The sequence below is a fragment of the Acidobacteriota bacterium genome (genome assembly GCA_026707545.1).
GTDB lineage: Bacteria > Acidobacteriota > Thermoanaerobaculia > Multivoradales > Multivoraceae > Multivorans.
Map to the genome: position 1 here is coordinate 1671377 of JAPOWR010000001.1, position 115343 is coordinate 1786719.

Here is a 115343-nt window from a genome sequence, read left to right on the forward strand (position 1 = left end):
ACAAGTACGAGCCCGGGGCGACGGCGAGGATCGACGCGGAGACCGCTGAGTTGACGACGTTCATCTCGCGTTACTACGTCAACAGCCTGGCGGTACTGCCGGCCAACTCGGGCTCCAAGCAAATGGATGTGCTCAACAGCTTCATGGGCGGCCCTCGAGACGGAGGCACGGTGAACATCGACGGCGTCGATGTCAGCCAGGTCACGAGCAACTACGGGGTGTTCAAGTTCAGGATGGCAACCACGCAGGTTGCCGCGACGGAGGTCCACACCCAGGGGCGCGGCGCCGAGTACGGGCGCACCCAAACGTCAACGATCAACACGGTCGTCAAGTCCGGCACGAATGTGCTCCATGGCGACATCTACTACGTCGCCCAGAACCAGGCCTGGGTCGGCGAATTCCGCGACTACCCCGATCTTGAGGGCCCCGACAAGCTCATCAACAACTACGAGATGTCTCTGGGCGGCCCGATCTACCGCGATCGTGCCTGGTTCTTCGCGGCCCACGCAGAGCTGTACGACAACAGGATCCGGGGCGCCAGTGCGAACTCGAACCCGGACGTCATCGCCGATCCTGTCTTCGACTGGAGTTTCAAGGGAGAGTCGACGGTCGCCAAGATCAACTTCCAACCCGGTGACGACCATCAGCTCGCCGCGACCTATGTGCGCACGCCGGGCTACCGCGAGGGCGGGGGCAACCGAACAGGCGACCTGTTCAACCTCTTCGGCCGGGGGGAGACCGCCGAGTTGAACACGGCGTCGTGGAACTGGGGCGCCACTCCGAAGGTCTTCACGGAGTTCAAGATTGCCGACAGTGAGGACATCCGCACCGACAACTGCCTCCACAAGAAGACGGATCTCGGCGGCGGACACCAGGATACGCCGGACAACAACAACTTCCGCTACTACGACCTCAGCACCCGGCTCTTCTTCAATGGCTGCCTCGTCGGCGGTACCTCCGGCCGCTACACGAACGGCCCCCGCCAGCAGATCAACGCCTACGCGACGATCTTCGCGGGTGACAACCACGAGCTCAGAATCGGCGCCGAGCGCCACGTCATGGGCCTCGACACCCGGAACTGGCCTGAGAAGGAGTACAGCGGCCGCGGCTTCGGCTACAGCCTGCCCGGCGGCTTCGCGACTCCGGAGTTCGTCACGGTCTACGCGCCACCGGACGGAGGCATATTCGAGCGCGAGAGCGAGCTGAACACCCTCTTCGTCCAGGACCGCATCGACATCGGCGACAAGTGGGTCGTCACCGCGGGACTGCGGCTCGAGGGTCAGTCGATGGACAACAACATCGGGCAACAGGTCAACGACTACGACGAACTGGCGCCCAGGTTGAGCGTGGTCTACGACGTGAACGCCGACGGCAGGCTCCTGATCCGCGGTACCGCCGGGCGCTACCTCAATCTCTTCAACATGTCACTGACCCAGAACTTCGACCAGGGCTCCAACGGCACGAACACCCGTCAGGTCTTCAACTGGAATCCCGTGACCCAGGCCTACGACATCCTGAACAGCAGCATCGTGGCCAGCGCCGGGAGGGAGGCAACGAGGAACCTGGAGCCCGAGTACTCCGACGCCTACACCCTCGGCGTTGACTGGCAGTTCCACCGCAACTGGGTCGCAAAGGCCAGCTACAACGTGAGCGAGAACGACAACATCTGGGCCACGACCATCCAGTTCGACGAGAACGGAAGGCGGGTCTTCGCATTGGCAAACTGGACCCAGGCCGAGGTCAACCGGCTGTCCTCCCTGCACGGAGTGCCGTCGCGCCTGCCCCTGACGCGCGAGCACGACGGGTTCATTCTCGAACTCAACCGCAACTTCCGGAACAACTGGACCCTGCGCGCCAACTTCTACGCAGGTGATGCGAAGGGAACCGAGGCTGCCGGAAACTACATTCAGGCCATCGGCGGCCTTGGGGCCGACGGCAGCAGCGATGTGAACACCCGCAACAAGGGGAACCTCCCGATCGCCAACAACTCGGAGTTTCCGGAGATCTTCAACGTCCTCGCTGCCAAGCGCTGGCCGATCGGCAAGCACACGCTGACCACGGGCGCCCACTACCGCTTCCGAACCGGCCGGCTCTGGGAGTCTCAGCGGTACGTCTTCGTTTCCCACCCGGTGTCCGGCCAAAGGGAACGAGTGATCGAGTTCCTCGATCCCCAGGGTTCCAAGCAGCTTGACACCGCTACGGAGCTGAACCTCAATGCCAGTTGGATCTTCCCGCCGATCGCCGGCAAGTACGAGATCAAGGTCGGCGCGGAACTCGCCAACGCGCTCAACGGGGACGCCCAGTTGTTCGTGAATCCGGTGTCGGGCCTGCCCACCGGCAGGGGCGGCGGCGACATTGCCTACCAGAGGCCGTCCGAGTACCGCTTCAACGTCGCCTTCAGCTTCTAGAAGCAGCCGAGTCTACGGTCTAGTCGCAGCACAACCGACACCCGCCAGGGTGTCGAACATCGACGGCATCGACGCTCCCGGCGGATGCTCGAAGTACGTCACGTACAGGTGCCGGTTGCAGTGCCAGAGCATCGCCGAGATCGTCTCGCCTCGGGTCAGGTAGCGGGTCTGCCCCTCGACTTCGATCGTGCCGAGAACAGCCGATCCCAGGGAACTCGCGATCGCCGCGAACTCCTCGACCGGTGGCTCCGCTTCTCGCGGGTGTCCGCGGACAACTAGGAGCCGCTCTCCGTCGCCGAAGACGACGTGCTTCGTCAGTTCGAGCGCCAGACGAAGGCTCGCGGAATCCTCACCGCGAGTCGTGTACGCGTAGGCGTACTCGACCTCCGCAAGGGGCATGTCGATGGTCGCGTTGAGACCCAGAAAGGACAGTGCGTCGCCCGAAACGGGAGCGGTCACAGGGGGTGACACCGTCGTCGTCGCGTCGCCGCCGCTCGTGTGCGCGAGAATGGCACCCAGACTGCTCGTCGTCCGCCCCACCCTGTTCCTTGCCGTCCTGAACTCGATGATCGGACGGTTGTCCGTGTTGACCGGCGCGCCCGCGGCGTATGAGTCGAGAGTCTCATCGTCCGCCACGAAGAACGAGAAGAAGACGTCCGGGCCCTCGAACGGCGCCCGGTTCGACAGGGCGGAGATCGCCTCGAAGTCGGAACGGATGATCGGTTCCCGCATCGCGGCAGCAATCCCCTCGTAGTCCCTGGCGATGGGCTCCTTCGAGGCCAGCAGGAAGAAATCGACGCCTCGCGCATCGGCCCATGCCTGGACATGGGGGAAGGCGGTCTCCAGAGTCCGGAGAGAGACCTTCAGATCCTCCGGATTGAAGTCGTAGGCGCCGATCCACTGCAGGAACAGTCCTCCCTCGTTGAGTCGCTCGGCCACGACCGAGTAGAACTCCCGGGTGAAGAGGAAGACCTCGCCATCGATCCACGGGTTGGAAGGCTCGGAAACGATGACATCGTAGGTCCGATCGGTTGTGGAGAGAACGTCCCTCGCGTCGCCCACGGTGAGTTCGACTCGCTCATCGGCGAGAGCGTTCCGGTTCTCGACCTCGAAGAACCCGGCCGCCTCGACGACCGTCGGGTTCAGCTCGAGCACGTCGATCCTCTCCACCGACGGGAAGCTCTCGACCGCGGCCAGGGTGATCCCACTGCCGAGACCGATGATCGCCACGTCCTTCGGATCCGGGTGCATGAGGCTGGGGATGTACCCCAGGAGGAGCTGGGTTGGAACGTCCAGACCCGTTCCGGCATCGACTTTCCCGTCGATCATCAGCACCTTCACCGGGCCCTCTTCCTTCACCACCACCGAGCCGTAAAGGCCGAAATCGGAGAACGAGATGCCGGCGGCTCTCCGCTCACGCGCGAGAGCCTGCCGGTACTCGCTCGCGGTCTCGAACCTGCCATGCTGGTGGTAGACGCCAAAGCGGTAGGGATCCACCTTCGCGTCGAACAGAGACGCCGCAAGAAGAGCCACGACGGCGAAGGCGCCTCCGTAGGCGATCCTGCCGCCCTTGCCGGCGGCAAGAAAGACCACCGCCGAGATGAGGAGGTTCAGAGCGACGGCCACGAGGATCGCTCGTTCCAGGCCGACCACCGGCAGCAGAACAAAACCTCCCACGAACGCGCCGGCCACCCCACCCAGAGTGTTGATGCAGAACAGCTTCCCGACATCCGTGCCGATGTTCCCGGCACGCGTGATCAACCGGCTCACGACCGGAAAGGTCATCCCCATGAGCAGGGTCGGCACCAGGAGCACGAGGTACGCGAGGAGGAGCAGGAGCGAGTGGAAGACACCGAAGCTGCCGCCCGAAACGTTGTAGATCGCGAGGTACGCGACATCCAGGTTGTTCACGATCGGGACGAAGAGCAGCCCGTAGGCGCCGATCCCGAGCTGAACGTACGCGAACAGCGTGGCGAGATCCGTCTTCTGGAAGCGCTTCGCCAACAGGCTGCCGAAGCCCATTCCCGTGAGGAAGGCGGTCAGGATCAGGCTGTAGGCGTAGACGGTCCCGCCGACGAAAAGAATCAACCCCTTCGTGAACATGACCTCGTACACGAGTGCCGCGAAGCCCGAGAAGAAGAAGGCACTCAGGAGCAGGGCCCTCAGCTTCATCGTTCCCTCCCGCGGTAAAGCACGAAGCCGGCCATCAGGTTGAGCGCGGCGGCCAGCACGATCGTCTGGGAGAGGCCCAGGTACGGCAGGAAGAGGAAGCCTCCCACCATGGCGCCGGCGCCAGCGCAAATCGTGTCCACCGCGTACACGTCCGAGATGTCGCGGTCGAAGTTCCTGGAGTAGATCTTCGTCATCAGCGGGAAGGTGGCACCCATGATTCCCGTCGGCACGATGAGAAGAAGGAAGACGATGCCGAACATGACGAACAACATCGCGGAAGAGCCCTGGAGCTGGCTGAACAGGGCCAACCGGACTCCGTAGGTGAGCTCGAAGAGGGGTATGAGAAGAACACCGCAGGCGCCAAGGGCGAACTCGAGCTTCGCGAAGAGCAGAACGGGTCTCCTCGTCTGATCGGCGATCCTTCCGAAGCCGTACGCTCCGAAGGCCAGACCCGCCATGAACGCCGTGAGGACCGCGGTGAAGGCGTAAATCGTCGTCCCGAAAACCAGCGACAGCGAGCGCGACCAGGCCACCTCGTAGACGAGGGAGGAGAACATGGAGAGGCCGAACACCAGAAGGAGAAGGCGTCTCCCTGGGCGGAGGCGGAGGGCAGTGGTTCTCAGGGCTGTACGATAGCTGCCGCGCTGTGAGCCGGTCCAGGACCGGTGCGGCCAGGAAGGTCTGACAAGACGTGTCGATCCTTGAAGATCCGGAGGAGATGCGCCGGTCCGGCTACCGGGTGGTTGACGCCATCGTCGAGCGCCTGAGCGAACTCGGCGACGACAAGGCGTTCCAGACAGCGACCCGGGATGTGACCGAGGCGTTGCTCGATGGACCTCCTCCCGAGGAGGGGCAGGATCTCGACCCGCTGCTCGAGACCGTGGTTCGCGATGTGATGCCGCTCGCGGCGCGGATCGACCACCCGCGCTTTCTCGCCTTCGTACCCGCCAGCCCCTCCTGGGCCTCCGTGCTGGCCAGCTTCCTGATCAGCGGGTACAACGTCTTCCAGGGGACCTGGCTGGCGTCCGCGGGACCTTCCCAGATCGAGCTCACGGTCACCGACTGGTTCCGCGACTGGCTGGGCTACCCGGAAGGCGCGGGCGGCCTGTTCACGAGTGGCGGATCGGCCGCCAATCTGCTGGCCGTCGTCGCGGCGCGCGAGGCAGCCGGCAACCCGCGGCGCGGCGTGGTCTACATCTCCGACCAGGCACACGGCTCGGTGGGACGCGCCGCGCGAATTGCCGGCGTCGACCCGGCGCGGATACGGGTCCTGGCCACGGACGGTGAGTTCCGGATCGTTCCGGCGACCCTCCTGGAAGCAGTACATCGAGACCGCGAGGCGGGTCTGGAACCGTTCTGCCTCGTCGCGAATGCCGGCACGACGAACACCGGCGCGATCGATCCCCTGGTGGAGCTGGCGAAGATCGCTCGGGCGGAGGGGCTCTGGAACCACATCGACGGCGCGTACGGCGGCTTCGCCGTCCTCGATCCGGAAGCCCGACCTCTGCTCCAGGGCCTCGAACTGGCCGATAGCGTGACGCTCGACCCGCACAAGTGGCTCATGCAGCCCTACGAGACGGGCTGCCTCATGGCCCGCGACGTCACCAAGCTGGAGGCCGCCTTTCGCATCCTGCCCGACTACATGCAGGACACCGATCTCGGCAGCCAGCAGGTGAACTTCTGCAACCGCGGGCTCCAACTCACCCGCGCCTTTCGCGCCCTGCGCGTCTGGCTGTCGGTCCAGCGCTACGGCCTGGCCGCGCACCGGCAAGCCATCGCCCAGGCCATCGGCATCGCCGCAGAGGCGGCAGATCGAGTCGCAAGCGAGGACGAACTGGAACTTCTCGCGCCGCCGAGTCTGGGCGTGGTCTGCTTTCGTTACCGGGGCGCTACTACGGAGCCGCTCGCTTCCGATGAACGCCTCGACGAACTCAACAGCCAGATCCAGGACCGCATCGTCCAGTCGGGCTTCGCGATGATCGCCTCCACACGGCTCGGCGACCGGTTCTCACTGCGGTTCTGCGTGCTGAACACCCGCACCACCGAGGACGACGTCATGCAGATCCTCGACCGCGTCCTGGAGATCGGCAGGGAACTGCAGGGCTGACTGATGATTCAGGGCATCCTGTTCGACGCCGGCGACACGCTGGTCAGACCCAAGGCTGGGGAGTGGTTCCCTAGACAGCACTTTGTCGACGCATTCCGCGTTCAGGGGATCACCCACGCGAACATGGACCGGTTCAGGGAGGCGTTGGACGTCGGACTCAGCTATCTCAACAAGCACCACGCCCTGGCCGTCACCGAGGACATCGAACGCGACCAGTTTCACACGGCCTACGAGCTGATCCTCCGGGCACTCGGGATCTCAAACCCGACTGAGGACCTCATCGCCGAAATCCTCCGGCCCTTCGAGGAAGACGTGGGCATGGAGCCGTTTCCAGACACGGTGCGCGTACTGCGACGGTTCAAGAGCGCCGGCTTCCGCATGGGAGTCGTCTCCGACAACTGGCCCTCCCTGGACCGGAGGTTCCGCACGATGGGCCTCCGAGGCTACTTCGACGCCTTCGTCATCTCGGCCCTGGTCGGAAGCAGCAAACCCTGCGAGCGCATCTACTGGGTAGCCGTGGAAGAGATCGGCATTCCGCATGAGCACCTGGCGTTCGTCGACGATCGACCCGTGAACGTGGAGGCCGCCGAGAAGATCGGCATGAAAGGGATCGTCATCTCCCGATACGGCGAGGTGCCGGACACCGATCTGCCTGTGATCACGGACCTCGACGGTTTGATCGCGATCGTGATCCCGGAGACCACGACGCAGAAGGCGACGGACCCCTGATCCACCACGGCTGACCGCCCCGGTCCCCGCGATCGCCCTCGCTGTCTGGCATGATCGTGGGGCAAAGTGGTGGAGACACAAGAACAGTCCGGCGACCTGCTCCAGGCACTCTGCCTTGAGTGCGGCGAGCCTCTCGCCGGGAAGTTCTGCTCGCGGTGCGGCGCGAAGAACCGCCCGCCGCTCCGGCCCCTCCACCACTGGCTGACCGACCTCGGCCGTCAGATGGCCGTCCTCGACCTCCGGGTGCTGCGGACGCTGCCGCGGCTGTTCTCCTCGCCGGGACGCCTGACCGCCGAGTACGTGGCCGGGCGCCGGCTGGCGTACACCTCGCCGATCCGGCTCTACGTCGCAGCGAGTGCCGTGGTCCTCGCTGCGATGAACCTGTTCGGCATCTCGGATATCGAGACGATGCTGGCTGGCGCGGCCGAAGGGAACGTCGCGGCGCTGGAAGAGGCCCTGGAGGGAGTAGCCGATCTACACGACCCGCTCTTCCAGGCGCGCTTAAATCGAAGCCTGGACACGACCTTCCCGATCCTGAACCTGCTCAGCCCACTTGCGATCATGGTGCTGCTCAAGCTTCTCTACTGGAGGCGATACGTGCAGGAGCATCTCGCCTTCGGCTGCCACTATGGGACCTTCCTCGTCGTGGTCACGCTCCTGCCACTGCTGATGACGGGGATTGCGCGTTCGATCGCGATGGCCGTGGTGGCGATCGCCTCGCTCATCTATCTCGTGGTGGCGATGCGCCGCGTGTACGGCGGAGGTTGGGTGGGGCTGATCGCGCGCTTCGTCGCTCTTGTCCTCGGTCTGCTGGCCTTCATCCTGGTCGAGGGAATGCTGGCCCTTACCATCGCTCTGGTCGCTGCCGTGCCCTAAGGCCGGCAGCCAGAGGCGCTGCCTCTACTGCGACGCAGCCTGGTACAGCTCGATCTCGTAGCCGTCCGGATCGCGGAAGAACACGATCGTCGGCGGGTTGTCGCCGGGAATGGTGACCCACCGGAGCGTGGAACCAGCCGCCTCGGCCTTCTTCGCCAGAGCCTTCGCGTTCGCCGTGTTGACGATGATCCGGCCGTAGCTGCCCTTGCCCTCAGGGAGCGGATCGTCGTTGAAGTGCGCCAGAACGAGGGTCGCGCCACCGCCGGGCGGTGCCAGACCGATCTCGATCACGTCGTTCCCGTCGGACGGATACGTCCACACGCGCTTGAAGCCCAGCACTTCGCCGTAGTACTTCTCGGACCGCTCGAGGTCCGCCACGTTGATGGCCACCAGCGCCAACTCGGCGTCCGCCTTGTCGCCTCCCGCCATCACCGGGACACTCACGCACAACAGAACCGCAAACACCAAGACCCGAACGGTCCACTTCGACATCCCAAGCTCCTTCCGAGCATCAGACTCACTGTCAACAGAGGCCGGCGAGCATACCCCGCTCGATCTGCGTACCGTCACACTCCCCGTTAGCCTCCGGGTATGCGGCGTCAATACCACTTCATGCCCGACGAGAACGGCCAGAAGGCCTGGGACGTCCAGCGCCTCATCGAACTGAGCGCCGACTTACCCGTCGAAGAGGTGCCCCTGGCCGACATCGCCGAAATCGACCAGGTCTACTGGTTCGATCGCGACCACTTCCGACCGACGGTCCGGTCCGTAGTCGAGCACATGGCGCTGATCGAGGCGACGGACCTCGCGCACCCGATCATCCTGGGTATGGACGGCCGGGTGATGGACGGAATGCACCGCATAGCCAAGGCGCTCGTCCAGGGCCGCACGACGATCGCCGCGAAGCGCTTCGCGGTCGATCCGGAGCCCGACCACCGGAACTGCCACCCGGCCGATCTCGACTACTCAACCTAGATAACCCGCACCCGACCAAGACCGGAACGCTGGTGGCGGGGACCGTGCCGCCCGGGACTACGCTCCAGACGTGCTTCTAGCCAGGCAAGCCGTTAAGCCATCGTTCGGTATCGGCCGGACGCCTCATTCGGATCACTGCGAGGTGGGCCTGCTCCGGTTCCTCGAATAGCCGGCGTAGCGAGCGCCGGCGCCGCCAGTGGGACTTGAACGCCCAGAGAAGAATCGAGTCGTGGCTGAATGCGCGCCACACGGTTTCCCGGTTGCCCGCCCAGAGCGTCTTACCGCCCAACGTCCTTTGAAGCGTCCGACGGAACAGCCGCCAGAGGATCAAGCTGAAGGAGTAGTCCAGCCACACGATGGCGGTTGCCCTCGGCCAGATCAGATCCCGGGCGGCGCTGTAGTTGCCGTCGACAACCCAGATGCCGCCCTCAACTGCTCCCGCCACTCGGGACCGGAACAGGGAAACATCCGTGTCCATCAGACCTACCCAGTTGGGCTGCCAGTTGATGGCGTCCAACTCCACACACGGCGCTCCGAGAGCGCTTGCGAGCCGCACCGCCACGGTGCTCTTGCCTGAGCCGGTCGTACCCACGACAACCGTGCGCTTCAGGTTGGACCGGTCGACGCGAGGGGACTCGCGACGGGATCCCTGAGTCACCTGCCGCCGCCAAGGCCGGCGGTCATCTCACGGAGCCTCAACACGGTTCTCCAGTTCCGCACGGTCATGATCGTCGAGAGCCGCGACTCGAAGTACTGCGTGGTGAGTCGCGTGCGCGCAAGACCTTGAGGGCAGTACACGTACACCTCTCGGCCAATCACCGCGTACTCGTCGGGAGGCGAGCGCTGAGGATCGAGCGCGTCGGCGGCCGCAGCTTCCGGCTGCTCCCCCAAGAACCCGACGTGCAGCTTCTCGGTGTCGGCTCCGTCCCGCACGAACGGGTTCTCCCGCACGATCGCGGCAAGCTCTCCACTCGTTCGGGTCAGCACTGGCACCCGGTACCCGAAGCGCTTCGCGATCGCCGCACCGATGATGTCGGGCACGAGGTGGGCCAACTCCGGACCTGCCCTGAAAACGACGTTGCCGCTCTGGATGTAGGTTCGGACATCGTCGCAGCCCGACTCCACGAACATCGCGGCCAAATCGCCCATGAGCAGCTTGTTCTTGCCGCCGACGTTGATGCCTCGCAGCAGGGCAACGTGAGTGTTCTCCGTCATCCCTTCGCCGGGCGGCCGACCTGGGCCGTCGCTACTCCAGCGGATTCGCGGCGATGAACTCGTTGATGATTCCCGCCAGCTCCTCGCCGTGCGTCTCCTGGATGAAGTGGCCCGCGCCTTCGACCTTGACATGCGGCTGGCCCTGGGCGCCGGGCACCCGCCTCTGGAAGGGAACCTCGCCGCCGCGCGTGATCGGGTCGCTGTCGCCGTAGGCCGTCAGGAAGGGCTTCTCCCAGCTCTCGAACACCTCCCAGGCCTTGCGGTTGGCCTCGTTGGCCGGATCGTCGGCAAAGACCGGCACCCGCTGCGGCATGATCAGCGCCCCGGCCTTGTAGGCAGGCTCGGGGAACGGCGCGTCGTAGGCGGCCGCGATCGACGGGTCGCCCGTGTTGGTCGCGAGCAAGCGGCCCGTCGGAATGTCGCCAGCGTCGATCATCGCCTGGTTCCGGCGCTTCCAGCGAATGAAGGCGCTGTTCTCCGGGAAGTCCTCCGGGCCGGCCGCCCTGCCGACCGGCAGACCGGCGTTTGAGAGGACGACCCGCGCGAAGCGCTCCTCGTTCTCGGCCACGACCCGAAGGCCGATCAGGCTTCCCCAGTCCTGGCCGAAGAAGGTCGCCTGCTGCAGATCGAGCGCCTCGACCAGCTTGGTCATCGCGTCGACGTGGAACTTGTACGTGTGGGTGTCCATGCTCGCCGGCTTGTCCGAGCGCCCGAAGCCGATCAGGTCGGGCACGATGCAGCGATGGCCCGCTTCGACGAGGACGGGGATCATCTTCCGGAACAGGTACGCCCAAGTCGGCTCGCCGTGGATCAGAAGAATCACTTCGCCGTCGGCCGGCCCCTCGTCCAGGTAGTGGACGCGGTAACCATCGATCTCCAGGTAGTGCGGCTCGAAGTCGAACCCAGGCAGGTTCTCGAAGCGATCGTCCGGAGTTCGGTACACGCCCGGCCGAATCTCCTCGGCAGGGGCTGGCGCCGCCATCGTCGCGAGGGCCAGGGCGATGGCGCCGAGGCTCGCCGTCGTCACCAGTTTCCGCCGTGATCTGTTCATCGGGTCCTCCGTTCTGTCATGCGCAGGCTGTGGGGAAGGCGCCCGACTCTATCGGGCAGGCGCGATGCACTATCCTCTCTCCGCCCCCACGAACGGAGTAGGCCCAGATGACTCAGAACGGAACCGTTGTACGCCTCTCCGGCGTCCGCAAGACGTTCGGCACCCACACGGCGGTCGATGACTTCGACCTTGCGATCGAGCCCGGCACCATCTACGGCCTGCTCGGGCCCAACGGCTCGGGCAAGACGACCACCATCCGCATGATGATGGGCATCCTCCTCCCCGACAGCGGTGCCGTGGAGCTCTTCGGCGGCGCCCCCGACTTCACCCGGCGCAGCCGCGTCGGCTACCTGCCCGAGGAGCGCGGCGTCTACGAGAAGATGAAGGTCCTCGACCAGCTCGTCTTCTTCGGCGAGATCCGCGGGGTCGCGCGGTCCCTCGCCCGCACCCGCGCCGAGGAATGGCTCGAGCGTCTGGGGCTCAGCGAATGGGCGTCCAAGAAGGTCCAGGCTCTGTCGAAGGGGATGCAACAGAAGGTGCAGTTCATCTCCACCGTGCTCCACGATCCGGAGCTGCTGATCTTGGACGAGCCCTTCAGCGGCCTCGATCCGATCAACCAGGACGTGCTGGAGGAGATCGTCCTCGAGGAGAAGGAGCGCGGCAAGACGATCCTCTTCTCGACCCACCTCATGGAGCAGGCGGAGCGGCTCTGCGAGCGGGTCTGCCTCATCTCGCGGGCCCGCAAGGTGCTCGACGACGACCTGAAGGAGCTGAAGCGGCGCGAGCGCTCGGGCGTCGTGGCAGTGGAGTTCGAAGGCGAAGCTCCCCCGGTCGCCACCTGGCCCGGCGTCTCGGACGTCGAAGAGGCCGGCGACGCGCTCCACCTGACGCCGCAAGACGGTGTGCTCCCAGACGAGATTCTGGCCCAGGTCGTGGCGGAAGGAGTCAGCCTGCGCAGGTTCGAGTTACTCGAACCGCGGCTGCACGAGATCTTCGTCCGACACGCCGGTGAACCAGCCGAAGACGATGCCCCTTCACAGACGGGAGGTGCGTCATGAAGCAGGTCTGGTCGGTGATCCGCCGCGAGTACGTGGAACGCGTCAAGACGAGGGCGTTCATCCTCTCGACCCTGGGCATGCCGCTGCTCATCATCGGCATCATGGCGGTGGTCGGTTTCGTGGCGGTCCTCTCAGAGCAGTCGGAGCGGCAGATCGCCCTGATCGACTTGAATGGACAACTCGGCGAACGCGTCCAGCAAGCCCTGGATCGGGCGGGCTACGACGTGGAACTCGCGGCGCTCGGGACCGGCACCGAAGAGCTCGACCAGCAGGTGCTGGACGAGGAACTCGAGGCATACATCGTTCTCGACGACACGACGGCCAGCGAAGCCGTCTTCGCCTACCGGTCGAAGGAACCGCCGGGCGGAGTGCGCAGCCAGTTGATGCGCGCGGCCATCGTCGAGGAGATCGTCGACCTGCGTCTCGGTCAGCTCGAGGACGGCGAATCGGTGCGGCGGCTCTTCGAGGGCGGCTCGCTGGAGTACGAACCGGTGGGCCTCGACGAGGAGGAAGCGGAGGAAGCCGAGGCCGAACGGATCACCGGGATGATCACCGGCATCGCGGGCGGCATCATCCTCTACATCATGATGCTCGCCTACGGCGCCCAGACGCTGCAGTCGGTCCTCGAAGAGAAGCAGAGCCGGGTCGTCGAACTGGTGATCTCGTCGCTGCGACCCTGGCAGCTCATGCTGGGCAAGATCGTGGGGGTCGGAGCCGTCGGGCTCACCCAGGTGGCGATCTGGATCGGCTGCGTGGCTCTGTTGGCCAGCCTTGCCTTGCCGACCTTGATCGCTGCCGCCTCGGATTTTGAAGAGCTGGCTCAGTTCCGGCAGTACCTGCCGGGCCCCGGCGCCGTCCTGCTGCTTGTCGTCTTCTTCCTGCTCGGCTACTTCCTCTACTCGAGCCTGTTCGCCGCGGTCGGCGCCATGTGCAGGAACCTGCAGGAAGCGGGACAAACCCAGGCGCCCCTCATCTTCCTGATCATCATTCCGTTCATGCTTCAGATGATGACGTTCCAGGGAAACAGCATGCAGTGGATGAACTGGGTGGCCCTGTTCCCCTTCTTCAGCCCGATCATGATGTACCCCCGAGCCGTCATGGGGGACGTACCCGCCTGGATGGTCGCCGTGTCGATCGTGCTGATGGCGCTGACCGTCTGGGGCTCCGCCTGGGTAGCGGGCAGGATCTACAAGGTCGGCATCCTCAGTCAGGGCAGCCGGCCCAGCCCGCGGGAGCTGATCAGGTGGATCCGGGAGGCCTAGCAGCCGCTACACGCCGTCATCACCCATCAGAATCGGCGGCATCGGGCAACTGATCGACGCCGACACGGCGCGCAGCAACTCCGCTTCCTCGACGGTGACCTGCCGATCGGCGGTGATGCAGGCGACCGCCGCTTCGAGCACGCTTTTCTTCACCATGGGCGCGGCGCGGTCTAGTTCCGCCAGGGCCGCATCGAGTTCGGCGAAACCGCACTCCTCGTGCCCGCGAAGACGCGTCTCCGGAAGGGTGAGCACCTGCCATGCCCGTCCGAATGCGTGCGCGGCCGCGTGAGGGTCGCGGTTCCCCACGTAGGCCAGCACTGACAACAGCACCGCCAATGGGGACTGCACCGCCCTCAGGGAACGGTGCCGCACCCGCTCCGGACCCGACCTGCCGAAGCGACCCTGCATGTCCCGGAGCAGGATCCGCTGGAGCGACCACTCGAAGAGGTCCAGGGTCTCGTCCGCTTCGACCAGTTCGACCAGGTTCTTGCGGAACAGCTCGTACTGCCACGGGGTCAGGGCGCAGAGCGCCGGGAGAGCAATTTCGAGCAGAGGCAGGCGCATGGTCGGGTCGAGCTGCTCAACCAGTCGGGCGAGCTTGACCGTCTCCTCGTAGACACCGTCATCGGCCGCTGCTTCGAGGTGGGCAAGCTGCAACCGCCTCGGCCCTTCGTCGCGGTCGAGGAGGAGCGCGTAGACCAGCGCGCGGGCGCCGTAGGGCTCGTGCGCGGCGGCGACCAGACCGTCGGGCAGCCGGTCGACCAACGCTCCCGCGAACGCGATGTGCGCGGAGGTCGGCTGGCCGACGTGGTCAACAGCCCCCGCAATGTCCGAACCAGTCGACCCCTCGGCCTCCGCCTCCACAAACCCCGCAATCGCCGGCGCCGTGGCCGCCTCCAAAGCGTCAACGACCTGCGGCGCCAACTTCGGAAACCCGCCGTCCCAGGACGGGTCGATGCGCTTGATGCGCTCCCTCAGCGGCGGATGGGTCGAGAACATCGCGCTGAACCCAGAGGTCGCGCGACCGAAGAACATGTGACTGGCCTGGGGCGCGTTCGGGTTTTCCACCTGCGAACCGGTCACGAAGCCGCCGATCTTCTTGAGCGCCCCGGCGATGCCCTCCGGCTGGCGCGTGAACTGCACGGCCGAGGACTCCGCCAGGAACTCCCTCTGCCGGCTCACCGCCGCCTTGATCAGGTTGCCGAAGAACGTGCCGGCGAAGCCGACGAACGCGAGGCCCGCGCCGAGCGCGAGGATCGGCAGCGCACCCTTGCTGTCTCTCGATCGCCCACCGCCCGTGTAGAAGGACATTCTCAGAATGAAGTAGCCGATCATCCCGATTACGAAGATGCCGTGCAGCAGCCCCATCAGGCGAATGTTGAGGCGCATGTCCCCATTGAGGATGTGGCTGAACTCATGCGCGATCACGCCCTGGAGTTCGTCGCGGTCGAGCGTGGTGGCGGCTCCGCGGGTGACGCCGATGACGGCGTCCTGCGGCACGAAGCCGGCCGCGAACGCGTTGATGCCCGTCTCTGCGTCCATCATGTAGACCGGCGGCGTCGACGTGCCCGAAGCGATCGCCATCTCCTCGACGACGTTGAGCAGCCTGCGCTCCACCGGGTCCGACGTATCGCCGTTCACGAGCCGACCGCCTAGTTGTTCGGCGACCACGCGGCCGCCGCCGCGCAACTGCGCGATCTTGTACAGGCTTCCGCCGCCGATGACCGCCAGAGCACCGACGAAGGCCACGATCAGCAGGCTGGGATCGTCGCCCAGCGCGGTCCAATCGATCGCGTTGGTTTCGGGATCCCGACCGAGATAGCCCATGACCGCGGCGAGCAGCACCCAGATCGACGCCACAATTGCCAGGACCGCCAGCCCGAAGAGCACCACCAGACGCCCGGTGCTCCGCCGGGCCGCGTCCTGCTGCTGAAAGAAGTCCGTGGCCATCGCGCAGTCGCCCGGCGAACCGAACTACTACTCGAACGAGATGCTCGGCGCTTCGGCGATCGCCTCGCTGTCGAACTCGAGCAGCGTCGCGTCCTGGCCGTGGCCGAACATCCCGGCGACCATCACGGCCGGGAACCTCTGCTTGAACGTGTTGTACGTGGTCACCGCGTCGTTGAACGCCTGGCGCGCGAAGGCGACCTTGTTCTCGGTCGAGCGCAGTTCCTCGCTGACCTGCATCATGTTCTGGTTCGCCTTCAGATCCGGGTAGGCCTCAGCCAGCGCGAACAGGCGGCCGAGCGTGCCGGTGAGAACGCCCTCTGCCGAAGCCAGGCCCTGGATCGCCGCGGCGTCGCCTGGGTTCGCGGCCGCCTGCTCCAGGCCTCCGGCCGCCATGTTCCTGGCCTGGATCACCGCCTCGAGTGTCTCCCGCTCGTGGCTCATGTAGCCCTTCGCCACCTCGACCATGTTCGGGATCAGGTCGTAGCGCCGCTTGAGCTGGACCTCGATCTGCGCGAAGGCGTTCTGGTAGCGATTCTTCAGCGTGACGAGCTTGTTGAAGGTCCCGATCAGCGACGCGCCGAAGATGACGGCGAGGAGAGCCAGACCGGCCAGAGTGACGATCGTCAGAATGCTCATGTCGGCATGCTGTCACAGGCGGAAGGTGTACTGCGCCTTCACCGCCAGCCTCGAGTCCTGCTGGCGGAAGTCAGAGCCGCGCTCGCCCACCTCCTGCACCCAGCCCTGACCGAAGATGAAGAACAGGTCGTTGCCCGGCTCGAGGGTCCAGCGCACCCGGCCCTGGAAGCCGAGGTTGCCCGAACGGTTGTCGAACTGCAGCACGTTCGCGAAGGACAGCCTGGGCGAGACGGCGTAGTTGAACTCCGCCCGGTGGATCCTGGCGACGAAGTCGCCCTGCGGCAGCCGCGCGAAGGTCTGCCTCGCCTCGACGCGGATCGTCAGCCGTGGCGGCGCGGAGTACCGGAGGCTCGCGCTGTAGGTCTCCGCGTCTCCCGACCAGAAGCTGCCGAAGGTGACCCCGAAGCTCCCCTGGAGCCTGCGCTTCTGCGCCGAGGTGAAGAAGATCCGGAGCGGGGTGAAGTCGTACTCTCCCGGCGGCAGAACCACGCCGGGGGAGATCTCGAAGGGCTCGAACAGCCGTTCGTAGGTCGGGTTCACGTCGAACAGGCTGTGCAGCGAGTCGCCCGACTGGAAGTGCCAGTCGACGATCGTGAAGTAGAAGTCCCGGCTCTCGACCAGGCCGTTGTCGAGCCGGGTGAACTCCGTGTAGAAGATGTCGTGGTACATCTGCTGGATGCCCAGCCACTGGTTCTTCGGCCGCGGGTTGAAGCTGGCGCCGAGCCGCAGCATCCGCACGTTGCGGCGTTGAACGAATCCGAGCGCGGGATCGAAGTTCTCCTGGATCTCGCGCCACTGCACCTGGGCGTCGTACCGGTCGTTCGGGAACGCGGCCGCGAAGCCGAATGACGCATCGTTCTCCGACACTCCCTCGTTGTCGCTCTCGAGTCCCCAGGCGTTGAAGACGAAGTTCCGGCCGCTGCCCAGGATGTCGGAGGTGGCCAGGCGAAGATCGACACCCATCGTGGTGGCGTCCGTCGCGACGGCCTGGTTGCCGCTCGTAACGAGCGCGCCGACGTACGACTGCTGCCAGAAGTTCTGCCGAACCCGTCCGACGAACAGGCTCTGGTCATCTACGAAGGAGGTGTCGCGGGTGCCGACGTTGAGCACGCCGACTTCGGTCCGGCCCACCCTGCCGGTCAGCTTCAGACCGTAGTCGAGCGGCACCTCCCGGCCTCTCAGCAGTCCGATGCGGCGGCTGAAGAAGGGGAAGATTTCCGCTCCCGTGCTGGGAATGCCTCCCGGCTGGCTGACGCCGGTGGTCGCGAAGTTGAAGACGCCGGCATCCTGCAGGAAGAAGGACCGCTTCTCGGGAAAGAAGATCGAGAAACGGGTCAGGTTGATCTGGCGCGCGTCGACTTCGGTCTCGCCGAAGTCGGTGTTGAAGGTGGCCGTCAACTTCAGGTTGGGCGTCACGTTGTAGAAGAGGTCGAGGCCGGGCTTGCCGCGCAGGCTGTCTTCGCCGCTGCCGGCGCTGTAGTCCCAGCGCCCCGCGACGAACGGCCGGATGTCCAGGCTGAGGCCCTGCTCCAGGCCCCCGAGGCCGGAGATCTCGCCCGCCTCCGAGACCTGGAAGAACTGCGCGTCGAAACGGGCGCCCGCCCAGCGCGCCTCCTCGAACTTCCGCTGGATGTTCCGGCTGAAGTTGAACCCCCAGACCGTGCCGTCCGGCGGGAAGTTCAGGCTCTTGAAGGGGATGGCGAACTCCGCGCTCCAGCCCTGATCCGAGCGCTGCGTCGCGACGTTCCAGATGGCGTCCCAGTCCTCGTTCGTCTCGCCGTTCGCGAACACGAGGCCGTCGACCAGGGCGCCGTTCGGGTTCGTCGAGAAGTAGTAGGCGTTGCTCTGATCGCGGAACGTGTCGAGCAACAGCTCGACGTAGTCGTCGGGCCTGAGGGATGCGTCGCGGGCCATCTGCGACGCGAGGATTCGGCCCGGCTCGGAGTCGTGGCACATCACGCCGATGTAGAGGTGATCGGCGTCGCGCAGCAGGGTGACCTCCGTACGCTCGCTAGGCACGGCGCCCTCCGTCGGAATGCGTTGCACCAGGTTGCCGATCCGGGCCGACGACTGCCACGCCGGTTCGTCCAGGACGCCGTCGAGGAGGATCGGCTCCGACACCGCCGTGACGACCGCCGTCCGGGTCGGCCTGCTCGGCTCCTCCTGGGCTACGGCGACGCCGGACGAGAACCGGTAGAGGAGCGCCAGCGAGCAGCAGACCAGCGCTGCCGGCACCGGAAGCGCGGCGGGTCTACTCATGGTGCGGGCAGGCTACCAGCCTGCCCGCGCCTACCCCGGCTCTCCCGGAGCGCGCTCCCGAACCACCAGCATCTCGACCGTCCGTTTCTCCTCAACCACCGTCAGCCCCAATGTGTCCTCGATCGCCCTGAAGATGGCCTCCGGTTCAGGCGCATCGAACTTCACCAAGATCTGGTAGCGACCCGCGATGCCCGTCTCATTTACGGTTGGGCGCTCCAACAGACGGGCGACCTGGTCCACGAGACCATCCAGGTCTGTGGCCCCAAGCGAGTCCGAGGACACCGAATAGCCGTACCGTGCGGAATCGGGAAGGGGCTTGAGCTTTGGCTCACCCTTCTGGCCGACTACGTACGCATCCACTACTCGCTCTTCCCAAACGGCGTCGATTCCCAGACCCGCCGAGACAATCTGGCGAAACATCGGTTCTACGAGCTCGGGTCTTCCGCCGGTCATCACCGCGACGTCGTACTTCTGTTCAGGCAGCTCTGCTTCCATCACGAACCGGCCCGGTCGAACACCGTAGGCAGCGCGGAGGATCAGGGCCGGATCGGCCGCGACCATCCGGACCTCATCCGGACTTCGACTCATTGCGTACTCCGCCGTCTCCGTCGGTGCGAAGAGCATGCGAAGCTCGCCTCTCGAGCCCCTCACGACAACATGGTCGCTGTCGGCGCGAGCGGTCAGCTCATCGAGCGCCCTTAGCTCGAGCATCGCGTCGAGGTCCTCCAACTCAGGAACATCAGGGCGACGGCCCGCGATCAGGTCGAGCAGATCCTCCCTGGTCAGGTCATGCGCCCGGGTGACTGCCTGAACCATCCCTTCGTTGTCCACGAGAAACGTCGTCGGTATCGACAGAACTCCATAGTCCTGGAAGACGGATCTGTCGAGATCAAGGCCGACCACGCCGGAGATTGGGATCGACTCTAGGAACGGCCTGACAGTCCCTGCTTCCTCGTCCGTTATGGAAACGAAGCGAATGTCCTCCGCAGGCAGTTCTTCGGCCAGCTCATTCAGGCGCGGGATCACGTCGACACAGGGCGCGCACCAGGTGGCCCAGAACTCCAGAACGGTCGCCTTACCCTTCAGTGCCACCCACTCAGCATCTCCCTCGGCGGGACCATTCAGCGTCTCTTCGATGGCAAGGGCGGGGGCAAGGTCTCCCGGGCCGGGCGCGTCGGGGTTCGGGGCCGCCCAGCTCAGATCCTCGCTGGAAGCAGCGGACACTGGCTCGCCGCCCTCCTGCTCGCTACCTGCTCCACACGCGAGCATCAACGCCATCACCGGACTGACAAGGACTCCGATCATTGGCCTCGGCATCGTCGTACCTCGCTTGGTCTCAATCCTTCTGGGCGAGGGCCCTTGTGCAGGACTACGGTACTGAACGTCGCGCGGTTTCGCGGTACACCCACTCGCCGCGCAGCATCACGCTGTCGATCTGCAGCGTGTTGCGGATGTCGACTAGCGGATCGGCGTTCAGCACGATCAGGTCCGCGCTCATGCCGACCGTGAGCGTCCCGAAGTCCGCCTCGCCCACCGGGGGCATCCGGCCGGCGCCGGTCGCCGTGGCGGCGACGAGGGTCTCCATCGGCGTGAGACCCGCCTCCACGTACAGCTCGAGTTCGTGGTGTGTGCCCCACCCCATCGGCACGTTGGGCGTGCCGCTGTCGGTACCGAGCGCCACCTGGATGCCGTGGTCGTGGAGCGTCTTGACGAAGTCCTGCATGTGCCGGAAGGAGGTCTTGCGCCCCTCGAAGCCATCCGCCGCGAGAACGGCCTCGCGGGTTTCCGCGTCGCTCCACCGCTCAAGTACACGCGGGTTCATCACCGCGCGCAGTTCCGGATCATCCAGCAACTCCGGATGCTCGGCGAAGTGCCAGGCGTTCTGGACGATCGACAGGGTGGGCGCGAAGCCGCAGTCCTTCTCCAGGCACAGGTCGAGGAACGCCTGACTGGGCACCGGATCCTCCATCGGCACACCGCCGCCCGGCCCGAACGTCCGCACCGTGGTGTGCATGAACTCGTTCAGGCCGACCTCGAGGAGTTGGACCCCGTCCGCCTCCTCGTTGATGTGGGCAACCGGGATGAGCCCGTTCCGGTAGGACTCGTCGACGATCGCGGCCCGGATCTCCGGCGGGACCTTCAGGCCGGGTTCCGCGACCTCGTTGATCCACATCTTCGTGAAGTGAACACCGAGCGCCGCCTGCTCGCGAACCATCGCGCGCGCCTCTTCCTCCGTCGTCGGCGTGTTCGTGAAGCCCGAGTTGAAGCCGCCCGGGTAGGAGAAGCCCAGGCCGGCAGTGAACGCCCGCGGCAGGTCCGGCCGTCCGGCGTTCGCCTCCAGCATCAGGGCCACCTTCTCCGGGCTGTCCGAGCCGATACTGCGGGTGGTGGTGACGCCGTAGTAAAGCTGCGACCGGAGCGCCTGCTCCGTGGCCTCCACAGGACCGCCGTAGTGTGCGTGCAGGTCGACGAAGCCGGGGATCACCGTCTTGCCGGCTGCATCGACGACTTCCGTGCCGCCCGGCACCTCGACGGCGTCGCTCGGACCGGCCGCCCGCACGCGTCCGTCGTCGATCAGGATGACCGCGTCGACGACGGCGTCGCCACCCGTGCCGTCGATGAGCTGGGCGCCGACGATCGCCAAGTCGGCGGGCTCTACCAACTCCGTCTCAGAACCACAAGCCCCGAGAAGGGCGATCGCCGGCAGTGCGAGAACCGGAACAACGACGTTCCCCGTCATGGTGAGGGCAGGCTACCAGCCGGACTCGCTCGCGGTCCCCCTCCCCGCACCTCCTCCTGAAGGCTGCCAAGCCACCGACGTCACCGGTCGGTACTTCTCAGTGATCCCTCGACCGCCGTCCTCCGCTCTCATACGTCCTCACTTCGAGCCGCGCCATCAAGCCTCGTCGCCAAGCCGGCAATCTCGTCCCTCGGGCCCCGGTCCGGCACCCTGGTCTACTGGTTCAGGCACCAGTCCCCGCGTGGATGGACCTTCAGGGCAATCTTCGTGACTACCACAATTCCTCTCCCTCTCATCGCCGACGCAAATGGAACCGTCGTCCACAACGACACTAAGCTCGAATCCTATCTTCTCGTTCTCAACTTCGAACACGCTTCCCTCGTCCGTACCATAACCATTGAAATGGAAGCCGGCGTGCGTATGCTCCAGCAACGCATCGTCCCTGTTGGCTTCCAGAATCAACGACAAGAGGTTTGTAGCTTGCGTAACTACGCCAAACGCCTCCTTCCCCGTGGCAACGGTGGATGCGAGATCCCCCTCCAACACCTTGCCCGATATCTCCTGCATTACGTTCCCAATACTCCTCGCGCCGTCGTCGCTCTCGATCACGAAGACATGAACCATCAAGTAGCCGTTCGGATTCAGGTTTGGATAAAGAACTAGTCCGCTGCCACTCAGAGACACGGGATTGTCCACCGTTATGTTACGGTAAATGGGAGACGCCGCGAGTGAGAACGAGCCAAGGTCCTGTACTGGACCCAGTGATGGTCGGTAGCCAGTCCTAGCGCCTGCGGCTTCGCTTCCGTCCGTATAGAGCGCGAGAACGTAGACTTCCTTGGTGTTCTCGCCCTTGTTGCTCGTAAGGCCCAAGGAGGTAATCGAAACCGCAACTGTTTTTACGTCTCTTGATTCCTCGGCCATAGCCGCGGCGAGCTCTTCGATCTGTTCCGGCTGTTGCAGATCACCACCAGCACATCCGAGAGCCAGGAGTAGACCGGCACTAGCCGTCATCAACGCGAACTTCCTCATCTTCTTCCCCTTGTTGAGAAGGGCCCAGCCCGGGTGTGTCCCCCGAGGACTAGGCCGTAGTGGCAAGCAACGTAGTCACTCCCGCAGCAACGCTGTCTGGCCATTGCGTATCGGAGAATGAAAGCCAGTGTTGCGCCCCGAGCAGGGAGGCGCAACAAGCAAATGACCCCCTGTAAATGAAGGTTGGCGGTTCGCCAGGGGCGCAAGTAACTTCCAAGCTGCATGCGGTCAGCACACCGCGGTTGGGGTAATCCAAGCAACAGGGAGGATTCTGGATGACGAAGGCCGGATGGGTTCGTGGCGCGCTTGGCGCGTATCTCGTTTCAAGCATTCTCGCGGTGACACCCGCCGCCGGAGATCCGATTGACGATTGCTTCGACTACGCGAACTCCAGTTGGTCGGACGACTACCTGACCTGCGCCGGGACGGGTGACGGCTGCTCGATCTGCGTCGGCTCGATCGTGGTGTACAAGCTCGAGGACGTCGGTGGTGCAGCGTCCCCGCTTGGAACTGAGCTCGCTGCGCTCTCGCCAGAGTCGTACGATGCGGATGGTTGGCTGGATCGCGGCGAGGCGTCCCCGACCGGGAACTCGATTGTGGAGTTCCTGCGAATGGAGCGCGGCTGTTCGGAAGATCCAGGTTTGTCTGATGCCCTCGATCCGAGGCAGCGTCCGCCGGTTCTTCCTGCGCGGCGCTCTGCCACAGCCCCGGTCCTGCAACCAGCTCCCGCTCCGTGACATTGCGCCACGGCAAGGTGTGCCGTCTCCACCGGAGTCGGCCGCTGAAGACGGTTGCTTTGTCGGGTGCCTGGGCGTTCATTGTGTGCTTCCCGGCAGTGGCGGGAGGTCAGGGCCCAATGTTTGAGCGCCTGAGGCCGATCGTTCTACCCGAGGCTCTGGCGCTTACGGCGGACCTTCGTTGGCTGGACGAAGGTCGGTTGCTGCTCGGCGTCGAGGGGGGCGGCGTCTACCTATGGCGCATCGGGGACCAGGCAGGCGTACTCGAAGCCTCCCTGACGGGTGCCGGCGGCTATCACCGCGGCTTTGAGAGCTATAGCCGCGTCGGCGGTAGCAGTTCAGGAAGCGTGGCGTTTGCCGGCGGCGTCTTCGGCGTCTATCTGAAGGGGGAAGGCGACCTCGACACTCTGAAAGCCATCGAGATCGTCGGCGATGTGGACCGACGTGGTGATCGGACAGCCGTGGTTGGCCTCAGCCGCGACGAAAACGGCGGTTGGGAGGATCACACCGCTTGGCTGTTCAAGGATGGGGATTCCGAGCCGCAGAGGCTCCTGCCCACCCGGGACGACGGAGAAGCCATGGGGCGATGCTGGCATGTTGGCGTGTCCGTGATTCGCCTCATCTCCGATGAGCGGGTCCTTGTGGTGCCCGGACTCGAACCAGGCGTGTTCGTCTACGACCGGTCGGGCCAACTCCTGGAGAGCCTGGGCGCGGACACCTTCGGTGCCGACGCGGGCTGCGGGTTGGAAGAGGGAAAGCGGTCCATGCTCGGGAAGGCTGCATTCAGAATAGGGTGGTTGGCGCGCCGCCGAGTGATCGACGAACTCCTGGCGGACGGGTCGGGCAACATCTACTTCTTCGTTCGCCACGTGCCCGGCGGGCCGGGAAGCATCGTTCTGGAATCCCCGGAGTCCGGCCCCGACTCGCAACCGGTCGCAACCTATAGCGCCACGAATCCTCCACTCGGCAGGGTGTGCTGGGATCTCGTCCAGGCGCGTGCCGACGAGTTGACCGCCGTGACCACGCTTCCCTGTGCCGTCGAATCGAGGTTCGCCGATACGCGGCTACGGGCCGATCTACGCGGAGATAGGGCCATCGTCCTCCTGACGGGGTTCGCGGGCGCGCTGGCGCGGCCGGCAGACGTGTTCGAAGCTCTAATCGGACCTCCTGAAAGCTGAGTTGGTACCTGTACGCACAGCGGCCGTGATCCTGGCGGTCGGTGCAAGCCTGGGACCGATACACGCTGAGGACGGGTCGGCAATCGGCGATGGCCGGATGCAGATTCTCTGCATCGACGGGGATCGGCGCGCGTATCCCCTGGAACCGATCCCGGGCAGCCGATCGACCCAGATCTGGAGCAACCCGAACCTGCTTGCCGGAGAACGGAGCCCCACGCATTGCTGGGCGTGGAACGAGGCCTGCCCTCCGCACCGCGTCGCTCCCGGTGAGGATGCCGCCGGCGCTTGCAAGACCAACCCCTCCGGAAGCGCCCGGCTGTCGATTCGGGTGACGTCCCCCGGAACGGACAACGATCCGCCAGACGGCGGCACCGGTCTGCCTGACGGAGTCGAGATCATCGGGGCGCCGGCCGAGATGTGGCGCGAAACGCCGATCAGCCTGTTGCCGACCTGGGCAACCGACTCCGGTCTGCTAAGCCTGCCCCGCGGCGCCGAGCAGTGGAGGTTGCAGGCTCGCGCCGAAGGACGACTTTCCCGCCCGCGAGACGTATCCCTGGAGGAGGACACGGTTGAACTGGTGTTGCTGCCCGCAGCCGGTGTCTCCGTACAGGTGACTGCTGACCGAGCGCCGCTTGCCGGTGCGCGTCTCTCTCTGGTGCAGCCTGGCCGATTCGCCGACAGGCGCGCGCCCGAGCTCCTCGCCTTCGAATTCACGGACGACGCTGGCGAAGGCAACCTGGCGATAGCGGAATCCGAACGCTCGCTAGTGGTCGTCGGCAGCCCCGCACGCACCGCGGCGGCCTTCCAGAGACTCGAGGACGTGCCGGCCGTCGTCGAACTAGGCCCGGGCTACGCAGTGACCGGTGTGGCTGTCAACGTCGCAGGCGACCCGGTAGCGGAAGCACGGTTGCTCGGCCTCTCCTGGATTCCGAACGGCGGCGGCCTGATGCAGCGCCATACGGGAAAGACGGGAGCCGACGGCCGCTTCCGCCTTACAGGGTTCTCGCCGGGGACCGCACTCCTGCGCACCGATGGCGGAAACCTCGCCTACTCCAGGCAGTTGGATCTCGACCACTCGGTCGACCTTGGCTCGATTGTGCTTGCTTCGCCCGAGCATGTGTGGCTGGAGATCGTCAACCGGGACAGCCGGTTGCCCGTCCACAATGCCTCCGTCCAGCCGGCAGGAGGCGAGTGGGCGGCCGCCGGCGAAGATGGCGCGGTTCTAGTGAGCCTAGTCCTCGGGCGGAGCCTGCTGGTCAAGGCCAAGGGTTACATTTCGGCCAGCGTGGAGTTGCCCGACGGTGCGGGGCAAACGGGCGAGGAGCCCTTCGTCGTTGAACTCGAACCGGCGTTCACCGTCGAGGGCACCTACGTGGCCGCCGACGGGCTCACGCCCGCGGCCGGTGGCCGGTTCGTGGCTCGGCGCGAAACCGACAACATGAGCAGCCATCGACCGCTGGCGCCGGATGGCTCATTCTCCATCGATCTGCCCGCCGGCGCGTACTCGTTGGAGTTGTCCGCCGGTAACGCCGGATCGAGGCGCCTCAGCGTCAACGGGTCATCCGGAGAGGTTCGGGATCTGGGAGTCGTTGCTGCCTCGGCCTCGGCCTGGGTTTCGGGCTACGTCCTCAGCCCGGACTTCGTACCTGTGGCAGGGGCATCGATCTCCCGCGTGCGCTCGTCCGAGATGGGACCGCTGATGGCGTGGGCGCTTGGCAACGTCGACCGCGTGACCACGAACGCTGAGGGCTACTTCGAACTGTTCGGTCTCGACGGCGGCGTCTCCACGCTCCGGGTGGAGGCAGAGGGGTTCGCGCCCATGGAGTTCGAAGTAGAGGCGCAAGCGGTTGAATGGGTCGACGCGGGAACTGTGGAACTCTCACGGGGACGCCGCGTCCGCGTTCGAACCGACGTAGACCGGGGTGAGGTCGTCGTCGACACGGGGCTCGTGGGGAATCCGAGGCAGTTCATTCGAGTCGCTCTCGTCGACGGCGAGGCCTTGGTCGAGAGGGTGCCGAACGGTGCCTTTGCGCTTCAGGTCCTTGAGGACGGCGTGCCTGTGTGCGAATGGGACGAGCAGGACGAAACCGGCGGTGTTTCGATTCGTTGCGACCGGAGCACGGTCACCGTTACAGGCCGAGTGACGCTCGGCGACCAGGCGGGAGACGGCATGTTGCTCTGGCAGCAGAAGGGGCGGGCAGCTCTGCCTGAAGGCGGCCTCATCACTCGCGGAGGCCCCTTGCCGAGGACGCAGGTCGTATCGAACCGGCCGCAGGAAAGGCAGGCCATGCTGAACGGCGAGGGCCGCTACCGGATCGAGGCGGTGCTTCCCGGCAACTGGGAAGTGATCTGGATGCCTCTATCGGGCGGACAACAGGATGTCAGGGAAGTTGAAGTCCCGGATGGCGCGGGGGGCGACGTGGTGCTGGATCTCGACTACGGCGGCGTCTCCCTGGTCGGGATCGTAACTGAAGCGGGTGGAGCGCCGGCTACGCACGCGACCGTGGACGTCTTTCCCAGCCGGCGAGCCGTGGTCGCCGACGAAGTCGGGCGCTTCCAGATCACGGGTCTGGTTCCGGGCACGTACCAGTTGCGCGCCCGGCTGCGTGATCTGCGCTCCCACCTCGTTGACGTCGAGTTGCGGACTGGCCGCAGGGAGGCGGTGGACCTGGTCCTTGTCAACGATCCGCCGAACGACGAAGTCGCCATCTACATTGAAGGAGGCGGCAGCGGCCTTTGTTTCGTCAAGGCCGATACGGGCGTGTCTCACGTTCTGCAGATCACTGGCGGCATGGCAAGACAGAAGCTCTCGCCGCCGCTCTCGCGCCGACTACAGGTCGCCTGCCGTGCCAGCGGGCATTGGGTCTTGAGCGATTGGCGGGATCTACGTCAGGCTCTTGACGAAGGAGTAGTGCTGGATCCCTTCGAGTCAACGGCGACGCTTGTCCTCACGGGCGTCGCGCCAGGCGCACCGATCGAGATCACCGGTCCCGGCGATTGGAACCTCGGCTCTCTCCGTCTCTGGTTCGGCGGAGCGCGGACCTTCCAGGTCGGCGAGACCATCTCGAACCTCCCAAGCGGGAGCTACACACTGCACTGGGGTAGTGGCTCGCGTATCGTACGGGTCGAACGCGGGCGTGCCACAGAAGTGGAGATCAACGCCTGACGTCGTCCGACTGCGCAATCGGCAAGTGGGAACTGGACAACACCAGTCTGACCAGGTCCGCCTGCCTTGAAGTCCAGGTCCGCGAGAGAGCCTGCTGAACGAGCGAACGGACGGAGACCACGCGCCGGTTCGTGCTGTCCGCGATCTCACGTATCGTCAGTCCCTCCGCAAGGGACACCGCGACGCGACTCTCGGCGGGCGTCAACCCGAGTGACTTCGCGACTTGCTCCGGTCTTGGCCGAATCCGGCGCCAGGGGTCCAGCATCACGACAATGGCAGCGACGCCCGTGTCACTGGCGTTGGCTTGATTGACGTAGACGGTCAACGGACGCCTGTTCGGCCAGGCGCGGACCGTCGCAAACCCACCGGCCCCGGACTCCATCTCGCCGCCGACCGCCGGTACCACAAGGCGCTCCAGAGCTTCGGAATCCGCCGGTCGCTGAGCTCGCAGCTTCCCGTCGCGCTCAAAGAGGTCCCCCTCCTGCTCGCGAAGGATCTCGCGCCCGCGGGCATTCGACGCGACGATCGCGCCGCTACCGTCGAGGCTGACAAGGCCCACTTGTCGCTGGTCTACAAGAGCCTCTGCGAGAGTTGGCGGCGGGGCAGACACAAATCTACCGGCTCGAAGTCCCAAGCCCTGCCTTCACGGCCTTCAGTTCTGCGATCTGCCGGTCGATGTCGCTGTCGAACACGGGCGCGACGAAGAGCCGACCACAAGGTCGGTCCGCATCCGAAGCGGACGAACAGTCTTCCTGGTCGTCTCCGACCTTTCGGTCCTCTGGATCTGATGCGTCGGCGACCATCGACCCTGTGTACGGCGCGATCTCGTGGCGGATCGGGTCGACGACCGAAGCGAAGACTCCGGTAGTGACGCCGGCGGCCAAGGCGGTAACCGCAGTAGCCAGCGCGGCGCCGGAGCCCGCTCGACGGGGATTGAGAACGACCCTGATTCTCCTCTCCAGCCGCGACTGCTGTGCCATCGGCAGTGACAGGACCGCCCGAACTGGAGCCCTGCCCTCAGCGAGCGAGAGAAGGTGCCCTGCATACTCCGACGGCCGCACCCCGAACGACAGGACTTTCTCGTCGCAGGCTTCCTCGCGTCTCGCAGCAGCCAGACCCGACGCCACCCAACTCAAGGGGTGGAACCAGTAGAAGGCCAGGACAGCACGGCCCGCGAGCTGCCGGAGAGCGTCACGCCTGCGAACGTGGACCAGCTCGTGAGCAAGGACGATGCGGCACCGCTCTTCAGACCAGCTCGCAGCCGAAACCGGGAGCAGGATGACCGGCTTCCATACACCTCCCGTCATCGGAGTCACGACTTCCTTGCCTTGAACGAGCCTCACTTCCGCGCGGATGGCCAGTTGCTTCCGTAGCGCCTCCAACTGCCGGAGCCAGGCTTCATTCTCTACGGGCAGCGCGACACGAGCCAGCCTGTGGAACCGCAGGGCTGCCACACCAACGGAGACGAGTGCCACTCCACAGCCGGTCACCCAGACTAGGAAGGCCAACCGGGTCAAGTTCCCGGAAGAGCGGGGTTCCGCCGTCCCCCTGGCCGCGGGAGCTACACGGACCGGGGGCACAAGCTCTGTGACAGCCGCGGCCGCGTCGGCCGGTCCGCCAGCCTGGGGAAGGACGGCCACATCCCAGGAAGGGCCGAACAGTCTAAGGGCGGGCAGTATCAGCAGGAGCGCGAATGTGAGCGTCCACAAGTTATGGCGCGTCAGTGCCGGTCCCTTGTGAGTCAGCCACTGAAGAGCCAGAGCCACAAGCAGCAAGACCGTAGCCCGGACGACGAGATCCGCCAGACCCGAAAACTCCGCCGTCATGAAGAAATCGCTCACCGGCCCTCTCTCGACGCCCAGTCGATGAGCAACTCGATGCGCGCTCGCTCTTCCGGGCTGAGCTTTGCGTCCTCAAGCTCCAGGAGCGTAGCGACCGCACCCTCCACCGAGCCACCGAAGAACGTCCTCAAGACGTGCCGCATCGCCGACCGTCGCGCGCGAGCAGCCGGGACCGTGGGCGAGTACAGGTAGCGGGCGCCGTCCTGCTCACTCACCAGGTGCCCCTTGTTGACGAGGATACGCAGCACCGAACGCACAGCCGAGTAGGTGGGCGGTTCGGCCATGCGTTCGCGGATCTGCACCGCGGTGGCGGCTCCGGACTCATGGACGATGTCCATCACCTCACGCTCTCGTCTGCTGAGTTGGGGCAGCTCGTTCACCATCGCGTCGCCCATCCGAGGCACTGTCTTGAAGACTCCATTTCGACGTCCTGAAGACACCATAGTCGACGGGTGCTGAAAAATCAACACTCACGTTAGACGTACCGACAGACACCACAGAATGAGAGAATCCCGCCCATCCGTACCGGAGCAACCGATGACCTGGAACGACGACGTCAAGGAGATCGAACGGCAGCGCCGCATGGCCGAGCAGATGGGCGGCGCCGACAGCGTGGCCTTCCAGCACGGGCGCGGCAAGCTGACGGTGCGGGAGCGCGTTGACCTGCTCGCGGATCCGGGGACCTTCCACGAGATCGGCGCGCTGGCCGGTACGGCGACCTGGGAAGAGGGTACGGTGGCCGCGCTCAAGCCCTCCAACATGGTCGTCGGCACGGTGCACGTTGACGGCCGCAAGGTCGCCTTCTCGGGCGGCGACTTCACGATCCGCGGCGGCGCCTCGGACGCGAACATCGGCAACAAGAGCCGCTTCGCCGAGCAGTTCGCGCTGCGCAGTCGGCTCCCGTTCGTCCGCCTTCTGGACGCGACCGGCGGCAGCGTCAAGACCTTCGAACAGATCGGCAGGACCTACCTGCCCGGCGGCGCCGGAACCGACGTGTCGACCCATCTCCTGCAGGCCGTTCCGGTGGTGTCGGCCGTCCTGGGCTCGGTCGCCGGTCTGCCTGCCGTGCAGGCGTGCCTCTGCCACTTCAGCGTCATGGTCAAGGGCACGAGCCAGGTGTTCGTCGGCGGGCCGAAGGTGGTCGAGCAGGCGACCGGCCAACGCATCACGAAGGAAGAACTGGGCGACGAGCGCACCCAGATCAGGAACGGCGTCGTCATGAACCTCGCCGAGGACGAGGCCGGCGCGCTCGCCCAGGTGCGCCGGTTCCTCTCGTACCTGCCCTCAAGCGTCTGGGAGGCGCCCCCGGAACGGACGCCGGACGACGATCCGGACCGGCGCGCCGAGTCGCTGCTGTCCGTCGTGCCGCAGGACCGGCGCCGGACATACGATCCGCACGCGATCATCGAGGCCGTCGTCGACGAGGGCAGTTTCTTCGAGATCGGGCCGCTGTACGGCCAGGCTCGCATCACCGGCCTGGCCCGCGTCGACGGCATCCCCTGCGGGGTCATGAGCAACGATCCGCGCTTCAACGGCGGTTCGATGGACATCGCGGCCGGCGAGAAGATGCTCCGGCTGCTGGAACTCTGCGAGACCTTCCACCTGCCGCTCGTCTACTTCGCCGACGAGCCCGGGTTCTCGGTCGGACCCGCGCAGGAACGTCTCGGCATCGTTAGGGCCGGCGCCCGCGTCGTGACGGCACTCAACTCCAGCCGGACGCCGTACATCTGCTTCGTCGTTCGCCAGCTCTACGGGGTCGCCGGCGGCCTGCACTGGCGCGGCCAGGGCTTCTACCGCCGCTACGCCTGGCCCTCGGCGCATGGTGGCTCGATGCACATCCAGGGCGGCACCGCGATCGCCTACAAGCGCGAGATCGAGGCAGCCGAGGACCCGGAGGCGAAGCGGGCCGAGATCGAAGCGCGGCTGTTTGCCATCTCGTCCCCCTTCCGCAACGCCCACGCCTTCGGCGTCGAGGAGATCATCGACCCACGCGACACGCGGCCGCTGCTAGTGGACTTCATCCGCGAGGCGCGGCGCGTGGTGGCGGCGGAGTTGCTCGGGCCGGCGACGGGTCCCAGCTACCGGCCGTAGCTAGCTGATCTCACGGGCGTCACACCTTCAGTGGCCTTCGCCGCCGTCGCACGGCCTTGAGAAGGCGTCAGTGTCAATGATCGCCGGCGCCGGCCGGCCCGGCTCGTTCTCGTACGACCGCGACTCGCCGGTGACCGTGTCGGTGACAACGATCCCGTACCCCAGATCGGTCGTTGCAGCGCCCAGTACCCACATGCGCCTGTTGATGCCGCAGCCGTCCAGTACCTTGATCAGGATCTCCCAGTTCAGGGGATCGAAGAAACGGAACAGGCCCGAGTCGTTGGTGCCCGCGTAGACCACCCGCCCGGGTCCGGACTCGCCGTCCCCGCTCCACCAGTTCGCCCTCACCTCGAAGCGCGAGTCCTGAAGGCAGAGCGTTTCCGAATCGAAGCGGCAGGAACCGGCAGGCACCACCGCCTCGACCAGCACTGTCCGCGTCGCCGAGTCCGAAGCCGAACCGTCGCCGACCGTTAGCGTCACGTCGTAGAACCCCGGTGTAGACCACGCGTGCGTAGGCGATCGCAGATTCGACGTGGCGCCGTCGCCGAAGCTCCAGCGCCACTCCGTCACATTGCCGCCGCTCGTATCCACGAACGACACCGGCGCGTCCGTGAATGTCCGGCAGAGGTCTTCCTCGCACGGAATGTCGAGCCGGAAGGAAGCCTTGAGGGGCACGCGTGGCGGTGTCTCCACTAGAAACGCCCGAGTCGCCGAGTCCGAGGTCGAACCGTCGCTGACGGTCAACGTGACGTCGTAGAGCCCCGGCGAGGACCACGCGTGCGTCGGCGACTTCAGATCCGACGTGGGGCCGTCACCGAAACTCCAGTGCCACTCCTTCACGTCGCCAGTGCTGGTATCCGTGAACCTGATCTCCTCTCCGGTTCGTACACGGCAGGGATCATCGACGCACTCGACGTTGACGACAAAGGACGCCCTGGGGGGCACGTAGCGCGGCGTTGCCGTCACGATGGCGTCCGGGCCAGCGCCGAACGCCGTCAGGGCGCGCACGGCGAACATGTACTCCGTATCGTTCCTGAGACCCCTCACCGTGTACTCCCGAGCCGCGGCCGGCAGTTCCGTCCAGGCGTCAACCGCGTCGTCGAACGGCAGATCGGCTGAGGCCTTCCAGCGCGCCTGCATCCCGGTCACCGTTTCAACGTAGGGGGCAAGCCAGGTCAAACTGACTTCCGCATCGCCGGCGGTGGCGGTCAAGTTCTCAACACGCGGCGAACTGCCAGCAGCGCAGGGCCCGGGAAAGGCCTCCGTGTCCACGATCGGCCGGCTCCGCGCCGCGTAGCCCTTGACCCCGACCAGCCCTCCCACCCTGTTCACCACGGCCAGGGAAAGCCACTGATCGCTTGCCGCGGCAGCGAGGACCCAGTAGTGCCCGTTGATCGCACAGCCGTCCAGCACCTTGACGAGCACCTCCCAGTTCTCGGGGTCGGACAGGTAGAAGATCCCGAACTCGTCCGTTCCCGCCCGGGCGACCCTGCCCTCCTTGTACTCTCCGTCCACGATCAGGCCGGCTTGTACTTCAAAACGACGGTTGTGCAGACACAACCTGATCGGGTCAGCTTCGCACCAGCCCGTTACCTGCTCCGAAGCAACGACCGCGGGCATGGAGGCTTCCGGCTCCTGCGCGGACGGGCCGGACGTTCCTTCGCGCACGAGATTCCCGACGGACGGCGCACCGGCCGCCGTGACGGCGCCGCAGCCCCCGGAGAACGCCTCCCGATCCACGATCACCGGCGCCAGGCCGCCGGGCTCGCGTGCGTACGACCGCGACTCGCCGGTTACCGTGTCGGTGAACCGTACGCGGTACCCCAGGCCGGTCGTCGAAGCCCCCATCACCCATATCCGCTCGTTAATCGCACAGCCGTCCAGCACCTTGATCAGCACCTCCCAGTCCTCGGAGTCGGAGAACCGGAACAGCCCCGCTACGTTGGTGCCCGCCTGAACGACGCGGCCGGCACCCGGCTGGCCGGCCGCGCTCCACCAGTCCAGCTTCACCTCGAAGCGCGAGTCCTGCAGGCACAGCGTCTCCGGATCGGCCTGGCAGGAGCCGGCGCGTACCGCCGCCTCCACCAGCACCGTGCGCGTCACCGAGCCCGAACTCGATCCGTCGCTGACCGTCAGCGTCACGTCGTAGTAACCGGGCGAAGACCAGGCGTGCGTCGGAGATCGCTGGTCAGACCCGGCGCCGTCGCCAAAACTCCAGCGCCTCTCCGTCACGGTGCCGCCGCTCGTGTCCACGAACGACACGGGCGCGCCGGTAACCGTCCGGCACAACTCCTCGCCGCAGGGGATGTCGAGCCGGAAGGAGGCCTTTCGTAGGGCAAGCGGAGTCGCCGTCAGGGTCTTCGCCGGACCCGCGCCCAACGCCGTCGCGGCGCGCACCGCGAACGTGTACTCCGTGCCGTTCTCAAGGCCCGGCACGATGTACTCCATGCCGTGCTTATGGCCCAGGGCCGGAAGATCCGTCCAGGTGTCGACAGTGTCATCGAACGGAAGCGCGGCCGTGGGCTTCCAGCGCACCTGCATCCTGGTCGCCCACTCCTCGGGACTCACCGTCCAGAACAAACAGACCTCCCCGTCGCCGGCGGTGGCCGTCATCCACACTACGTTCGGCACTCCGGGCACCTGGGGAGCACTTGCCGAAAACCCACGCTCGTTGTAGGCGAAGACTCGGAGGTTGCGCACCAGCAACGAGTGGGAGACGACGACCGATTCGGTGTCCGGAGGGACGGTGCTCAACCTCTTCCAGGAGTCGCTACCCGCTGTGGAGGACTGGACTTCGAAGCCCAGTTCGTCGCTCGAGTTGTCCTTCCAGCTCACACGGACCCGCCCGTCGTCAGTCATCGCCCAGGACAATTCCGAGGGTGCCCGCGGGCCCGTGCCGCGCTGGCCCAGCGTCAAAGGGAAACGGGACGCCAGAGCACCAGCGGAACTGAAGCCGGAAGGATGCACTTCGAAGGTGTAGCGGCCGCCGCGGGCAAGGCTCTCCAGGTCGGCCCGCCCGACACCGTCCCTGACATAGAAGCCATCGTGCCAGCCTGGGAGCCTCGCAGCGACGAAGTAGAAGTCACTCTCCGAGTTGTCCACCCAGGTCACGCGTGCCGTCGTCGGTCCGGTGGCGGACACGACCAGGTCGGTGACTGGTTGGGGCGCGTCCGGGATCGTCCAGCGGAAAGTCGCCGTCTCGCTGCTCTCGGAGTAGCCCGACGAGTTGTAGGCGAACACACGCGCTTCGTACTCGGCGCCACCTTGAAGCGCCCCGCGGCGACTGTGAAACTCGGAACGCGCGCTGTCCGCCGCCGCCTGGTTCCGATCGACCACCTCGCCGTCCCGCAGCAGCTGCACGTCGAACCCCGCTTCGCTGTCCGAGTTGTCGGTCCAGTGGACCTCGACCCATCCCAGCTCGGGGGGCGCGACCGTCACGAAAACGTCCGATGGCGCTTCGATCGGCTCGGCGGGGACGGCCAGCGTCGCGATGCCGCTGCGTAGAGACCGCCTTTCGCCCTTCGCCGCCCTGACCCAGAACTCGTAGAGCCCTCCCGGTTCAGTCCACTCCATCGGCAGAGTCGCCTCAGTGCGGTCTTCGAGCGTCACGAGCGACTCGGCGCTCCACTGGTCGTCCCTCAGTACCCTGTACCCCAACTCGTAGCCGTCCGCGTCCGGCGCGTTGTCGCGCCAGGCGAGGCGGACGGACGCACCGTCGAACCAGGCTCTCAAACGGCTCGGCGCCGCTGGAAGGCCCTCTAGCGACATCAGGTAGTCGCTGTAGCGCACGCCGATGTGGAGGGTCTCCTGCAGCAACCGCTCCTGGTCCTGCTCGCCGGCGATCCCGACCACAGCGCCGTATGGCCGGATCCGCGCCGTGGAGAAGAACGGCTCGACCTGGCCCCGGTAGCTCATCGCCGTGCCCACGCTCGGCATCACGTCAAAGTTGGCGTAACCGAGGGCGTAAGGTCTGAACCGCGTAGGTGGTGACCCGGCGTTGGGCGGATCATGATGAGCGCCCAGCCCGTGGCCGATCTCGTGCGCGAACACGACGGCGTAGTCCCCGCAGAGCGAGTGGTTCGTGGTCCAGCCGTAGGCCTTGTGCGAGAAACCCTGTGCGTCTTCGCCCTTCCGAAGCAGTCTGGCCGAGCCGCAGGCGGGCCAGAGCAGAAGCGGGCTCTCGCCCGTGAAGAGATGCACCAGGTCGGCCCGGTGCTCGTGGCGCAGGCGCAGTAGTTCCCCGTCGCGGTCAATCCGTACCCACAGGGGATGGTCGCGCGTCTGGCGCTCGTGCCAGCCCAGGTCTCTGCCCGCCCGGTCCAGAGCGGTCGACGCCTGCGCGATGTGCACGATGTGCGGCTCGACCGGCAGATCGTTGTTCCGAAACACCATCTTCAGGTAGTCGCCGGCGTGGCGAATCGCTGCCTGCGCCCCGCCGCGGCCCGTCCAGTTCGCGGCCGCCGTGGCCGTGTACGCCACCAGAATGTCCAGCCTGTCGTGGCTCTGCGGATTGCTCACGCGCTGGTGTAGATCCGCCGCATAGGCTCCTGTCAGGCCCTGGGCATGAATGCCCTGGCTGTCCTCCGCACCCGCCTCGACCGCGCACCACGGCTCGGGCGCGTCCAGGCCCGGCCCGACGATCGGCGCCATGCCGCCCCGGCCGTCCCGCTCCGCGTGGATCTGGTACACGCCGCCGCCCGCCGCCCCGAATCGGCCCACGAGACGGCCGCCCTCAACCGTCAGCACAACCGTGTCGTAACCCGCCTCAGGCTGACCGCCGGACCACATCAGGTCACCGCCACCACGGTCCTCGAACACGCTTTGTTCCGCCGACAGGACGCTGCCGTCGGGCGTCGGCACTTCCAGCCGCACCGGCGCGGCGCGCAGTAACTCCAGGTCCACCTGCACGGCTGTCGGAACCGGCCCGATCGAAGGACCCGGGCCGCCCACCGATGCCGCTTCTCCGACGCCCGAAAGCAGCGTCAGAAGCCGTTGGGCCTGCGCCGTTGGAGCTGACGCCAACGACGCGACCGCCGCCAAGGCGAACGGCAGAGCCGCGCGTCGACACCCTGCGAGCCGCGTAGATGTTACGGCGTTCAAACCAGCAAGTTAACGGGTGTGTATGACGGTTGTGTGACCTCTTCGAGATCTTCGCGCGATCTCCTCGTGGCGACTCAGCATGGGCTGCTAGCTCAGTACGGCTCCGGTGACGCCGCGGTCGAAGAGATCGTCGATTTCAGCATCGGAGAGACCGAGGCGCTCCCGCAGCAGCTCGCGACTGTGCTCGCCGAGCCGCGGCGAAGGCAGGTCGGAGCGTTCCGGCAGGCCGTCCATCCGCCAGGGATGGCCGGCATAGCGGTGACTGCCCACGTCCGCGTGCTCGATCCTGCGGAACCAGCGCCGCTGTTCCAGATGAGGACACGCCATGAGTTCGGAGGTCGTGCGCACGACGGCGGCGGCGATGCCGGCGGCCTGCAAGCGGGCCATCAGGTGCTCGGCTGTCTGGGAGCGCGTCCACGCGGCCAACGCCTCGTCGAGCTTCTCCGCGTTGGCGATCCGGTCGCGCTGGAGGCAAAGGACCGAATCCGCAAGGCTCTCGGAACCTGAGACGGCTACGAGCCGTTCCCACATCTCGTCCGAGTCGACCGCCAGCGCGATCCAGCGATCCTCTCCCGCGCATGGATAGACGCCGTGCGGAGCGAAATCGAAGTCGCCATTGCCCGTCGCGGTCCGCTCGCCGCCGAACGCAGCGTCGAGAAGCACCTCGCCCAGGTAGCCGGCAGCCGCCTCCATCATGCTGCCGTCGATCGCCTGTCCTTGACCGGTGCGCCGGCTGTGGAAGAGAGCGACGAGCGTGGTCGCGGCCATCTGCAGTCCCGTGATCGCGTCGGCCTGGTAGAAGCCCATGACCATCGGCTCCCCGCCAGGATACCGGTGCAGCCAGTCCCAGCCGGCAAGCGCCTCGATCGAGGTCCCGTTCGCCTTGTAGTCGCTCAGCGGCCCGGTCTTGCCGAAGCCTGACCAGGAGGTCATCACCAGGCTGGGATTCAGCTTCTCCACGGCCGGCCAGTCGAAGCCGAACCGTTCCATGACCCGGGGCGTGAAGTTCTCCATCAGGACATCCGCATCGGCAATCAGACGCCCGAGCAGGTCCCGGCCCTCCCCGGTCTTGAGATCCAGGCAAAGGGACCGCCGGTTGCGATTGACGCTGTTGTAGTAGGGGCTCGTGTTGATGTGGCCGCCGAGCACGTTCCCCGCCGGCTTCGGATTCGCGAGCCACCGCCGCCAGACGTCGGGGCGCTGGTGCGATTCGACCTTGATCACGTCGGCGCCGAGATCGGCCAGCAGCATGGCGGCGTAGGGACCGATCCACGCCTGGGTCATGTCGACGATCTCCACGCCCTCGAGCGGCAGGGATTCGACCTTCCCGGAGTCCGCGATGGTCCTCCCGGCCGGGCTCCAATCGAGCCGCGACGGATCGATCTGCTCCTCGGCGCCGGGGGCTGGGGCCGGCGGAGCGGGGCCTGTGCGCCCGTGCGTCGCCGCGGGACCCGCAAACGGCAGCTCGCCGAGCCGCGGATGGCGGAGCGTGCGGAAGAAGCCGCGAGCGGCCAGATGCTCGTCGTCCAGCAGGTCGGCCGGCGACAGCACCTTGCCGCAGACGACGCGCCGCCTCAGCAGGCCGTGGAACACCTCGTCCGCCGACTTGTCCCGCACCTTGTCGGCCAGCAACGGGATCAGCCTGCGCCGCCACGCGGGCGGTTCCTCACCGTCCTCGATCGGAGGCCACTCCCCGTCCTCGACGCCGAGTACCGCGCCGTAGTCGGCGACCTGTTCCTCCAGCGGGGGCATGAAGGTCACCCAGCCGTCACGGCAGCAATGGACCCGCACACCGGTCGTCGAGCCGCCCTCCCGTTGGGGAGGCGCGCCGCCGTACTCGATCGGCAGCAGCGGCAGGATGCCCGCGATCACGTCGAAGGCCGAAACCTCGATGAACCGGCCTCGTCCGCTCTCGAGTCGCGAGACGAGCACGGCAAGCGCGGCAACGAAGGCGCTGACGCCACAGGCGTAGCCCAGGATGTGCCCAGGCGCCTTGAGCGGGGCGCGCCCCCTGTCGCCGTTGAGGAAGGCGTAGCCCGACAGCGCCTGAACCACCAGCTCCGAGCCGACGAGGCCGGCGTAGGGACCGTCCAGGCCGAACGGCGAAACGGACACGAGAACCAGTCCCGGCAGGCGCTTCCGCAGACCGTCCAGCGTAAGGCCCCAGCGTTCCAGGTCGGCGTCGGCCCAGTCGGTTACGAGGACATCGGCGAGCCGCAGCAGATCGAGCAGCGCGTCCGTATCGGGACACGCGGAGGACAGCGACATCGCCCGCTTGTTCGCGGCGACGAACTGCCAGAGAAGCGACTCCCTGGCGGCCCCTTCCCCGCCATGCGGCCCCATCCGTCGCAACCGCGAGCCGCCTTCGCGCTCCAGCACGACGACATCGGCGCCCCAGAGCGCGAACTGCCGCGCACAGTAGGCCGCGGCGACGCCGTCGGCCAGTTCAAGAACGCGGACGCCACGAAGCGCCTGCTGCTCCTCCAATCGATCCGCCCGGCAGAATCCGCCTGTCCTACGACCAGGTCAACGAGCCGGTGCTCTGGCCGAACCGGTCCGTCTCCACGCCCATCGCCTGGAGCAGGGTCACGAACAGATTGCTGAGCGGCGCGTCGTGCTCGCCCTCGTGCCGGTGGTGCTTGCCGTGACTGAGGCCGCCGCCGGCGACCAGGATCGGCAGGTGCTTCGGCTCGTGCGAGTTCGCGTTGCCGAGATTGGAGCCGAACAGGACGGTGGTCGAATCGAGCAGTGGGCCGTGGCTGTCGCCGCGTTCCCGGAGCTCCGTCAGCAGACCGTCCAACTGACCGATGATCTGGGCCTCGATCTTCTTGAGCTGGTCGATCTTCGCTTCGTCCTGACCGTGGTGAGACAGGTTGTGATGGGAACCGGAAACACCCTGGACCTGAGGCGCGACGCCGTGATCCTGGATCATGATGCTGATCACGCGAGACGAGTCCGTCTCCAGGATCAGGGGAACCATGTTGAAGAGCAGCCGGATGCGGCCGATCAGGTCCGCCTTGTCCGGGATGTCCGTGGGCTGGTCAAGGGCGACCACCGGCTTCGGCCGCTTGAGCCAGGCGCCGGCCTCGTTCAGTTCCTGCTCCGCCGTGCGCACCGCGGCGTAGTAGGCGTCGAGCCGCACCTGGTCGGCTGAACTGACGCGCCGGCGGAGCGCCGAGGCCTCGGCCTTGACGCGATCGAGAATGCTGCCGCCGCTCGCCAGATTGCGCGACTCGCGCTCGACCTCCTCCGGCTCGCCGGCGAGGAACATCTTCTTGAACAGCCTGGCCGGGCTGATCTCCGCCGGAATCATCACGCCGTTCGCCGTGTAGGACTGGCTCTGCCCGCTCGCGGTCCCCAGGGTGACGGACGGGAAACGCGTCACGTAGCCGAGGTGGTTGGCCGCCGCCTGGTCGATCGAGATCGTGTTCTTGAAGCCGTCCCGCCCGGGGCCGCGGGCCGCCGTGAGGAATGTGACCTCGGAGTTGTGGGGCTGGCGGCCGGTCTGATCCTCGTGAGAGTAGTTCGAGAAGAGCGAGTAGTGCTCACGGTGCCTGTCGATGATCCGCAGGTACTCGGTCGTCTCGTAAGCGGCACCCGTTTGCTTCGGCAGCCACGCTTCCGGGTAGATCCCCAGCGTGTTGCAGATGTTGACCATCCGCCTCGGCGCCTCGCCGGTCGCGGCCCGAAGCAGCGACGGCTGCATCGTCTCGAGCAGCGGCAGGGCCAGCGCCACGCCCGAAGCGCGAAGGAAGGTGCGTCTGTCGATGGATCTGACCATGTCGGGTACCTACAGGTTGGCGAAGAGATCGCTCTTCACGACCTCCCGGATCATGCTGCGCAGGGGATAACCGTCATCGGCGAGCTCGCTGAGGATGTCCTCCACCGCTTCCCGGTCCGCGAACTCGACCGGGGCGCCCGTGGCGAAGGCGATCAACTGGGAGGCGATGTGGCGCGCCACCTGGTCGAGCTCGTTGCCGTAGAGCAGCTTCTTGTACTCCTCGATACCGACGAAGACCTGCCCCTGCGGGGTGACGCCGGTGACGTCCACCGGAAGCCCCTTGCGATAGCCGCCGGCGCCCTCCTCGCCCGGAATGCGGTACGCCTCGCGGAAGCCGCCGATCGGGTCGAAGGACTCGAGCGCGAAGCCCGGCGGGTCGATGTTGCGATGGCAACTGTTGCAGACCGTGTCCGTGCGGTGCCTGTCGAGTTGCTCGCGGATCGTCGTCGCGCCACGCGTGTCCGGCTCCAGGCCCTCGATACCCGCGGGAGGCGGCGGCGCCGGCTGACCGAGCAGATTCGCGAGCACGAAGTTGCCGCGCGGCACCGGCGAGGTCGTCGTGCCGTTGGCGGTGATCTTGTGAATGCTCGCCTGGGTCAGCAAGCCGCCACGGGGACTGTCGTCGGGGATGGCCACCTTGCGCATCTGCTGGCCGGTGACGCCTTCGAAACCGTAATGCTCGGCGAGGCGGCGGTTGAGGAAGGTGAAGTCGGAGTCGATCAGGTTGCCGACGCTCAGGTCTTCCGCGAGGAGTTCGGCCAGGAAGAGCTGCGTCTCGCGGGTCATCGCCTGTCCCAGCCGGCTGTCGTACTCGGGATAAAGCGCCTTGTCGGGCGTCGTCGCGTTCATCTCGTAGAGCCGGAACGCCTGGCCGGCGAAGTCGTCGATGAAGCGTTCGCTCTTCGGATCGTCGAGCATCCGGTCGACCTGGCTTGCCAGCACATCGTCATCCGACAGCCTGCCGGCGGCCGCCAGATCGAAGAGCTCCCGGTCCGGCATCGAACGCCAGAGCAGATAGGAGAGCCGCGTCGCGACCTGGAAGTCGTCCAGCTCTCCGTGGCTCCCGACGTGGTAGACGAATGCCGGAGCGATCAGCATGGCGCGCAGCGGCTCGCGGACCGCCTCGATGAACGGCAGTCCGTCTTCGAGGGCGGGCTTCGCCAGCGCCACATAGGTTTCGAGCTCGCCCTCCGTGAGCGGTCGCCGGAACGCGCGCGGCCCGAAGCCCGCCACGACATCGACGACGTGATCCCAGGGATCCTCTGTGAGCACGGGTTCGCCCGCGTCGTCGAACTCGATCCCGGGGAGCAGTTCCCGCGCACTGCGCGGTGGCCAGTCGTCGAAGAGCGGTCCCTCGATCGTCATCGTCCGGAAGGCGATGCCCTCCCACGGGTAGTCCCGGACGTTTCGCTCCGGCGCGAAGTACGACACCTTGTCGTCCGGCGGCCGGTAGGCATCGGCCAGCGAAGGAGCGACCAGGTCGCGCGGCCGAAGGTAGGGAGTGACTTCGACGACCCGGCCTTCGGGTTCCACCAGGTCGAACGAGCCGATCAGGCTGTTCAGCGCGGCGGTCGCCACTCCCTGCTGGTTGCCGTGGAAGAGGGTCAACGTGATCGGCGATGTCGCCTGGTAGGGGTACGCGTCGATCGTCACCCGGTAGCGGCCCGGCATGTCGACGAGGAAGCCCTCGGTCATGCTGTGGAAGGTGTAGGTCGAGCCTCCCTCGAAGAACATGACCGCCGCGTCGTCGACGATCTTGACGATGCCGGCGCCCAGGTACTCGCCGACCGAGTTCCGTTTCAGGTAGGGCGACTTCCGGTAGTCGATCTCGACCGTTCGCGTCTCGGGCCGCGGGCCGGCCCTGAGCGCCTCGTCGAGGGCGCCGGCCGCGGCCGTCAGATAGCTGCGCACGTGGAGCGGCGAGATGCCCTGGTTCTCGGCCACGACATCGAAACCGCCGGTATCGGTCTCCTCCGGCAGGTCGTTGGCCAGGCTCGCGGCAACGTCGGGATCGATCCCGAGCAGGTCCTGCATCGTGTACTCGTACTCCAGCCTGGTGAGACGGCGGAGCGGCGTCCGCTGCCCGGCGCGCTCGGCCCGGTTCGCTTCGAGCAGGGCACCTTTCAGGGCGTCAAGCGCGGAGTCGACGAGGCGCTGAGCCGGCCTTCGAGCACCGGCGGGCGGCATCTCGCCGCCGCTGACCCGATCGAAGATGCGCTCCCACAGTCGAAACGTCTCCCGGTCCGCCAAGTCGTGACCGAGGAGGGTCAGGTCGAGCGGCGTCATCTCCGTCCCGACGTGGCACGTCAGGCACGACGCCTCGAACAGCGGCTCGACATCCGCCTCGAATGACGCGGCGCCTACGCCGCCCGGAACGAAGCCCGAGATCAGCAGCGCCACCGACGCAATCAGCGCTGGTCTTCCCTGGTGCGTAGCCTGTCTCCCTGTTGGGTGCTGCGATCTTACAACGCCGTTGCAACAAGACGCCGAGCGCCCTGCTCCAGGCCAGCACGTAAGCTCGCTGGCCTCAGCAGCCAGGGTGGCAAAGGAGGTGTGTCAAGTGCCAACAAGCAGCAGCGCGACGGTCAGCCTGATGGACGGACCGGTGGTTCTCGGGAACGGCATCGCCGGCGAGACGCTCCCCATCCCCACCGCCGATCCCACGGGTTTCCACCAGGCGATCTCCGAGCCGGACGCCATGCCGGCGACGGAGATCCTCGGCAGTCTGTTCCTGCCGCCCGGAACGGGGCCGTGGCCTGTCGTGATCGTCGTCCCGGGAAGCCTGGGGGTCGCGCCGTCGCACGTCGCCAAGGCGGACCTGCTGACGGAAGCGGGTAGCGCCTGCTGTGTGATCGACCCCTTCGGCACGCGCGGCGTGACGTCCACCGTCGCCAACCAGGCGCAGTACTCGTTCGCCGCCAGCGCGTGGGACGTGCTCGCGGCCGCCGCGGTGCTGGCCCGGCGAGACGACATCGACGCCGCGCGGATCGGCGCCCAGGGTCATAGCCGCGGCGGATCGGCGGTGCTGTCCGCGGCCTGCCTGGCGCCCCTGGTCGACCCGGAACGGACTTCCGTACTCGCCGCCGTCTACGCCGCCTACCCGTGGTCGGGCTTCCAGTTCCTGAGACCGGACGTCGGCCGTACCGTCGTGCGCTCCGTCATCGGCGATCTGGACGAGTGGTGCCTGCCGCTCCAGGTCCAGGCCCACATGCACGCGATGACCCTCTGCGGATGCGACGCCAGCTTCCGGCTCTTCCCCGACACGCACCACAGCTTCGACCGCGACACGCCGGTCGAACTGGTTCCCGACGCATCCGTAAGTCCGGGGGCTCCGACGATCTATGTCCGCGAAGACGGCGCCCTCGTGCATCCGGTGACCGGCAAGGCCGACCCGGGCTTCACCGAACGCGACGCGATGATCTACCAGGTGAAGTCGCCCTACGGCCGCAGGGGTGCCCGAATCGGCACCGCCGGCGACCAGGCGCGGGCGTTCCACGAGGACATGATGACGTTCTGGACCGCCACGCTCCGCTAGCGGCGGCCGAGCCGCCGTCGTCGCGGTAAACTAGCCCAACACAGTGACTTCCAACGACGGCAGCCACGGCGAACGGCCCGGTCCCCTCGCCTACATGGCGAGCAATGGCATCGCGGCCAATCTCCTGATGATGGGCATCGTTGCGGCCGGACTCGTGGCCCTGACCGGTCTCGAGCGGGAAGCCTGGCCTATCACGCCCTTCTACCACGTCGAAATCTCGATGGCCTATCCCGGCGCGACGCCGGAGGAGATCGAGGAGTCGATCGTCGTCAAGATCGAGGACCAGGTCAGCGGGCTCGATGACGTGAAGGCGGTCAAGTCCCTGGCGGCTCCGGGCATCGCCTCCGTGCGGGTCCAGATGGACTCCGGTACGGACATGAATCGGGCCCTGGACGATATGGAGTCCGCCGTCAATCGCATCCATTCCTTCCCGGCCGGCGCCGAACGACCCACTTTCCGGGAGATGGACAACCGCTTCAGCATGATTCGGCTCATCGTCCACGGCGACATCTCCGAGCGCTCGCTGAAGGAACTGGCGCATCGGGTAGAGGACGACCTGACGACCCTGCCCTCCGTCTCCCAGGTCGAGGTCAGCGGGGTCCGGGACTACGAGATCTCCATCGAGGTGCCGCTTCACCGGCTGAGTGCGCTGGGACTGACGCTGACCGACGTTGCCGGCGCGATCCGCCGCAGTTCGCTCGACCTGTCGGCCGGCAGCATCAATACCCGGGAATCCCAGGTTCGAGTGCGGACCCTCGGGCAGAACTACAACCAGCAGGACTTCGAGGAGATCGTCCTTCTCAGCGGCCGCGACGGCACGCTCGTGCGCCTCGGCGACATCGCCGAGGTCCGCGACGGGTTCGAAGAGGCAGACCTGATTGTCCGCTACCAGAACCGGCCCGCCGCCTTCGTGGAGGTTTATCGGGCTGGTGGCGAGCAGGTGATGGATGTGGCCACGACGGTCCGCGAGCACCTGGCGAACGAGGTGATCCCGGCTTTGCCGGAAGGTGTGGGAATCACCATCTGGAACGACGAATCCCAAGCCTACGAGGAACGCGCCGATCTTCTTCTGAAGAATGGAATTCTGGGTCTGTTGCTGGTGATGGTCGCACTTAGCCTGTTTCTCCAGGTTCGGCTTGCCCTATGGGTTGCCGTGGGCCTCGTCGTTTCGGGTGTCGGCGCCCTCGCCGTCATGATGGCGCTCGACGTGGCGATCAATACGATCAGCCTCTTCTCCTTCGTCCTCGCCATCGGGATCGTCGTAGACGACGCCATCGTGGTGGCCGAGCACATTCAGTCCGAACGCAATCGGGGAACCCCCGGGCTGGCGGCCGCCATACGCGGGGTCCGGCGGATCAAGGCGCCGTTGACGTTCGCGGTCCTGACTTCGGCGGTGGCCTTCGTTCCGTTGCTGTTCATCCCGGGGGGCATCGGTGACGTATGGCAGGCCCTGCCGATCATCATCATCGCCATGCTGCTGATTTCGCTGGTGGAATCGCTGTTCGTCCTGCCTAACCACCTGTCCCACCTGCCTGGTCCGGAGTGGGTGCCGGGCAATGCCTTCGACCGCTTCTTCTCGGGACTCCAGAGTCGCGTCGACGTCCAGTTGCAGCGGTTCGTGCAGGGGCCCCTGGACCGGGCCCTGCGGTTTGCCACGAACCGGCCCGGGGTGACGATGTCGGGGGCCGTTGGAATGCTCGTGCTGAGCATCTCCCTGGTGCCCGCGGGGATCGTCCCCACCACGCTGGCCGACGACGTGGAGGGTGATTTCGCGACGGTCGGGCTGGAGATGCCCGATGGGACCACCGCTCCGAGAACGTACGAAGTGGCGCGGGAGCTGGAGGCCGCGGGCCGCCGGGCCATCGAACGACTTTCGAGCAGCCGGCCTGGGGACGCGCCACCGCTGCTGACTGGCGTCACGGTGACCGTCGGAATGGGATCGAGAGTCGAGGGCGGACTGAACCCGCAGCCCACCGTCAATCCACAGGCCAACATCGCCACCATCGAGTTCAAACTCCTCGGCGCGCAGCAGAGACGGATCTCCACCGGAGACGTCGTGCAGGCGTGGCGGGAAGAGGTGGGTGTGCTGCCCCACGTGCGCGGCCTCACCTTCAGCGGCGAGATCTTCACCCTGGGGAACCCGGTCGAGGCCGTACTGTCCCATCCGGACCCGGAGCGCCTCGCCCGGATCGCCGACTCGGTGGTCGACGGACTCCGCGGCGTGGGAGGTGTCTACGACATACGGTCGGATCACGCCCCGGGCATCCCGGAAGTTCGGCTGGAGTTACGGCCCGAAGGGCGGACCCTCGGTCTCACCGTGCAGGAGTTGGCCGGACAGGCGAGAGCCGCGTTCTTCGGCGCGGAGGCCGTCCGGGTGCAGCGCGGTCGGGAAGAGGTACAAGTTCTTGTCCGGCTGCCCACGGAACAGCGAAGTTCGCTGACCGATATCGAGGGCTACCTGCTCCGGACGCCGGGCGGGGACGAGGTGCCGATCATGAGTGTGGCCTCGCTGGGCATGGGCGTCTCGCCGTCGGCCCTCCGGCGCCGGGACGGCCAGCGCGTCGTCACCGTCACCGCCGACGTGGACGCCTCGGTGATCTCCGGCAACGAAGCCAACGAGATCCTGGCCAACTCGATCCTCGCGGACCTGACCGCGGCGCATCCGGACCTGACCTACACGTTCGGAGGCGAACAGCAGCAACAACTGGAGTCGATCGACGCGCTGTACCGGGGGTTCGCGGTCGCCCTGATCATGATCTTCGCGCTCCTCGCCATTCCCCTCCGTTCATACACCAGGCCGTTCATCATCATGGCCGTGATCCCCTTCGGGTTCATCGGCGTGATCCTGGGCCACTGGATCCTGGGAGTAGCCCTGAGCGCCGTGTCTTTCATGGGGATCTTCGGTCTAAGCGGGGTCGTCGTGAATGATTCCCTGGTCATGATCGACTTCATCGATCAGAAACTCCGGGAAGGCAACCCGCTGAGAACCGCGATAATCGAAGGCGCCAAGGGGCGCTTTCGTCCGATCATGCTCACTTCCCTGACCACGTTCCTGGGCTTCACGCCGCTGATCCTGGAGCGCGCCATTCAGGCCCAGTTCCTGATTCCGTTTGCCGCGTCCCTCGGTTGCGGCATTCTCTTTCTCACGGCCATCCTCATGATGGTCGTTCCGGCGCTATGTACGTTGCATCCGCGCTTCGCGCCGACGCGGCATCCTTCACTTGCGGGCGCCGGACAGGGCGGCCGGCTGCGGCAACGCGATAGCCGATGAACGCGCGCTAATGCGACTGGGAAGACTGTCGAAAGCGCTGAGAGATGCGCACGCGGGATTGGGCGTCGCGCATCGGGTCCGTCGCTTCAACGGCTGGCTTGACCGCGCTGCACCGGAGACTCCGGGCGCGGGCGCCTACGACCACACGGAAACGGTAAGGGACTACTACGAGCTTTGCAATGGCTTCATGGTGTTTGGCTGGGGCGAATCCCTGCACTTTGCGCCCCTCACGCCTGACGAAAGCCTGGAGGAGTCCAAGGTCCGGCACCAGCGGGCCATGATCTCCAGGTTGGAGTTGCAACAGGGCATGAAGGTGGTCGACGTCGGTTGCGGAATCGGCGGCCCCATGCGCCGCGTCGTCCGTGAAGCAGGCGTCAGGGTCGTGGGAATCAACATCAATGAGATCCAGCTGGCGGAAGCGAAGAGGTTGAACGCCGAGGCGGGGCTGGAGCAAATGGCCGACTTCAGGAAGTGCAGCTTCGAGGACATGAGCGCCATCGAGGCCGACAGCTTCGACGGGGGTTACGCCATAGAGTCAACGTGCCACGCGCAGAACAAGCAACGCGCTTTCGCGGAGATATTCCGCGTGCTGAAGCCGGGCGCCATGTTCTGGGGTCAGGAAATGTGCCTCACGGACCGGTTCGATCCGCGGAACGGCCGGCACCGGACCATCAAGCGGAACCTCATGCAAGGTATTGCGCTCCACGATATCGCCACGTTCGGGGAAGTGAATGACGCTCTCGAAAGGGCGGGATTCCAGGTCATCGAGGGGAGCGATTGGGACGTCCGGGAAGGACCCTCCACGCCCTGGTATCAGCCCATGGAGAGTCGCCACGGGACGTTGGGGAACGCGGTGCGCAGGCTTCCCTGGGGCCGCAAGGCGTTCATCGCGGGGTCGAAGTTGGCCGAGGTACTGCGGCTCCTTCCGAACGGCTCGGCGGAGGTGGTTCGGCTCCTTGATCGAACCGCGGAGGCTTACGTCGCGGGCGGCAAGACCGGCGTCTTCACGCCGCTGTACTGTTTCCTGGCCCGCAAACCCCTTCGGACCTGAGAATCAAGGCCCGGTAAGATGCACTCATGACTCCCACCCCCGTAACTTCGGCGAGCCAGGGGCTGACTCTCACGGACGAGTTGATCCTGATGCTCCTCAACGAGGAGAACGGCTACTTCCATCAGGTCCCCGGATGGCACTTGCACTGCGCCGTTGCCGGCGCCGTCCTTGCCGAGCTCTCCCTGCAGTCGCGCATCGACACGGACCCGGAAGCTCTCTATCTCGTCGACGCGACGGAGACCGGGGACCCGGCTCTCGATCCGATTCTCGGGGAGCTGGCCCAGGCGCCGGACCAGCGGACGGCCCGCTACTGGATCGAACGGCTCGCGCCACAGGCCGAAGCCGTTATCGACCTCACCCTCGACCGCCTGGTGGAGCGGAACATCCTCCAGCACCACGACGGCGACTTCTGGACCCTTCCGCGAACCGGCTGGCAGGCGGACGCGCACGGCCAATCCGAAGAAGGCACGGTGAGCCAGTTCATTCGGGACCGGATCGCCGACGTCATCTTCAACGACGAAATCCCCGATCCGCGAGACATCATCGTTCTCTCCATCGTCAACGCCTGCGACGTTCTGCGCTTCATCTTCCAGATCGACGAAGAGGTCGAGGACCGGATCGAGCTGGTCTGCAAGATGGACCTGATCGGGCGTTCCATTGCCGAAGCGGTCGCCCAGAACATCGCGGAGCCAATCCGCCGGCACTCCGCTCTGACGAAGAAGATGCCGAGCATCCCATTCCGGAAGCTGCTGCGCAACCCGTACGCCCGCAACGGCAACGTTCCCGCCCTCTTCGCCAGTCTTGCCCAGGAGTTCGGGCCTGTCTTCGAGCTCCGCCCACCCATCGGCGAGCGCATGATCTGCCTGGCGGGAACCGAGGTGAATCAGTGGGTCAACAAGCGCGGGCGCACGTACCTGAGAACGAAGGACTACTTCAACGACTTCGAGAAGATCTACGGCGCGTCCGGTGTCCTGCCTTCCCTGGACGGCGCGGATCATTTCCGACTCCGCAAGGCCATGTCGCCCGGATTCTCCCGCGGCAGGCTCGCCGGACAACTCGATCAACTCTACGGCTATATCCGAACGTATCTTGCGAACTGGGAGGTTGGTGATCTCATACCGGCCCGGTCGTGCCGTCTCCTGATCAACGCACACCTCTCCCCCCTCTTCGTCGGAGTGGATTCGCAGGACCTCATCGACGACCTCGTCTCCTACAAGGAGCGCGCCCTGGCCGTTCACATCATGCGGGCCCTGCCCAAGATGATGATGAAGACGCCCGGCATGAAGCGCAAGGCCAGGACCGTCGACAGGCTCCTGGAACGCATCCAGACTTCACATACTCCGGCCCAGCGGATCGACCAGCCGCGAGATCTGGCGGACGACTGGCTCGGGCTCCACGCGAGCGACCCACAATTCGTGCCGGAGACCATGTTGCGCTTCCAGCTCTCCGCGGCGCTGGTTGCCAGCGTCTACGTGGGCGACGCGATCAGCTTCGCGCTCTACGGCATGGCGACGCAGCCGGACCTTCGGGAGCAGATCCGCGCCGAAGCCGACGCACTCTTCGAGAACGGCGATCCGGACGGTCAGGCGATCAACCCCTCCACGATTGACGTCACGCACCGGTTCCTCATGGAAACGCTCAGGATGTACCCGGTCGTCCCCATGGCGATCCGGAACGTGATGAACGCGTGCGTGATCGAAGGCTACGAGATCCCGGTCGGTTCAAGGCTCTTCATCGCTTCCACCGCGCCGCACTACATGGAGGAGGTCTTCCCGGATCCTCACTCCTTCGACATCGACCGCTACCTGCCGGATCGGGCGGAGCACCGCAGCCCCGGTTACGCGCCCTACGGCCTGGGCACCCATAGGTGTCTCGGCTTCCGGCAGACGGAGCTGCAACTGGCTGTCAACGTCCTGATGATCGCCCGGCACTTCAGATTCGAAGTCGTTCCCAAGGACTACCGGCTTCAGTTCAGTCCCATCCCCAACATGAAGCCTCGCGCGAAGCTGAAGTTCCGGATCGTCGAACAACTTCGGGAACTACCCGCCTGACGCCCTCGTCTCGCCCGGCGGCAGCCGCGCAGGCTTAGGAGACCCGTGGCGCGACGCATTGCCATCGTCGGCGGAGGCATGTCCGGCCTCGGCGCGGCCTGGGCTCTCAGCCAGAGTCCCGACCGCTTCGACTTCCTCCTGTACGAGGCGCAGGACCGGCTCGGCGGTAACGCGGTGACCGCCGACATGCCGCAGGACGACGGCAGCTCCATCCCGTTCGACATCTCCGTCACGGCGTGCATTCCTTCGGTCTACGACCACGTCGTACTGCTTCTCGAGCAGTTCGGCATCGAACTGCTCGAAACCCGTTTCAGCTACAGCGTCCGGTATGGCGACGGCGTCTATGCCCACGACTTCGATTCGGACATACGACGGGACCTTCAGGACGAGATCGAGAAGTTCCAGCGCGTCCTGAAGAGAATCAAGCGACTCGCCTTTCTGACCAGAGCGCGGTCCAGAGTGCTGAACGCCCTCAACCCTTACAACTACATCAGCATGGGCACGGTGCTGAATCTGTACGGTCTGTCCGGCGACTTCCGGTACAAGGTCCTGAAGCCGATGTTCGTCAACTTCCTGATGGCGACGAACGTGTTCGACATGCCGGCCGCGCTGTTCGCCCGCTATCTCGAGTTCTTCGACATCGAGCGCGCCACGCCCATGAGGACCTGGGACCAGGGGACCCGGCGGATCTACGAGGCGCTGTCGGCCGGCTTCCGGGACCGGGTCTGCCTCGGACGTCCGGTGCGCAAGGTGTACCGGCAGTCGAACGGCGTTGTCGTCGAGGACCAGGACGGTGTCCGGGAGACGTTCGACGACGTCATCTTCGCCTGCAACGCGAACCAGACGCTGATGATGCTCGACCGCCCGACGATGGTGGAGCGCTACCTCCTGTCGTCCATTCGCTACGAGAGCGAGTTGCACAACCACACGATCGTCCACAGCGACTCCTCGGTTCTTCCCGACAACGAGGTCAGGCCGCTCGAGACGCGGAGCAACCACATCGAGCAGTACGGCGTCCGGCCGGACAACTACGAGATCACCTACATCATGCACAACCAGCAGCCGTGGGCCCACGGGTCGGACAAGCCCTGCCTGGTGACCTACAACCCGATCAGCAAGATCGACGAGAGCAAGATCGTTCACCGGCAGTGGTTCCAGCACGTCGTTCACGACGTGCGTCACATCGCCCTCCTCGTCCCCCTGTTCCAGTTCATTCAGGGCAGGAGACGGGCGTGGCACTGCGGCGCGCACACCCTGGTCAACAGCCAGGAGACCTGCTTCGTCACGGGTCTGGCGGCGGCCAGGCAACTCGGAGCGGACTATCCGTTCGACGATCCAGGCGCCCGGCGGGCCTTCAACCACTATGGGCGGATCCTCCATGGCTGGAGGTTCCGGAAGGCGAGAGCCTGACTACTGAGGCGCTTTCGGCGCCTCAGACGACGCTCAGGGCCGGCCTGCCGTGGGATTCGAGTTCCGGATAGAACTGCCGGGAGTACTGGCGGTACTTGCCGACAGGGCCGTCGGCCCGGCTTAGCCGGGGCGGAGCTTGGTACCGCTTCCTCTCCCAGATCACGATGTCCTGCAGGACGAACCGCCTCTCCTCGCGCAGGACGATGCGATTCATCAGCCGGTGGCGCAGGCTCACGGGCAAGAAGCCGAAGCCCACGAAAAACCGCCCCGGCTTCCGAATCTCCCGCAACTGGCTGACCAGGGTCACCTCCACAACCGTGCCGTCAACGGGCGTCGCGAGCACCCACAGTCTCGAATCCATGCCGATCGTCTTCTCGTGGAACTCGACGAAGGAGTAGCCCAGCCCATGGACATGGGTCACCGCCGAGGCTTCCGACACCACATCCACGAGGCCCACGATCCTTCGCACCGCTTTGAAGTCGAAGCAACTCTTCAGGTAGGCGCCCTGGACCAACGTCGGGCCGACCGAGCGCACATCGCTGTAGCCGTGCGTGTAGCCCAGATGTTCAATGTCCACGGAGTTCTCCGTTGTTTCCTGGGGATGACCCCGGAAGCGCAGGACGCAGGACCGCAGTTCGCTCCACTTCGGCCCAGCGGGCGGGTCTTCGGGCAGATGCCAGTGCGCCGACCTGCCCGCGTATCCCCACCAGGCGAAGACCATGCCCAGGACCTCTCTGGTCTGGTAGACCTTCAGCTTCGCGGCGCTCGGCGCCGGGGCGTTCGGAGTGGCGACGCATCGGCCGGTCGAGTCGAAGGTGAAACCGTGGAACGGACAGACGAGACAACCGTCACGCACGACGCCGCCGACCGTCGGTCCCATGTGTGACCCCAGATGCGGGCAGAAGGCATCGGCCACGCAGATCCGGCCCTGATCGTCGCACCAGGCGACGATCTCCTCCCCCATCCAGGTCTTCTCGATCAGCTTCTCTCGCTGAATCGAGTCGCGGCTGGCTACGAAGTACCAGCCCTCGGGGAAGGGCGGCAGTTCATCGTTCGGACTCAGTGGAGGTCGATCCGGCTTCGAGATCATGGGGCCAGTGTTCCTCTTCGGAGTGACACGCACCGGCGGTCAGGGCACCAGGGTCGACCTCCCAGTCAAGTCGCCCGCCTGTAAGACCAACTACTCTAACAACATAGCCCCATCGGGACTCTACTGACCAGCCGCGAGGGCCCGCTGCCGGTCGAGTGGCGAAACGGTCAGCGTCCAGGTCAGCGGCACGGATGCCGGGTCGTAGCAGATCTTGTCGTCGCATGCCTGGTAGTCCAGGCGCCCGGTGAGGGTCAACGCGTCGATCTCGGCGAGTTTCGCCGAGGACTCGCGGTCGCCCTCGACGACCAGTTCCTGCACCAGCCGGAACGGCACCTTGTAGACGGGCACCCGCTCGTCGAGCGGCTCGAAGTAGTAGATCTCCGACTCCGGATACTCCGTCGGGAGAAGGCGTAAGAAACTCGGCAGTTCCAGGGTCAAGCCGATGACCCGATACCCGCCATCGCCGGCCCCCGGCGCGTAGACGTGCATGCCGGGCTTGGGCGTGATGTCGAGCGCCAGGTGGAAGCGGCTGCCGACCGTGATGGCGGGATCGCTCTGCGTGGCGCTGATCTCGAGATGGGCCGTCTCGCCGCTGGAGCCCGCGATGCCGGAGATCGGCGTGCCGAGCTTCAGCATGATGTTCGCGGCGGTGTTCCGCTCGCGATAGAACTCCTCGAAGAAACGCGCCGTCACCCGACCCTGCCGGTCGACGACGAACGTCCCGGGAAACGGTGTGCCGACGGCGATCGGCAGAGCCCCGAAGACCGCGACGTACCGCAGCACGTCGGCCTTCACACCCGGGTCTTCAGCGTTTGGACCGAGGCCTTCCTCCGCAACGTGGTTGTAGATGCCGAACGCCCGAATCGCCGCGGAGTCGCCATCGGACAGCAGCGGCACGTCCCGGATGCCGTGGCGCTCCGCGAAGGCGGCCAGCACCTCCTCCGAGTCGTAGCTGATGGCGGCGACGCCCAGTCCTTCTGCCTGCAACTCCTCGAACCGTTCCTGCAGCTCCACGAGCTGCGCCTTGCAGTACGGTCACCAGTCGGCCGAGCGGTGGAAGAGGATCATCGCCCCCTTCTCGCCCATGATCGAGTCGAGCGTCCGGATCCGTCCATGCTGGTCGGGAAGGGCGAAGTCGGGGACCCGCTCCCCCACTTGCGGTCCGAGTGTCGAGACGTCCACGGGCTTCCTCTCCTGGGCGCTCAGCGCAGCGGGCGCCGCCAGGAGGAGGCAGGCGGCGACGATTGGGGTGTACAGCGTGGATTTCACGCGGGGCACCCTAACAGCCCGCTATCTGCCCGGCGGCGTCCAGTTCGGATGAGGCACGTGGGCCTCTTCCATGATCCCCTCGATCTCCCTAACCACCTCCGGGTGGTTCCGCGCCACGTCGTACCGTTCGCCCTCGTCCCGCAGGACGTCGTAGAGCTCGAGGCGGCCGGTCAGCATCGGCTTGCGGACGCCCTTCCACTGCCCCATCCGAACCGCTTGGGACGATCCGGCTTCATAGAACTCCCAGTACAGGTAGTCGTGTGCCCGCTGCTCGCCGGCGCGTCCCCGCAACGTCGGCACGAAGCTGATCGAGTCGACCTCTGACGGCGGCTCGACGTCCACGAGTTCAGCGACCGTGGCCATCAGATCGCCGAAGTAACCGATGTGCTCAGAAACCTGGCCCGGCTGAATCGTCCCCGGCCACCAGGCCAGGAAAGGCACACGGATGCCGCCGTCGTAGAGGTCCCGCTTGATGCCCCGCAGGTTGCCGGACGGGTTGAACCGGAGCAGGTCGTGGTTCGACTCGTTGTGCGGTCCGTTGTCCGACGAGAACATGACGAGCGTCTTCTCGGCGATCCCCAGCTCCCGGAGCCGCCTGAGCAGCGTGCCCACATCCCGGTCCATGCCGGTGATCATGGCCGCCTGGCCCTTGTCGGGGTCAGGCCAGTCCTCTGCCTCGTAGACGCCGTACTCCGGCACCTCCGCCCCGTCGCCGACGGCCCGCGTGGCTTCGTTGTTGGCGTGTGGAATCGTCAGGGCGAGGTAGAGGAAGAAGGGTGCATCCTTCTGTTCCTCCACCCATGCCAGCCCCTCGCGCATGATCAGGTCGTGGGAGTACTCGCCGCGCTCCGTCGCCCAGCCGCCCTCAAAACCGCCATACGGACGCGGCGTCCTCTCGACTTTGTTCCGAAGCGGCACCTTCTCCAGACCCCGCCAGAGGAACTCAGGGTAGTAGTTGTGGGCGTGCACCTGGTTGAGGTAGCCGAAGAACTCGTCGAAGCCCTGACTGAGCGGATGGCCCTCCATGCCGACTTCGCCGAGGCCCCATTTGCCGAACAGGCCGGTCGCGTAGCCGGCGGACTGGAGCACCTCCGCAACGGTGGCGTCCTCTTCGCGCAGCGACTGGGCGGTTCCCCTCGCGTTGCCGCGGACATGGGTATGGCCCGTGTGCTGGCCGGTCATCAGGACGCTGCGGGACGGCGCGCACACGGTCGCTCCCGCGTAGAAGTGCGTGAAACGGATCCCTTCGGCGGCCATGCGGTCCAGGCTGGGCGTCCGAATCACCTGCTGTCCATACGAGCCGAGGTCTCCGTATCCCAGGTCGTCGGCGAGGATGAAGATGACGTTCGGACGATCCGCGGCCGTGGCCGCCGTCACCGCTAACAAGAGCGGCAGGATGACGAGAGTCGATCTGATTCGGTGCACGAGCACGTCCAGCGAATCGGACTCTAGCGCCCGGCCTTCCCCGGCGACCGAGATGAGGCCTCGCGGGCAAGCAGGGCCTGCTTGCGCTCCACTCCCCAGCGGTAGCCGCCGACCGCGCCGTCGCTGCGAACCACCCGGTGGCACGGAATCGCCACGGCAAGCGGGTTGACGGCGCATGCACTCGCGACCGCCCGGGAAGCCTTCGGCGATCCGATCGCAGCAGCGACCCGGCCATAGCTGACGGTCTCGCCGGCTGGGATCTCCCGGAGCGCCTGCCAGACCCGCTGCTGGAACGCCGTCCCGCGGATGTCGAGGGGCAGGTCGTGGCCGAGGGCCGGCGCTTCGACCAGACCGACGACCTGCGCCACCGTCGACTCGAACTTCGGCTCGCCCCCGGCAAGTTCCGCCTTCGGGAAGCGGTCCTCCAGCTCCCGCACCAGCCTTCCAGGCTCGTCGCCGAGCAGGATGGTGCAGATTCCTTTCTCCGTCGCCGCCACGAGAATTGAGCCCAGGGAGCACTCGCCCACCGCGAACCGGATCGTCTCTCCGCCGCCGCCACGCCGGAACGTCGAGGGCGCCATGCCGAGCAGTTCGGACGACGCCGCGTAGAACCGGCCGCTCGAGTTGAAGCCGGCGTCGTAGATCGCATCGGTCACGGTTCGGGAGGTCCGCAGCGCATCGCGGACCCGATCGCCCCGATGGCCGGCGACGTATGCCCTTGGCGTCACGCCAGTGACTCTCCTGAAGACCCGATGGAAATGGAACCGGCTCATGCCGGCCGCCCGCGCCAGCGCGTCGAGGTCCGGGGGCTCCACCGCAGCCTCGATCGCGCGGCAGGCCGCCGCCACGACCTCCGCATGGCGTTCAGCGAGAGGCCGTTCGTTCGCCCGGGAACGGCGGCCGCCTGTCATCGGGGTTCGGTTCTCTACTGATTCGGCCATCCGCATCCTCCCTCCGGTACTCCGTCACCGAGTAGCGACCGCAGTTACGTGCCGCGCAGAGAATCCTCGTATGACCGGCGCAGCATTGCACCTCGATTCTTGCTCTTGACCCGGATTCGCCTCGCTACCGGACGCGGCGGTACGTTTCGTCAAGCGGCGGCAAGTAGACTGGCGGGCTGCCGTAGAAGTGACCGCGCAGGAAGCGCACCGAGGTGTCGAGCGTGAGATCGCGCCGGCGCTCGAGCGCCTCGACGCATGCCTCGTAGTCCGGGCCGTTGCCGCCTAGACGCGCCATGACGGCGGGCCGTGTCGCCTGCCAGTGCTCGTAGCTGGCGTAGCGAGCCATCATGTAGACCTCGTCGAAGTCGGGGCTCTCCGTTGCACCGACTTCGGTTCCCCTACGATCGAGCTCCTCCGGCGTCGGATAGACCCGGCGCCATTGCCCCACGATCCGCGCGCCATTCTTCTCGAAGTACGGCCAGACGCCTTCGCGGCTCAGCCGACCGAACTCCTCGAAGGTTCCCTTGCGGATGCGGAAGTAACGCAGCGTGATGATCTCCTCGCCCCGGCGGGCTCGGGCGCTCCGCACCGGGAGTTCGGCGCGGGCATCCGCCTCACCTTCGGGCTCGGCAACTTCGTACTCCTCGTCGAGGCCGGGCATGTAGTACGGCCCGCCGGGCGCCATGTTCCCTGCGAGATAGATCGGACCGTCCGACCCCAGCTCCAACTGGCGTCTGGCGGCAAGCGCCTCGCGGAAGGCCTGCCAGTCCTCGCCGTTTCCGCCCAGCCGATCGGCGGCCCGCGTGGCCGCCCAGTGGTTGTAGCTGCGATAGCGGGCAAGGCGGTAGCCCTCATCGAACTCGGCGCTGCCGCCGCCATCCGGATGGACTACCTGCCACTGTCCCACGACCCGGCTGCCGATCTTCTCGAAGATCGGCCAGACGCCGTCGCGGCTCAACTCGAAGAAGCGCTGGTGGGCGCCCTTCTGCAGCTTCTGGTGGCGGAGGACGAGGAACTCCTTGCCGGCCCGGGCGATGTCGTTGCGAACCGGCCGCGGAGCCTCCTGGGCCGGGAGGATCGACGCGGCGGCCAGAACCGCAGCGGAGGCAAGCGAGAACGCCATCAGTCGCATTGTGGTCGCCGCTTCGCGGCGCGCTTTCCTCAGAAGCCGGCGGGGACGCCGGCGCACCCAGTGGGCAGCCAGTTGCATCCGGGACCGCTCAGTTCGCCGGAGGCTTCTTCGCTTCGTCCTTCTTCGGCGTCGACTCCGGCGGCTTAGGCGCCGGCTTCGCGTAGATGTCGACCGCCTTGGCGTCTTCCTCCTCTTCGGTCGGCGGCCGCACCCCTTCGCCAAGCATGATCGTCTCGATTGCCGCGACGGTGACCGGTGACGGCTTGAAGTTGCCGAAGCGATAGCCGCGCGCGATCGTCAGCGGCGTCCAGCCGTACTTGTTGCGCTGGTTCCAGACCTCGATGTCGGCGCCGCTGTCGGCCAGCAGGTGGACGACCCGCGGCAGGTTCTTGTAGGCGGCGCCGTGCATCGGCGTTTCGCCGCTGGCGTTGATCGCGTCGATGTCGGCGCCCATGTCCAGCGCCGTCCGGACCGCCTCGAGCACCTCCTCTTCGGTGCCGGCGTCCTCGCCGGGCGAGCGGGTGCCGAGGCCGGCGGCGGCCATCAGCGCCGTCGAGCCGTCGTCCGTCCGCGTCAGCGGATCGGCGCCCAGGTCGGCGAGCACCCGCATCAGGTTCGCGTCGGCCACCAGCGCCGCCAGGACGAACGGCGTCGCCCCCAGCTCGTTCAGGCTCGTGTTGTTCAGGCGGGCCCGGGTCGTCATCCGGGCCTCGAGATCGGCGCCGTGCTCCACCATGTCGCGGACGAAGTCCAGGCCGTCCATCGATCCCGAGCCGTCCGGCCGCGGGTTGTTGTCGCCGGCCCCGGGCTTGCGCACACGCGCCAGCATGTGGAGCGCCGTGTACCCGGAATGGGCCGCGTTCGGGTCGGCGCCCGCGTCGAGAAGCCGGGCCGCCAGTTCGAAGTGGCCGTTGGTGACCGCGACCAGCAGCGGCGTCGATCCAGGTCGTACCGAGCGGCCGCCCGGCAGCGGACGGTCCCGCTTCACCGCCTTGGCCGGCGTCGGCGCGTTCACATCGACGCCGGCGCGCAGCAGGGCCTCGGTCACCTCGATCCGGCCTTCGCGGACCGCGAACAGAAGCGGCGTGAAGCCGGAGTCGAGCGTCGCGTTCGGATCGGCGCCCACCTCGAGCAGCAGTTCGACGACTTTCAGGTTGCCCTCGGCGGCCGCCCACATGAGCGCCGTCTGGCCCCGGCTCGGTTCGCGGAAGTGGACGTCGGCGCCGGCCTCGTAGAGCGCTTCGACGACCTCGATCTTGCCAGTCCGCGCCGCGGTCATGAACACCGTCTCGCCGCCCGCGAGCACGGCGTTGGGATCGGCGCCCGTAGCCAGGAGCGCTTCGACGATCTCGACGTTGCCGTTGGCGCAGGCCAGGGACAGCGGGACGACGCCGTAGCGGTTCGCGGCGGAGGCGTCGGCACCGGCGGCGAGCAGGCGCTGGGTCAGGTCGGGCAGGTCGTGGTAGACGGCCCAATGGAGGGCGGTCATGCCGTCGACCTGGGCGGCGTTGATGGCGTCGGCGGACGGCGAGGCCGCGAAGAGGCGCTCGATGGTGGCGGTGTCGAGATGCTCGGCGGCGTCGGCCAGGGGGGCGTTGGTGGTGGCGGTTGCCGGGACCGCAAGAAGGAACGCGAGGGCGAAGCTACGCAATCTCTCGTCCTCAGCCCGCCAGGTGGACCGGCTCGGCCAACGTGTCGATCCGGCCGGTGCTGTCCGCGAAGGAGTCGAGCCGCACGCCGACGCTGTCGAGCAGCGTCAGGTGCAGGTTCGCCATCGGCGCCGGCTGATCGTAGACGATGTGCTGACCGCCGCGAACGGTGCCTCCCCCGCCGCCGGCGACGACGATCGGCAGGTTCACGTGGTCGTGGACGTTCGGGTTGCCCATGCCGCTGCCGTAGAGGTAGAGCGAGTTGTCGAGCAGGTTGCCGTCGCCCTCCGGCACCGCCGCGAGCTTCTCCAGGAAGTAGGAGAACAACGAGACGTGGAACTGGTTGATCTTCGCCAGCTTCGCCACCTTCTCGGGATCGTTGCCGTGGTGGGAGGTCGGATGGTGCGGATCCGGCACGCCGATCTCAGGGTAGGTCCGGTTGCTCGACTCGCGGGCGAGCTGGAAGGTGATGACGCGGGTCACGTCGGCCTGCAGCGCCAGCACCTGGAGATCGAACATCAGCCGGGCGTGGTCGGCGTACGCGGCGGGCACGCCGACGGGGCGATCGACATCTGGCAGAGCGCCTTCGTCGGACTGGGCTTCCGCCTTCTGGATGCGCCGCTCGACTTCGCGCACCGAGTCGAGGTACTCGCTGACCTTGACCCGGTCGCCGGGGCCCAGCATGCCCTGGAGCCGGGTGATGTCCTCGTGAACCCAGTCGAGCAGGCTGGCCTTGCGCTGGAGCCCCTCGCGCCGCTCGTCCGCCGTGCCGCCCTCGCCGAACAGCCGCTCGAACACGATCCGGGGATGGGCCTCGGCGGGCAGCGGCGTCGTCGGCGACGACCAGGAGAGGTTGTTCTGGTACACGCAGGCGTAGCCGTTGTCGCACTGGCCGACCATGTCCATCAGGTCCATCGCCAGTTCGAGCGACGGCAACTGGGTCTCCTGGCCCATCTGCTGAGCGGCGATCTGATCGACCGTCGTGCCGAGGTAGTAGTCCGTGCTCTCGGTCCACTTCGCCTTCGCCGCGGAGAGAAACGCCGCGTTCGAGGTCGCGTGCGTCCCCGGATAGGCGTTCTTCAGTTCCAGGTTGCTGATCACCGAGATCTGCTTCCTGAAGCCCTCCAGCGGACTGAGCGACGGCGACAGTTCACCGAGGGCCCCGCCGCCGCCGGCCGGGCGCCAGCGGGTGATGTCGGAGCCCATCGGGATGTAGACGAAGCCCAGCCGCCGCACCGGCTTGGCCGCCGTCTTGGCCCAGGCGGTCATCGACGGCACCATCGCGTCGAGCAGGGGCAGCGCGATCGCCGCGCCCATCCCGCGCAGGAAGGTCCGGCGCGGTAGCGCTTTCTTGGTCAGGATCATGACGATGCTCTCCTCATCACAAGGGGCTCCCCGGCACGGGGGAGGCCCTTCTCTTCAAGAAGGGATCGCTGGCGACGACCGCCTGAATCAGGGACGAAAGGCGGTAGTCGTCGGCCTCCGCGCGGCGCAGGATCGCGCGCACAGCGGGGGCGTCGGTCGCGGTCACGCCGCGGCCGGTGCCGAACACCAGGAGCTTCTCGGTCAAGGTGGTCAGGAACAGTTCGGGCCGCGCCAGCATCGCGGCCTCGAGTTCCACAACACCGCCCAGGGCGGTACCGTCCCACAGCTCGCCCGAAGCGTCGATCGGGAAGCCCGCGTCCACTGTCCGCCAGCGGCCGATCGCGTCGTAGTTCTCGAGCGCGAAGCCGACGGGATCCATCAGCCGGTGGCAGCCCGCGCAGGCCGGGTTGTCGCGATGGGCCGACAGCCGCTCGCGCATCGGCAGTTCCTTGGCGATGATCTTCGCTTCCGGCAGGTCCGGCACGTCGGGCGGTGGCGGAGGCGGCGGCACGCCCAGCAGGTTGCCCAGCACCCAGTTGCCCCGCACCACTGGCGACGTGCGCGTGGCGAACGAGGTCACGGTCAGGATGCTGCCGTGGCGCAGCAGGCCGCCGCGCACGCTGCCGTCGCCGAGGTCCACCCGCCTGAAGCGGCTGCCATAGACGTGCGGAATGCCGTAGTGCTTGGCCAGCCGCTCGTTGAGGAACGTGTAGTCCGCCCGCACCAGGTCGAGGGCGCTACGGTCCTCACGCAGGATGCTGCCGACGAACAGTTCCGTCTCGCGGCGCATGGCCCGCCGCAGGTTGTCGTCGAAGTCCGGGAACAGGCGCTTGTCGGGGGTGACTCCGTCCAGATTGCGCAGATGAAGCCACTGGGCAGCGAAGTTCGTGACCAGGTTCTCCGCCCGCGGGTCGGCGAGCATCCGCTCGACCTGGTGTTCGAGCACGTCCGGCTCGCTCAGTCGGCCGGCCGACGCGAGCTCCAGGAGCTCGTCGTCCGGGATGCTGCTCCACAGGAAGAAGGCGAGCCGCGACGCGAGCTCCACGTCGCTGACGCGGTACGGCGCCCCGGGCTCCACGCCGGCCGGATCCCGCTCGATGCGGAACAGGAACTCCGGGCTGACCAGCACCGCCGCCAAACCCATCTCGACGCCTGCTTCGAACCCGTGCTCGGCCCTGGCCTGCTCGTAGAGCGCGAAGGGCCCGCCGACGTCCTCGCCGGTCACCGGCCGCCGGTAGGCGCGGCGCATCACGTTCGCGAGGATCTCCCGCGCGCAGGGGTCCTCCTCGGCGACCGTCTCAGGCTGGCAAACGAAGATCCGCTGCCGGCTCGGCGTGTCACCGGCGCCGAGCGGCAGGTACGGCCCGACGATCGAGACGGAGAAGATGGCCGGCTGCACCCGGGGGTGGCGGTAGTAGTTGAAGTGCGACTCGTAGGGCTGCCGCGCCGTCTCGAGCAGCACCCAGGGCCGGGCCGGGAAGGTGACGCCGACATCGTGCGGTCCAGCGGTAACCGGCACACGCACGACCAGGTGATCGTCGACGTCGTCCTGCGACGGCTGGTAGTTGAGCGCCACGTCGCTCATCAGGTCCGGCGGAGCGACGGAGAAGGACTCGATGTGCTCTCGATCGATCAGGAGTTCCAGCTCGTGCGCCTCGCTCAGGCCCTCGACGTGCTCGTTGCGGTCACGGGCGAGACGGATCGAGAACTCGTAGATACCGTCCGCGGGGAAGTTCCAGGTCGCGAGAATGCCGCCGCGGGTGCCGACCGGCAGGCCTTCGACGTGCTTCTCCTGGGTCTCGTCGGGCTCCGTGCGGAACGTGATGCCGACCGGTTCGGCGTATGAGCGGCCGACCGCCAGCCGGCTGATCTTCTCCGCCGCGCCGACGTAGCGCTCCAGCAGGGTCGGCGAGAGGTCGCCGACCGTCACGTTGTCGAATCCGAAGCTCGCCGAGTCCGCCGGCAGCAGCGAGGCGACGTCGACCTCCAGCGCCAGCAGATCGCGCACAGCGTTGTGGTACTCGGTGCGGTTCAGCCGACGGAAGGTCTCCGTGCGGCCCGGATCGGGCTGGTCGGCGGCGATCCGGTCAAGCTCGCCCTCGAGCGAGGACAGCGCCTCACGGTACGCGCTCTCGTCCGGACGGCGCCGTCCCGGCGGCGGCATCTGGCGCGCGCGCAGCTTGCGAGCCACCTTCTCCCAGGTCGCGCGGTCGAGATTCTCGTGCTGTTCGACCAGAGCGTCGAGCTCGAGTCCGGCGGTCTTCAGCCGGTTGTTGTGGCAACCGAGACAGTGCCGCGAGATGAGCGCGCGGTGCGGCGCGTCGGCGTCGTAGGTCGCAGCCGCCGCGGGCGTCGCGGGAGGCCCGACCGCGGCAACGGCCCCGGCGAAGGCCATGAAGAGGGCCACGCACACCGCAGCCGCATCAATCGCCCGCGGGCGACAACACCGACTGGGTCGTGGGTCACGCAATCTCCAACTCCCGGGCTGAAGACCTGAATCTGGCTACAGCGATACGAGCGGCAGTCTAACAGTCGGTCCAGTCGCTGAACGTGCGCATCACGGGTTGACGACGCGCTCCGCGGTCATCGCAGTTCAATGAACCGTACTTTCCTAGGCTACGTCCGCGCGGGGTCCTAGGATCTCAGGCAGTGACAGGAACCGAGCATCGGATCCGGGCGCTGCTGGTGGCCGCGGTCATCCTCGCTCAGCCGGCGACGGGCGAGGAGTCAGAGCCTGCGGTATACAAGCGCGCCCTGGCCGAATGGCGTGCCAAACGGGTGGGGGACCTCAAGGGCCCAGACGGTTGGCTCAACCTGGCGGGTCTCTACTGGCTGAAGGAAGGCGCCAACGGCTTCGGCGCCGCGGCCGGCAACGACCTCGTCGCGCCCGAAGGCTCAGCGCCTCCGAAGCTCGGCGATTTCGTGGTGGAGAACGGCACAGTCAACTTCCGGGCAGCGGTTGGAGCCGAGGTGTTCCACGGTGAAACGCCCGTCACCGAGATCCTCCTCGTCGACGATCGTGAGAAAGAGGCCACTCTCCTCACGTCCGGCTCCCTTGCCTGGTCTGTGATCCGCCGGATGGACCGACTGGGGGTGCGGTTGCGGGACTACGACCATCCCGCCGTGACGGCATTCGCGGGCATCGACTCCTATACCGCCGACCCGAGTTGGCGCCTAGAGGCCCGCTTCCAGCCCTACCCCGAACCTCGGACCATCCGGGTGCCAACCGTGGTCGAAGGACTCGGCTGGGAACCGACCGTCCCCGGCACTCTGGAGTTCGAGGTCCAAGGGCAATCGCTGTCGCTGGAGGCTTACCGATCAGACGACGAGTTCATGATCGTCTTCGCCGACGACACGACCGGAGACACGACCTACCCCGCTGGTCGCTACCTGGCCGCAGCCCTGCCCGGCCCCGACGGCAACACAACCCTGGACTTCAACAAGGCCTACAACCCACCCTGTGTCTTCACCGAGTTCGCCACTTGTCCACTAGCGACGCCACGAAATCGACTGCCCGTCGCCATAGAGGCCGGAGAGAAGTTCACGCCCAAGCCGTAGCTGGAATCTGCGACGACGTCCAGCCTGGGTCGGGTCCGCTGGGGAGGGTTCCAGGGAGGCTGTCGGCAAGCGACGGCCGGCACCACCTCAACGTCCGACGACCAACCGGAGCGCAGCCGACCGCAGCGAGCGCCAACCTCTCCTCTACTCAGGGAGCGCGAGCGGCCCCTGGGACCCTCCCCAGCGGGTCCGGCCCAGGCGGGTGTAGCGATCCAACCCCGCGACGCATCTACGCGGCCGGCCGACTTCGCACGAGCCGACCCGGCAGGGCGCCGGTCACCTCGTCGTTCTCCAGCACGACTTCACCGGCGCAGATCGTCGCGTCGTAGCCCTGCGGGCGTTGCATGTAGCGCTTGGCGTTCTCGGGCAGGTCGTAGACGAGGTACGGAGCCTCGGACGAGAGGCGGTCGAAGTCGATCACGCTGATGTCGGCGCGCTTGCCCGGCTTGAGGACGCCCCGGTCGGACAGGCCGTAGAGGGCCGCGTTGGCGCCGGTCTGCTTGTGGACGATCGTCTCGAGCTCGACCCGTTCGCCACGGGTGCGGTCGCGTCCCCAGAAGGCAAGGTTCCAGCTCGGCATGTGGGCGTCGCTGACCGCGCCCACGTGCGCGCCCGCGTCGCTCAACCCATTGCACGTCAGCGGGTGCCGCATCAGGCCAGCCATGTAGTCGAAGTTCCGCTTCGAGTAGCCGTCCAGGTAGAACAGCAGCAACGTACTGCCATCGCCTTCGGTCAGAAGGTCGTAGAACGCCTCCGGCCCCGTGAGGCCCTTGCGCCTGGCATGGGCCGCGACACTGGCCTCCTGATCCGGCTCGTAGTTCGGCGGATCGCCGAGGACGTACACCGCCTCCGGCTGGGAGTGCATCAATTCCAGCAGTCCCGGCAGAAGGCTGCCCGGCGTCGCGTCGACAAGGAACGGGTGGTCCACGTCCTCCGGGCTGTTGCGCCGGGCGTCGTTCGTCATGTCCCAATCGCTGGCGAGGATCTTGGCGCGCACCTCCGGGTCACGCATCCGCTCGAGCCGCTCCGGCCTCGGCAGATGGCCGACCAGTTCGCGGTAGGCGTAGTTCAGGACGTACGGATGAAGCGACCCCTCCAGGTTCATCAGCACCGTCGTGCCGCGGCCGCGGATCTGCGGGAAGACCCGGATCCCCTTGTAGCGACGCTCCTCGAGCGCGGTCAGTCCTTCCTGCGCCGCCTCGCCCGAGAGATAGGTCACCGTGATCCCGTTCTTGCGGCCGAGGCCGAGCAACCACTCACGCTCGAATGGGCCAACGAACTGGAACACGCCGCCGCCGGCCTCGCTCATGCCGTTGGCGATCGCCTCGAGCTCCGGATAGCGGGCGAAGGTGCCCGGGATCATCTCCCCTTCCTTCGTGCGATGCGCCAGCAGCCGGTTCGACGAGACGCCGAAAGCGCCCGCCCGGATGCTCTCGCGCACGAGACGCTCCATCTCGGCCAGTTCGTCGTCCGTCGGCTGGATGTCCTCGGCGCCGCGCTCCCCCATGACGTAGGTGCGAAGCGCGCAGTGCGGCACCTGGGTGATCACGTCCATGATCCGCGGCTTGCCGTCGATTGCGTCGAGGTACTCGGGGAAGGTCTCCCACTTCCACTCCATGCCCGCCGACATCGCGATCGCCGGGATGTCCTCGACCGCGTCCATCAGGTCGAGCAGCCAGTCGCGATCCTTCGGCTTGACCGGCGCGAAGCCCACGCCGCAGTTGCCCATGACGATCGTCGTCACGCCGTTCCAGCAGGACGGCGTCAGGTAGGGGTCCCAGGACACCTGGGCATCGAAGTGGGTGTGGATGTCGATCCAGCCCGGGACGACCAGCTTGCCCTCGGCGTCGATCTCCCGGCGCGCCTTGCCCACGCCCCCGTTGACCCTGGTGATCACAGCACCGTCGATGGCGATGTCGCCCTGGAACTCCGGGGCGCCGGTGCCGTCGATGATCCGGCCGTTTCGAATGGCGATGTCATGCATGCTCGGTCCTCTAGTAACAGGTCTCAGGTCTGTGATTTGGCGGCGAGCTCGCCGGCGACGATATCCGCCATCCCGTCCCACTCGCTCCAGTGGTCGCAGAGTGCGTCGATCGCCACCTGCCACGGGTCGTACCCTTGCGGATAGTCGAGGAAGTTCCCTTTCCAACCGCGGTCGGGGTGATCACTGTCGCCCAGCACGCGGGCCCCGCCGGGCCGCTCCCGCCGCAGCCGGAAGTAGACATTCATCCGGGGCTCGGAGCCCTCGTAGTTCCGGGTGCCGCAGTGGGGTATCGCGTGGACGGTGAGGACGGCGTCGCCCTCGTCGAGCAGCACCGGTGTCGGCTGCGGCCACATCGCCCCGTCCGGCGTGTACTCGGCGCCTTCGCTGTACTGGTCACGCACGGCCTGGGGCAGGTAGTTCATGCCCACTCCGTCCTCGCCCATCGGCACCAGCCGGGGCCAACCCGGACCTTCCGGACCGATCGGGCCGCCCTGCTCCCGCTGCCAGCGGAAGAACGCCTGAACCGCATGGTGGGCGCCGCGTAGCACCGCCAGGTTGCCCCGCCCGAACTCGGTCTGGTCGTTCAGCGCCACGCCGACGAAGGCGGTGAAGCTGCCGATCGACAGGCGGCAATCCGGATCCTGGAACAGCGGCGTCATGTTGCGGCCGATGACCGTCGCGTCGCCGGCGCCGAAGTGCTCGGTGCGCGGCGCGCTCCAGTCGTCGACCTCGCCCTGCGAGTTCGGGATCGCGCCGGTCCACAGCCCGTCGAGATGGGGGAAGAAGCCGTAGTTCGGAAGCTGGTTGTCCGGCAGACCGTGGTGGCCGATCTCGGGTGACGGGTCGCTCGGATAGAGCACCATCGGCATCGCCCGCTGCGGCGGATCGTACGGTCCCATCGTGTTGCGCAGGATTTCGCCCAAGCAGGACTCGTTGACGAGCGCCGGAAACTCCGGCGACCCGGATAGCTCGCCGTAGTAGTCGAACAACCGGCCGGAACGCCCCGCGATGACGTTGATCCGCCGCTTCGCCCCGTAGGTCAACTCCGGCTCCACCGCGTTCTTCAGCACGATGAAGCCGTCGCGGTAGAACCGCCGTTCCTGCTCCGGCGAGAGTTCGGGCGGGTGGAGTGCGGGAATCGCTGCGCTCATTCGTGGCCTCTCTTCAGAAGTAGAGCTGAATCGCCTGACCGTGCAGTTCAGCGAGTGTCGAGCGCTTGCTGATCCACATCGGCTCCGCGAGGTCCGCCTCCCAGGCCGCAAGTGCCGCTTCGAGGCGTTTGACCACCTCGGGGTTCTGATCGGCCACGTTCACCCGCTCGCCGACGTCCGCCTCGAGGTCGTGGAGCACCGTCAACTGGCCGTGGACCGACACCGGCGGGTAGTCCTCTTCGGGCAGAAGGCGGCCGCCGCGGCTCAGCACGGAGGCCGGATCCTGGTCGGTCAGGTCGACCCGCCACAGCTTCCACTTGCCCGAGCGGACCGCCGCGTTGGGCAGGGACCGCCAGAACAGGTACTCATGCGGCGGTCCCTCGATCTCGCCGCGCAGGTACGGCAGGAGGTTCACGCTGTCATCGGTACCCGCGTCCGACCCAGCCGCCGCGGCGAACGTCGCGTACAGGTCGAGGACGCTCGCGGGCCGGCTGTAGACCTCGCCCTGGGGCAGACCCGCCGGCCACTTGACCAGGTAAGGCACCCGGATGCCGCCGTCCAGGTGATAGCGCTTGCCTCCGGAAAGCGGCGAGTTCGTGCAGATGACGGCCGGCATGTAGTTGATGCAGCCGTTGTCGGAGATGAAGACGACGAGCGTGTTCTCTTCCAGTCCCCGCTCCCTGAGCGTCGCGGTGACGCGACCCACCATGTCGTCGATGGACGAGACCATGGCCGCGTAGATCCGGGCCCCTTCTTCCTCTATGTGCGCGTACCGGTCCACGTACCTGCTCGTGGCCTGAATCGGCGTGTGAGGCGCGTTCGGCGCCAGCATCAGGAAGAAGGGCTCGCCGGCGTTACGCTCGATGAATGAGACCGCGCGGTCGGCGAACACGTCGGTCAGGTACTCGTCGACTTCCACGACCTCGTAGCCATCCAGGATCGCGCGCGGGCCGTCGCCGCGGTCGCCGGTGACCGGCGCCGGAGTGATCTCGTTCGGCTCGGTCGCGGCGGGCTGCCTCCGCGGCCAGCTATGGCCGTCCGGGTCGTTGGGGTCGAGGTAGCTCGTGCCGCCGCCCAGATGGCCGAAGAACTCGTCGAAACCCCGCTTCAGCGGGTGGTATTGCTCGCGGAAGCCCAGGTGCCACTTCCCTACCAGGCCGGTCGCGTAACCGGCCTCGCGCATCATGTCGCCGAGCGTCGTTTCGTCCTCCGGCAATCCGAGCTCGGCGTCGGCGTTCCGCTCGTAGTTCGCCGTCGGGTTGTACTCGTAGCCGAACCGGTTCTGGTAGCGGCCCGTGTAGAGACCCGCCCGCATCGGACTGCAGACCGCCGCCGAAACGTAGCCGTCGGTCAGCCGGACCCCGTTCGCCGCCAGTTCGTCGATGTGCGGAGTCGAGATGACCGTCGATCCGTTGGCGCCGATGTCGCCGTAGCCGAGGTCGTCGGCGAGGATGACGATGACGTTGGGCGGAGGCGGCGCGGGCGCCGAATCCCCACCGGCCTCGGGATCCGGGCCGCAACCAACCATGGCGACGGCGAGCGCGAGTGCAGCAGCAGTCCACTGGCGGCTCTTCATGTCGAGCTCCTCTTGCCTTGTGCCCCCACCTCGGCTACCTGCAGCTCCAATTCGCCGCGTCGTTCACGTCGCCCTCGCCGCTGTACTTCGCCGTCTCCGGCCACGCGCAGAGCGGCCGCGTGAACGTAGGCTCCGGTCCCGGACGGCTTGCCTCGATCCGCTCGGGCGCAATCCCCTTCTCAGTCCAAGCCACAAGAGGGTCGACGTAGTCGGCGACCCAGGCGCCGGGGCCGCGGGAGCAGTGGATCATGCCGGGCACCATGAACAGGCGGAAGAAGTCCGCCGCCTCATCGGCCCCGCCGCTCTCCTTCTCCACCTCGTGCAGGTAGTCCATCGCCCGTTGCGGGCGGAGCGGATAATCGTTCCAGCCCTGGTACATGAGCAGCTTGCCGCCACGGGCCCGGAACGCCGAGAGGTCCGCCGTCAGCACGTCGAGCGGCGCGGTGGCGGCTGCGAGCAGATCACGGTCGGCGACCGGGTCGAACGCATCGACGTCGAAGTCCGGCTCGAAGCGCATCAGGGCCTCAAGCAGCACGTCCATGCCGTCGATCAGCGACTGGTCCGGTGCCCCCCGCCGGGCGGTCGGCAGCATCCACGTCGCCCAGTCGCCGGCGTCCTCGGCGCCCGGCGGCACCCCCGGCGAAAGGACGTTGCCGTCCGCGTCGACAACGTCTCCGTACATGTAGCGGGCGGTCTGGAGCTGGCCCGCGGTGAGGCAGTTCTCGGTCGAGTCGGGGGGGCACTGCAGGGCGTTCAGATCGAAGACGTCCGCGGTGCACTTCATCGGATCGTCGATCACGCCGTCCTCGACTCCGTCCAGCGCGTCGCACGCCTCGCGGGACGCCTTGCCGAGCAACTGGAACGACTCCGGGGTCAGGGGATGCTTCGCCTGCAGGCGCGCTCCGCCGATCATCCAGGGCACGAACTCCTGGAAACGGAAGGCCGGCGCTCCGGCCAGGACGCCGTCGTAGTCGTCGGGAAAGCGGGTCGCCTCGAGCATCGCCGCACGCCCGCCGTTCGAGCAGCCCTTGACGTAGGAGTAGTCGATCTCGCGGCCGTAGTAGCGCTGGATCACCCGCTTGGCGGCCGCGGTCGCCAGGTGGACGCCGCGGTAGGCGTAGTCGAGCAGGGCCTCGGGCTGCCGCACGTAGTCGCGGTCCTGACCCTCGTGGCCGGTGTCGGTCGAAGCCATCGCGAAACCGCGGCCCAGCAGGCTCGTCGTGTCGCCGATGAACCCCGCGGCGCCGCCGACCGTGCTGAACATCATCCGGCCGTTCCAGTCGTCCGGCAGCGTGACCTCGAAGCGGATCGCCCGGTTGACGACACCGCGCACACGGCAGTGGGCTGGCGCCCGTTCCGACGCCGCGACCCGCATCCCGGGCTCGATCGCGTGGTCGAGGTCGGTCAGGGCGACCAGGCCGCGGCAGTCGCGGCCGGTGTCGTTGGCGGCAAGCGGAGCCGCGACAACCGCGAGGAGCAGCTGGGCGAGAGCGAAGGGTCGGGGCATCATGTGGTGCTTCTCCAGGGAGGGGTGTCGAAGATCAGGCCGCAACGCCGGCACGGGCGATGAGCGCCACCGTGCCGTCCGCCTTGGCGATCCAGACGAAGGCCGCGGTGCGTTCGGGATCGTCCGGATCCGGACCGGTCACGACACCGTTGACGCTGATCGTGTCCCCGGGCCAGACCGGGTTCGTGAACTTGAGGTCGAAGGAGCCGCTCCGCCACCATGCCTCGCCGAAACGCTCTTCGAGAATGTGGCCAACGTAGCCCATCGTCATCCGGCCGCCGACCACGACGTCCTGGAAGCCGAGTTCACGGGACGCTTCCCTGTCGGTGTGGTAGTTCGCGTTGCCGTGAAAGAACTGGCCGCACATCTCGAGTGAGATCGTGCGCTCCAGGCCTCCGAACCGTTCACCCTCCGGCACGTCGAAGCGGCGTGCACCCGGCTTCTTCCGCGGATCGCGCAGGTCGACGTCGCCAACGTACTCCTGATCGCGCAGGAAGCTCTGGTGGTGGTGGGTCTCCAGGACCTGCCGGCCGTCGCCGTCGCTGAGTCGGACCCGGTAGTCGACGACGACGCGGTTGCGCCGATCGTAGATGTCGCAGATGTCGCCATCGACGGTGTAGACGGTGCCCGCCTTCATCGGCGCCGAAAGCGCCCATTCCTCGCGCATCCAGAGATGCCCGGTCTGGTTGGCGAACGCGATCTCGCGAAAGTAGTCGCCGTCCGGGCCACTAGCGATCGTGGACGGCAACAGGCCGCTGCTCGGCGGTTCGAGTTCCAGGCCGCCGTAGTAGTCCGCGAGCACGGCGTCGTCGACGACGAAGCTCCCGCTGCTCAGCCGCTTTCCAACGTACGGCCCGTTTCCGTTCGCCCCGTCCATCCTCTTCTCCCTGTCTCTACTTCACCTGTACCAGTTCGATGCTCACGTTGTCGGGCGCCGCGAGATAGCAGAGCAACACGCCGGGTGCGAACTCCCAGGGTTCGACTGAGAACTCCGCGCCCCTGCCGCGCAGTTCCTCGCAGTACGCCAGCAGGTCGCCACGGTAGGTAAAGCCGAAGTGGTCCGTGCCCCACTCGTCGTGGCTGGAGTAGCCCTCGTACTCCCGCATCGGCCGAGTCGACACCGGGGTCTCGCCGGGCCGCCTGCCGCGCAGAAGCACCAGCACGCCACCGACCTCGACCCGGATCTGCGGTGCGCCGCGAACTTCGTGCTCGCCCGCGATCGTGGCGCCGAGCATGTCCCGATACCAGCGCGCGGAAGCGTGCGGGTCCTCGCAGATGATGTGGACGTGCTCGAAGGTCAGCGACATCGACAGGCCAGGCTCGGAGAAAGCCGGAGCCTATCGCTCCAGGACCGCGCGCCGCGCCTCGACGAGCAGCGGCCACAGGCCGGCCCCACCGGAGCGAATCGCCATTTCGCCGACCCGCTGCTGCCAGTAGCCCTCGTCCCCGTCGGCGTCCCGCCAGGCCCAGAGCCGGCGCGTGAAACGGTGCAGGTCGTGCTCGCGCGTGTAGCCGATCGCGCCGTGGAGTTGATGGGCGATCCGCGTGACTTCGTAGCAGGCTTCGCTGGCGCGCGCCTTGGCGCAGGCCGCCATGAACGTGGCGTCACCGCCGTCTCGGTCGAGCACCGTCTCGACAGCTGTGACCGCGGTATCCGCCGCGACGCCGACCACGGCGGTGTGGCTCGCCATCACGGCTACGAGCTGCTGCACCGCCTGGAAGCGGGCCAGCGGCCGCCCGAACTGGACCCGCCCCTGAACGTGCTCGATCGTCAGATCGAGAATGCGCTCCATGGCGCCCGCGATCATCGCGCTGCGGGCGACGGCCATCAGGGTGGAGAGAGACTGTTTCGAGGCCAAGCCTCCCGACTGTTGCGGCGGGATCGGCGGGGGCTCTCGCAACCGCCCCACCGGTTCGCCGGCGCTGTTCGTGCCGCGCTCGAACTCGACTTCGCCGCCGGCGACCCAGCCGACGCCGCCCGTAGCGTCCGAGACGACCAGCGCTGAGACGTCGTTCGGCCAAGGCACCTCGAGTCGGCCCGCCGCCGTCACCACTCCCAGTGGACCCATGGGCGCCTCGAGGCCGGAGCCCAAGAGCAACCATCGGCCGATCATCGTTTCGACAAGGGGCAACGGCAACGCAAAGCCGCCGGCCGTCCGCGCCACCGCCATCGCGTCGCCGAAGTCGACTCCGGCGCCACCGTCCTCCTCGGCCAGGAGCATGTCGACCAGGCCGTTCTCCTCGATCGCCCGCCAGTGGTCCCCCGGGAAACGGCCTTCCTCGACCGCTTCGAAGACTGTGTCCTCCGACGCCGCCTCGAACAGGCGCACCGCCGTGTCCAGAAGGAGCTGCCTCATCGCCATCCGAGCGCCCGAGGACGGGCGCTCGGACTGGTTCGCGGATCGGCGCGGATCGCGCCGCCCGGGTTCGCTCATCGCAGCCTCAGTCCCCGCGCGACGATGCCGCGGAGGATCTCCGTCGCGCCGCCCTGGATCGTGTACGAGGGCGCGGCCAGGATGACCTGACGCAGGATGTCGAGGACCGCCTGGTTGGACACCTCTTCATCGGCCACGACACGGCGGACGATCTCCGGCACTTCCTGCTGGAAGTTGGTGCCCAGGTCCTTGACCAGGGCCGACTCCACGTTGGGCGTCTCGCCGGCCTCGAGCGCCGCGGCAACCGAAACCGAGGCGGCGCGCAGCGCCCAGAGCCGGCTGACGAGCAGCCCGACCTCGCGCCGCGCCGCCGGCGACGCGCTCCCATCCAGCGCGTCGACCAATGCGCGCAGCAGATGGAAGTTCGTCAGGAAGCGCTCCGGACCGCTCCGTTCGTAGGCCAGCTCCGACGTGACCTGCGTCCAGCCGTCCCCGGGATTGCCGAGCAGGCAGTCGTCCGGCACGAAGGCGTCCTCGAAGAAGACCTCGTTGAAGTCGTGGCGGCCCGGGAGGTCGATGATCGGCCGCACCGTGATCCCGTCCGAGTTCTTCAGGTCGATGATGACCTGGCTCATGCCGGCGTGGCGCTTGTCCGACTTCGGTTCCGTGCGCACCAGGGCGACGCAGTACTCGGCCTCGTGCGCGTAGGAGGTCCAGATCTTCGAGCCGTTGAGACGCCAACCGCCGTCTGTGCGCTCGGCCCGGGTGCGGATCGAGGCCAGATCGGAACCGGAGTCGGGCTCGCTCATGCCGACCGCGAAGGAGAGCTCACCGCGGGCGATCGGCGGCAGGAAACGCTGCTTCTGCTCCTCGGTGCCGTAGCGCAGGATGCTCGGGCCGATCTGGCGGTCGGCGAACCAGTGAAAAGCGGTCGGCGCACAGGCTGCCAGCAGCTCCTCGGTCACGACGTAGCGCTCCAGGTAGCTCCGCTCAGAGCCGCCGTACTCCCGCGGCCAGGTCATGCCGACAAACCCGGCGGCCCCCAGCGCACGGCTGAGCGCCGGGTTGCGGCCCCACCAGGAGAGTCCGTCCGGTAACCACACGCCCTCGGCGCGCGTCTCTTCGAGTAGCTCCCGAACTTCGGAACGGAGGCTCTCGGCCGCTTCCGGCAGAGCCGCGGGCAAGAAGCGGAGATGGACCGTGGGGGCCTTCACAGAGGGACGGCAGAGTAACAGCGACCTCCGTACCGCCAGGGAATAGGATGCCTGCAATGACCAAAACCAGGAAACGAAGCCGCTTCCTCGCCTTCCTGAAGTGGACCGGTATCTCCGTCGCCGCGCTCGCCGGTGTGGCGCTGGTGCTGAACCTGACGACGGGGATGCACCTCCAGATCACGGGTGGTCTGATGCCGCAGCTCGACTTTCACGACGAGGACCGCCACTATCGAGCGATCGAGACGCACCGGGAACAGCGCGCGGACGCAGCGCCCGCTGTCAGTACCGCACCGCTCGAGATGGCGGCCGATGAACCCGACGACGAAGCCGTTCTCGAAGCCGAACAGACCGAGACGCCTGAATCCGGCTTGGACCCCGCGGTGCCGTCGCCGAGCTCCTGGCCCTACTACCGCGGCCTCCACATGGACGGCCGCTACTCCGAGCCGATCAACACGGACTGGCCGAACGAAGGCCCGCCGGAGCTCTGGCGCATCCCGGTCGGCGGCGGCTACGCATCCTTCGTCGTCGGCGACGGCCTCGCTTACACGATCGAGCAGCGGCGGGAACAGGAAGTGGTCGCCGCCTATGACCTGCTGACCGGGATCGAACGCTGGAACACGAGCTGGAACGCGCGTTTCGAGGAGAGCATGGGCGGTGACGGCCCCCGCGCCACGCCGGCTCTGTACGGGGACACCCTGGTAGCGCTTGGCGCCACCGGCGAACTGCAGGCGCTCGACGCAGCGACCGGCGCTTCGATCTGGCGTACGAACATCCTCGAGGACTCAGGCGCGGCGAACCTGACCTGGGGCATGGCGGCGTCACCGGCGATTCTGGGCGGAGTGGTCCTCACAGCGCCCGGTGGCCCGAACGGAGCCGTGATCGCCTACGAGCTGGAGACCGGCGCGATTCGCTGGCGAGCTCTCGACGCCCAGGGCGCCTACACCGCGCCAACGGTCTTCACGCTGGACGACCTTTCCCAGATCGTCCTGATCGGCGCCGATCAGGTCGTCGGGCTAGCCACTGACGGCAGCGAGACGTACTGGAGCACACCTTGGGCAACGATGAACGGCATCAACGCCGCGCAGCCGCTCCAGGTGGCGCCCAACCGCATCTTCGTGTCGTCCGGCTACGGCCACGGCGCTGCGGTGCTCGAAGTCGACGCGGCCCCCGAAGCGAACACCGCGTCGGTCAAGGAGATCTGGTTCAACAACCGGATGAAGAACACCTTCTCGACCTCCGTGTTCCACGACGGCTACGTCTACGGCCTGGACAACGGCATCCTGGCCTGCGTCGACGCCGAAACAGGCGACCGCATGTGGAAGGGTGGCCGCTACGGCCATGGCCAGCTTCTTCTCGCCTCAGGCCACCTGCTGATCACGACCGAGCGGGGTCAACTCGTCCTCGTGCGCGCGACACCGGAAAGCCACCAGGAAGTCGCCGCGCTGCCAGCCGTCTCGGGCCGCACCTGGAACAATCCGGCAATCGCCGAGGGAATCCTGCTGGTGCGTAACGACCGCGAAGCCGTGGCGTTCGAAATTCGGCCGCAGACGTAGAGGTCGGACAAGCACGCCCGCCAGCGAAGACGCGGGCCGTTTCACCCGCTGGACTCTGTCCGTTTCACCCGTTGGACTTTGTCCGTTTCATCCGCTGCGTGCGAACCCGGAATCTCGATGACCAGGTACTCACCCTCGCGCGTCACCGGGTAGGTCTCGGCCGTGTACGGACCCTTGACCATGCCCGGCGCTGGAGCCTCGGGGTCGTCTGCCGGTGCAGCCTCGGTATCGGCGGCCTCGGCGATCTCCTCGCCGGCGACGGTCTCGACCTCGTAGCGGCGTACTCTGAGCCGCTCGGGTGCGCACCAGGACTGGCCGGTGCGGACGTGGAACTCCCAGCCGTGCCAGGGGCAGCAGAGGATCTCCCGGCTGGGGCGATACTCGAAGTCGCCGGGCCGGTCGGAGCGGATCACGCCCCAGAGCTTGCCCTCGCAGAGCTTCCCGCCCTGGTGCGGGCAACGGTTGCGGAGCGCGAAGAACTCGCCGTCGAGGTTGAACACGCCGATCGAACGGCCGGCGACGGTGACGATCTTTCGGCCGCCCGATTCGATCTCGGACGCCTCGGCGACGACGTACCTCATGCGGGAGCCGCCGGCGCCGACACGACCCGAGGCGGCGTTCCTACAGCCCGTAGAGGGCCCGGGCGTTCTCGCACTGGATGCCCTTGACGAGTTCCTCGTCGAGCCCGGAGGGCAGGACCACGTCGGGGTTGTCGCCGTCCCAGTGCGGATAGTCGCTGGCCAGCAGGATGTGGCTCCGAAGGTCGCCGAAGTGCTCCATCAGGGCCAGGAAGTCCTGACGCCTCGGCGGTTCCTCGATCGGCTGGGTCGTCACGTAGACGTGCTCGGCGATCACCTCGGACGGCAGCCGCTCGAGGTGCGGAGCCTCGTCGCGCAGCAGGCTCCAGGCGGCGTCGAGGCGCCACATCAGCGGCGGCAGCCAGGCGAAGCCGTTCTCGACCGAGATCATCCGCAGGCTCGGGAAGCGGTCGAACACGCCTTCCGTGACCATGCTCGTGATGTTCGCCTGGACGGCCTGAGGCGGGCTCGTGTGATCCTCGATGTAGTAGGAGGCGTGGCCGCCGCCGGTGATCGGATGGCCGTAGGCGCCGAAGGCGTGGGACGCAACGTGCATCCCCGTCTCGACGCAGGCCTCGTAGATCGGCCAGTACCTCCGACGGCCCATCGGTTCCTGCATCCGGCCCATGAACAGCACCTGGGCGAAGCGCCCGTCGGCGCCGCAGCGCCTGATCTCCGCGGCCGCGGCAACCGGATCCTGCGGTGTGACGACGGCTGAGGCCCGCAACCGCGGCTCCGGATCGAGCCACTCGGCGATCTGCCAGTCGTTGGCCGCAGTGGCGAGAGCCGCGCCGAGGTCCAGGTCGAGCGCCGAACTCACCGGAGACAGCGGATTCAGGATGGCGTACTCCACGTTGTAGGGATCGAGAAAGTCCTCCGCCGCGAAGCCGACTTCCGAACCGGGCGTGCGCCCCGAAGGCGGCCGCGCTTCCTCCCGGTGGTCCATGAAGCGCGGGTAGTAGCCGCTGTTCGGATGGCGGATACCGAACGTCTCGAGGTGGTCGCGCCAGCGATTGGAGAGATACGGATACAGATCCTTGATCGAGTCCAGCTCGTTGTGGAAGTCGCAGTCGATGATCGGCGGCCGTTCGGGTTCCGCCCCGGCCTTCAGCACCGAGGGTTCGGTCGACGGATCGAGCAGGGTGACGGTCATGGCTACCCTCCTTCGGACATGCGATAGAAGCTGCGCGCGTTCTCGGACCTGATCTTACGCCCAAGTGACTCCGGCAGCAGGCGCAGCAGCAGATCCCCGGCGTCGCAGGCGTGGACGTGGGGATAGTCGCTGGCGTAGAGGAGCACGTCGTCCGATCCCAACTGATCGACGATCTCACACAGGTGCGCCGGGTCGGGCGGCGCATCGAGCGGCTGGATGCCGACCCGGACGTGCTCGCGGAAGTAGTCGGAAGGCGGACGACGCACCCAGGGCACCAGCCGCCGCAGATTCCGCCACTCCTTGTCCATGCGCCAGAGGTGGGACGGGATCCAGGTGAAACCGGACTCCAGAAACACGACCCGCAGAGCCGGACAGGCGTCGAACACGCCTTCGACGATCATGCTGGTGAGCTGGGTCGCGAACACCTGCGCCATCGCCGTGTACTCCTCCAGGAAGAACGACGGCCAGCCGGTCGGCGTCGGCGGCATGACGGGCGCACCGCCAAAGTGGATCGCCGCGAGCAGACCACTCTGCTCGATCGCCTTCCACAGGGCGTGGTAGTGGCGGCTTCCGAGCGGATGCTCGGTCCGCACCGGAATCAGGACCTGGACGAAGCCCGGCCTGCCGGCGCAGCGCTCGACTTCTTCGACCGCGGCGGCCGGCAGCCCGATGGGCACCACGACGGAGCCCCTCAGTCGGGGTTCGCGCTCCAGCCACTCCGCCGCCTGCCAGTCGTTCGTCGCGGTCGCCAGCACCGTTGCTACATCCGGGTTGTGAATGCTGTCGACCGCGTAGAGGCAACTCGAGATCGCCACCTCCGCGCCGCCCTCTTCAAAGACGGCCTCGCGGAGTTCGGTAAGCCCACCGCGCCGCCCGGCGACGGGTGACCGCGGTGGGTAGTACTCCTGTGAGGCGCCCTTGTCCATCGTGTTGTCGAAGTGCTCGACCCAGTGCCCCGGCAGCAGGGGGTAGAGATCACGAAGGCGGGGATTCGGGATGTGGACGTCGGCGTCGATCATGGCCCGGGCTCTGCGCTGCGGCCGGAGCCTATCGTCCGCTTCGTTCCGCCCTCCCGGGGTATCGTTGCGCGCTCAACGCACAGCCAGGAGGCCAGCCATGCCAGCACTCGACGGTCTGCGCATTCTCGATCTGACGCAGTATGAAGCCGGTACGTCCTGTACCCAGGCCCTGGCCTGGCTGGGCGCCGATGTGGTCAAGGTGGAGCGCCCCGGCACGGGAGATCCGGGGCGTGGTCTGGCCGGTGGACGCAGCACGGACGACTCCGAGTACTTCCTAAACTGGAACAGCAACAAACGCAGCATCGCGATCAATCTCGCCGCCGACGAAGGACGCGACCTGCTGCTGAAGCTGGCCCCGCGGTTCGATGTCCTGATCGAGAACTTCGGTCCCGGCGTGGTTGAGAAACTGCGCCTCGACTACGACTCGGTGCGCCAAGTCCACCCGGAACTGATCTACGGCCGGATCAAGGGCTTCGGCAACAGCGGCCCCTACAGCGATTACAAGTGCTTCGACCCGGTGGCCCAGGCCGCCGGCGGCTCGATGTCGATCACCGGCGAGACCGACGGGCCGCCGCTTCGACCCGGCACGACGATCGGGGACTGCGGCACCGGGGTGCTGATGGCGCTGGCGCTGTGCGCGGCTCACGCCAGCAAGTTGCGGACCGGCAAGGGTCAACTGGTCGAGCTGTCGATGCAGGAGGGCGTGACCTGGTTCATGCGCACGGCGATCGCGATGGGCGGCGACTTCGGCGAGAAGGCCGCCCCGCGCACCGGCTCCGGTCGCGGAGCGATGATGAACCTCTACCCGTGCAAGCCGTTCGGCGCCAACGACTACGTCTACATGCTGGTGGTCAACGACCGGATGTGGCTGGCGCTCTGCAAGGCGATCGATCGCCCTGACATGGCCGAGAACGACCGCTACGCCACGGCCGAGCTGCGGCACGAGCACAGCGACGAACTGTTCGAAGCGATCGCCGAGTGGACGGGCCGACACACGAAGCACGAGGCCATGGCGATCCTGGGCGCGGCCGGAGTGCCGGCGAGCGCGGTGCTCGACACGCTCGACCTGTTCTCCGACCCGCACCTGGTCGAACGCGGCTTCGTCCGCACGGTCGAGCACGAGATCAGGGGGCCCGTCCGGGTCCTCGGCTCCCCGATGAACCTCAGCGACAGCCAGGTCGAGATCGAGGCGGCGCCGCTTCTGGGCCGCCACACGGACAGCGTCCTGGCCAGCGAACTGAACCTCTCCCAATCTGAAATCGACCGGCTGCGCGCGGACGGTGTGCTGGGCGCAGTGCCCAAGCCCGGAGCCGACGGCCAGGAGACCGCTACGAAATGACAACGACCACCGGCGCCGCCCTGATCGCCCAAAGCCTGAAGCAGCAGGGCGTCGACTACATGTTCGGCATCGTCGGCTTCCCCGTCTACGGGATCGCCCACGCCGCCCAGCAGGCGGGAATCCAGTACTACGGCTTCCGCAACGAGCAGGCCGCCAGCTACGCGGCCGGCGCGGTCGGCTACCTGACGGGGCGGCCCGGGGCCTGCCTCGCCGTGTCGGGTCCGGGCATGGTGCACGGCATCGCCGGTCTCGCCAACGCGGAGAAGAACTGCTGGCCGATGGTGCTGCTCGGCGGCGCCAACGACCGCTACCAGAACGGCCAGGGCGCCTTCCAGGAATGCCCCCAGGTGGAGGCGGCACGTCCGTTCTCGAAGTACTCGGCGGAGATCGATGCCGCTCACCGGGCGCCGTTCTACGTGGAGCAGGCGGTCCGCACGTCGATCTACGGCCGGCCCGGCGCCTCCTACCTGAACCTCACGAACGACGTCCTGACCGCCCAGATCGACGAGGAAGACGTCGAGCAACCCCCACGCTGCCCGGAGCCGCCGACCTCACTCGCCGATCCGCGGGAAGTCGAACGCGCGGTGGCGGTGCTGCGCGAGGCGAAGAACCCGCTGGTCATCGTCGGCAAGGGCGCGGCCTACGCCCACGCGGAGCAGGAAGTACGGCGGTTCGTCCAGCGCACGAACCTCCCCGTGCTGCCGACGCCGATGGGCAAGGGCGTCGTCTCGGACGACGATCCCCACCTGATCTCACCGGCGCGCTCCTTCGCGCTCCAGAACGCCGACGTCATCCTGCTGATCGGCGCCCGGCTCAACTGGATCCTCCACTTCGGCCTGCCGCCGCGCTTCAAGAAGGGCGTCCGCGTGCTCCAGATCGACCTCAACGCGGAGGAGATCGGCACCAATGTGCCGACCGAGGTCGGCATGGTCGGCGACGCGCGGGCGGTGACCGCGCAGCTCAACGAGGCCCTCGACGCCGCTCCCTTCGCCCTCTCCGCCGACAACGAATGGCTGGCCAGCCTGCGCGAGAGCGGGTCCCAGAACCAGGCCGCGGTGCAGGCGATGCTCGAGGACGACAGCGAGCCGATGGGCTACTACCGCGCCCTGCGCGAGATCGCCGATCGGCTGGAGCCGCAGGACATGCTGGTCGCCGAAGGCGCGAACACGATGGACATCTCGCGCACCGTGCTGCCGAACATGGAGCCGCGCAAGCGGCTCGACGCCGGCACGTTCGGCACGATGGGCGTCGGCACGGGACTCGCGATCGCGGCCGCCGCGGTCCATCCGGACCGGCGCACGATCTGCGTTCAGGGCGACTCCGCGTTCGGCTTCTCCGGCATGGAGGTCGAGGTGGCCTGCCGCTACGACATGCCGATCACCTTCGTCGTCATCAACAACAACGGCATCGGCGGCGGCGTCAGCGAGTACATCCCGGGCAAGCCTCTGCCGACGTCCACCTATACCCTGGGCGCCCGCTACGAGCGCGTGATCGAAGCCTTCGGGGGCAAGGGCTACCTGGTCGAGAAAGTGGCGGATCTCGGCCCGACGCTGGACAGGGCGCTCGCCTCGGACCGGCCCGCGCTGGTCAACGTGCTGATCGATCCCAAGGCCTCGCGGAAGCCGCAGAAGTTCGCCTGGCTCACCCGTTGAGGGTCAGGGAGAGAACAACGCATGGGCATCAAGATCGGCGACGTCTCGATCACCCCGATCATCGAGATCGACTACCCGGTTCCGGCGTCGTTCCTCCTGCCGGACGCCACGCCCGAGAACCTCGCACCGGACCTGGACTGGCTCGAGCCGCACTTCGTGACGCCGAACGGCGAGCGGCTCAAGATGATCATCCAGGCGTTCCTGGTCGAGTCGCGGGGACTCAAGATCGTCGTCGACACCTGCGTCGGCAACGACAAGAAGCGCGCCCTGCCGGCCTGGAACGAACTCGACGGACCGTTCCTCCAGGAGATCCGCGACGCCGGCTTCCCGCGCGAGCAGGTCGACCTCGTCGTCTGTACTCATCTCCACATCGACCACGTCGGCTGGAACACGATGAAGGTCGACGGCGAGTGGGTGCCCACGTTCCCCAACGCCCGCTATGTCATGGCGCGGCCCGAGTTCGAGTACTGGCGCGACGAGGGCGAGGTCAACTGGGGCGACGTCTTCGGCGACTCCGTGGCGCCAGTGTTCGAGGCGGGCCTCGTCGACCTCGTCGACTGTGACCACGAGATCAACCCCGAACTCCAGTTCTTCCCCACTCCCGGCCACACCCCGGGTCACTGCAGCATCGCCGTCTCCTCCGGCAGCGAGGAAGGAGTCATCTCGGGCGACGTGATGCACCATCCGTGTCAGTGCGCCCACCCCGAGTGGTGCTCGATTGCCGACGTCGACCGTGACGCCGCGGTCGCGGCCCGCCGCGGCTTCTGCGAGCGCTTCAGCGACACCGGAATCACGGTCGTCGGCACTCATTGGGCCGCACCGACAGCGGTGCTGCTCACAGCGTACGGAGACGTCTGGAAGACGTGCGTTGACTGAGCCGCCGGGGACAACGACTCCGTTACACTCCGCCACCGTCATGACCGTCGTCCGGAAGCTGTTCACGCTGTCCGCCGTCGCCGCCACGGCCCTGTCGCTTGGAGCCTGCGGCAGCGGGGAGACGGGACCGCCGTTTCGTGAGGTCGCAGGCACGCGGCTGCTGATGGCCTCGGTCATGGAGCCGGCGGCCGACCACATCTGGGCGTCGGCCGGCACGATCATCACTCCGGAGGAGACGATCGAGATCCAGCCGCAGACGGACGAGGAATGGACCCTCGTCCGCAACGCCGCGGTCACGATCGCCGAGTCGGGCAACCTGCTGATGATGGACCGGCGCAGGCTGGACGACGAGGACTGGGTCGCCTGGTGCCGGGACCTGATCGACGCAGGCGACGCGGCGATGCAGGCCGCCAATGCCCAGGACGTCCAGGGCATCTTCGACATCGGCGAGCAAATCTACTTCGCCTGCGCCGGTTGCCACGCCCAGTACTGGGCCAACGATCCAAACCAGTTCCGTCAGTAGGTCCGACCGCGTTGCGGCGCGCGCTCGTCCTCCTCCACCGCTGGCTCGGCATCGCCGGCAACCTGCTGTTCGTGGTGTGGTTCGCCTCGGCGCTGGTCATGATGTACGCGCGGATGCCCGCGCTCGAGCCCGGTGATCGACTGAACCGCCTGCCGCCGCTCGACCTCGAGGCCGTGGCGGTCGATCCAGGGCGCGCGGCGGACGCGGCCGGCCTGGACACGGGCGCGGCGGAGATCCTCCAGCTTCGGCTCGGCATGGCCGGCGCACGACCGATCTACCGGCTTCGCACGTCCGCCGGCTGGACCGCCGTCTACGCGGACACCGGCAGCCAGATGCTCCAGCTTTCCGAGGAACAGGCAACCGCGATCGCCGCGCAGTTCGCGCGCCTGCCGGTTGCCGGCGGTGCCCTACCCCCACCTCGCTACGACCGGCTTCTGATCCGCCCCGACCAATGGACCCTGCAGGTCAGGCCCCTGTTTCCCGTCCACCGCATCCATGCCGGCGGCGACGTGCTCTACGTCTCCGATCGCACCGCCGAAGTGGTCATGGAAACGACTCCCGTCTCCCGTTTCTGGGGCACCGCCGGCGCCGTGCTCCACTGGCTCTACTTCACGCCGCTCCGTTCACACTCGACGGTCTGGTACCAGTTGATCGTCTGGACGTCCGCCGCCGGCTGCGTGCTGACCCTCTCCGGCCTCGCCGTCGGCGTGATCCGCCTGACCCGGCGGAAACGCTCGCCGTACACGGGCATCATGCGCTGGCATCACTACAGCGGGCTGGTCTTCGGCACCGCCGCCTTCACCTGGGTCCTGAGCGGTGCGCTGTCGATGGATCCTTTTCGCTGGCAGGCGGGGCGCACGACGAGTGCGGCGCAGCACTCCGCGGTCGCGGGCGAAACGAGCGCCGTCAATCAACCGGATCTGGCCTCGATCCGGACCGCCCTGGAGTCGGTTTCGACCGGCTTCCGGCCGCGCGAAGTCGAGTTTCTCCAGTTCGCGGGTGAACCGCTGATGCTCGCCTACCGTCCGCCATTGTCGGGCGACGGCAGGGGTTACGGCGGTGGCACCTACAACGCCGGTCCCCTGTCGTTCCAGGCGGTGGTGCAACCCTTCGAGCACCGCCTCGTCACGCTGAATGGCGGTGCGCGCCGTCGTTTCAGCCGTCCCGAACTTCTTGCCGCGGCGACAGCTGCGATGCCTGCGTCGAACGTCGTCGACGCGGTCGAGCTCGACGACTACGACGCCTACTACGACGACCGCCGCCATCGCCGCCTGCCGCTGCCCGTACTGCGACTGCGCTTCGACGACCCGGTCGCCACCTGGCTCTATCTCAGTCCGTCACTCGGCCGAATCGTCCACCGCGAACAGCGGCAGAGCCGGATCGACCGCTGGCTCTACCGCGGACTCCATCGCCTGGACTTTCCCGGCTTCTACCACCGGCGGCCCTTGTGGGACCTCGTCGTGATCGTCCTGCTGCTGGGCGGCCTGTTCTCCGCCGCTTCTTCCCTCGCCCCAGCGGCAAAACGCCTCAGGCGCCACGCGGCGCGCCTGAGGCGTCGGGAAGGCTGACGGAGCGCAGAACCGGCTCCGGGCGAAGCGAGCATCCTGCTCACGACTCCAGAAGCCGGCGCTTCGCGCGCCGGGTTGCCGGCGAGAACGCCGGCGCACCCAGTCCGTTTACCGAGGCGGCTCGGTCGGGTCGCGGCCGTCGCGCGGCGCGCCGGTGCCCGAGGAGCCCATGAAGATCTTGCTGCCGTCCTCGAAGGTGACGTCACGGCCATTCGCGCGCCGTGAGCGATCCTTGCTCTGGTAGCCGTCGACGATGATGACGGTGCCCGGCAGGAGGTCGTCACGGGAGAGGCCGCGCCGCAGCAGGGTGTTGGGCGTGCCGCCCTCGACCATCCAGACGTGCTTCGTGCCGTCATCCTCGGTGTGCTCCATGTGAATCCAGGTGTGCGGATTGACCCACTCGACCTTGACGACCGGGCCCTTCAGCAGCAGGGGACGGTTGGGATCGAACTCGGCGCCGAAAGCGTGGTGAGCTACCAAGGGCACCGTCACCGCGATTGCCGCGACGACAAAGCCGACTCCCGTGATGATCATGGCTCGCTTACTCATGGACGTCTCTCACTCCTAGGTTGATGTCAGTGGGTGTGTCCGTAGGTTCTCGATCTGTTCGCCAACCCTAGCAGGGTCGGCGGGGTCTACCTACTCTCCGGAGCCGCTCGAGTGGGCGGCCTTGGCCATCGCCTCCTGCTCCAGCAGGCGGGCGCCGCGCATGATGTTGCCCAGCGCGTAGTTGCCCTCGTGGCAGGCGTACTCGTAGAGGAGTGTGTCGGTACGCGGCCAGACGTACTCTCCGCTCCACGACTCGGTCCAGGTGTTCGGATCCTCGACCGTGAACTGGTACAGCACGTGGTCCTCGTCGATCGGCGAGAAGCGCTCGATGGTGTGCAGGTCCCTGGTCGCCGAGCGCAGTGCGACGCGATCGCCGAAGTTCTTCGTGTCGATGACGAGGGTGTCACCGTCCCACCAGCCGATCGAGTCGCCCAACCACCGCCGCTCCGTCTCCGGCAGATGCTCTCCGCCGATTCGCACGATGCGAGCATCGTGGACCATCTCGACCAGGATCATCAGGTGATCCTCGGTCTGCACGATCCGCTTCAGGTTGTTGTAGAGCGCCGGCAGCATCGGCGGTCCGGCGGTGGAGCTGAAACCGAGCAGGCAGCGCTCCGCAAGCGGCCGGAGCTCCGGATCGTCGTAAGGTCCAACCCCGTCGCGCTCCAGCCACCACGCCTCCCCCGTGTTGGCCCGGAAGAAGCCTCGGCGCGCCGCGAAGCGCTCCCGCGCAGCCTCCGTCACCGGCGGATGGCGCCCGTTCTTCGGGTGCGTGATGATCGAGGTTCGGAACTTGCCGTCCACCTCGAACACGTCCGTGCCGTTGTCGATCCAGAACGAGTTGTAGCCGCCGACGTTACCGGCCGCACCAGGCGAACCGTCACCGCCGTCTGGAGGCGCTTCCCGGTCCGGATCGCTGGCCTGAGACGTCGCAGCGCGGAACAAGGCGGCCTGCTTCACCCTGCTCTCGGCCTCTTCGCGGCTCATGAACAGCTTGTCGCCGAACGCCTGTGGCCGCGCGAGCGGAGTCAGGGTGGCGACATCGTAGTGACCCGAGAAATCGGGGCGGCCCGAAGCGGTGCGGGGAACGTCCCCGTCACCGGCCGCCATCACGGGAGCTGCCACTACGACCAGAGCGACAACGGTCAGAGATGCCTTCAGTCCTGGTTCACGCATGGTGGATCTCGCTTCGGGTACCGTCCGGCGGGCCCTGGAGGGCCCACCGGAACCTTCCTGGGGCCCTAGTCGACCAGTTTCATCCGCGGCAGCGGGTTCCGCCGGTACTCGCCGTACATCAACTCCTCGACGAACTCCACGCAACGGAAGTCCATCAGACGCGCGTTCGGCTCCATCCGCCGGTAGAGGGGCATCTCGATCGTCCACGGCTCCGTGTAGGTCATCGGGTCCGTGAGCGTCGCCTCGTAGTGCATGTGGTTCGGGCCGGCCAGCGTGTAGCGCTCCTCCACGTGCAACTGGTTGCTGTAGTGGTTGCCCGAACGGTCGAGCCAGCCGCCGCAGCCGGGCATGTCGCCCTCGCGCTCCGCGCAGTCCTTCGCCAGGAGCCCGCTGACGTCCACGACCAGTGTGTCGCCCTCCCAGCGGCCATAGGACGTCCCCATCCAGCTGTCGACCTGCGAGGGCTTCAGCTCCTCCATGTAGATGTCACGAACCGCTCCGGCGTACTGGTAGGCGATGAAGACCGCGTTCTCGCTGTGGAAGATCTGGAATGGCTGCGGCATGTAGGTCGCCCGCGGCACGCCAGGCAGGTAGCAGAAGACCTCCTGGTCACGGGTGGACCAGTTCGCCATGTTGTCGTTCTTCCTGGCGAGTGCCTCATCCGTGTACGGGATCTTCCCGCCGCCCTTGATCACGCCCATGCCCGGCGGCACCGAACCGACCGCGCCGAAGTTGAGGACCTCGGCCGCGGGCAGCGGACCGTGCGGACCCTCGCGCAGCTGCATCGCGGCGCGCGCCATGTGCAGCTCGAGATCGTAGTTCGCCTCGTTCAGGGCCTGCCAGATGCCGTTCAGATCCGGATGACCGTCCGACAGCCGCTCCGGCTCGAAGTCCTGGGCCGCAAGCGGCGCCACCGCCACGGCGAGAACCGCGACCGCAGCCACGGTAGATCGACAAAACACGCTAGTTCCGAGTCTCATGACGTTGGCCATACTCCTCTTCGGCAGACGCCGGGTTGTCCGAACGGAATGAAGGCGAACCCTGTCACCTTAGGCGAATGGGGTCAACCCCGGAGCGGTCGGCCCGCACAGCCTCCCCGTAAGGCCGCCGACTACTGCCGCCCGTGCTTTTCGACGTACTGCTGCTCCAGGTACCGCGCGCCGCGGAGCGTGTTGCCCATCGAGTAGTTCCCCTCCTGGCACGCGAACTCGTACAGGCGATCGTCGGTGCGCGGCCAGGGCAGCGACCCGCTGTAGGGGGCGGTGAACTCCGGGTCGTTCACCGTGTACTCGTAGAACAAGGAGTCCTTGTCCTGGAAGCGGAGGCGCTCGATGACGTGCATCCCTTCCCGGTGGAAACCCCAGTCGCCCAGATGGTTCCTCGTCTCGATCACCAGAGTGTCCCCATCCCACCGGCCGATCGAGTCGCCCGCGTAGGAGCGGTAGTCCTCCGGAATGGGTTCAGCCCCGAGGCGCACGATCCGGGCCCAATGCATCCACTCGATCAGGATGACGACGTGGCTGTCGGTCTGGACGATCGTCTTCAGGTTGTTGTAGGCCCTCGGGCCGATCGGCATCGTCGATCCCTGGTGGAAGACGCAGCGGTTGCCGAGGGTGAGCGATTCCGGCCCGTCGTAGGGGTCGTCCCCGTTCTCCAGCCACCAGGCCGTGCCCGTGTTCTCATAGCCGAAGGGTGGCAGCTTGTCGAAGCGCGCCTTACCCGCCTCGGTTCGCGGCGGCAACCGGCCGTTCGGCGGATCCGTGATGACCGAGGTCCGGTACTTGCCGTCGACCTTGAAGGCAGCCGTGCCCCGATCGAGCCAGAAGGCGTTGTAGGCGCCGACGCCCCGGTATCCCTCCTCCGAGCGGCCCGCGATCACGCCTCGGTTCGGGTCACGGACTTCCTGATCGCGGGCGTTGGCCGCAACCATTCCGTCGGCGATCGCTTTCGCCTCCTCTTCGGTGAAGTACTCCCGGTCGCCGAACCGGGGATCACGCTCCAGCGGCGTCAGGAAGGAGAGGTCGTAGTTGCCGGAGAAGTCCGGGCGCCCGCTCGGCGTGCGTGGAATGTCCTCGGCCGCGAGGCTCGGCACGAGCAGCAGGCTGATCGCTGCACACAGGGAAGGGGCTCGGGTCTTCATGCTCGACCTCCTGAGACTCGCTGTTCGTGAACGAAACGAGCCTAGCAGCGCGGCCCAGCCCCTGAGATCAACCGCTCCGCATCCGCGACAACCAGAGCACGACGGAAAAGACACCGCCGCCGAGAAGACCCAGGATCGCGAGTACCGGCGGCCAGATGTCGACCAACGGCGCGATCGCAAGCGCGCCGGGCGCGACGTTGTCGGTGATCTCGATGAGTGCACCGACGAGCGCTCCGGCGGCCGCCCAGATCAGGGGCATCCTGAGTGGACCGGGGACGCGTTCCATCCATCTCTTCATGACAACTCTCTCCCTCACTTGAAGCCGAACAGGGGCGGAAAGACGAGCACGACGAAGGCCGCCCACGCGGCGTAGACGGGCAGATAGGCCGTCTGCCAGCGCACGAGGGCGGAAAACGGACCGCGGCCGGCCAGGAAGCGCCCGTACAACCAGGCCGACCAGGACAGGTTGACCAGCAGAACGAGGTTCTCGCCCAGTGCCGCCACCTTGTTCGGACTGAGGCCGAACTCGGAGATCCGCCCGGCGATGGCGGCGAGCGCGACGATGTCGACGACCAGAGCGCAGACGATGAGTAGTAGCTGAACACCGTCGAACAGTCCCCGTGGAGCCTGCGGGTCGCGGGCGGAGACCGCATAGAGCAGGAGACCGAGAACGAGCGCCAGGAGGAGGTCGAAGGCAATGAGCACCTCCCGCTCCACGTCGACGCCCCTGCCCGTCCACACCATGGTGGCGAGGAAGGCGAGCAGCACCGCCGCGAACAGGGGCGTGAACAGCCTTGTCAGCACCGGCGCCATGTTCTCGACCACGCTCTGCTTGGCCTCCACGAGCCACGCGGCGACGATGACGGCACCCATCGCGCCACATGGGAACAGCCACTGCAGCACCAGCTCGTTGACGTCCGCGCCAATCGCGTCGAAAGCGAGGCTGGTGAAGGCCATGAGGACGCCGCCGCCGAGCGCGATGAGAACGTAGTAGATGAACAGCTCGCCCGAGAAGCGCACGAAGTCCATCCGGCCACTGCCCTCGCGCCAGCGTCCGCCGGTGTAGGCAACGCCCACGGCGAGCCACAGCGCGATCGGCAGGTGCAGCGCCGCGAGCGTCAGCGTGTGGCCGGGCGGCACGGACGGGAAGGAGTTGATGGCCACCCCGCCAACGGCGAACGCCAGCGCCAGGCGGACGCAGCCTGCGCGGTTCAACCGGCGCTTCCACGCGAAGTAGCCCGCCAGGAACGGGAGAACGAAGAAACTGACGTTCGGGAAGTAGAGAAGGCGGTTGTCGAAGAAGCCCTCTCCCGATCCGATCTGTGGATAGCCGAACAGTTCAGGCAACTTGATCGCCACCGCCGCGGCGAACGCCAGCGCCAGCACGACCCAGGTCTCGCGTGACGCCGCCCGCGCCGCGGCACCATCCGCGACAGCCGGCATCACGAGCTGCTTCCACAGCCGCTCGGAGTGCTCGCGCGCGAACTCGCGCGAGACCGCGTCGAGATTGCCCATCCGCTTGACCGCCACCAGGAACGCCTCGTCGGCGGCGAGCCCCCGTTCGCGGAGTGCCGCCACCACGTCGCGCAGGTGGCCCTCGAGCTCCTCCACGTCGGCCTCGTCGATCGCCGGGCGACGTCTCAGCCAGTTGCGCCACTGGCTGATCTGCGCTTCGAGGGTTTCGTCGTGCGTCACCATGCCGGTGCGAGTGCCCAGTCCGGCCTCGCCTGCCAGGTCCGGTCCGCCGGCAGGGACACCCTCCAGATCCCCCGCAGCGTGCGGTCCACCGCCTGCCACTGCCGGCGCTGCGTCTTCAGGCGCGCCCTACCCGCCTTCGTGATTCGGTAGTACCGGCGCCGCCGGCCCGTCTCCGCCTTCATCCAGCGCGCCTCGACATAGCCCAGCCGCTCAAGTCGATGCAGGACGGGATAGAGCATGCCGTCCGTCCATCGGAGTTGACCGTCCGACAGCTCGCCGACCCGCTTGATGATCGCGTAGCCGTAGCTGTCGCCCTCGACCAGGATCGCCAGCACGAGTGGCGCCGCGGAAGCGGCTACGAGGTCCTTGCTGATGTCCATCTTCCCCCTCCAACGTCGACCGGAACGCGACGTGGCCGTATGCATAGCACAACAATGCATGACTGTGCAACGTAACTTCAGGCGCAGATTCCCCATGGGAGCCCCGCTTCATCCGGGTCCCTCAGGGCAGCGCGAACACGAACAGCGTGTTGTTCGAACTCGGACGGAGCTCCGCCGTCAGCCGCCGGAAGGTCGAGGTCGTACCGCCCTCCGCACCGGTGCCCACGGCCACGTACTGGCGGCCGTCGACTTCGTAGCTGACAGGGAAACCGGTGACCGAGGAGCCGAGGTTGATCTCCCAGAGCACGTCGCCGGTTTCCTGGTCCAGCGCCCAGAAGCGGCCGCCGACGTCGCCGCCGAAGACGAGGCCTCCCCCGGTTGAGACGAGCGACATCGTTACCGGCAGGCGTTCGTGGAGCCAGAGCGTCTCACCGGTCTCGGCGGAGATCGCGTAGACGGTGCCGAGCGTTTCCTTCCCGGGCGCGAACTGGGTGTCGTTGACGAGCGCGTAGTGCATCGCGCCCCGACCTATGCGCGTCGTCATCTGGGAGCAGAGATTCCGGAGCGGGTAGTACATCGCATTCGTCAGCGGACTGTAGGCGCCGGCCTCCCAGTCCTTGCCGCCGAGGAGCGACGGACAGATCAGACGTTCCTGCTCCAGCTCGGTGAACACCACTTCCGAGTTCTCGATCACGAGGCCGGTCTCGCCGTCGATCCGCTCGATCACGTTTTGGGGCACTGTCGGCCGCGCCCACAGGAACTCTCCCGTTTCGCGGTCGAGGGTGTAGACAAGGCCCGTCTTGCCCGGGACGCCGGTGACTACCTTGCGCATCTCCCCTGCCTCGATCCCGGGATTGCGCCATGCGACGGCCTCCGCGTCGGGCGCGACGGCCGTCTCGACCAGCAGCCGCTCGAAGGGATGGTCCAGGTCCCAGTGGTCGTTCAGGTGCTGGTAGTACCAGCGCACCTCACCCGTCGCTATCTCGAGTGCCAGGGTCGAGTTGTGGTACAGGTGCGTCTTCTCGTGGCCGCCAAGCAGGAACTTCGGCGCCGGCGACGTGACGGACGTGCCGGCGATCAGCAATTCGAGCTCGGGGTCGTAGCTCGGCGCCATCCAGGAGCCGACGTGGTGCCGGTTCTCGAACGCCAGGTCGCCCCAGGTCTCATTGCCGGGCTCGCCCGGCCCCGGGATCAGCGGCCGGCGCCAGAGTTCTTCTCCCGTCGCCGCGTCGTGCGCCGCGATGAAGCAGGCCTCGGGCCCCCGGTGCGGCCGGCAGCTCCGGCCTGAGATCACGCGGCCCGCGGCGATGATCGGTCCGGTCGAGTGCCTGGCCGGTTCCGTCTCGTAGTCGACGATCTGCGTCTCCCAGACCAGCTCCCCGGTCACCGCGTCCAGCGCGTAGACGTAGCCGTCATTCGCGGTGTCGATGATCAGACCGCCGTAGATCGCGATGCTCCGGTTGACCGTTTCCAAGCCGCCGACGTAGGTCGCGATGTCCCTCGGAATCGGCCGCTTGTACTCCCAGAGAAGATCTCCGGTCACGGCGTCGATCGCCTGCGTGACGCTGCTCGGATTCGGGTAGTACATGACGCCGTCGTAGACGAGCGGCGTCCCCTGCTGGCTGCCTTCCTCCAGTCCGCGCGACCAGGCCAGCGTGAGTTCGGCAACGTTCTCCCGGTCGATCTGGTCGAGAGGGCTGTAGGCCCAGCCGTTCTGGGTGCGGCGCCACATCAGCCAGTCCCCGGGGTCGGGATTCTCCAGCATCGCGTCGGTGACGGGGACGAAGTCCTCCCCGGACTGTCCGTACACGGCAGGGGCCATCGCGGAAAGTAGCGCCACGACGGCCGCTGCGAACCGTGGTACTGGCTCTCGACTCATACTCGACTCCCTGATCAGGGACACCTGAAAACGGCGAACGGCGAGCGTAGCGCAGGGGCGCTATCCTCGCGCGATGCCCGCGACGGACAACGGCCGGATCGTGATCACCGGACTCGGCGCCGTGACCCCGGTCGGCAACGACGTCGGCACGTTCTGGCGCCGAATGAAGGCCGGCGACTCGGGCGCCGGACCGATCACGGCGTTCGACACGGACGGCTTCAAGGTGAAGATCGCCTGCGAGGTGCGCGACTTCGAGCCCAGGGAGTGGCTGGAGGGCAAGGCGGCTCGACGCCTCGCGCGCGCTACCCACTTCGCCGTGGCTTCCGCCAAGCAGGCCGTCGCCGACGCGGAACTCGCCATCGAACCCGCCACGGCGCACCGCTACGGCATCACCTTCAACACCGGCGGCGGAGGCTTGGGAAGCATGGAAACCGGCACTCGTCGGCTGGTCGCGCGGGGGCCGCAGCAGGCGAATCCCTTCCTGGTGACGGACGTCATGCCGAACGCCGTGTCCTGCCTGATCTCGATCGAGCTCGGGCTGACCGGGCCGACCACGACCTCGACCCTCGCCTGCGCCAGCGGCAACTACGCGCTGCTCGAGGCCTACCGGCTCCTGCGCTCCGGCGAAGTCGACGCCGTCATCGCCGGTGGCACCGAGGCGGGCATCACACCGCTGATCATCGCCACCTTCTCGCGCCTGCAGGCCCTCTCGACCCGCAACGACGACCCGAAGGCAGCAAGCCGGCCGTTCGACGCCGATCGTGACGGTTTCGTGTTCGGCGAGGGCGGTGTCGCCTTCGTCGTCGAAACCGAGCGCCACGCGGAGCAACGAGGCGCCAGGGTCTACGCCGAAGTCCGGGGTGGCGCCGTCACCGCCGACGCCCACCATCTGACCGCCCCTCGTCCCGACGGGTCCGGAGCGGCGGCCGCGATGTGCAGGGCCCTCGAATCGAGCCGCACCGACCCCGGCGAGGTCGACGCCGTCTTCGCCCACGGCACCGCGACGCCGCTCGGCGACGTGGCGGAGACGCTGGCGATCAAGAAGGCGCTCGGGGAGCGGGCATCGGAAGTCGCCGTCACCGCCACCAAGTCGCAGGTCGGCCACATGCTCGGCGCGGCCGGAGCGGTGTCGGCCCTGGCGGCGGTCAAGACGATCGAGGAGGGGACGATCCCGCCGACGATCAACCTCGACCGGCCGGACCCGGACTGCGACCTCGACTACGTCCCGAACCGGGCCCGGGCTCACCCCACCCGCGTGGCGCTCGTCAACGCCTTCGGCTTCGGCGGCCAGAACGTGGTGATCGTTCTCGGCGAGCGCTGAGGGAACCGACCTACTTCCGGCCGAGCACCCTCTCCCGTACCGACGCCAGCACCCGCCGCAGCGCGCGGGGCGCCGTGTAGTCGACGATCCACGCCGGAAGACGTCCGCCGGGGTCGGTCAGCAGTCTGTACACGACAACCGTCCGTTCGGCGTCAAGCGGAATCAAGGTCCAGGAGCCCCTGCTTTCCCGCACGTTCCCGGATCCCTCGACGTAGGTCCAGCGTGCCAGCCAGCCCCTACCGGCTCCCGTCTCGACGGCACCGGTTTCCACGCGGACCGTGTAGCGCCGATCCTCCACCGGGAAGGGCATGTCCAGGATCTGCCGGTTCAGGTAGACGCCCGGCGAGACCGGCTCGACATCGGACTCGAGGACGCGCGGCATGAACTGGTCGAAGTCGGCAGCCGCGTCGATGACATCCCGCACCGCGCTCAGAGGCGCTTCGATCACGCCGAGACCGCAGCCCTCCCGGATGCGGCCGCCGGCGGCACGTCTCGACACACGCCACTTCCCGGCCGCCGGCAAGTCCCATGTCAGAGGACCGCTGCTGAGACGTTTCTCTGGCGCTGACGCGAGATCGACCTCACACGGGTCCATCGCCTGCGCCGGAACGATGACCAGCGCCAGACAAACTGCAAGCGCGCCGGCCGCCCTCTTCATGCCGTCGGCACTCTACTGCAGCTCTGAGCCGCGACCATGAGACGTTCCCGCCGGTCATACGTTCTTCCGATCCCGCCACGCACCGTCATACGGAGTAGCGTTCGATCATGTTACGGTTGTACAACCATGGACAAGATCACCTTCTCTCCCAAACCCGTCACACTGTCCCCCAAGTACCAGGTCGTCATCCCGCTTGAGATCCGCACCGCTTTGCGGCTCAAGCCAGGCCAGAAGATCCAGGCGATTCGCGTCGGCGAGACGATCAGTCTCATCCCGGTCAGGCCGATGGAGGAGTATCGAGGGTTCCTCAGGGGAATCGACACCACCGTCGAGCGTGAACCGGATCGAGAACTGTGAACGTCGTCGACTCGTCGGGGTGGCTCGAGTACCTGGCGGATTCTGAACGCGCGGACCTGTTTGAGGAGCCCATTCTCGATACAAGGAGACTTCTCGTCCCGACCATCTGCCTCTACGAGGTGTTCAGGATCACGTGCAGACAGCGCTCAGAAGCCGAGGCCCGTGAAGCCGTTGCGATCATGCAGCGAGGCCGGGTCGTGGCCTTGTCCCCCGAACTCGCCCTCCACGCAGCCCAGTTGTCCCTCAAGCACTCGCTACCGATGGCCGACGCCTCGATCCTCGCGACCGCCTGGTCCGGGGAGGCGGAACTCTGGACCCAGGACGCGGACTTCGAGGGTCTGCCGGGCGTGCGCTACTTCCCCAGGTAAGCAGGCTACCCCTACGACAAACCTCTCCGCTCCGCCCGCAGCCGGTTGAAGTAGCCGGTCGCCGCCGCCTTCACCTTGGGCGCCAGGAGCAGCGTCGCGATCAGGTTCGGCACCGCCATCATGGCCAGGGCGGTGTCGATCATGTTGATCACCATGCTGGCGCTCCACCAGGCGCCGACGAAGATGCCCAGGAGGTAGAACCAGGTGTAGAGCCCGTCCCGCTTCGCGCCGAACAGGTAGGCGAAACAGCGCTTGCCGTAGTACGAGTAGCTGACCATCGTGGAGATCGCGAACATCATCACGATCAGCACCAGCAGGGCGCGACCCGGCGCACCCAGGGCGCTCTCGACCGCGTCCGCGGTCAGGGACACACCGGTGATGTCGCCGACCGTTTCGAGGCCGCTCGAAAGGATGACGAAGGCGGTGAGGGAGCAGACGACGATCGTGTCGATGAAGGGGCCGAGCATCGCCACCAGGCCCTCGCGCACCGGTTCGTTCGTCCTCGCCGCGCCGTGCGCGAGCGGCGCGGTGCCGAGACCCGCCTCGTTCGAGAACGCGGCGCGGCGAACGCCGATCATCATCGCCTGCTGGAAGCCGATGCCCATCGCGCCTCCCGCCGCGGCGGTGCCGGTGAAGGCCTCGCGGAAGATCCGACCGAACACCTCCACCGCGATGTCCGAGCGCACGAACAGAACGCAGAGTGCCATGCCCAGATACAGGACGCACATGACCGGCACGAACCGCCCCGTCACGGCACCGATCCGTTCGACGCCGCCAAAGGCGACCAGCGCGACCAGGGCCACGCAGCCCACTCCGGTCAGGATCGGATCGAGTCCGAACTGGGCGTTCAGGAGTTCCGCCACCTGGTTGCTCTGGAACATCGGCAGGCAGCCGAAGAGGCCGAAGGTGCAGAACATGATCGCCAGCGGCCGGAACTTCTTCCCCAGGCCGAGTTCGATCGTGTACATCGTGCCGCCGAGGAGCGCGCCCCGTTCGTCCCGGCCGCGGTAGATCTGGGACAGCGTGCAGGAGAAGAACTTGGTGCCCATGCCGACGACGGCCGCCACCCACATCCAGAACACGGCTCCGGCGCCGCCCTGGGTGACCGCGATCGCGACGCCGCCGATGTTGCCGACCCCGATCGTGGCCGCCAGCGCCGTCGACAGGGCCTGGAAGTGGCTGATGTGCCCCGGATCGTCCGGCGAGTCGTACTTCCCGAGCGTCACCGCAGTGGCGTGTCCCATGTGGAGCAGCGGCCGCAGGCGGACGTAGAGGCAGAAGAAAGCGCCGGACCCGATCAACAGGACGACCAGGGGCATGCCCCAGGCGTAGCCGACGACGACTTCCAGGAACCGCTCGAGCGAGGCCAGCATCGGGGTCAGGCCGCCCCGGCCGCTGCGCCAGGCTTCACTGGCCCACCGTTTCCAGACTCACCGGATCCCGCTCCGGCAGCATGGTGACCCCGCCGCCGATCTTCCCTGCCACCTCGGCCATCGTGGCGCGGCCGTCGGCGTCGCCCGGCTCGATCTCCTCCCAGTTGCCGACGATCAGCATGACGAGCCTGTCGGGCAGGAGATGCCGTTCGGCCACGCGCTTTACCTCCTCCGGCGTCACCGCCTCGACGTTCGCCCGGTAGGTCCGCCAGTAGTCGTGAGGGCGGCCCAGGAACTCGTCCTGCGCGAAGATGGAAGCGATGGCCACGGCCGACTCGAAGTTGCTCGGGAAGGTCTCGATCGCCGCCGCCTTGACCGTCTGGAGCTCGTCCTCGGGGACGAGTTCCGTTCGTATCCGGTCGACCTCCTCCAGCGCGATCTTCGCCGCGAAGGCGACCGTCTCGCTCTTCGACTGGAAGGTGATGCTCAGGTTGCTCGGCCAGTAGCTGCCGATGCGGAAGTTGGAGTAGGCGCCGTAGGCCAGCCCCTCGTCGGAGCGGATCCGCTTCATCAGCCGGGTGGTGAAGCCGCCGTTGCCGAGCACCCCGTCCATCATCGACAGCGCGAAGTGGTCAGGATGGCCCCAGTCCTCGCGCTGGAAGGTGCGGTGGCCGATGTGCACGCGCCCCTGCGGAATGTCCTGCTGCGCCACGTAGACGCCGGGCGCGGGATCGTACGCCGCCGCCTGGGGCGGCCAAGGCGCCTGGTCGCGGCCCTCTGTCTCGAAGCGGTCGAGCAGCGCCGAGAGCTTGGCCGCGAGTTCGTCGCTGTCGAAGTCCCCAGCGGCCGCCACGACCATGTGGCCGGGATGCACGTAGCGCCGGTGAAACGCCACCAGGTCATCGCGAGCTACCGCGTCCAGCGACGCCGCGGTGACGAACCGCGATTCCACGTGGTCCCGCCCGTAGAGCAGCCACTGGCCTTCGCGGCCGGCGACATCGACCGGATCGTCGTTGCGCTGCTTGAGGCTCTCCAGCTCGTTCTCCTTCGCCAGGTCCAGCCGGTCGCCGTCGAAGCGGGGCTCGGTGAGCATCGAGAAGAAGAGGTCGAGGCACTCGTCGAGCACGGTCGACAGGCAGTTCATCGACATCCCGGCGCTGGTGCTGCCGATGAAGGCAGAGAAGTTGCCGGCAACCGCCTCCACCGCCTCGTCGAAGGCCTTCGCCTCCAGTTCGCCGGCGCCGCCCGTCCGCATCAGTTCGCCGGTCAGGGAGGCCAGCCCGGTCTGCTCGGCGGGCTCCAGCCAGGAGCCGATGCGAAACCGCACCGTGACGTCGACCAGTGGCAGCGAACGGTCCGGCACGAGGTAAGTGGGAACGCCCCCCGCCAGTTCGCGGCGGAAACCGTCCGCGTCAGGCAGCTCGAAGTCGAGTGGACCGTACGTCAGTTCACTCGGGTGCGCGACGATCTCGGCGCTGCCCTGGGCGCCGACCGACGGCGCCAGGCCGAGGCAGAGAAGGACGGGAACCGCAAACCTCACAAGCACGCGTCCGCTCACTGCTCACCTCCTTCGCCATCTTCTTCCACAAACTCAGCCTGTTCCTGCAGCTCGGCCAGCCGCCCCTCGATCACGCCGCGCATCCAGTCGAGCGCCGGGCGCATCTCTTCCGGCACCTGAGCCGACTGGGCCTCCATCTGCTGGAGGACCATCTCGAGTTGGGCCGGATCCTCGATCTGGGCGATCGCCTCGGCCTGGGACATGAGAGCCGTCCGCATCTCCGGCGGCAGGGCTTCGAGCTCGGACGGGGTCTCCGTCGCTTCGGTTCCCTCCTTGCGGTAGTACAGGCTGACCAGACGGTTTGCTGGCTCGAAGTACTTCGCCGCCACCCGCTGCACGTCCTCGGCCGTCACTTCGTTGGTCCGCTCCGCGACGGTGTTCAGGTAGCGCCAGTCGCCGAGCGCGTCCATGATCGCCAACTGGATCATCAGGAAGAACGGATCCCTGAGCTGCCGGTAGGTGTCGGCCGACACGCGGTTCTTGACCTTGGCCAGCTCGTCCTCCGGGACCGGCTCGGCGATCAGTTCCGCGACGATCCCGTCCCAGGCGGCCAGGAGTTGTTCGGGGGTCGCGTCGCCCTTTGTCTCCGCGCGCAGGTTGAAGACGCCGGCGTACTTCCTCGCCTCGTAGAAGGCAGCCGCACTGGACGCCAGCTCCGCGCCCTCCACGATCTGCTCGTAGAGACGGCCGGTGCGGCCGTTCAGCACGCCCGCGACGACATCGAGCGCATAACCGTCACCGTGACCGAACGGCACCGCGTGGTAGCGCACCTGGAGCTGGGGCTGGCAGTCGCACTCGGCCGTCATCCGCTTCTCGGCCAGTTGCTCGGCCTCGAGAGTGACGACATCGGGCGCCTGCCGCTCGGCCGGCGCGAGGCGGCCGAAGTAGCGCTCCGCCAGTTCCCGCACCTCGGCCGGATCGAAGTTGCCGACCAGCACGGCGCTCAGGTTGTTCGGTGCGTAGTAGGTGGCGAAGAACTCGTCGGCCTGGGACTTGCTGATCACCTCCAGGTCGGAGGCCCAACCGATGACCGGCCAACTGTACGGATGGGACTGCCAGAACATGGCGTCCGCCTGCTCGTCGTAGCGTCCGGTCGGCGTCGACTCGGTGCGCAGACGCCGCTCTTCGTACACCACGTCCCGCTCGGCGTAGAACTCGCGGAACACCGGATTCAGCAGGCGATCCGACTCGAGCCAGAACCAGAGTTCCAGCCGGTTCGCCGGCAACTGGTTGATGTAGACCGTAAAGTCGTTGCTGGTGAAGGCGTTCAAGCTCGTGCCGCCGCCGTCGGTGTAGACCTTGTCCAGTTCGTCCTTGACCATGAGCTCCCGCTGCTCCTCCACGAGCTCCTGGAACTCGGCGCGCAGCGCGTTCAGGGTGTCGGTGCGGTGAGCGGGATCGTACGGATCGTCGATCTCGCCCAGCCGGTACCGCCGCCGCTGTTCACGCAGTTCGGCGCGGATCTTCTCCTGGACCGCCTCCTGCTCCGCGATGATCTCGAGGTCGCGCTCGATGTCCTTCGTGCCGATCGTGTGGGTGCCCTTGAACATCATGTGCTCGAAAAAGTGGGCCAGGCCGGTGATCCCCGGCCGCTCGTCGGCGGAACCGACATGAGCCACCCACGCAGCGGCCACGGTCGTCAGCTCCGGGCGGCTCACCAGCAGGAAGCGCATTCCGTTGTCGAGTTCGAACTCATCGACCGGCACCGCGGCTGCCGTCGGTGCGCTCTGGGCCGCACCGTCGGCCGGCCAGGCGAGCGCCGCCGCCAGCACGGCTAGCAGACCGATCCGCACCGCCGCCGCGCAGCCGTTTCTTCGTTCAGGCCAGATCACAGGCGAGTCTCCTTTCCGGTCCCCGCACCGGAGACCGTGTCAGCGGGACCGGCAGACTCTACCGCCTGCGCCGCGGGCCGGCCGCACGGCGAGTGTCCTGGACTGTTGACATTCGGGCCGCCATGTTTCTATTGTTAGCACTCGCTCGGGCCGAGTGCTAACAGGCCCTCCGTCCCGACCACGAAGACCCACATCCACCGACACCAATCCAACAGGAGGAGATCGCTGGTGAGTGTACGTCCGCTTCATGACCGGGTGCTCGTCAAGAGGCTCGAAGAGGAGGAGCAGGTCCGGGGAGGCATCATCATCCCGGACGCTGCGAAGGAGAAGCCGCAGGAGGCCGAGGTCGTCGCCGTCGGCCCAGGCAAGATGCAGGAGAACGGCGAGCGTTCCGCGCTCGACGTCAGCGTTGGTGACCGCGTACTGATCGGAAAGTACTCCGGCAGCGACATCAAGATCGACGACGAAGACATGGTCATCCTGCGCGAGGACGAGATCCTCGCGGTCGTGGGATAGGCCGGAACTGGAGAGCAGACACATGGCAAAGCAGATCGTCTACTCCGAGGACGCGCGCGGCGCGGTCCTGCGCGGAGTCAACAAGCTCGCCGACGCGGTCAAGGTGACGCTCGGCCCCAAGGGCCGCAACGTCGTCCTCGAGAAGTCGTTCGGCTCCCCCACGATCACCAAGGACGGCGTCACGGTCGCCAAGGAGATCGAACTGAAGGACGGCCTCGAGAACATGGGCGCGCAGATGGTGCGCGAGGTGGCTTCGAAGACCTCCGACGTGGCCGGTGACGGCACGACGACCGCAACGGTCCTGGCGCAGGCGATCCTGCGCGAAGGCGCGAAGAACGTGACGGCCGGCGCCAATCCGATGGAGCTGAAGCGCGGAATCGAGCTCGCGGTGGGCGCCGCCGTCGACGCCATTCACGCCCTTGCCAAGGACGTGAAGGACAGCGAGGAGATCGCCAACGTCGGCACGATTTCCGCGAACAACGACGCCGAGATCGGCCAGATCATCGCCGAGGCGATGGACAAGGTCGGCAAGGACGGCGTGATCACGGTCGAGGAGGCCAAGGGCCTGGCGACCGAGCTCGAGGTCGTCGAAGGCATGCAGTTCGACCGCGGTTACCTGTCGCCCTACTTCGTCAGCGACGCGGACCGCATGGAGTGCGTGCTCGAGAACTGCGTCGTGCTCCTGCACGAGAAGAAGATCAGCTCGATGAAGGACCTGCTTCCGGTCCTCGAGCAGGTCGCCAAGCAGGGCAAGCCGATGCTGATCGTCGCCGAGGACGTCGAGGGCGAGGCGCTGGCCACCCTGGTCGTCAACAAGTTGCGCGGCACGCTGCAGGCGGCCGCGGTCAAGGCACCGGGCTTCGGCGATCGCCGCAAGGCGATGCTCGAGGACATCGCGATCCTCACAGGCGGCCGGGTGATCACCGAGGACCTCGGCATCAAGCTCGAGAACGTCCAGTGGCAGGACCTCGGCGAGGCGAAGAAGGTCGTCCTCTCCAAGGACGACACGACGATCGTCACCGAGTCCGGCGACACCGGTCGCCAGGCCGCGATCGCCGGTCGGGTCAAGCAGATCCGCAACCAGATCGAGGAGACAACTTCCGACTACGACCGCGAGAAGCTCCAGGAGCGGCTGGCGAAGCTGGTCGGCGGTGTCGCCGTGATCCGGGTGGGCGCCGCGACCGAGACCGAGATGAAGGAGAAGAAGGCTCGGGTCGAGGACGCGATGCACGCGACCAAGGCGGCCGTCGAGGAAGGCGTCGTCCCGGGTGGCGGCGTGGCCCTGCTGCGGGCAATCGACGCCGTCGCCGGACTCTCCGAGGACGGCGACCTGGGCGTCGGCGTCGACATCGTCGAGCGCGCGCTCGAGGAGCCGACCCGGCAGATCGCCGAGAACGCCGGCGTCGAGGGTTCGGTCATCGTCCGCGACGCGAAGGCGGAGACCGGCTCGACCGGCTACAACGCCGCGACGAACGGCATGGAGGACCTGCTCGCCGCTGGGGTCATCGACCCGGCCAAGGTCACCACGACGGCGCTGCAGAACGCCGCGTCGATCGCCGGCCTGATGCTGACCACGGAGGCTCTCGTCTCCGAGATCAAGGAAGAGAAGCCGGACGCCCCGCCCGCCCCCGACATGGGCGGCATGGGCGGCATGATGTAGGCGAGCCGGCTACCGGCAAGGACCTGAGGGCGGCCCTCCGGGGCCGCCCTCTCTTCTTGGTGCGGGTGCCCCCAGGCCGCCCCCTTCAACTCCCCGCCGTCGCGGCACTCCGGTCGCGGGAGCGCTTCTGTCGCGCCTTCTTGGGCGACGGCGCCACGTCCACCGGCAATCGGAGGAGAGACATCTCGCCACTGATCTCGTCTCGAACGCCGACCGCGACGTCGTACTCGCTGCGGGCGAGCTTCATGGAGATGTTGAACCAATAGACGCCGGCCTTGGCGGTCACTCCGCGGCGGCCCAGGGTGACGACTTTCTCCCTCGCGGCCGTGCGAACGCCGTTCTTGCGGTCCAGAGCGAGGAGCCAGAGCCGGAGTTCCGCCCGCTTCCGGCCCGGTCCCGGCAGCAGTAGCACGGACTCCTCAGGCACGACCACGTTGACGCCGAGCTTGAAGCGCTTCCGGCCGGTCTTGTTCGGCGGGTCAAAGCCGACCTTGATCGAGAGTGGATTGTCGAGATCGCCCAGGTACGTCGTGGCAAGCAGCCGGTCCGCCAGCCGCTCCGACAGGGGCTTGTCCCGGTAGCTCTCCCGGTGCTGGACTCTCCTGCCCGCCGCCGCGTGCGGAGCGAGTTCGACTCGGAGCTTCCGCACCTTGCCGGGACGCCGCTTTGCCGGCATGAAGCCGAGCGAGTAGGCCGCCTCTAGCTGCTCCGACGCCTCTAGCAGCAGCTCGACCAGATCGTTCGAGTTCGCCAGCAGCTTGCCTCCGGTCTCGGCGGCGATCGCGTGCATGCCGCTCTGAGAGCTCAGCCGATGTACGGAGTCGTTCTCGAACAGGGAAGACGACATGCCCAGAGGCAGCGACGCGTCGGCTGCCAACCCGGCGCGTACACCGGCAGCGTCCACGGCGTAGAACGTGACCCGGTTCGCGTTGGCGTGGCGCGTCAGCAGATCGAAACGCCTGCTTTCGTCGGAACCGGCAAGCTCCGACATGAGTCGCGAGGTCGCCCGGCGGTCGTTCGCGCAGTGCTGATGCGCCAGATAGCTCCACACCGCCTCTCCCGGTTGCCGAGGCAGACTGTCGCTCACGTAGAGGACCGCCTTCTTGCCCGGAACGCCCCCGAGTACGCTCACCAGGTCGGCGAGTCCGGCCACCGCGGCGGCGACGCGGTTCGCTTCCTCCGCTGCGTGCCGGCGCGCGATCGCCATGTAAGGCCCATCGCATGCCGGATCCGTCTCGACGATCTCCAGGATGGCCCTTTGCCTCGCCACGTGCTGAGCCAGACCGCGGGTCGTGGCCCGGCGCCGAAGCGCCGCCGCCTCCAGAACCCGGTCCAGATCCGGCGTCGGCGGCGTCACGATCTCCAGACGGTCGCGGAACGTCGCCAGCATGTAGCGGGCACCCCAGTCTCGCCAAGGCGTTACCGCCTCGGCAAGCCGTCTCAGCGCCCGCGTCCGATGCGGACCGTGGAGGTTCGCGTCGTCGAGGTAGAGCACCACCGTCAAATTGCTTGCGGCACCGGCCGAGGACGCGCCGTGACTCCCGGACCGCGTGACCCCGGCCGGCTTCGCGCCCAGAATCGACTCGAACTCCGCGAAGTTGCTGATCTCGACTCGCTCGCCGTCGGCGTAGAGCTCGAAGTCGTCCCGGCCGAGCCCGCGCACCGGTCGACCCTTGCGGTCCGTCACGACGACGTCGACCTCGATCACCTCGACATCGACCGACTCCACGAAGGCCCGGTCCGGCGTCTGGCCGCTTACCGCGGCGGCACCGAAGAGCCACACCAAGACCAACCCCCCGGATGTCCAGAAGCGCTTGAGAGCCGGTCTTGAGCGCCGCGCCTGAGTGATTGCCGCGGGCAACAGAGACACAACGGTTGTCACAAGCACAATCGCACGACTCAGGGTGGCAGGTCGCGTCTGCGATCCGGCAGCGCAGAATCGGAACAGCGCAGCAGTGCTTCGTTCCTTGCGGCCAGACCGAGCGGGGGTTCGGTCGGCACCACAACCATGGAGCGGAGTCGTCCGCCGCGCTGGAAGGCAAACTCGACAGGAACACCTTCCCTGACCTTGCTCCCCAGGCTGTCCAGGGCCTCGCGATGCGACGCGAATCGCACCTCCGCCCCCGAGACCATCTTCAGAACATCACTCTCTCTGATGCCGGCCGTCTCCGCAGGAGTTCCCGGCACCACGTAGAGGACTGTCAGCAGCCCCGAGTTCGGATCGACCTCGAACCCGAACCCCAAGTAACCCGGCTTGTCGGATTCCCCGTCAGCATACGCGGCAACGCACAATCCGAGAGCCAGCACCGAACCGGCCACGAGTCTCTTCCGCATCACGATCTCCTTTACTGGCCTACTTGATTCTCGGTCCACGGAACCACGGTGGCCGGGACACACGCCTCGTCGTAAGACGGGCACCACAGATACGATCCAGGAGACAGGTCGCGGACGACAACCTCGTCCCCGTCATCCAGCACAGCATGGCGAGCGAGGGTCCTGAGCTCGTCCAAACCGATGGCTGCCCCCGACTCGGTAACGAGTCGCCCCCCCAATCGTCTCGGAAGGCGGAGATCACCCCTGTACCGCGCCAACTCCACGGCAATCGCGCCGTCAGGTGTCGTTTTCTGCCGCACACCTGCAGCGCCGAACTCCTTTGCCCATACGAAGACGTCCACATCAGAAACCGGAGCCGGAAGCCAGAACACTCCCTGTCCGTCCAACGACATGGGGGATTTCCCATCTACGGCCGATCCGGATCGCACCCATGCGGCCGCCCTGCTCACCGGAGCGCCATCTGAACGGACCGCGACCCTGATCTGTTGCTTCTGTTGCAACCGCAGTTCCAGTTCGGGAGGCGAGAGGCCGTCGTCAACACGGAACTGGATGTGGCCGGACGCGAGCATTACTCCCCCGCCGTCCAATAGCTCGGCAGACGCCAAGAATCTGCCGGCTGGCAACCCCACGACCGTGAAGCCACCGGAGGCCCCCTCAGATCGCGTCACCCAAGGCCCAATGCTGAGAGAACCCTTGGTGAACGTCTTCTGCGCGCGCTCGATCTTGACCCGGGCGCCCTTGACGCCACGGAGTACGTCTTCCTCAAAGGCAACGACGCGCCCGTTCACGCGACCTGCAGCCAGATCGATCTCGATACGAGCGACGCCGTCGTCATCCGCTTCGGCCTCGATGAACCCAACGTGCTCGACAGTTTCCGGATTATGGCCCTCCCAGCCCCCTTCCCAAGACCCCTCGCAAGGGTCGCACTCCGGCGCAGCGGTGAGCTCCGTGTACCACTCGCCTTCTCGCGGCAAGAGTCCCCGGAACACGCCCCCCTCCCGACTCCGCATGGCAACCCGTTGGACGCCCCACATGCCCCCGAACCACAGCATGGCTCCTTCCACCACATCGCCGCCACGGCGCAGGATCCCTTTGACAGGGAGCAACGCAAGCTCCAAGACGGTGTAATCCGTGCCCAGGAATCGGATTGACTCCTGGTGATACCGGTCTCCCTGTTGGCTAGAGACTTCAAGCTCGTAGTGCCCTTGCGGCAGCCCATCCCAAGTGAAGAGACCGCCTTCGGAGGGTGCCCCCGCGATCGGTTCTGATCCGTAACTCACGACCTGATCCTCGTTGTCCAGCTCAACAGCCGTAGCGGTCACGGCGAGACCAGTCAGCGAGGCTCCCTGAGCGCCCCTAAGCTCGACCGTTAGAAGGTTCGACGCCGCGCTCTGCAGATCGCCCACGTCAATCCAATCGTCCAGAGACTCAATGCGGACCGGCCACCGATCCAAGGGCGAGTCGACCAGCCTCAACGAGAATCGCCCAGGAGACAGTCCCTCCAGCTTGAACGAACCTGTCGCGTCGGCCCACGTTGTGACGGGGATGCGCCCGTCATCGCCGACCAGGTAGACAGCGGCAGGAGAGCCAGACAGCCGCCCGCTCACCGTCGCGCCGGTCCTCGGTTCGTTCAACTCGAAGCTCAGATCCTCGGAGCTGTCCGTGAGCGTCGTTCTCCATGCCTGGAACAGCCCCATCCAGACGCGAAGGCGCGTCGTCTCACCCGCGGCAAACGGGCATGTGACGATAAACTCTCTTTCTCTGTCCGCCCACTCGCCATCGCAAGGGCCACGGTAAAGACCAGGCGGCAGTCGCTTTCCTGGCGCCCACACCCGGCCAAGGACATAGAGGTCCTCGTGAGCGAGACGCTCCAATGCTCGGTGAGAGCTGCGAACCCGCAGGACGACTCTGCGCTCTGGAACCAGGAACAGCGGCTCCAGCGCACCCTCCGGCGGCACATACACCGACGGCGACCAGGCCCCCGGAGCTACCGCCCGAACGACCACGCCTACCTCAGAAGCGGGAACATCGACTCGGAACCCCTCCAACGCCACGTCGTAGGGGAGTTCCCAAGAAGCGACGCTGTCTCGGGTGATCGGGTCGAGTGCCTGGAACGTCACCGACTCCAGATCCAACTTCCTGTCACCAACCTCAACGACCTTCAATTGCATTTGCGCCAGCGCAGGAGCCGCTAACCAAAGGAAGGGGATCAGGCAGGATGCAATAGACGCAGTCAGCGCGGCGAACCACTCTCTGAACCGGCAGCCCTGCCGCCCGCACTGGTTACTCATATCTCAAGCTTGCCGTTGAAGTCCCGTGTCCATTGAACTTGCCGTGCACCCGCCGTCGCAGACGCGGTTGCACTCCGCGGCGGCAAACTGCGTGGGCACCAAGAGCCCGAAGAACAGCATGGACAGGATCACGTCACGCATCGGCGTGGATCTCTTGAAGAACACTCGCATAGCACCTCCTCTAGTGGCTTGTTGCAGCTTTGCCCTACGGGTGCCGGTAGCGGGCCGCCAAGGACGGCATTCTCATGACCGGACTCTCGTTGCTGTCTCGTTCATGATGCTCCGGCGCCTCAGACAGCAATCACGATAGCCAGCCTTCGGAGCCTGTGGACATGCTCCGGCGAAACAGAAACCGGACAACAGCCGACCCGAATCGGACAAACCGAACAGGAAGCCTTCCGGACCGCCAGACTTCGTGATCACCGCCAGCCTCGTCATCCCGTTTGCGGTTGCGTGACGCTGATATCGTCCGCCCGTTCCACGACCGCCCGTCGAGACCGAGACCCCACACCCCATGTCATCGACTCCACACGTTCAACCCGTGTGGCTCTGGTGGAGCGGCGGCAAGGACTCGGCGTGGGTCCTGCGCACGCTTCGGAACGACCCGAAGTGGGACGTTCGCGGGCTTGTGACCCAGATCAACCGGCACAACGGCCGGGTCGCCATGCATGGAGTCCGCCGATACATGGTCGAGCGGCAGGCGGCCGCGGTCGGCCTCCCGCTTCACGTCATCGAGTTCGACTGGGCAGCCGCCGAGAACGACCACGAGGCCGCCATCGAGGAGGGCCTGCTCCGCCTGTGCCAGGGCAACAACGAGAAGTTCCTCGCGTTCAGCGAACTCTTCCCGGGCCGGGCCATGAAGCGCCGGACGGCTCTTCTCAGCCGCCTCGGCCTTCACCCCCTGTTCCCTCTCTCGGGCCGCGACCCGGCCGACCACGCCGCGGAACTCCTGAGGGCCGGCGTGAAGGCATGGGTGTGCTCAGTGGAGACGGACCGATTGCCGGCCGAGCGCGCGGGTTGCCCCTTCGACAAGGACTTCGTGGGGGCGCTGCCCCGAGGCGTCGACCCCTGCGGCGAAAACGACGAGTTCCACACGTTCGTCGAATGGGCGCCTGGGTGGTCGTCGCGAGTGCCAACGACTCCTGGCGGCAGGATCGAGTGCTACGGCTTCGGGTTCGCGGAGATGGAAGAGTCGCCTCAGGAGCCACAGGCGGAAGAGCCTGGCACCCGAGATGGCGGCGCGCACGAAGATCGCCAAGCGCCTCGCCGGCTCACGGCAGCCAACGACCCGTTCGACTACTACGCGAGGCTGCGGAGGGTTCGAGAGCACGTCGATCACCATCTCGCCGAACCTCTGGACCTGCACGCGTTGGCGCCCGTCGCGGCCATGAGCGTCGGAGGGTTCGGCAGGTTCTTTCGCAAAGCCACCGGCCAGTCGTTCCACGATTGGCTGGTCGGTCGCCGCCTGGAGCGAGCCGTCGTCCTCCTCCGGGACCACAACGAACCGATTGGGCGAGTGGCCGAGGCCGTCGGCTTCGGGTCCGAACGAACGTTCCGAAGGTTGTTCCAGAAGAGATTCGGCTCTCCTCCGTCCCGGTTCCGGTCCCAGGTGCGCGACGAAGGCGCCTAGTCTCTCTGGCCAGCCACCCGGTCATCGTCAAGCAAGGCCGCGACCACCTCGTCGACCGGCACACCCTCCGGCTCACCACGGAAACCGGCGAGCCGGACGTAGGCCTCCGCCGCGGCGCGGTGGAACCCATCCGGCAGCCCCGCCGCCTCGAGGGTCGAGGCGATCTCCTCCATCTCGCCGGCGAAGCGCCATGCCTTCGGAGCCGCCGTGGCCGCGGCACGCACGCTTCGCTTCTCCAATCCCGGCTGGGATCGGCTCCACTCCCCGAGGAGGCCATCTTCCACCCCGTAAGCCCTGGCGGCGGCCCGCAGCGAGAGCAGCAAGGCCGCGCTGCCCTTGGTGAAGCCGGCGTAGCACATCTTGAGCGCCGAGGCGGCGCCGACATCTGCGTCGAGATCGATCGCCTCGAGGGCCGAGTCCTCGAACAGAGCCACCAGTTCCGCCGCGGCGTCTCCAGAGACGTAGAGCCGCGTGGTTCCCCGCCGGACCGCCGGCGGCCCGACGATGCCGCCGTCCACGAACCGCGTTCCGCCCGCCGCCGCGGCTCCCGCGATCTCGAGCGCCGTGGCGGGCGACACCGCGTTCGCATCGAGATAGAGGCCATCGAATCCGGTCGCTGCGACAGCCTCGGCAAGGGCCAGGGCGCCGTGAGGAGGGCAGACCGAGAGCACGGCGTCGGCCGCCGCGGTCACCGCGGCGAGCGTCTTCAGATCGTCGAAGCCCCCGTCTGCGGCCCGGGCACGGGTGTCGCGGCTGCGTCCCTCGGACGCCCACACGACCCGGACCGGCTCCCGCACCGCCGCGCCGACGGTGACGCCCATCGCCCCTGGATGGAGCAGGCCGACAGTGGCGATCGTCAAGGCAACGCGCGCGGATCGACGGCCGAGGTCAGCCGCCCGATGTCTCCGCCCTGGCGGCGGCCTCGGCTTCCGCGTCCTCCGCCCGGGCGCCGCGCAGCAGGTTCAGCATGCCGTAGTTCCCCTCGTGGCAGGCGTACTCGAACATGGGCAGTGGATTCCTGCTCATCGGAATGACCGCCGTCCACGGACCCGCGAAGGACTCCGGGTCGTCGATCGTGTACTCGTAGACGAGCCGGTCCTCCCCCACCCGCGTAAACCTCTCGGTCAGGCGCATGCTCGGGCCCGAACCCCGGAAACTCGTCTGGTCGGTGAAGTTCGTCGTCACGACGACCAGCGTGTCGCCCTCCCAGTGCCCCCGCGAGTCACCCCGCCACTGCCGCACGTCCTCCGCCAGGGTCGGCCGGCCGTCGAGCGGCACGACCCGCGAGTCGTGGACCATCTCGACCAGGAGCACGACCGTGTCCTCGGTCTGGAAGATCTGGACGTTGTTGTTGTAGGCGCTCGGACTCATCGGCGGTCCGGCGTTGAAGCCCAGGATGCAGCGTTCGGCTACGCCCCGGTCCTCGGGGCCGTGGGCCGGCCGGCGACGCGCCGCAAGGCGCTCCGCGACCCGTTGCTTCGCCGCGTCGGTCAGCTCGGGAATCCGGCCGTCGGGCGGGTCGACGATGAGGGACGTCCGCCGATCCTCGGTCAGCTTGTCCCCGTAGTCCCACCAGAACTGGTTGTAGGCGTTCGCGACGTCGGCCTGCGCCGAAAGGCCGTCGCTCGTCCGCCGGTCCTTGTTCCGCCTTGCCAGCGTCCGCTGCTCGAACTCGGCCGCGGCCTCCGCGCTGCCGAAGCGCGCCTGCTCGCCGAGCTCCTCCGGCCGCTCGAGCGGCGTGATCGTCCGGAAGTCCCAGACCCCGCGAAGGTCGGGCGCTCCCCAGGCCGTCCGCTCCAGCTCCGGCGAGTCCTGCTGCGCGACGAGGGGCGTGCCAGCCAGCACGACGATGGCGAACACTGCGATCGGCGCCTTCCGCTTGCACATGCGAGTCTCTCCTTCGTGGCGTAGCCTGAGTTTACTCGGCGGCCTGCTGGTCACGCGTCGACGAGGACCGGTCCGGCGGCCGGCAGAACCAGATCGCCGCCGCGCCAAGGACCGCGAGGGCAGCGAGTGTCCAGAGCGTGCCGGCATAGGAGCCCGTTCGATCCGCCGCACCGCCGGCCAGGACGGGTCCAAGCGCGCCGATGACACCGATCAGGGCGATCCGGATGCCGGTCGTGCCGACGAACGCCGCCCGCCCGAAGAACAAGCCGAACACGACCACTTCGCTCGTGTAGGCAGTGCCGTAGGCCACGCCGATCGCGAAGACGCAAGGATACGCCACGACCGCCGAGTTCGCCGACACGAAGACCGACAGCGCGACCGCGTTGACCAGCAGAGCCAGCGCGAGGACGCGCATCGGCGACATGAAGTCGCCCAGCGAGCCGGTCAGCCGACCGAACAGGCTGGCGCCGACCCGTACGCCCAGGATGGCCGACGCGGCGAACGTCGTGAAGCCGAGGTCTTGCAGATGAAGGGCGCCGTGGGCGGACACGACTCGCCACGGCACGGTGTTCGCCGCCGTCGCGAAGGTGGCGATCCAGAACTGGGGAGTGCGCAGAGCCCATAAAAGGGCGCCCTTCGCTGCCGACGCGCCGGCCGTTTCGGAGTCGCCCGCCGCCAGCGGTGCCTCTATCCGATGACCCGTCTCGCCAGCGTCCAGGCCTTCAGGATCGTCCGGCGGCAGTCCGTCACGACGCTGGCCGATGTCGCTCGGCTGATTCCGGACGAAGAGAACGGCGATCGCCGCGACAAGCAGGGAGATCGCTGTGACGATCTGCCAGCCGACGCGCCAGTCCCACGACTCGACCACGAGCCCGGCCGCCGGCTGCCATAGAAAGCCGACGATCGCGGCGCCCGACAGGATGATCGCCGTCGCCCGCGCCCGGTACTTGCGGAACCAGAAGATCGGGATCGTCTGGGCCGGCAGCAGCGTCGAGAGACCGATCCCGATACCGCCGACGAGCGAGTAGCCGAGGTAGAGCTCGGTCGCGCTCGAGGCTTCGCTCACCACCCAGAAGCCGCTGGCGGCGCAGAGCGCGCCCGCCGTGACCGTGGCCCGGACGCCCCAACGACGGATGGCCGCCGCCGCGAGCAAACTGACCAGGCCGTACGTGAACGTGAACGCCCCGAACATCTGGCCGATCTGCTGGCGGGTCAAACCCAGATCGTCGACCAGAGCCGGCGCAAAGATGCCGTGGCCGTAGTAGGCCGGAGCGATTCCGAGGCCGTAGATCAGGAAACCCACGGCGACCATCGGCCAGCCGTAGAACTTCCGTCGAGATTCGCGCGGAATCGTCAAGTCGCCAGGTTCCCCAGCTCAACCCGTGCCGTCGGCGGCCGGCGACGCATCCGTGTACAGGTGGCAGGCGACCCGCGCCGCGCCGACCGCTTCGAGGAGGGGCTCCACACGGTCGCAGTGGTCGAGCACCTTCGGACAACGCGGGTGGAAGGCGCAGCCCGGAGGCGGCTCGCGGACGCTCGGGACCTCACCGGCGATCAATCGATGCGGCCGGGCCGCCTCGATCACGGGGTCCGGCGTCGGCACGGACGCCAGCAGCGCCTCCGTGTACGGGTGCCGGGGCCGCTCGAACAGTTCGTCCCGAGCCGTGATCTCAACGATCCGCCCCAGGTACATCACCCCGATCCGGTCGCTGATGTGGCGCACGACCGACAGGTCGTGGGCGATGAACAGGTAGGTCAGGCGGAGCTGTTCCTGCAGGTCCATCAGGAGATTGAGCACCTGCGCCTGGATCGAGACGTCGAGCGCCGACACCGCTTCGTCGCAGATCACGAGATCGGGCTCGAGCGCCAGCGCGCGGGCGATGCCGATGCGCTGGCGCTGGCCGCCCGAGAACTGGTGCGGGTAACGGTTCGCCATCGCCGGCAGCAGGCCCACGATGTCGAGCAGCTCCGCCACGCGCGCGCCGTAGCGCCGGCGGTCGCCGGCCAGGCCGTGGACCTTGAGCGGCTCGCCAACGATCTCTCCCACCCGCATGCGCGGGTTGAGCGAGCCGAACGGATCCTGGAACACCATCTGCATTCGCCGCCGGACTCCTCGCAACTGCTTCTGGCTGTGGGCGGTCACGTCCTCACCGCCGAACACGATCCGGCCGGCGGTCGGTTCGAGCATGCGGAGGATCGCGAGGGCGGTGGTCGACTTGCCGCAGCCGCTCTCCCCCACCAGGCCGAACGTCTCGCCGCGCCGGAGTTCGAACGACACCCCGTCGACCGCCTTGACGGAGCCGACGCGTCGTCGCATGAGCACTCCCTCCGTGACCGGAAAGTGGACCTTCAGGCCCTCGACCCGAAGCAACACCTCGCTCCCGGGAGATGACCGCGAAGCCGATGCATCCACGGCAACATCCGTCGTGATCATGCGCTTCCGGCGCCGATCAGGCCGCTGGCTCCTCTTCGGCTCGGTAGCAGGCCCAGGCCCGGGCAGCACCATGCGCGACGAGCGGCGGCGGCGCCTCCAGGCAGCGCTCATGAGCGTTGGGGCAGCGAGGCTCGAAGGCGCAGCCCGCGGGCAGCGCCGAAAGGTCCGGCGGCTGGCCTTCGATCGACTCGAGACGGCCGCCGGTGTCGCCCTCGAGCCTGGGCACCGAGCGCAGGAGTCCCTGAGTGTAGGGATGCCGCGGATCCGCGTAGAGCGCCGCGGCCGGCCCGCTCTCGACGATCCGGCCGCCGTACATGACCGCCACCCGGTCGGCGTAGCGGGCGACCACGCCGAGATCGTGCGTGATCAGGATGAGCGCCGAGTCCGTCTCCCGGGTGCGTTCCTTGAGCAACTCGAGGATCTGCGCCTGAACCGTGACGTCGAGCGCCGTGGTCGGTTCGTCGGCGATCAGGAGGCGCGGGTGGCACGCCAGGGCCATCGCGATCATCACTCGCTGGCGCATGCCGCCCGAGAACTGGTGCGGGTAGTCGCCAAGCCGCTTCTCCGCGTCCGGAATCGCGACCGACCTGAGCAGGTCCACGGCCTGCTCGAGAGCCTCGCGCCGTTTGAGCCTGCGGTGCAGGCGCAACGGCTCGGCAACCTGGCCGCCGATCGTGAGCACGGGATTGAGCGAGGACATCGGCTCCTGGAAGATCATCGCGATCCGGTTGCCCCGAACCGCCCGGATGCCGGCCTCATCGAGAGCCAGCAGGTCGCGGCCCTCGAACAGGATGCTCCCCTTCTCGATCCTCCCCGGATCCGGGATCAGACGCAGGATCGAGAGCGCGGTGACGCTCTTCCCGGAGCCGCTTTCCCCCACGATCGCCAGTGTTTCGCCGGGCGCGACCTCGAAGGAAACCGAGTTCACCGCGCGAACCGGCGGTCGCTCACCGAAGCCGGAGCGGAAGGAGACGTCGAGATCCTGGACCCGTAACAGCGGCTCCGGCGCGGCCCCTCCGCTCAAAAGCCCATCTCCCGCTTCATCTCCTGGTCGATCCAGAGCCGCGCGTAGATCGGACCCGGACGAACCGCCCCGGCCCGCAGCTCGCCGCCGTAGTTCTTCACCCACGGCCACCAGGCCGTGTAGATGTACGGCACGGGCAGCCAGAGGTAGGGCGCCTCGTCCAGCATCTCCTTCGTGATTTGCTTGACGATCCGCTGCCGCTCGGCCTCGTCCCGGGTCAGGAACATCTCGTGGATGCGACGGTCGAGTCCCGGGTCCGACCACATCGACGGATTCCAGGTCTGGCCGGTAACGAAGTTCTTGCGGAGCGTGGTCGTCGGGTTCACGTGGCCGCTGGCCATCAGGTAGCCGGGACCGTGGGTGCGGGTGGTCATCATCGACAGGTAGGCCGCGTACTCCACGACCTCGATCTCGATCGTCACGCCGATGCGGTCCAGGTAGCTTGCGAGCAGCGGCGCCAGCTCCATCCGCATCGCGTTGTTGGCCGACACCTGCATCCTGAAGGTGAAGCCGTCGGGGTAACCCGCCTCGGCCAGCAGGCGGCGCGCCTTCTCGGGCTTGTACTCGAACAGTTCCTGCACCGACGGCGGCATCGCCTCGAGCGGCTCGAAGTACCCCTCCCACGAGGGATGCTGAGGGTAGGCGAACAGCTCCGCGTTGCCGCCGAAGAACAGCTCGACGATCTCCCGCTGGTTCACCGCGAGGTTGATCGCCCGCCGCACTCTCACATCGTCGAACGGCTCCTGGTCGACCCGCATGACCATGAAGGTGCCGCCCGTCGACAGCCAGCGCGACCAGCGCAGCTCGGGGGTCGTCTTCTTCAGGTGGTCGACGGCGATCCAGCGGATGTACTCGAGGATGTCCAGCTTGCCCGTGCGTATGGCGGTCAGGTAGGTCGCCTCGTCCTTGATCGTGCGGTAAGTGAGCTTGTCGATGAAGGGGATCTCGTAGGTCTGGCTGCCGACCGTGGTCCGGTCCCAGTAGTCCGGCCTGCGGGCGTAGGTCTGCGAATTGCCCGGGATGAACCGCTCCAGCGAGAACGGACCGGTGCCGGTGACGTTCCGCCAGTCCTTGGCGTCGACTTTGCCCAGTTCCCGCGGCCCGATGCCCGAGAAGTAGCCGTAGCCGAACCGGTAGTCCCACTCGGCGTTGAACTCCCCGAACTCGAAGACGACCGTGTGGTCGTCCCTGGCCACGACGCGGTCGATGTGGTCGAAGTAGGTCGGGATCGCCTTCGGGCTGTCGCGCAGGCGCTCGTAGCTGAACACGACGTCGTGGGCGTCGAGTTCCCGCGCCCCCATCACCCCGGGCTTGGCCGGGAACATCATGCCGCGCCGGACCTCGATGACCAGGGTCAGCGGGTCTTCCCATTCCCAGCTCGCGGCCACCTCGCCGCGGATCGTCTCGGGGGACATGTACGCCTCGGAGACGAAGCGCTGATCGCCGCCCCGGACCGCGGCCTGATCGAGATCGGCGACGAAGAGCTGCTCGTAGAGCATCCCCGTGTCGTGGTTCTGCTTCCAGTTCCAGTCCGTCGTGTCCCAGGACAGCGCCGACAGGGTGACGTAGACCGTGCCGACGTTCAGCTCGCCGCCATAGCGGGGCGGCTCCACCGGCACCGGGCCGGGCTCAAAGGACAGGTCCGCGCCCATGTCCGTGCCGCCGGCCGACGACGGGGAGCGAGCCGGAGGCGCGTCACCGCACGCGCCAACAACGAGGGTCAGAACTACCGTGAGCGCTACGCCGCTGCGGCGTCGTTCAGCCAGGTCTCTCATGTGCCTCTCATCCGTGGGTCGAGAAGGTCCCGCAGCGCGTCGCCGAAGACGTTCGCGGCGTAGACGACGACGGTCAGGCAGATGCCAGGCGCCAGCGCCAGCCACGGACCCAGGTACAGGTAGGTGCGGCCGTCGCCGGAGAGCATGCCGCCCCACGTCGGCGCCGGCGGCGGCACGCCGAGGCCCAGAAACGAAAGCGCCGCCTCCGACAGGATGACGGCTCCGACGCGGGTCGTGAACAGGACGATGACGACCGGCATCACGTTGGGCAGGATGTGCCGGCGCAGAATATGGAATGTGCCGGCGCCGACCGACTGCGCGGCGTGG

Annotated in this window: 90 protein-coding genes and 1 pseudogene (2 of these 91 running past the window's edge); 29 read left to right on the plus strand and 62 right to left on the minus strand. The window is 67.1% G+C overall.

Annotated features, from left to right (window positions below; genetic code table 11):
- A protein-coding gene (locus OXG83_06635) for a TonB-dependent receptor (protein ID MCY3964693.1) crosses the window boundary here: on the plus strand, positions 1 to 2408 show its 3' portion. Its footprint begins 382 nt before the window's first position; 2408 of the gene's 2790 nt are visible here — the last part of the coding sequence; the start codon falls outside the window, past its left edge; it ends in the stop codon at positions 2406 to 2408.
- Between the two features lie 12 nt (positions 2409 to 2420).
- Here the strand turns inward: OXG83_06635 and OXG83_06640 are convergent, their stop codons facing one another.
- Together OXG83_06640 and OXG83_06645 are read right to left on the minus strand one after the other, a co-directional pair.
- Positions 2421 to 4580, minus strand: coding sequence for a fused MFS/spermidine synthase (locus OXG83_06640; GenBank protein MCY3964694.1), 2160 nt, complete (start codon positions 4578 to 4580; stop codon positions 2421 to 2423).
- Positions 4577 to 5152 (minus strand): fused MFS/spermidine synthase, encoded by a 576-nt coding sequence (locus OXG83_06645; protein ID MCY3964695.1) that lies wholly within the window; start codon positions 5150 to 5152, stop codon positions 4577 to 4579. Before OXG83_06645 ends, OXG83_06640 begins: the two co-directional genes overlap by 4 nt.
- Before the next feature lie 119 nt (positions 5153 to 5271).
- Between OXG83_06645 and OXG83_06650 the strand changes: the two genes are divergently transcribed.
- The 3 genes from OXG83_06650 (at position 5272) to OXG83_06660 (ending at position 8292) form a co-directional block, all read left to right on the plus strand.
- Positions 5272 to 6687, plus strand: a complete 1416-nt coding sequence (locus tag OXG83_06650) for an aminotransferase class I/II-fold pyridoxal phosphate-dependent enzyme (protein ID MCY3964696.1) — start codon at positions 5272 to 5274, stop codon at positions 6685 to 6687.
- Between the two features lie 3 nt (positions 6688 to 6690).
- Positions 6691 to 7416, plus strand: a complete 726-nt coding sequence (locus tag OXG83_06655) for an HAD-IA family hydrolase (protein MCY3964697.1) — start codon at positions 6691 to 6693, stop codon at positions 7414 to 7416.
- A 66-nt stretch (positions 7417 to 7482) separates the two neighbouring features.
- A complete protein-coding gene (locus OXG83_06660) occupies positions 7483 to 8292 on the plus strand; it encodes a DUF3667 domain-containing protein (GenBank protein MCY3964698.1) in 810 nt (269 codons plus the stop codon).
- 24 nt (positions 8293 to 8316) lie between these two features.
- Here the strand turns inward: OXG83_06660 and OXG83_06665 are convergent, their stop codons facing one another.
- Positions 8317 to 8784, minus strand: a complete 468-nt coding sequence (locus tag OXG83_06665) for a VOC family protein (GenBank protein ID MCY3964699.1) — start codon at positions 8782 to 8784, stop codon at positions 8317 to 8319.
- A gap of 99 nt (positions 8785 to 8883) precedes the next feature.
- On the opposite strand from OXG83_06665, the gene OXG83_06670 reads away from it, so the two are divergent.
- Positions 8884 to 9267 carry a hypothetical protein gene (locus OXG83_06670; GenBank protein MCY3964700.1) on the plus strand — a complete coding sequence of 128 codons (384 nt, stop codon included), beginning with the start codon at positions 8884 to 8886 and terminating at the stop codon, positions 9265 to 9267.
- A 76-nt stretch (positions 9268 to 9343) separates the two neighbouring features.
- Here OXG83_06670 and OXG83_06675 read toward each other — a convergent pair whose 3' ends face one another.
- From OXG83_06675 to OXG83_06685, 3 genes are all read right to left on the minus strand, one after another.
- Positions 9344 to 9790: an adenylate kinase gene (locus OXG83_06675; protein MCY3964701.1), complete on the minus strand. Its 447-nt coding sequence runs from the start codon at positions 9788 to 9790 to the stop codon at positions 9344 to 9346.
- Positions 9791 to 9921: 131 nt separating this feature from the next.
- On the minus strand, positions 9922 to 10482 hold the full coding sequence (locus OXG83_06680; GenBank protein ID MCY3964702.1) for a DUF1697 domain-containing protein: 561 nt from the start codon (positions 10480 to 10482) through the stop codon (positions 9922 to 9924).
- A 31-nt stretch (positions 10483 to 10513) separates the two neighbouring features.
- The gene (locus OXG83_06685) at positions 10514 to 11533 is read right to left on the minus strand and encodes a haloalkane dehalogenase (GenBank protein MCY3964703.1); all 1020 of its coding nucleotides are present in this window, start codon (positions 11531 to 11533) and stop codon (positions 10514 to 10516) included.
- 107 nt (positions 11534 to 11640) lie between these two features.
- Here OXG83_06685 and OXG83_06690 point away from each other — a divergent pair, with 107 nt between their 5' ends.
- Positions 11641 to 12591, plus strand: coding sequence for an ATP-binding cassette domain-containing protein (locus tag OXG83_06690; protein ID MCY3964704.1), 951 nt, complete (start codon positions 11641 to 11643; stop codon positions 12589 to 12591).
- Positions 12588 to 13853 (plus strand): ABC transporter permease, encoded by a 1266-nt coding sequence (locus OXG83_06695; protein MCY3964705.1) that lies wholly within the window; start codon positions 12588 to 12590, stop codon positions 13851 to 13853. Before OXG83_06690 ends, OXG83_06695 begins: the two co-directional genes overlap by 4 nt.
- 6 nt (positions 13854 to 13859) lie before the next feature.
- Here the strand turns inward: OXG83_06695 and OXG83_06700 are convergent, their stop codons facing one another.
- From OXG83_06700 to OXG83_06725, 6 genes are all read right to left on the minus strand, one after another.
- Positions 13860 to 15803: a M48 family metallopeptidase gene (locus tag OXG83_06700; protein ID MCY3964706.1), complete on the minus strand. Its 1944-nt coding sequence runs from the start codon at positions 15801 to 15803 to the stop codon at positions 13860 to 13862.
- 27 nt (positions 15804 to 15830) lie between these two features.
- Positions 15831 to 16439 carry a LemA family protein gene (locus tag OXG83_06705; GenBank protein ID MCY3964707.1) on the minus strand — a complete coding sequence of 203 codons (609 nt, stop codon included), beginning with the start codon at positions 16437 to 16439 and terminating at the stop codon, positions 15831 to 15833.
- A 12-nt stretch (positions 16440 to 16451) separates the two neighbouring features.
- Positions 16452 to 18698, minus strand: coding sequence for a DUF5916 domain-containing protein (locus OXG83_06710; protein MCY3964708.1), 2247 nt, complete (start codon positions 18696 to 18698; stop codon positions 16452 to 16454).
- A gap of 30 nt (positions 18699 to 18728) precedes the next feature.
- A complete protein-coding gene (locus OXG83_06715) occupies positions 18729 to 20015 on the minus strand; it encodes a TIGR03435 family protein (GenBank protein MCY3964709.1) in 1287 nt (428 codons plus the stop codon).
- A gap of 52 nt (positions 20016 to 20067) precedes the next feature.
- A complete protein-coding gene (locus tag OXG83_06720) occupies positions 20068 to 21438 on the minus strand; it encodes an amidohydrolase family protein (GenBank protein ID MCY3964710.1) in 1371 nt (456 codons plus the stop codon).
- 156 nt (positions 21439 to 21594) lie between these two features.
- Positions 21595 to 22467: a hypothetical protein gene (locus OXG83_06725; protein ID MCY3964711.1), complete on the minus strand. Its 873-nt coding sequence runs from the start codon at positions 22465 to 22467 to the stop codon at positions 21595 to 21597.
- A 275-nt stretch (positions 22468 to 22742) separates the two neighbouring features.
- Here OXG83_06725 and OXG83_06730 point away from each other — a divergent pair, with 275 nt between their 5' ends.
- The 3 genes from OXG83_06730 to OXG83_06740 all read left to right on the plus strand — a co-directional run bounded on the left by OXG83_06730 (position 22743) and on the right by OXG83_06740 (position 27548).
- Complete coding sequence (locus tag OXG83_06730) at positions 22743 to 23204, plus strand: hypothetical protein (protein MCY3964712.1); 462 nt, start codon at positions 22743 to 22745, stop codon at positions 23202 to 23204.
- Between the two features lie 200 nt (positions 23205 to 23404).
- Positions 23405 to 24382, plus strand: a complete 978-nt coding sequence (locus OXG83_06735; protein ID MCY3964713.1) for a hypothetical protein — start codon at positions 23405 to 23407, stop codon at positions 24380 to 24382.
- A gap of 97 nt (positions 24383 to 24479) precedes the next feature.
- Positions 24480 to 27548 carry a carboxypeptidase-like regulatory domain-containing protein gene (locus OXG83_06740; GenBank protein ID MCY3964714.1) on the plus strand — a complete coding sequence of 1023 codons (3069 nt, stop codon included), beginning with the start codon at positions 24480 to 24482 and terminating at the stop codon, positions 27546 to 27548.
- Here OXG83_06740 and OXG83_06745 read toward each other — a convergent pair.
- The 3 genes from OXG83_06745 to OXG83_06755 are packed head-to-tail and all read right to left on the minus strand — an operon-like array spanning position 27538 to position 29772.
- Positions 27538 to 28107 carry a hypothetical protein gene (locus OXG83_06745; GenBank protein MCY3964715.1) on the minus strand — a complete coding sequence of 190 codons (570 nt, stop codon included), beginning with the start codon at positions 28105 to 28107 and terminating at the stop codon, positions 27538 to 27540. The two genes, OXG83_06740 and OXG83_06745, sit on opposite strands and share 11 nt — an antisense overlap.
- A 55-nt stretch (positions 28108 to 28162) precedes the next feature.
- Positions 28163 to 29389 carry a M56 family metallopeptidase gene (locus OXG83_06750; GenBank protein MCY3964716.1) on the minus strand — a complete coding sequence of 409 codons (1227 nt, stop codon included), beginning with the start codon at positions 29387 to 29389 and terminating at the stop codon, positions 28163 to 28165.
- On the minus strand, positions 29386 to 29772 hold the full coding sequence (locus OXG83_06755) for a BlaI/MecI/CopY family transcriptional regulator (protein MCY3964717.1): 387 nt from the start codon (positions 29770 to 29772) through the stop codon (positions 29386 to 29388). Before OXG83_06755 ends, OXG83_06750 begins: the two co-directional genes overlap by 4 nt.
- Positions 29773 to 29926: 154 nt before the next feature.
- Here OXG83_06755 and OXG83_06760 point away from each other — a divergent pair, with 154 nt between their 5' ends.
- Positions 29927 to 31480 (plus strand): methylmalonyl-CoA carboxyltransferase, encoded by a 1554-nt coding sequence (locus OXG83_06760; GenBank protein ID MCY3964718.1) that lies wholly within the window; start codon positions 29927 to 29929, stop codon positions 31478 to 31480.
- A 27-nt stretch (positions 31481 to 31507) separates the two neighbouring features.
- Here the strand turns inward: OXG83_06760 and OXG83_06765 are convergent, their stop codons facing one another.
- The 4 genes from OXG83_06765 to OXG83_06780 form a co-directional block, all read right to left on the minus strand.
- Positions 31508 to 36502, minus strand: coding sequence for a PKD domain-containing protein (locus OXG83_06765; GenBank protein ID MCY3964719.1), 4995 nt, complete (start codon positions 36500 to 36502; stop codon positions 31508 to 31510).
- A gap of 165 nt (positions 36503 to 36667) precedes the next feature.
- A complete protein-coding gene (locus OXG83_06770; GenBank protein MCY3964720.1) occupies positions 36668 to 39067 on the minus strand; it encodes a CoA transferase in 2400 nt (799 codons plus the stop codon).
- A 28-nt stretch (positions 39068 to 39095) separates the two neighbouring features.
- Positions 39096 to 40361 carry a DUF1552 domain-containing protein gene (locus tag OXG83_06775; GenBank protein MCY3964721.1) on the minus strand — a complete coding sequence of 422 codons (1266 nt, stop codon included), beginning with the start codon at positions 40359 to 40361 and terminating at the stop codon, positions 39096 to 39098.
- A 9-nt stretch (positions 40362 to 40370) separates the two neighbouring features.
- Positions 40371 to 42761 (minus strand): DUF1592 domain-containing protein, encoded by a 2391-nt coding sequence (locus OXG83_06780; protein ID MCY3964722.1) that lies wholly within the window; start codon positions 42759 to 42761, stop codon positions 40371 to 40373.
- Between the two features lie 160 nt (positions 42762 to 42921).
- Here OXG83_06780 and OXG83_06785 point away from each other — a divergent pair, with 160 nt between their 5' ends.
- The 5 genes from OXG83_06785 to OXG83_06805 are packed head-to-tail and all read left to right on the plus strand — an operon-like array spanning position 42922 to position 51679.
- Entirely contained in the window at positions 42922 to 43896 is a 975-nt protein-coding gene (locus OXG83_06785; protein ID MCY3964723.1) for a prolyl oligopeptidase family serine peptidase, read from the plus strand.
- 43 nt (positions 43897 to 43939) lie between these two features.
- Entirely contained in the window at positions 43940 to 47167 is a 3228-nt protein-coding gene (locus OXG83_06790; protein MCY3964724.1) for an efflux RND transporter permease subunit, read from the plus strand.
- Positions 47118 to 48218, plus strand: a complete 1101-nt coding sequence (locus tag OXG83_06795) for a class I SAM-dependent methyltransferase (protein MCY3964725.1) — start codon at positions 47118 to 47120, stop codon at positions 48216 to 48218. Before OXG83_06790 ends, OXG83_06795 begins: the two co-directional genes overlap by 50 nt.
- Positions 48219 to 48244: 26 nt before the next feature.
- Complete coding sequence (locus OXG83_06800) at positions 48245 to 50269, plus strand: cytochrome P450 (protein MCY3964726.1); 2025 nt, start codon at positions 48245 to 48247, stop codon at positions 50267 to 50269.
- Positions 50270 to 50314: 45 nt separating this feature from the next.
- Positions 50315 to 51679, plus strand: a complete 1365-nt coding sequence (locus OXG83_06805; GenBank protein ID MCY3964727.1) for an FAD-dependent oxidoreductase — start codon at positions 50315 to 50317, stop codon at positions 51677 to 51679.
- Between the two features lie 22 nt (positions 51680 to 51701).
- Here OXG83_06805 and OXG83_06810 read toward each other — a convergent pair whose 3' ends face one another.
- The 10 genes and pseudogenes from OXG83_06810 to OXG83_06855 form a co-directional block, all read right to left on the minus strand.
- Positions 51702 to 52769 carry a Rieske 2Fe-2S domain-containing protein gene (locus OXG83_06810; protein ID MCY3964728.1) on the minus strand — a complete coding sequence of 356 codons (1068 nt, stop codon included), beginning with the start codon at positions 52767 to 52769 and terminating at the stop codon, positions 51702 to 51704.
- A gap of 120 nt (positions 52770 to 52889) precedes the next feature.
- Entirely contained in the window at positions 52890 to 53405 is a 516-nt protein-coding gene (locus OXG83_06815) for a protein-disulfide reductase DsbD family protein (GenBank protein MCY3964729.1), read from the minus strand.
- Positions 53406 to 53465: 60 nt separating this feature from the next.
- Positions 53466 to 53789 (minus strand): annotated as a pseudogene (locus OXG83_06820) (redoxin domain-containing protein).
- Between the two features lie 15 nt (positions 53790 to 53804).
- Positions 53805 to 54038 carry a hypothetical protein gene (locus OXG83_06825; GenBank protein MCY3964730.1) on the minus strand — a complete coding sequence of 78 codons (234 nt, stop codon included), beginning with the start codon at positions 54036 to 54038 and terminating at the stop codon, positions 53805 to 53807.
- Between the two features lie 21 nt (positions 54039 to 54059).
- Entirely contained in the window at positions 54060 to 55463 is a 1404-nt protein-coding gene (locus tag OXG83_06830) for an arylsulfatase (protein ID MCY3964731.1), read from the minus strand.
- Positions 55464 to 55486: 23 nt separating this feature from the next.
- On the minus strand, positions 55487 to 56404 hold the full coding sequence (locus OXG83_06835; GenBank protein MCY3964732.1) for a methylated-DNA--[protein]-cysteine S-methyltransferase: 918 nt from the start codon (positions 56402 to 56404) through the stop codon (positions 55487 to 55489).
- Positions 56405 to 56528: 124 nt separating this feature from the next.
- Positions 56529 to 57536, minus strand: a complete 1008-nt coding sequence (locus OXG83_06840) for a hypothetical protein (GenBank protein MCY3964733.1) — start codon at positions 57534 to 57536, stop codon at positions 56529 to 56531.
- Between the two features lie 88 nt (positions 57537 to 57624).
- The gene (locus tag OXG83_06845) at positions 57625 to 59187 is read right to left on the minus strand and encodes an ankyrin repeat domain-containing protein (GenBank protein MCY3964734.1); all 1563 of its coding nucleotides are present in this window, start codon (positions 59185 to 59187) and stop codon (positions 57625 to 57627) included.
- Positions 59188 to 59197: 10 nt separating this feature from the next.
- Entirely contained in the window at positions 59198 to 60550 is a 1353-nt protein-coding gene (locus tag OXG83_06850; GenBank protein MCY3964735.1) for a DUF1552 domain-containing protein, read from the minus strand.
- A gap of 16 nt (positions 60551 to 60566) precedes the next feature.
- Positions 60567 to 62957: a DUF1592 domain-containing protein gene (locus OXG83_06855; protein MCY3964736.1), complete on the minus strand. Its 2391-nt coding sequence runs from the start codon at positions 62955 to 62957 to the stop codon at positions 60567 to 60569.
- A gap of 242 nt (positions 62958 to 63199) precedes the next feature.
- On the opposite strand from OXG83_06855, the gene OXG83_06860 reads away from it, so the two are divergent.
- Complete coding sequence (locus tag OXG83_06860) at positions 63200 to 64108, plus strand: DUF1684 domain-containing protein (protein ID MCY3964737.1); 909 nt, start codon at positions 63200 to 63202, stop codon at positions 64106 to 64108.
- A gap of 229 nt (positions 64109 to 64337) precedes the next feature.
- Here OXG83_06860 and OXG83_06865 read toward each other — a convergent pair whose 3' ends face one another.
- The 8 genes from OXG83_06865 to OXG83_06900 are packed head-to-tail and all read right to left on the minus strand — an operon-like array spanning position 64338 to position 73915.
- Positions 64338 to 66092, minus strand: a complete 1755-nt coding sequence (locus OXG83_06865; protein MCY3964738.1) for an amidohydrolase family protein — start codon at positions 66090 to 66092, stop codon at positions 64338 to 64340.
- Between the two features lie 23 nt (positions 66093 to 66115).
- On the minus strand, positions 66116 to 67243 hold the full coding sequence (locus tag OXG83_06870; GenBank protein ID MCY3964739.1) for a hypothetical protein: 1128 nt from the start codon (positions 67241 to 67243) through the stop codon (positions 66116 to 66118).
- Positions 67244 to 67256: 13 nt separating this feature from the next.
- Positions 67257 to 68819, minus strand: a complete 1563-nt coding sequence (locus OXG83_06875) for a sulfatase-like hydrolase/transferase (GenBank protein ID MCY3964740.1) — start codon at positions 68817 to 68819, stop codon at positions 67257 to 67259.
- A 34-nt stretch (positions 68820 to 68853) separates the two neighbouring features.
- A complete protein-coding gene (locus OXG83_06880; protein ID MCY3964741.1) occupies positions 68854 to 70326 on the minus strand; it encodes a tannase/feruloyl esterase family alpha/beta hydrolase in 1473 nt (490 codons plus the stop codon).
- A gap of 34 nt (positions 70327 to 70360) precedes the next feature.
- On the minus strand, positions 70361 to 71203 hold the full coding sequence (locus tag OXG83_06885; GenBank protein ID MCY3964742.1) for a MaoC family dehydratase: 843 nt from the start codon (positions 71201 to 71203) through the stop codon (positions 70361 to 70363).
- Between the two features lie 16 nt (positions 71204 to 71219).
- On the minus strand, positions 71220 to 71633 hold the full coding sequence (locus OXG83_06890) for a VOC family protein (GenBank protein ID MCY3964743.1): 414 nt from the start codon (positions 71631 to 71633) through the stop codon (positions 71220 to 71222).
- A 30-nt stretch (positions 71634 to 71663) separates the two neighbouring features.
- Positions 71664 to 72761 carry an acyl-CoA dehydrogenase gene (locus OXG83_06895; protein MCY3964744.1) on the minus strand — a complete coding sequence of 366 codons (1098 nt, stop codon included), beginning with the start codon at positions 72759 to 72761 and terminating at the stop codon, positions 71664 to 71666.
- Complete coding sequence (locus OXG83_06900; protein ID MCY3964745.1) at positions 72758 to 73915, minus strand: acyl-CoA dehydrogenase family protein; 1158 nt, start codon at positions 73913 to 73915, stop codon at positions 72758 to 72760. The genes OXG83_06895 and OXG83_06900 overlap by 4 nt, the downstream gene beginning before the upstream one ends.
- 56 nt (positions 73916 to 73971) lie before the next feature.
- Between OXG83_06900 and OXG83_06905 the strand changes: the two genes are divergently transcribed.
- On the plus strand, positions 73972 to 75468 hold the full coding sequence (locus OXG83_06905) for a PQQ-like beta-propeller repeat protein (protein MCY3964746.1): 1497 nt from the start codon (positions 73972 to 73974) through the stop codon (positions 75466 to 75468).
- Positions 75469 to 75509: 41 nt separating this feature from the next.
- Here OXG83_06905 and OXG83_06910 read toward each other — a convergent pair whose 3' ends face one another.
- From OXG83_06910 to OXG83_06920, 3 genes are read right to left on the minus strand one after another with little or no spacing between them, the layout of a single operon-like run.
- The gene (locus OXG83_06910) at positions 75510 to 76049 is read right to left on the minus strand and encodes a Rieske (2Fe-2S) protein (protein MCY3964747.1); all 540 of its coding nucleotides are present in this window, start codon (positions 76047 to 76049) and stop codon (positions 75510 to 75512) included.
- Between the two features lie 40 nt (positions 76050 to 76089).
- Positions 76090 to 77199 carry an amidohydrolase family protein gene (locus OXG83_06915; GenBank protein ID MCY3964748.1) on the minus strand — a complete coding sequence of 370 codons (1110 nt, stop codon included), beginning with the start codon at positions 77197 to 77199 and terminating at the stop codon, positions 76090 to 76092.
- 2 nt (positions 77200 to 77201) lie between these two features.
- Positions 77202 to 78218, minus strand: coding sequence for an amidohydrolase family protein (locus OXG83_06920; protein MCY3964749.1), 1017 nt, complete (start codon positions 78216 to 78218; stop codon positions 77202 to 77204).
- Between the two features lie 97 nt (positions 78219 to 78315).
- On the opposite strand from OXG83_06920, the gene OXG83_06925 reads away from it, so the two are divergent.
- Genes OXG83_06925 through OXG83_06945 form a run of 5 tightly spaced genes read left to right on the plus strand, consistent with a single transcriptional unit; the run spans position 78316 to position 84176 of the window.
- Entirely contained in the window at positions 78316 to 79557 is a 1242-nt protein-coding gene (locus OXG83_06925; GenBank protein MCY3964750.1) for a CoA transferase, read from the plus strand.
- Complete coding sequence (oxc, locus tag OXG83_06930; protein MCY3964751.1) at positions 79554 to 81209, plus strand: oxalyl-CoA decarboxylase; 1656 nt, start codon at positions 79554 to 79556, stop codon at positions 81207 to 81209. Before OXG83_06925 ends, oxc begins: the two co-directional genes overlap by 4 nt.
- Before the next feature lie 21 nt (positions 81210 to 81230).
- Positions 81231 to 82085 (plus strand): MBL fold metallo-hydrolase, encoded by an 855-nt coding sequence (locus tag OXG83_06935; GenBank protein ID MCY3964752.1) that lies wholly within the window; start codon positions 81231 to 81233, stop codon positions 82083 to 82085.
- A 40-nt stretch (positions 82086 to 82125) separates the two neighbouring features.
- Complete coding sequence (locus OXG83_06940) at positions 82126 to 82608, plus strand: hypothetical protein (protein MCY3964753.1); 483 nt, start codon at positions 82126 to 82128, stop codon at positions 82606 to 82608.
- An 11-nt stretch (positions 82609 to 82619) separates the two neighbouring features.
- Positions 82620 to 84176, plus strand: a complete 1557-nt coding sequence (locus OXG83_06945; protein ID MCY3964754.1) for a hypothetical protein — start codon at positions 82620 to 82622, stop codon at positions 84174 to 84176.
- A gap of 108 nt (positions 84177 to 84284) precedes the next feature.
- Here OXG83_06945 and OXG83_06950 read toward each other — a convergent pair whose 3' ends face one another.
- The 8 genes from OXG83_06950 to OXG83_06985 form a co-directional block, all read right to left on the minus strand.
- Positions 84285 to 84725: a DUF6152 family protein gene (locus tag OXG83_06950; GenBank protein ID MCY3964755.1), complete on the minus strand. Its 441-nt coding sequence runs from the start codon at positions 84723 to 84725 to the stop codon at positions 84285 to 84287.
- A 90-nt stretch (positions 84726 to 84815) separates the two neighbouring features.
- Entirely contained in the window at positions 84816 to 85901 is a 1086-nt protein-coding gene (locus OXG83_06955; protein ID MCY3964756.1) for a hypothetical protein, read from the minus strand.
- 65 nt (positions 85902 to 85966) lie between these two features.
- Positions 85967 to 86881: a hypothetical protein gene (locus tag OXG83_06960; protein MCY3964757.1), complete on the minus strand. Its 915-nt coding sequence runs from the start codon at positions 86879 to 86881 to the stop codon at positions 85967 to 85969.
- A gap of 131 nt (positions 86882 to 87012) precedes the next feature.
- Positions 87013 to 88041 carry a hypothetical protein gene (locus tag OXG83_06965; GenBank protein MCY3964758.1) on the minus strand — a complete coding sequence of 343 codons (1029 nt, stop codon included), beginning with the start codon at positions 88039 to 88041 and terminating at the stop codon, positions 87013 to 87015.
- Positions 88042 to 88108: 67 nt separating this feature from the next.
- Positions 88109 to 88339, minus strand: coding sequence for a hypothetical protein (locus OXG83_06970; protein ID MCY3964759.1), 231 nt, complete (start codon positions 88337 to 88339; stop codon positions 88109 to 88111).
- Between the two features lie 14 nt (positions 88340 to 88353).
- Positions 88354 to 89739 (minus strand): permease prefix domain 1-containing protein, encoded by a 1386-nt coding sequence (locus OXG83_06975; GenBank protein MCY3964760.1) that lies wholly within the window; start codon positions 89737 to 89739, stop codon positions 88354 to 88356.
- On the minus strand, positions 89733 to 90119 hold the full coding sequence (locus OXG83_06980) for a helix-turn-helix transcriptional regulator (GenBank protein MCY3964761.1): 387 nt from the start codon (positions 90117 to 90119) through the stop codon (positions 89733 to 89735). Before OXG83_06980 ends, OXG83_06975 begins: the two co-directional genes overlap by 7 nt.
- A 121-nt stretch (positions 90120 to 90240) precedes the next feature.
- Complete coding sequence (locus OXG83_06985; protein ID MCY3964762.1) at positions 90241 to 91941, minus strand: PQQ-binding-like beta-propeller repeat protein; 1701 nt, start codon at positions 91939 to 91941, stop codon at positions 90241 to 90243.
- 130 nt (positions 91942 to 92071) lie between these two features.
- On the opposite strand from OXG83_06985, the gene fabF reads away from it, so the two are divergent.
- Complete coding sequence (gene fabF, locus OXG83_06990) at positions 92072 to 93319, plus strand: beta-ketoacyl-ACP synthase II (GenBank protein ID MCY3964763.1); 1248 nt, start codon at positions 92072 to 92074, stop codon at positions 93317 to 93319.
- A 10-nt stretch (positions 93320 to 93329) separates the two neighbouring features.
- Here the strand turns inward: fabF and OXG83_06995 are convergent, their stop codons facing one another.
- Complete coding sequence (locus tag OXG83_06995) at positions 93330 to 93977, minus strand: hypothetical protein (protein ID MCY3964764.1); 648 nt, start codon at positions 93975 to 93977, stop codon at positions 93330 to 93332.
- A gap of 126 nt (positions 93978 to 94103) precedes the next feature.
- On the opposite strand from OXG83_06995, the gene OXG83_07000 reads away from it, so the two are divergent.
- Both OXG83_07000 and OXG83_07005 read left to right on the plus strand, forming a co-directional pair.
- Positions 94104 to 94334 (plus strand): AbrB/MazE/SpoVT family DNA-binding domain-containing protein, encoded by a 231-nt coding sequence (locus OXG83_07000; protein ID MCY3964765.1) that lies wholly within the window; start codon positions 94104 to 94106, stop codon positions 94332 to 94334.
- Positions 94331 to 94702 carry a type II toxin-antitoxin system VapC family toxin gene (locus OXG83_07005; protein MCY3964766.1) on the plus strand — a complete coding sequence of 124 codons (372 nt, stop codon included), beginning with the start codon at positions 94331 to 94333 and terminating at the stop codon, positions 94700 to 94702. Before OXG83_07000 ends, OXG83_07005 begins: the two co-directional genes overlap by 4 nt.
- An 11-nt stretch (positions 94703 to 94713) precedes the next feature.
- Here OXG83_07005 and OXG83_07010 read toward each other — a convergent pair whose 3' ends face one another.
- The 3 genes from OXG83_07010 to OXG83_07020 are packed head-to-tail and all read right to left on the minus strand — an operon-like array spanning position 94714 to position 99465.
- Entirely contained in the window at positions 94714 to 96075 is a 1362-nt protein-coding gene (locus OXG83_07010) for an alanine/glycine:cation symporter family protein (protein MCY3964767.1), read from the minus strand.
- Positions 96076 to 96109: 34 nt separating this feature from the next.
- Positions 96110 to 97633 (minus strand): pitrilysin family protein, encoded by a 1524-nt coding sequence (locus OXG83_07015; protein ID MCY3964768.1) that lies wholly within the window; start codon positions 97631 to 97633, stop codon positions 96110 to 96112.
- Entirely contained in the window at positions 97630 to 99465 is a 1836-nt protein-coding gene (locus OXG83_07020) for a pitrilysin family protein (protein MCY3964769.1), read from the minus strand. The genes OXG83_07015 and OXG83_07020 overlap by 4 nt, the downstream gene beginning before the upstream one ends.
- Before the next feature lie 228 nt (positions 99466 to 99693).
- On the opposite strand from OXG83_07020, the gene OXG83_07025 reads away from it, so the two are divergent.
- Both OXG83_07025 and groL read left to right on the plus strand, forming a co-directional pair.
- Positions 99694 to 99981, plus strand: a complete 288-nt coding sequence (locus OXG83_07025) for a co-chaperone GroES (protein MCY3964770.1) — start codon at positions 99694 to 99696, stop codon at positions 99979 to 99981.
- A gap of 22 nt (positions 99982 to 100003) precedes the next feature.
- Positions 100004 to 101641, plus strand: coding sequence for a chaperonin GroEL (gene groL / locus OXG83_07030; GenBank protein MCY3964771.1), 1638 nt, complete (start codon positions 100004 to 100006; stop codon positions 101639 to 101641).
- An 85-nt stretch (positions 101642 to 101726) separates the two neighbouring features.
- Here groL and OXG83_07035 read toward each other — a convergent pair whose 3' ends face one another.
- From OXG83_07035 to OXG83_07045, 3 genes are all read right to left on the minus strand, one after another.
- On the minus strand, positions 101727 to 103424 hold the full coding sequence (locus OXG83_07035) for a VWA domain-containing protein (GenBank protein MCY3964772.1): 1698 nt from the start codon (positions 103422 to 103424) through the stop codon (positions 101727 to 101729).
- A 116-nt stretch (positions 103425 to 103540) separates the two neighbouring features.
- The gene (locus tag OXG83_07040) at positions 103541 to 103960 is read right to left on the minus strand and encodes a PDZ domain-containing protein (GenBank protein MCY3964773.1); all 420 of its coding nucleotides are present in this window, start codon (positions 103958 to 103960) and stop codon (positions 103541 to 103543) included.
- Positions 103961 to 103986: 26 nt separating this feature from the next.
- Positions 103987 to 106140, minus strand: coding sequence for a carboxypeptidase-like regulatory domain-containing protein (locus OXG83_07045; GenBank protein ID MCY3964774.1), 2154 nt, complete (start codon positions 106138 to 106140; stop codon positions 103987 to 103989).
- Between the two features lie 640 nt (positions 106141 to 106780).
- On the opposite strand from OXG83_07045, the gene OXG83_07050 reads away from it, so the two are divergent.
- Complete coding sequence (locus OXG83_07050) at positions 106781 to 107896, plus strand: helix-turn-helix domain-containing protein (GenBank protein ID MCY3964775.1); 1116 nt, start codon at positions 106781 to 106783, stop codon at positions 107894 to 107896.
- Here OXG83_07050 and OXG83_07055 read toward each other — a convergent pair.
- The 7 genes in view from OXG83_07055 to OXG83_07085 are tightly spaced (at most 31 nt apart) and all read right to left on the minus strand, a layout consistent with a single transcriptional unit that may run on beyond the window.
- Positions 107893 to 108756, minus strand: a complete 864-nt coding sequence (locus OXG83_07055; protein ID MCY3964776.1) for a DUF1932 domain-containing protein — start codon at positions 108754 to 108756, stop codon at positions 107893 to 107895. The genes OXG83_07050 and OXG83_07055 overlap by 4 nt on opposite strands.
- A gap of 28 nt (positions 108757 to 108784) precedes the next feature.
- Entirely contained in the window at positions 108785 to 109783 is a 999-nt protein-coding gene (locus tag OXG83_07060) for a hypothetical protein (GenBank protein MCY3964777.1), read from the minus strand.
- Between the two features lie 31 nt (positions 109784 to 109814).
- Positions 109815 to 111140, minus strand: a complete 1326-nt coding sequence (locus OXG83_07065; GenBank protein MCY3964778.1) for an MFS transporter — start codon at positions 111138 to 111140, stop codon at positions 109815 to 109817.
- A gap of 18 nt (positions 111141 to 111158) precedes the next feature.
- Positions 111159 to 112217 carry an ATP-binding cassette domain-containing protein gene (locus OXG83_07070; GenBank protein ID MCY3964779.1) on the minus strand — a complete coding sequence of 353 codons (1059 nt, stop codon included), beginning with the start codon at positions 112215 to 112217 and terminating at the stop codon, positions 111159 to 111161.
- 16 nt (positions 112218 to 112233) lie between these two features.
- Positions 112234 to 113241: an ABC transporter ATP-binding protein gene (locus OXG83_07075; GenBank protein MCY3964780.1), complete on the minus strand. Its 1008-nt coding sequence runs from the start codon at positions 113239 to 113241 to the stop codon at positions 112234 to 112236.
- Entirely contained in the window at positions 113238 to 115016 is a 1779-nt protein-coding gene (locus OXG83_07080; protein MCY3964781.1) for an ABC transporter substrate-binding protein, read from the minus strand. Before OXG83_07080 ends, OXG83_07075 begins: the two co-directional genes overlap by 4 nt.
- Positions 115013 to 115343 carry the end of an ABC transporter permease gene (locus OXG83_07085; GenBank protein ID MCY3964782.1) on the minus strand. It continues 533 nt past the right edge of the window, so the window shows 331 of its 864 coding nt (coding positions 534-864); the start codon falls outside the window, past its right edge — the gene reads right to left on this strand; the stop codon is at positions 115013 to 115015. Before OXG83_07085 ends, OXG83_07080 begins: the two co-directional genes overlap by 4 nt.

What these genes read in the sequence shown, in the direction of transcription:
- OXG83_06640 (MCY3964694.1), bottom strand. Translation starts at nt 4,580, where the DNA reads ATGAAGCTGAGGGCCCTGCTCCTGAGTGCCTTCTTCTTCTCGGGCTTC.
- OXG83_06655 (MCY3964697.1), top strand. Translation starts at nt 6,691, where the DNA reads ATGATTCAGGGCATCCTGTTCGACGCCGGCGACACGCTGGTCAGACCC.
- OXG83_06665 (MCY3964699.1), bottom strand. Translation starts at nt 8,784, where the DNA reads ATGTCGAAGTGGACCGTTCGGGTCTTGGTGTTTGCGGTTCTGTTGTGC.
- OXG83_06670 (MCY3964700.1), top strand. Translation starts at nt 8,884, where the DNA reads ATGCGGCGTCAATACCACTTCATGCCCGACGAGAACGGCCAGAAGGCC.
- OXG83_06680 (MCY3964702.1), bottom strand. Translation starts at nt 10,482, where the DNA reads ATGACGGAGAACACTCACGTTGCCCTGCTGCGAGGCATCAACGTCGGC.
- OXG83_06685 (MCY3964703.1), bottom strand. Translation starts at nt 11,533, where the DNA reads ATGAACAGATCACGGCGGAAACTGGTGACGACGGCGAGCCTCGGCGCC.
- OXG83_06690 (MCY3964704.1), top strand. Translation starts at nt 11,641, where the DNA reads ATGACTCAGAACGGAACCGTTGTACGCCTCTCCGGCGTCCGCAAGACG.
- OXG83_06695 (MCY3964705.1), top strand. Translation starts at nt 12,588, where the DNA reads ATGAAGCAGGTCTGGTCGGTGATCCGCCGCGAGTACGTGGAACGCGTC.
- OXG83_06700 (MCY3964706.1), bottom strand. Translation starts at nt 15,803, where the DNA reads ATGGCCACGGACTTCTTTCAGCAGCAGGACGCGGCCCGGCGGAGCACC.
- OXG83_06705 (MCY3964707.1), bottom strand. Translation starts at nt 16,439, where the DNA reads ATGAGCATTCTGACGATCGTCACTCTGGCCGGTCTGGCTCTCCTCGCC.
- OXG83_06710 (MCY3964708.1), bottom strand. Translation starts at nt 18,698, where the DNA reads ATGAGTAGACCCGCCGCGCTTCCGGTGCCGGCAGCGCTGGTCTGCTGC.
- OXG83_06715 (MCY3964709.1), bottom strand. Translation starts at nt 20,015, where the DNA reads ATGCCGAGGCCAATGATCGGAGTCCTTGTCAGTCCGGTGATGGCGTTG.
- OXG83_06720 (MCY3964710.1), bottom strand. Translation starts at nt 21,438, where the DNA reads ATGACGGGGAACGTCGTTGTTCCGGTTCTCGCACTGCCGGCGATCGCC.
- OXG83_06725 (MCY3964711.1), bottom strand. Translation starts at nt 22,467, where the DNA reads ATGAGGAAGTTCGCGTTGATGACGGCTAGTGCCGGTCTACTCCTGGCT.
- OXG83_06730 (MCY3964712.1), top strand. Translation starts at nt 22,743, where the DNA reads ATGACGAAGGCCGGATGGGTTCGTGGCGCGCTTGGCGCGTATCTCGTT.
- OXG83_06740 (MCY3964714.1), top strand. Translation starts at nt 24,480, where the DNA reads ATGCAGATTCTCTGCATCGACGGGGATCGGCGCGCGTATCCCCTGGAA.
- OXG83_06755 (MCY3964717.1), bottom strand. Translation starts at nt 29,772, where the DNA reads ATGGTGAACGAGCTGCCCCAACTCAGCAGACGAGAGCGTGAGGTGATG.
- OXG83_06760 (MCY3964718.1), top strand. Translation starts at nt 29,927, where the DNA reads ATGACCTGGAACGACGACGTCAAGGAGATCGAACGGCAGCGCCGCATG.
- OXG83_06775 (MCY3964721.1), bottom strand. Translation starts at nt 40,361, where the DNA reads ATGGTCAGATCCATCGACAGACGCACCTTCCTTCGCGCTTCGGGCGTG.
- OXG83_06800 (MCY3964726.1), top strand. Translation starts at nt 48,245, where the DNA reads ATGACTCCCACCCCCGTAACTTCGGCGAGCCAGGGGCTGACTCTCACG.
- OXG83_06810 (MCY3964728.1), bottom strand. Translation starts at nt 52,769, where the DNA reads ATGATCTCGAAGCCGGATCGACCTCCACTGAGTCCGAACGATGAACTG.
- OXG83_06815 (MCY3964729.1), bottom strand. Translation starts at nt 53,405, where the DNA reads ATGCTGAAGCTCGGCACGCCGATCTCCGGCATCGCGGGCTCCAGCGGC.
- OXG83_06835 (MCY3964732.1), bottom strand. Translation starts at nt 56,404, where the DNA reads ATGGCCGAATCAGTAGAGAACCGAACCCCGATGACAGGCGGCCGCCGT.
- OXG83_06840 (MCY3964733.1), bottom strand. Translation starts at nt 57,536, where the DNA reads ATGCGACTGATGGCGTTCTCGCTTGCCTCCGCTGCGGTTCTGGCCGCC.
- OXG83_06850 (MCY3964735.1), bottom strand. Translation starts at nt 60,550, where the DNA reads ATGATCCTGACCAAGAAAGCGCTACCGCGCCGGACCTTCCTGCGCGGG.
- OXG83_06865 (MCY3964738.1), bottom strand. Translation starts at nt 66,092, where the DNA reads ATGCATGACATCGCCATTCGAAACGGCCGGATCATCGACGGCACCGGC.
- OXG83_06870 (MCY3964739.1), bottom strand. Translation starts at nt 67,243, where the DNA reads ATGAGCGCAGCGATTCCCGCACTCCACCCGCCCGAACTCTCGCCGGAG.
- OXG83_06875 (MCY3964740.1), bottom strand. Translation starts at nt 68,819, where the DNA reads ATGAAGAGCCGCCAGTGGACTGCTGCTGCACTCGCGCTCGCCGTCGCC.
- OXG83_06880 (MCY3964741.1), bottom strand. Translation starts at nt 70,326, where the DNA reads ATGCCCCGACCCTTCGCTCTCGCCCAGCTGCTCCTCGCGGTTGTCGCG.
- OXG83_06885 (MCY3964742.1), bottom strand. Translation starts at nt 71,203, where the DNA reads ATGGACGGGGCGAACGGAAACGGGCCGTACGTTGGAAAGCGGCTGAGC.
- OXG83_06890 (MCY3964743.1), bottom strand. Translation starts at nt 71,633, where the DNA reads ATGTCGCTGACCTTCGAGCACGTCCACATCATCTGCGAGGACCCGCAC.
- OXG83_06895 (MCY3964744.1), bottom strand. Translation starts at nt 72,761, where the DNA reads ATGAGCGAACCCGGGCGGCGCGATCCGCGCCGATCCGCGAACCAGTCC.
- OXG83_06905 (MCY3964746.1), top strand. Translation starts at nt 73,972, where the DNA reads ATGACCAAAACCAGGAAACGAAGCCGCTTCCTCGCCTTCCTGAAGTGG.
- OXG83_06910 (MCY3964747.1), bottom strand. Translation starts at nt 76,049, where the DNA reads ATGAGGTACGTCGTCGCCGAGGCGTCCGAGATCGAATCGGGCGGCCGA.
- OXG83_06915 (MCY3964748.1), bottom strand. Translation starts at nt 77,199, where the DNA reads ATGACCGTCACCCTGCTCGATCCGTCGACCGAACCCTCGGTGCTGAAG.
- OXG83_06920 (MCY3964749.1), bottom strand. Translation starts at nt 78,218, where the DNA reads ATGATCGACGCCGACGTCCACATCCCGAATCCCCGCCTTCGTGATCTC.
- OXG83_06925 (MCY3964750.1), top strand. Translation starts at nt 78,316, where the DNA reads ATGCCAGCACTCGACGGTCTGCGCATTCTCGATCTGACGCAGTATGAA.
- oxc (MCY3964751.1), top strand. Translation starts at nt 79,554, where the DNA reads ATGACAACGACCACCGGCGCCGCCCTGATCGCCCAAAGCCTGAAGCAG.
- OXG83_06935 (MCY3964752.1), top strand. Translation starts at nt 81,231, where the DNA reads ATGGGCATCAAGATCGGCGACGTCTCGATCACCCCGATCATCGAGATC.
- OXG83_06940 (MCY3964753.1), top strand. Translation starts at nt 82,126, where the DNA reads ATGACCGTCGTCCGGAAGCTGTTCACGCTGTCCGCCGTCGCCGCCACG.
- OXG83_06950 (MCY3964755.1), bottom strand. Translation starts at nt 84,725, where the DNA reads ATGAGTAAGCGAGCCATGATCATCACGGGAGTCGGCTTTGTCGTCGCG.
- OXG83_06955 (MCY3964756.1), bottom strand. Translation starts at nt 85,901, where the DNA reads ATGCGTGAACCAGGACTGAAGGCATCTCTGACCGTTGTCGCTCTGGTC.
- OXG83_06960 (MCY3964757.1), bottom strand. Translation starts at nt 86,881, where the DNA reads ATGAGACTCGGAACTAGCGTGTTTTGTCGATCTACCGTGGCTGCGGTC.
- OXG83_06965 (MCY3964758.1), bottom strand. Translation starts at nt 88,041, where the DNA reads ATGAAGACCCGAGCCCCTTCCCTGTGTGCAGCGATCAGCCTGCTGCTC.
- OXG83_06970 (MCY3964759.1), bottom strand. Translation starts at nt 88,339, where the DNA reads ATGAAGAGATGGATGGAACGCGTCCCCGGTCCACTCAGGATGCCCCTG.
- OXG83_06975 (MCY3964760.1), bottom strand. Translation starts at nt 89,739, where the DNA reads ATGGTGACGCACGACGAAACCCTCGAAGCGCAGATCAGCCAGTGGCGC.
- OXG83_06980 (MCY3964761.1), bottom strand. Translation starts at nt 90,119, where the DNA reads ATGGACATCAGCAAGGACCTCGTAGCCGCTTCCGCGGCGCCACTCGTG.
- OXG83_06985 (MCY3964762.1), bottom strand. Translation starts at nt 91,941, where the DNA reads ATGGCCCCTGCCGTGTACGGACAGTCCGGGGAGGACTTCGTCCCCGTC.
- fabF (MCY3964763.1), top strand. Translation starts at nt 92,072, where the DNA reads ATGCCCGCGACGGACAACGGCCGGATCGTGATCACCGGACTCGGCGCC.
- OXG83_06995 (MCY3964764.1), bottom strand. Translation starts at nt 93,977, where the DNA reads ATGAAGAGGGCGGCCGGCGCGCTTGCAGTTTGTCTGGCGCTGGTCATC.
- OXG83_07000 (MCY3964765.1), top strand. Translation starts at nt 94,104, where the DNA reads ATGGACAAGATCACCTTCTCTCCCAAACCCGTCACACTGTCCCCCAAG.
- OXG83_07010 (MCY3964767.1), bottom strand. Translation starts at nt 96,075, where the DNA reads ATGCTGGCCTCGCTCGAGCGGTTCCTGGAAGTCGTCGTCGGCTACGCC.
- groL (MCY3964771.1), top strand. Translation starts at nt 100,004, where the DNA reads ATGGCAAAGCAGATCGTCTACTCCGAGGACGCGCGCGGCGCGGTCCTG.
- OXG83_07050 (MCY3964775.1), top strand. Translation starts at nt 106,781, where the DNA reads ATGTCATCGACTCCACACGTTCAACCCGTGTGGCTCTGGTGGAGCGGC.
- OXG83_07060 (MCY3964777.1), bottom strand. Translation starts at nt 109,783, where the DNA reads ATGTGCAAGCGGAAGGCGCCGATCGCAGTGTTCGCCATCGTCGTGCTG.
- OXG83_07070 (MCY3964779.1), bottom strand. Translation starts at nt 112,217, where the DNA reads ATGATCACGACGGATGTTGCCGTGGATGCATCGGCTTCGCGGTCATCT.
- OXG83_07080 (MCY3964781.1), bottom strand. Translation starts at nt 115,016, where the DNA reads ATGAGAGACCTGGCTGAACGACGCCGCAGCGGCGTAGCGCTCACGGTA.